General features: G+C 71.0%; 99 protein-coding genes, 2 tRNA genes and 1 riboswitch (2 of these 102 only partly in view). Of the genes, 41 read left to right on the forward strand and 60 right to left on the reverse strand.

The features are described 5' to 3' along the window. Together ACH4G3_RS29065 and ACH4G3_RS29070 are read right to left on the reverse strand one after the other, a co-directional pair. Positions 1-1,094: the 5' portion of an ATP-binding protein gene (locus tag ACH4G3_RS29065; protein ID WP_020274208.1), read on the reverse strand. It extends 184 nt beyond the left edge of the window; the window shows 1,094 of its 1,278 coding nt (coding positions 1-1,094); its start codon is at positions 1,092-1,094; the stop codon falls past the left edge of the window. A 38-nt stretch (positions 1,095-1,132) separates the two neighbouring features. Continuing rightward, on the reverse strand, positions 1,133-1,810 hold the full coding sequence (locus ACH4G3_RS29070; protein WP_010034575.1) for a response regulator transcription factor: 678 nt from the start codon (positions 1,808-1,810) through the stop codon (positions 1,133-1,135). A gap of 528 nt (positions 1,811-2,338) precedes the next feature. On the opposite strand from ACH4G3_RS29070, the gene ACH4G3_RS29075 reads away from it, so the two are divergent. Further along, the gene (locus ACH4G3_RS29075; protein ID WP_397627286.1) at positions 2,339-3,877 is read left to right on the forward strand and encodes a peptide MFS transporter; all 1,539 of its coding nucleotides are present in this window, start codon (positions 2,339-2,341) and stop codon (positions 3,875-3,877) included. Positions 3,878-3,938: 61 nt separating this feature from the next. Here the strand turns inward: ACH4G3_RS29075 and ACH4G3_RS29080 are convergent, their stop codons facing one another. The 4 genes from ACH4G3_RS29080 to ACH4G3_RS29095 all read right to left on the reverse strand — a co-directional run bounded on the left by ACH4G3_RS29080 (position 3,939) and on the right by ACH4G3_RS29095 (position 7,839). Next, positions 3,939-4,976: a hypothetical protein gene (locus tag ACH4G3_RS29080; protein WP_397627287.1), complete on the reverse strand. Its 1,038-nt coding sequence runs from the start codon at positions 4,974-4,976 to the stop codon at positions 3,939-3,941. Between the two features lie 31 nt (positions 4,977-5,007). After that, positions 5,008-5,727: an LPXTG cell wall anchor domain-containing protein gene (locus ACH4G3_RS29085; RefSeq protein WP_397627288.1), complete on the reverse strand. Its 720-nt coding sequence runs from the start codon at positions 5,725-5,727 to the stop codon at positions 5,008-5,010. Between the two features lie 936 nt (positions 5,728-6,663). Then, complete coding sequence (locus tag ACH4G3_RS29090) at positions 6,664-7,218, reverse strand: ATP-binding protein (RefSeq protein ID WP_397627289.1); 555 nt, start codon at positions 7,216-7,218, stop codon at positions 6,664-6,666. A gap of 243 nt (positions 7,219-7,461) precedes the next feature. Then, a complete protein-coding gene (locus ACH4G3_RS29095; RefSeq protein WP_030242586.1) occupies positions 7,462-7,839 on the reverse strand; it encodes an STAS domain-containing protein in 378 nt (125 codons plus the stop codon). A gap of 238 nt (positions 7,840-8,077) precedes the next feature. Here ACH4G3_RS29095 and ACH4G3_RS29100 point away from each other — a divergent pair, with 238 nt between their 5' ends. Further along, positions 8,078-9,004, forward strand: a complete 927-nt coding sequence (locus tag ACH4G3_RS29100; RefSeq protein ID WP_397627290.1) for an RNA polymerase sigma factor SigF — start codon at positions 8,078-8,080, stop codon at positions 9,002-9,004. Between the two features lie 110 nt (positions 9,005-9,114). On the opposite strand, the gene ACH4G3_RS29105 is transcribed toward ACH4G3_RS29100, so the two are convergent. From ACH4G3_RS29105 to hutU, 7 genes are all read right to left on the reverse strand, one after another. Continuing rightward, complete coding sequence (locus ACH4G3_RS29105; protein WP_397627291.1) at positions 9,115-9,828, reverse strand: SRPBCC family protein; 714 nt, start codon at positions 9,826-9,828, stop codon at positions 9,115-9,117. 15 nt (positions 9,829-9,843) lie between these two features. Then, positions 9,844-10,149, reverse strand: a complete 306-nt coding sequence (locus ACH4G3_RS29110; RefSeq protein ID WP_037670651.1) for a hypothetical protein — start codon at positions 10,147-10,149, stop codon at positions 9,844-9,846. 32 nt (positions 10,150-10,181) lie between these two features. After that, positions 10,182-12,386 carry a glycoside hydrolase domain-containing protein gene (locus ACH4G3_RS29115; RefSeq protein ID WP_397627292.1) on the reverse strand — a complete coding sequence of 735 codons (2,205 nt, stop codon included), beginning with the start codon at positions 12,384-12,386 and terminating at the stop codon, positions 10,182-10,184. A gap of 327 nt (positions 12,387-12,713) precedes the next feature. Continuing rightward, entirely contained in the window at positions 12,714-14,003 is a 1,290-nt protein-coding gene (gene hutI / locus ACH4G3_RS29120; protein ID WP_397627293.1) for an imidazolonepropionase, read from the reverse strand. Further along, on the reverse strand, positions 14,000-15,391 hold the full coding sequence (locus ACH4G3_RS29125; protein ID WP_397627294.1) for a formimidoylglutamate deiminase: 1,392 nt from the start codon (positions 15,389-15,391) through the stop codon (positions 14,000-14,002). The genes hutI and ACH4G3_RS29125 overlap by 4 nt, the downstream gene beginning before the upstream one ends. Next, positions 15,382-16,584, reverse strand: a complete 1,203-nt coding sequence (locus tag ACH4G3_RS29130) for an allantoate amidohydrolase (RefSeq protein WP_397627295.1) — start codon at positions 16,582-16,584, stop codon at positions 15,382-15,384. Before ACH4G3_RS29130 ends, ACH4G3_RS29125 begins: the two co-directional genes overlap by 10 nt. Positions 16,585-16,757: 173 nt before the next feature. Next, complete coding sequence (gene hutU / locus ACH4G3_RS29135; RefSeq protein ID WP_397627296.1) at positions 16,758-18,422, reverse strand: urocanate hydratase; 1,665 nt, start codon at positions 18,420-18,422, stop codon at positions 16,758-16,760. 150 nt (positions 18,423-18,572) lie between these two features. Between hutU and ACH4G3_RS29140 the strand changes: the two genes are divergently transcribed. Beyond that, positions 18,573-20,018, forward strand: coding sequence for a type III PLP-dependent enzyme domain-containing protein (locus tag ACH4G3_RS29140; protein ID WP_397627297.1), 1,446 nt, complete (start codon positions 18,573-18,575; stop codon positions 20,016-20,018). A gap of 72 nt (positions 20,019-20,090) precedes the next feature. Here the strand turns inward: ACH4G3_RS29140 and ACH4G3_RS29145 are convergent, their stop codons facing one another. After that, positions 20,091-20,675 carry a hypothetical protein gene (locus ACH4G3_RS29145; RefSeq protein ID WP_397627298.1) on the reverse strand — a complete coding sequence of 195 codons (585 nt, stop codon included), beginning with the start codon at positions 20,673-20,675 and terminating at the stop codon, positions 20,091-20,093. Between the two features lie 104 nt (positions 20,676-20,779). Continuing rightward, on the reverse strand, positions 20,780-21,622 hold the full coding sequence (locus tag ACH4G3_RS29150) for a MurR/RpiR family transcriptional regulator (RefSeq protein WP_397627299.1): 843 nt from the start codon (positions 21,620-21,622) through the stop codon (positions 20,780-20,782). Positions 21,623-21,797: 175 nt separating this feature from the next. On the opposite strand from ACH4G3_RS29150, the gene ACH4G3_RS29155 reads away from it, so the two are divergent. Next, positions 21,798-22,223, forward strand: coding sequence for a hypothetical protein (locus ACH4G3_RS29155; RefSeq protein WP_397627765.1), 426 nt, complete (start codon positions 21,798-21,800; stop codon positions 22,221-22,223). Positions 22,224-22,239: 16 nt separating this feature from the next. Here ACH4G3_RS29155 and ACH4G3_RS29160 read toward each other — a convergent pair whose 3' ends face one another. Then, entirely contained in the window at positions 22,240-23,001 is a 762-nt protein-coding gene (locus tag ACH4G3_RS29160) for an SDR family oxidoreductase (protein WP_397627300.1), read from the reverse strand. A 145-nt stretch (positions 23,002-23,146) separates the two neighbouring features. Between ACH4G3_RS29160 and ACH4G3_RS29165 the strand changes: the two genes are divergently transcribed. Next, on the forward strand, positions 23,147-24,040 hold the full coding sequence (locus ACH4G3_RS29165; protein ID WP_397627301.1) for a helix-turn-helix transcriptional regulator: 894 nt from the start codon (positions 23,147-23,149) through the stop codon (positions 24,038-24,040). A 434-nt stretch (positions 24,041-24,474) separates the two neighbouring features. On the opposite strand, the gene ACH4G3_RS29170 is transcribed toward ACH4G3_RS29165, so the two are convergent. Continuing rightward, complete coding sequence (locus tag ACH4G3_RS29170; RefSeq protein ID WP_397627302.1) at positions 24,475-25,863, reverse strand: cystathionine beta-synthase; 1,389 nt, start codon at positions 25,861-25,863, stop codon at positions 24,475-24,477. Positions 25,864-26,020: 157 nt separating this feature from the next. Here ACH4G3_RS29170 and ACH4G3_RS29175 point away from each other — a divergent pair, with 157 nt between their 5' ends. From ACH4G3_RS29175 to ACH4G3_RS29185, 3 genes are all read left to right on the forward strand, one after another. Further along, a complete protein-coding gene (locus ACH4G3_RS29175; RefSeq protein ID WP_397627303.1) occupies positions 26,021-27,043 on the forward strand; it encodes an SGNH/GDSL hydrolase family protein in 1,023 nt (340 codons plus the stop codon). 142 nt (positions 27,044-27,185) lie between these two features. After that, a complete protein-coding gene (locus tag ACH4G3_RS29180; protein ID WP_351415447.1) occupies positions 27,186-28,403 on the forward strand; it encodes an acetyl-CoA C-acetyltransferase in 1,218 nt (405 codons plus the stop codon). A 273-nt stretch (positions 28,404-28,676) separates the two neighbouring features. Next, positions 28,677-29,459, forward strand: a complete 783-nt coding sequence (locus tag ACH4G3_RS29185; RefSeq protein WP_397627304.1) for a hypothetical protein — start codon at positions 28,677-28,679, stop codon at positions 29,457-29,459. Between the two features lie 55 nt (positions 29,460-29,514). On the opposite strand, the gene ACH4G3_RS29190 is transcribed toward ACH4G3_RS29185, so the two are convergent. Then, positions 29,515-29,820: a hypothetical protein gene (locus ACH4G3_RS29190; RefSeq protein ID WP_397627305.1), complete on the reverse strand. Its 306-nt coding sequence runs from the start codon at positions 29,818-29,820 to the stop codon at positions 29,515-29,517. Between the two features lie 101 nt (positions 29,821-29,921). Here ACH4G3_RS29190 and ACH4G3_RS29195 point away from each other — a divergent pair, with 101 nt between their 5' ends. Next, a complete protein-coding gene (locus ACH4G3_RS29195; RefSeq protein WP_010034472.1) occupies positions 29,922-30,152 on the forward strand; it encodes a DUF4287 domain-containing protein in 231 nt (76 codons plus the stop codon). A gap of 63 nt (positions 30,153-30,215) precedes the next feature. Here the strand turns inward: ACH4G3_RS29195 and ACH4G3_RS29200 are convergent, their stop codons facing one another. The 3 genes from ACH4G3_RS29200 to ACH4G3_RS29210 form a co-directional block, all read right to left on the reverse strand. Further along, the gene (locus ACH4G3_RS29200; RefSeq protein ID WP_397627306.1) at positions 30,216-31,127 is read right to left on the reverse strand and encodes a Bax inhibitor-1/YccA family protein; all 912 of its coding nucleotides are present in this window, start codon (positions 31,125-31,127) and stop codon (positions 30,216-30,218) included. Between the two features lie 226 nt (positions 31,128-31,353). Further along, a complete protein-coding gene (locus tag ACH4G3_RS29205) occupies positions 31,354-32,529 on the reverse strand; it encodes a 4-hydroxybenzoate 3-monooxygenase (protein WP_397627307.1) in 1,176 nt (391 codons plus the stop codon). Positions 32,530-32,663: 134 nt separating this feature from the next. Continuing rightward, positions 32,664-32,747, reverse strand: a tRNA-Leu gene (locus tag ACH4G3_RS29210). Positions 32,748-33,188: 441 nt separating this feature from the next. Here ACH4G3_RS29210 and ACH4G3_RS29215 point away from each other — a divergent pair. After that, positions 33,189-33,959 carry an ABC transporter ATP-binding protein gene (locus tag ACH4G3_RS29215; RefSeq protein WP_397627308.1) on the forward strand — a complete coding sequence of 257 codons (771 nt, stop codon included), beginning with the start codon at positions 33,189-33,191 and terminating at the stop codon, positions 33,957-33,959. 38 nt (positions 33,960-33,997) lie between these two features. Further along, the gene (locus ACH4G3_RS29220; RefSeq protein ID WP_397627309.1) at positions 33,998-36,526 is read left to right on the forward strand and encodes an ABC transporter permease; all 2,529 of its coding nucleotides are present in this window, start codon (positions 33,998-34,000) and stop codon (positions 36,524-36,526) included. An 806-nt stretch (positions 36,527-37,332) separates the two neighbouring features. Here ACH4G3_RS29220 and ACH4G3_RS29225 read toward each other — a convergent pair. From ACH4G3_RS29225 to ACH4G3_RS29290, 14 genes are all read right to left on the reverse strand, one after another. Further along, positions 37,333-38,625, reverse strand: a complete 1,293-nt coding sequence (locus ACH4G3_RS29225) for a class I SAM-dependent methyltransferase (RefSeq protein ID WP_397627310.1) — start codon at positions 38,623-38,625, stop codon at positions 37,333-37,335. A gap of 228 nt (positions 38,626-38,853) precedes the next feature. Next, positions 38,854-40,266, reverse strand: coding sequence for an NAD(P)/FAD-dependent oxidoreductase (locus ACH4G3_RS29230; protein ID WP_354744409.1), 1,413 nt, complete (start codon positions 40,264-40,266; stop codon positions 38,854-38,856). A gap of 433 nt (positions 40,267-40,699) precedes the next feature. Beyond that, positions 40,700-41,641, reverse strand: a complete 942-nt coding sequence (locus ACH4G3_RS29235) for a Ppx/GppA phosphatase family protein (RefSeq protein WP_397627311.1) — start codon at positions 41,639-41,641, stop codon at positions 40,700-40,702. After that, entirely contained in the window at positions 41,638-42,168 is a 531-nt protein-coding gene (locus tag ACH4G3_RS29240) for a DUF501 domain-containing protein (protein ID WP_354744413.1), read from the reverse strand. The genes ACH4G3_RS29235 and ACH4G3_RS29240 overlap by 4 nt, the downstream gene beginning before the upstream one ends. A gap of 52 nt (positions 42,169-42,220) precedes the next feature. After that, positions 42,221-42,697, reverse strand: a complete 477-nt coding sequence (locus ACH4G3_RS29245) for an FtsB family cell division protein (RefSeq protein WP_397627312.1) — start codon at positions 42,695-42,697, stop codon at positions 42,221-42,223. 115 nt (positions 42,698-42,812) lie between these two features. Further along, positions 42,813-44,093, reverse strand: coding sequence for a phosphopyruvate hydratase (gene eno, locus ACH4G3_RS29250; protein WP_128092713.1), 1,281 nt, complete (start codon positions 44,091-44,093; stop codon positions 42,813-42,815). 288 nt (positions 44,094-44,381) lie between these two features. Then, positions 44,382-45,062: a transglycosylase family protein gene (locus ACH4G3_RS29255; protein ID WP_397627313.1), complete on the reverse strand. Its 681-nt coding sequence runs from the start codon at positions 45,060-45,062 to the stop codon at positions 44,382-44,384. Positions 45,063-45,066: 4 nt separating this feature from the next. Next, positions 45,067-45,233, reverse strand: a riboswitch (cyclic di-AMP (ydaO/yuaA leader). Between the two features lie 228 nt (positions 45,234-45,461). Further along, positions 45,462-46,391 carry a transglycosylase family protein gene (locus ACH4G3_RS29260; RefSeq protein ID WP_397627314.1) on the reverse strand — a complete coding sequence of 310 codons (930 nt, stop codon included), beginning with the start codon at positions 46,389-46,391 and terminating at the stop codon, positions 45,462-45,464. 154 nt (positions 46,392-46,545) lie between these two features. Further along, positions 46,546-47,820, reverse strand: coding sequence for a cytochrome P450 family protein (locus ACH4G3_RS29265; RefSeq protein WP_397627315.1), 1,275 nt, complete (start codon positions 47,818-47,820; stop codon positions 46,546-46,548). 43 nt (positions 47,821-47,863) lie between these two features. After that, positions 47,864-48,844 carry a nucleoside triphosphate pyrophosphohydrolase gene (locus ACH4G3_RS29270; protein WP_397627316.1) on the reverse strand — a complete coding sequence of 327 codons (981 nt, stop codon included), beginning with the start codon at positions 48,842-48,844 and terminating at the stop codon, positions 47,864-47,866. A 67-nt stretch (positions 48,845-48,911) separates the two neighbouring features. Next, positions 48,912-49,565 (reverse strand): SurA N-terminal domain-containing protein, encoded by a 654-nt coding sequence (locus tag ACH4G3_RS29275; RefSeq protein WP_397627317.1) that lies wholly within the window; start codon positions 49,563-49,565, stop codon positions 48,912-48,914. A 268-nt stretch (positions 49,566-49,833) separates the two neighbouring features. Then, positions 49,834-50,577 carry a GNAT family N-acetyltransferase gene (locus tag ACH4G3_RS29280; protein ID WP_397627318.1) on the reverse strand — a complete coding sequence of 248 codons (744 nt, stop codon included), beginning with the start codon at positions 50,575-50,577 and terminating at the stop codon, positions 49,834-49,836. A 40-nt stretch (positions 50,578-50,617) separates the two neighbouring features. Then, positions 50,618-51,823, reverse strand: coding sequence for an MFS transporter (locus ACH4G3_RS29285; RefSeq protein WP_397627319.1), 1,206 nt, complete (start codon positions 51,821-51,823; stop codon positions 50,618-50,620). 127 nt (positions 51,824-51,950) lie between these two features. Beyond that, entirely contained in the window at positions 51,951-52,727 is a 777-nt protein-coding gene (locus ACH4G3_RS29290; protein WP_397627320.1) for an HNH endonuclease family protein, read from the reverse strand. Positions 52,728-52,891: 164 nt separating this feature from the next. On the opposite strand from ACH4G3_RS29290, the gene ACH4G3_RS29295 reads away from it, so the two are divergent. From ACH4G3_RS29295 to ACH4G3_RS29305, 3 genes are all read left to right on the forward strand, one after another. After that, entirely contained in the window at positions 52,892-53,083 is a 192-nt protein-coding gene (locus ACH4G3_RS29295; RefSeq protein WP_397627321.1) for an Rv0909 family putative TA system antitoxin, read from the forward strand. A gap of 94 nt (positions 53,084-53,177) precedes the next feature. Next, positions 53,178-53,939 (forward strand): SDR family NAD(P)-dependent oxidoreductase, encoded by a 762-nt coding sequence (locus ACH4G3_RS29300; RefSeq protein ID WP_397627322.1) that lies wholly within the window; start codon positions 53,178-53,180, stop codon positions 53,937-53,939. A 26-nt stretch (positions 53,940-53,965) separates the two neighbouring features. Beyond that, the gene (locus tag ACH4G3_RS29305; protein ID WP_397627766.1) at positions 53,966-54,340 is read left to right on the forward strand and encodes a MerR family transcriptional regulator; all 375 of its coding nucleotides are present in this window, start codon (positions 53,966-53,968) and stop codon (positions 54,338-54,340) included. A gap of 13 nt (positions 54,341-54,353) precedes the next feature. Here ACH4G3_RS29305 and mfd read toward each other — a convergent pair whose 3' ends face one another. Beyond that, entirely contained in the window at positions 54,354-57,887 is a 3,534-nt protein-coding gene (gene mfd / locus ACH4G3_RS29310) for a transcription-repair coupling factor (protein ID WP_397627323.1), read from the reverse strand. 251 nt (positions 57,888-58,138) lie between these two features. Here mfd and ACH4G3_RS29315 point away from each other — a divergent pair, with 251 nt between their 5' ends. Continuing rightward, positions 58,139-59,572: a DUF2079 domain-containing protein gene (locus tag ACH4G3_RS29315; protein WP_397627324.1), complete on the forward strand. Its 1,434-nt coding sequence runs from the start codon at positions 58,139-58,141 to the stop codon at positions 59,570-59,572. A gap of 105 nt (positions 59,573-59,677) precedes the next feature. Here the strand turns inward: ACH4G3_RS29315 and ACH4G3_RS29320 are convergent, their stop codons facing one another. Then, positions 59,678-62,257: an ABC transporter permease gene (locus ACH4G3_RS29320; protein ID WP_397627325.1), complete on the reverse strand. Its 2,580-nt coding sequence runs from the start codon at positions 62,255-62,257 to the stop codon at positions 59,678-59,680. Next, a complete protein-coding gene (locus ACH4G3_RS29325) occupies positions 62,254-63,042 on the reverse strand; it encodes an ABC transporter ATP-binding protein (RefSeq protein ID WP_397627326.1) in 789 nt (262 codons plus the stop codon). Before ACH4G3_RS29325 ends, ACH4G3_RS29320 begins: the two co-directional genes overlap by 4 nt. Before the next feature lie 441 nt (positions 63,043-63,483). Between ACH4G3_RS29325 and ACH4G3_RS29330 the strand changes: the two genes are divergently transcribed. The 4 genes from ACH4G3_RS29330 to ACH4G3_RS29345 all read left to right on the forward strand — a co-directional run bounded on the left by ACH4G3_RS29330 (position 63,484) and on the right by ACH4G3_RS29345 (position 67,741). Continuing rightward, positions 63,484-64,977, forward strand: a complete 1,494-nt coding sequence (locus ACH4G3_RS29330) for an MFS transporter (RefSeq protein WP_397627327.1) — start codon at positions 63,484-63,486, stop codon at positions 64,975-64,977. Positions 64,978-64,997: 20 nt separating this feature from the next. Further along, on the forward strand, positions 64,998-65,522 hold the full coding sequence (locus tag ACH4G3_RS29335; RefSeq protein ID WP_397627328.1) for a GNAT family N-acetyltransferase: 525 nt from the start codon (positions 64,998-65,000) through the stop codon (positions 65,520-65,522). 162 nt (positions 65,523-65,684) lie between these two features. Continuing rightward, entirely contained in the window at positions 65,685-66,131 is a 447-nt protein-coding gene (locus ACH4G3_RS29340; RefSeq protein ID WP_397627329.1) for a DUF485 domain-containing protein, read from the forward strand. Then, positions 66,128-67,741: a sodium/solute symporter gene (locus ACH4G3_RS29345; RefSeq protein ID WP_397627330.1), complete on the forward strand. Its 1,614-nt coding sequence runs from the start codon at positions 66,128-66,130 to the stop codon at positions 67,739-67,741. The genes ACH4G3_RS29340 and ACH4G3_RS29345 overlap by 4 nt, the downstream gene beginning before the upstream one ends. Before the next feature lie 98 nt (positions 67,742-67,839). On the opposite strand, the gene ACH4G3_RS29350 is transcribed toward ACH4G3_RS29345, so the two are convergent. The 4 genes from ACH4G3_RS29350 to ACH4G3_RS29365 all read right to left on the reverse strand — a co-directional run bounded on the left by ACH4G3_RS29350 (position 67,840) and on the right by ACH4G3_RS29365 (position 73,219). Continuing rightward, complete coding sequence (locus tag ACH4G3_RS29350) at positions 67,840-68,727, reverse strand: cellulose-binding protein (protein ID WP_397627331.1); 888 nt, start codon at positions 68,725-68,727, stop codon at positions 67,840-67,842. Between the two features lie 142 nt (positions 68,728-68,869). Further along, complete coding sequence (locus tag ACH4G3_RS29355; protein WP_397627332.1) at positions 68,870-69,331, reverse strand: carboxymuconolactone decarboxylase family protein; 462 nt, start codon at positions 69,329-69,331, stop codon at positions 68,870-68,872. Between the two features lie 151 nt (positions 69,332-69,482). Then, complete coding sequence (locus ACH4G3_RS29360; protein ID WP_397627333.1) at positions 69,483-72,206, reverse strand: SUKH-4 family immunity protein; 2,724 nt, start codon at positions 72,204-72,206, stop codon at positions 69,483-69,485. Between the two features lie 8 nt (positions 72,207-72,214). Continuing rightward, positions 72,215-73,219, reverse strand: a complete 1,005-nt coding sequence (locus ACH4G3_RS29365; protein ID WP_397627334.1) for an SMI1/KNR4 family protein — start codon at positions 73,217-73,219, stop codon at positions 72,215-72,217. A 387-nt stretch (positions 73,220-73,606) separates the two neighbouring features. Between ACH4G3_RS29365 and ACH4G3_RS29370 the strand changes: the two genes are divergently transcribed. Together ACH4G3_RS29370 and ACH4G3_RS29375 are read left to right on the forward strand one after the other, a co-directional pair. Next, positions 73,607-74,152 carry a YwqJ-related putative deaminase gene (locus ACH4G3_RS29370; protein WP_397627335.1) on the forward strand — a complete coding sequence of 182 codons (546 nt, stop codon included), beginning with the start codon at positions 73,607-73,609 and terminating at the stop codon, positions 74,150-74,152. Between the two features lie 91 nt (positions 74,153-74,243). Further along, positions 74,244-74,738, forward strand: a complete 495-nt coding sequence (locus tag ACH4G3_RS29375; protein WP_397627336.1) for an SUKH-3 domain-containing protein — start codon at positions 74,244-74,246, stop codon at positions 74,736-74,738. Positions 74,739-74,781: 43 nt separating this feature from the next. On the opposite strand, the gene ACH4G3_RS29380 is transcribed toward ACH4G3_RS29375, so the two are convergent. Then, complete coding sequence (locus tag ACH4G3_RS29380) at positions 74,782-76,080, reverse strand: sensor histidine kinase (protein ID WP_397627337.1); 1,299 nt, start codon at positions 76,078-76,080, stop codon at positions 74,782-74,784. Between the two features lie 167 nt (positions 76,081-76,247). On the opposite strand from ACH4G3_RS29380, the gene ACH4G3_RS29385 reads away from it, so the two are divergent. The 8 genes from ACH4G3_RS29385 to ACH4G3_RS29420 all read left to right on the forward strand — a co-directional run bounded on the left by ACH4G3_RS29385 (position 76,248) and on the right by ACH4G3_RS29420 (position 82,761). Next, positions 76,248-77,120, forward strand: a complete 873-nt coding sequence (locus ACH4G3_RS29385; RefSeq protein WP_397627338.1) for a hypothetical protein — start codon at positions 76,248-76,250, stop codon at positions 77,118-77,120. Between the two features lie 6 nt (positions 77,121-77,126). Beyond that, positions 77,127-77,197, forward strand: a tRNA-Gln gene (locus tag ACH4G3_RS29390). A gap of 115 nt (positions 77,198-77,312) precedes the next feature. After that, a complete protein-coding gene (gene glmU / locus ACH4G3_RS29395) occupies positions 77,313-78,758 on the forward strand; it encodes a bifunctional UDP-N-acetylglucosamine diphosphorylase/glucosamine-1-phosphate N-acetyltransferase GlmU (RefSeq protein WP_397627339.1) in 1,446 nt (481 codons plus the stop codon). A 136-nt stretch (positions 78,759-78,894) separates the two neighbouring features. Next, complete coding sequence (locus tag ACH4G3_RS29400; RefSeq protein ID WP_020271633.1) at positions 78,895-79,875, forward strand: ribose-phosphate diphosphokinase; 981 nt, start codon at positions 78,895-78,897, stop codon at positions 79,873-79,875. 195 nt (positions 79,876-80,070) lie between these two features. Then, positions 80,071-80,667: a 50S ribosomal protein L25/general stress protein Ctc gene (locus ACH4G3_RS29405; protein ID WP_397627340.1), complete on the forward strand. Its 597-nt coding sequence runs from the start codon at positions 80,071-80,073 to the stop codon at positions 80,665-80,667. A gap of 69 nt (positions 80,668-80,736) precedes the next feature. Next, entirely contained in the window at positions 80,737-81,339 is a 603-nt protein-coding gene (pth, locus tag ACH4G3_RS29410) for an aminoacyl-tRNA hydrolase (protein WP_397627341.1), read from the forward strand. 42 nt (positions 81,340-81,381) lie between these two features. Beyond that, positions 81,382-81,885 carry a hypothetical protein gene (locus ACH4G3_RS29415; protein WP_397627342.1) on the forward strand — a complete coding sequence of 168 codons (504 nt, stop codon included), beginning with the start codon at positions 81,382-81,384 and terminating at the stop codon, positions 81,883-81,885. A 183-nt stretch (positions 81,886-82,068) separates the two neighbouring features. Next, positions 82,069-82,761 (forward strand): LPXTG cell wall anchor domain-containing protein, encoded by a 693-nt coding sequence (locus ACH4G3_RS29420; RefSeq protein WP_397627343.1) that lies wholly within the window; start codon positions 82,069-82,071, stop codon positions 82,759-82,761. 66 nt (positions 82,762-82,827) lie between these two features. On the opposite strand, the gene ppc is transcribed toward ACH4G3_RS29420, so the two are convergent. After that, positions 82,828-85,560, reverse strand: a complete 2,733-nt coding sequence (gene ppc, locus ACH4G3_RS29425; protein WP_397627344.1) for a phosphoenolpyruvate carboxylase — start codon at positions 85,558-85,560, stop codon at positions 82,828-82,830. 293 nt (positions 85,561-85,853) lie between these two features. On the opposite strand from ppc, the gene ACH4G3_RS29430 reads away from it, so the two are divergent. The 4 genes from ACH4G3_RS29430 to ACH4G3_RS29445 are packed head-to-tail and all read left to right on the forward strand — an operon-like array spanning position 85,854 to position 88,085. Then, positions 85,854-86,870 (forward strand): acyl-CoA desaturase, encoded by a 1,017-nt coding sequence (locus tag ACH4G3_RS29430; RefSeq protein WP_397627345.1) that lies wholly within the window; start codon positions 85,854-85,856, stop codon positions 86,868-86,870. Then, the gene (locus ACH4G3_RS29435; RefSeq protein ID WP_356028461.1) at positions 86,867-87,544 is read left to right on the forward strand and encodes a TetR family transcriptional regulator; all 678 of its coding nucleotides are present in this window, start codon (positions 86,867-86,869) and stop codon (positions 87,542-87,544) included. Before ACH4G3_RS29430 ends, ACH4G3_RS29435 begins: the two co-directional genes overlap by 4 nt. 41 nt (positions 87,545-87,585) lie before the next feature. Next, complete coding sequence (locus ACH4G3_RS29440; protein WP_397627346.1) at positions 87,586-87,840, forward strand: type II toxin-antitoxin system Phd/YefM family antitoxin; 255 nt, start codon at positions 87,586-87,588, stop codon at positions 87,838-87,840. Further along, entirely contained in the window at positions 87,837-88,085 is a 249-nt protein-coding gene (locus ACH4G3_RS29445; protein ID WP_397627347.1) for a type II toxin-antitoxin system RelE family toxin, read from the forward strand. The genes ACH4G3_RS29440 and ACH4G3_RS29445 overlap by 4 nt, the downstream gene beginning before the upstream one ends. A gap of 7 nt (positions 88,086-88,092) precedes the next feature. Here the strand turns inward: ACH4G3_RS29445 and ACH4G3_RS29450 are convergent, their stop codons facing one another. Next, positions 88,093-88,911, reverse strand: a complete 819-nt coding sequence (locus tag ACH4G3_RS29450; protein ID WP_397627348.1) for a trans-aconitate 2-methyltransferase — start codon at positions 88,909-88,911, stop codon at positions 88,093-88,095. Positions 88,912-89,036: 125 nt separating this feature from the next. On the opposite strand from ACH4G3_RS29450, the gene tamR reads away from it, so the two are divergent. Then, positions 89,037-89,534 carry a MarR family transcriptional regulator TamR gene (tamR, locus tag ACH4G3_RS29455; protein WP_010035221.1) on the forward strand — a complete coding sequence of 166 codons (498 nt, stop codon included), beginning with the start codon at positions 89,037-89,039 and terminating at the stop codon, positions 89,532-89,534. Here the strand turns inward: tamR and ACH4G3_RS29460 are convergent. Next, positions 89,493-90,260 carry a LuxR C-terminal-related transcriptional regulator gene (locus tag ACH4G3_RS29460; RefSeq protein WP_381041345.1) on the reverse strand — a complete coding sequence of 256 codons (768 nt, stop codon included), beginning with the start codon at positions 90,258-90,260 and terminating at the stop codon, positions 89,493-89,495. The genes tamR and ACH4G3_RS29460 overlap by 42 nt on opposite strands. A 305-nt stretch (positions 90,261-90,565) precedes the next feature. Here ACH4G3_RS29460 and ACH4G3_RS29465 point away from each other — a divergent pair, with 305 nt between their 5' ends. The 3 genes from ACH4G3_RS29465 to ACH4G3_RS29475 all read left to right on the forward strand — a co-directional run bounded on the left by ACH4G3_RS29465 (position 90,566) and on the right by ACH4G3_RS29475 (position 92,769). Then, positions 90,566-91,021, forward strand: a complete 456-nt coding sequence (locus ACH4G3_RS29465) for a GNAT family N-acetyltransferase (protein WP_397627349.1) — start codon at positions 90,566-90,568, stop codon at positions 91,019-91,021. An 81-nt stretch (positions 91,022-91,102) separates the two neighbouring features. Beyond that, positions 91,103-91,759 carry a hypothetical protein gene (locus ACH4G3_RS29470; RefSeq protein WP_397627350.1) on the forward strand — a complete coding sequence of 219 codons (657 nt, stop codon included), beginning with the start codon at positions 91,103-91,105 and terminating at the stop codon, positions 91,757-91,759. Between the two features lie 14 nt (positions 91,760-91,773). Then, positions 91,774-92,769 (forward strand): hypothetical protein, encoded by a 996-nt coding sequence (locus ACH4G3_RS29475; RefSeq protein ID WP_397627351.1) that lies wholly within the window; start codon positions 91,774-91,776, stop codon positions 92,767-92,769. 56 nt (positions 92,770-92,825) lie between these two features. Here the strand turns inward: ACH4G3_RS29475 and galK are convergent, their stop codons facing one another. The 3 genes from galK to galT are packed head-to-tail and all read right to left on the reverse strand — an operon-like array spanning position 92,826 to position 96,049. Beyond that, on the reverse strand, positions 92,826-94,001 hold the full coding sequence (gene galK, locus ACH4G3_RS29480) for a galactokinase (protein ID WP_397627352.1): 1,176 nt from the start codon (positions 93,999-94,001) through the stop codon (positions 92,826-92,828). A 27-nt stretch (positions 94,002-94,028) separates the two neighbouring features. After that, entirely contained in the window at positions 94,029-94,991 is a 963-nt protein-coding gene (gene galE / locus ACH4G3_RS29485) for a UDP-glucose 4-epimerase GalE (protein WP_397627353.1), read from the reverse strand. Further along, positions 94,988-96,049, reverse strand: coding sequence for a galactose-1-phosphate uridylyltransferase (gene galT, locus ACH4G3_RS29490; RefSeq protein ID WP_397627354.1), 1,062 nt, complete (start codon positions 96,047-96,049; stop codon positions 94,988-94,990). Before galT ends, galE begins: the two co-directional genes overlap by 4 nt. A 164-nt stretch (positions 96,050-96,213) precedes the next feature. Between galT and ACH4G3_RS29495 the strand changes: the two genes are divergently transcribed. Both ACH4G3_RS29495 and ACH4G3_RS29500 read left to right on the forward strand, forming a co-directional pair. Continuing rightward, positions 96,214-97,905, forward strand: coding sequence for a sodium:solute symporter family protein (locus ACH4G3_RS29495; protein ID WP_397627355.1), 1,692 nt, complete (start codon positions 96,214-96,216; stop codon positions 97,903-97,905). A gap of 18 nt (positions 97,906-97,923) precedes the next feature. After that, positions 97,924-98,241 carry a hypothetical protein gene (locus ACH4G3_RS29500; protein ID WP_397627356.1) on the forward strand — a complete coding sequence of 106 codons (318 nt, stop codon included), beginning with the start codon at positions 97,924-97,926 and terminating at the stop codon, positions 98,239-98,241. 134 nt (positions 98,242-98,375) lie between these two features. Here ACH4G3_RS29500 and ACH4G3_RS29505 read toward each other — a convergent pair whose 3' ends face one another. The 11 genes from ACH4G3_RS29505 to rsmI all read right to left on the reverse strand — a co-directional run bounded on the left by ACH4G3_RS29505 (position 98,376) and on the right by rsmI (position 112,313). Next, a complete protein-coding gene (locus ACH4G3_RS29505; protein WP_397627357.1) occupies positions 98,376-99,074 on the reverse strand; it encodes a helix-turn-helix transcriptional regulator in 699 nt (232 codons plus the stop codon). A 238-nt stretch (positions 99,075-99,312) separates the two neighbouring features. Next, complete coding sequence (locus ACH4G3_RS29510) at positions 99,313-101,109, reverse strand: outer membrane protein assembly factor BamB family protein (protein ID WP_397627358.1); 1,797 nt, start codon at positions 101,107-101,109, stop codon at positions 99,313-99,315. Positions 101,110-101,173: 64 nt separating this feature from the next. Beyond that, positions 101,174-102,955 (reverse strand): outer membrane protein assembly factor BamB family protein, encoded by a 1,782-nt coding sequence (locus ACH4G3_RS29515; protein ID WP_397627359.1) that lies wholly within the window; start codon positions 102,953-102,955, stop codon positions 101,174-101,176. Positions 102,956-103,147: 192 nt separating this feature from the next. Next, complete coding sequence (locus ACH4G3_RS29520) at positions 103,148-104,956, reverse strand: ABC-F family ATP-binding cassette domain-containing protein (RefSeq protein ID WP_397627360.1); 1,809 nt, start codon at positions 104,954-104,956, stop codon at positions 103,148-103,150. Positions 104,957-105,026: 70 nt separating this feature from the next. Then, a complete protein-coding gene (locus ACH4G3_RS29525; RefSeq protein WP_397627361.1) occupies positions 105,027-106,268 on the reverse strand; it encodes a hypothetical protein in 1,242 nt (413 codons plus the stop codon). 63 nt (positions 106,269-106,331) lie between these two features. Then, positions 106,332-107,231 (reverse strand): 4-(cytidine 5'-diphospho)-2-C-methyl-D-erythritol kinase, encoded by a 900-nt coding sequence (locus ACH4G3_RS29530; protein WP_397627362.1) that lies wholly within the window; start codon positions 107,229-107,231, stop codon positions 106,332-106,334. Further along, a complete protein-coding gene (gene rsmA, locus ACH4G3_RS29535) occupies positions 107,228-108,115 on the reverse strand; it encodes a 16S rRNA (adenine(1518)-N(6)/adenine(1519)-N(6))-dimethyltransferase RsmA (protein WP_397627363.1) in 888 nt (295 codons plus the stop codon). Before rsmA ends, ACH4G3_RS29530 begins: the two co-directional genes overlap by 4 nt. Positions 108,116-108,149: 34 nt before the next feature. After that, entirely contained in the window at positions 108,150-109,640 is a 1,491-nt protein-coding gene (locus tag ACH4G3_RS29540; RefSeq protein ID WP_397627364.1) for a ubiquitin-like domain-containing protein, read from the reverse strand. Positions 109,641-109,788: 148 nt separating this feature from the next. Beyond that, positions 109,789-110,670: a TatD family hydrolase gene (locus tag ACH4G3_RS29545; protein ID WP_397627365.1), complete on the reverse strand. Its 882-nt coding sequence runs from the start codon at positions 110,668-110,670 to the stop codon at positions 109,789-109,791. 79 nt (positions 110,671-110,749) lie between these two features. Continuing rightward, positions 110,750-111,178, reverse strand: coding sequence for a hypothetical protein (locus ACH4G3_RS29550; RefSeq protein ID WP_397627366.1), 429 nt, complete (start codon positions 111,176-111,178; stop codon positions 110,750-110,752). Positions 111,179-111,464: 286 nt separating this feature from the next. Beyond that, positions 111,465-112,313: a 16S rRNA (cytidine(1402)-2'-O)-methyltransferase gene (gene rsmI, locus ACH4G3_RS29555; protein ID WP_397627367.1), complete on the reverse strand. Its 849-nt coding sequence runs from the start codon at positions 112,311-112,313 to the stop codon at positions 111,465-111,467. 112 nt (positions 112,314-112,425) lie between these two features. On the opposite strand from rsmI, the gene ACH4G3_RS29560 reads away from it, so the two are divergent. Together ACH4G3_RS29560 and ACH4G3_RS29565 are read left to right on the forward strand one after the other, a co-directional pair. Then, on the forward strand, positions 112,426-114,171 hold the full coding sequence (locus ACH4G3_RS29560; protein ID WP_397627368.1) for a dolichyl-phosphate-mannose--protein mannosyltransferase: 1,746 nt from the start codon (positions 112,426-112,428) through the stop codon (positions 114,169-114,171). 215 nt (positions 114,172-114,386) lie between these two features. Beyond that, positions 114,387-114,619 carry the 5' portion of a hypothetical protein gene (locus ACH4G3_RS29565; RefSeq protein ID WP_397627369.1) on the forward strand. The gene runs 85 nt beyond the window's last position, so the window shows 233 of its 318 coding nt (coding positions 1-233); its start codon is at positions 114,387-114,389; its stop codon lies beyond the right edge, outside the window.

Genomic DNA, 114,619 nt, shown 5'->3' on the forward strand with positions numbered 1-114,619 from the left:
AAGATGCGGGCGCCGAGATCGGCGGGGACACCGGGGCCCTCGTCCGTGACCTCGATGACGGCCTGGTTGCCGGTGACGCGGGTGCGCAGCGCCACCGTGCCGCCGCCGTGCATCAGGGAGTTCTCGATCAGCGCGGCCAGCACCTGCGCGACCGCCCCCGGTGTGCCCACGGCCTCCAGGTGCCGCTTGCCGGAGCTGACGATCGCCCGGCCCGCGCTGCGGTAGGCGGGGCGCCACTCGGCGAGCTGCTGCTGGATGACCTCGTCGAGGTCGAAGGTGACGGCGGAGCCGGTACGCGGATCGCGGGAGTTGGTCAGCAGCCGCTCGACGACGTCCGTGAGGCGCTCGACCTGGGTCAGCGCGATCGTCGCCTCTTCCTTCACCGTGTCCGGGTCGTCGGTGAGGGTGATCTCCTCCAGCCGCATGGACAGCGCGGTGAGCGGCGTCCGCAGCTGGTGGGAGGCGTCCGCGGCCAGTCGCCGCTCGGCGGTGAGCATGCGCGCGATGCGCTCGGCCGAGCCGTCCAGCACGTCCGCGACCCGGTCCAGCTCGGGCACGCCGTACCGCTTGTGCCGCGGGCGCGGGTCGCCCGAGCCGAGCCGCTCGGCCGTCTCCGCGAGGTCGGTCAGCGGCGACGCCAGCCGGTTCGCCTGGCGGACCGCCAGCAGCACCGCGGCCACCACGGCGAGCAGCGCCACGAGCGCGATGATCAGCAGGGTGCGGCCGACCTCGCGGGTCACCGAGGAGCGCGGCTCCTGGACGGTGACCGTCTCGCCCTCCTCGCCGGGCGCGGTGGCGCTGATGACGTCACCGGACGGCTTGGAGCCGACCTCGATGGGCGCTTCCCCGGGGATCCGGATCACCGCGTAGTAGCGGTTCTGGGTGACCTGCTCGCGCAGCACGTCCGCGTCGACCTGCTGCGCCCCGAAGAGCCGGCTGTCGACGATGCTGGCCAGCCGGACCGCCTCGGACTCCACCCGCTCCTGGGCGCTGTTGCTGATCGTCCTGGTCTCGACGATGACGAGGGAGACGCCGAAGACGGCGATCACGACGAGCACCACGGCGAGCGTGGACTGGATCAGTCGGCGGCGCATGTCCTGTTACCCGTGCCTACCCGTGCCTGCCCCGCGGCTCAGCTCTTCTCGAAACGGAAACCCACACCGCGCACCGTGGCGATGTACCGGGGGTTGGCCGCGTCGTCGCCGAGCTTCTTGCGCAGCCAGGAGATGTGCATGTCGAGGGTCTTGGTCGACGACCACCAGGTGGTGTCCCAGACCTCGCGCATCAGCTGGTCGCGGGTGACGACCCGGCCCGCGTCGCGCACCAGCACCCGCAGCAGGTCGAACTCCTTGGCGGTGAGCTGGAGCTCCTCCTCGCCCATCCAGGCGCGGTGCGACTCGACGTCGATCCGCACGCCGTGGGTGGCGGGCGGCTGCTGCGGTTCGGCGGCGCCGCGGCGCAGCAGGGCGCGGACGCGGGCGAGCAGCTCGGCGAGCCGGAACGGCTTGGTGACGTAGTCGTCGGCGCCCGCGTCGAGCCCCACGACGGTGTCCACCTCGTCGGCGCGGGCGGTCAGGATGAGGATCGGGATGCTGTGGCCTTCGCCACGCAGACGGCGGGCCACCTCCAGACCGTCCATGCCGGGCAGGCCCAGGTCGAGCACGACCAGGTCGACGCCACCCTGCATTCCGGCGTCGAGGGCGGTGGGTCCGTCCTCACGCACCTCGACCTCGTAGCCCTCCCGGCGCAGAGCACGGGCGAGAGGCTCCGAGATGGACGCGTCGTCCTCGGCGAGCAGTACACGGGTCATGAGGTGATGGTAGACCTGCAAGCCCCTGAGCTGGGGTGTGACCGGAAGCCTCGATTCTTACCCGCGGCAAACCCTTTTCTTACGTTCCGCGGGTACGCGCACAGACCTCTGCCTGTGGGGTGCGATCCTGGTAAGGACCTTGGAAACAGTGCTTGCGGTTCCCCCGACACCTGTGATCCGTGTCTCAAGTCCTTCCATATGCGGCAGTGTCCTGCCGTATGGTGAATCAACGCCTGTAGCACCACGGCGACCTTCGGAGGCTGTTTGCCCCTGGAGGTCTCTTTTGTGTGCGGACTCGCGAGCGGGCTGGTGCCCGCCAGCCCCGAACCTGAAACGACCTGTGGCCGGGCCTCGTCGTGCGGATACGCGCGTAGAGGCGTGGATCCCGGTGGCGACCGCCCACCGCTCCGTGCCCCGGAGCGGACGCCCGTAGGCGTCGGGCGGACGGCCGTACGCACCGGTGCCGCAGCCCCCCACCGGGCGCACCACCGCTGCTGCGGAGCGCGTCCCGACCAGCAAGGAACGACCATGGCGTCCAGCCTGACGAAGGACTCGGCCCGCCCGGGCACCCCGGGCTCCGAGAAGACCTTCTTCGGCCACCCCCGCGGACTGGCCACTCTGTTCATGACCGAGATGTGGGAGCGGTTCAGCTTCTACGGCATGCGGGCCCTGCTCGTCGTGTACCTGCTCTCCGGCGGGCCCGACGCCAAGGAGGGCAGCGTGGGCGGCGGGCTCGGGATGGACCTCGCCACCACCACGGCGATCTACTCCGTCTACCTGTCGATGGTGTACCTGCTCGCCATGCCGGGCGGCTGGCTCGGTGACCGCGTCTGGGGCCCGCGCAAGACCGTGGCCATCGCGGCCGTCACGATCATGTCGGGTCACCTGGTGCTGGCCCTGCCGGGCGGCCAGGCGCCCTTCTTCGCCGGTCTGGCCCTGGTGGCACTCGGTTCCGGCCTGCTCAAGGCCAACATCTCCACCATGGTCGGCCACCTCTACGACGGCCCGGACGACCCGCGCCGTGACGGCGGCTTCACGATCTTCTACATGGGCATCAACATGGGTGCTTTCTTCGCGCCGCTGATCATCGGCACGGTCGGCCAGCAGGTGAGCTGGCACCTGGGCTTCGGCCTCGCCGCGGTCGGTATGGCCATCGGTCTCGTGGCCTTCCTCGTCGGCACCCGGAACCTGAGCCCGCAGAGCAACCTGGTGCCCAAGCCGCTGGCGGCCGAGGAGCGCGCGTCCTGGCTGCGCAAGGGTCTGCTCTGGCTGGCCGTCGCGGCGGTCTTCTACGGCGTCGTCGGTTTCACCGGCCACTTCACCCTCAACTGGGCGATGATCCCGCTCACGGTGATCGGCCTGATCATCCCGGCCGGTGTGCTGATCCGCATCAAGCGGGACAAGGAGCTCAGCGCGGTCGAGCAGTCGAAGATGACCGGCTACATCTGGTTCTTCGTCGCGGCCGCCGTCTTCTGGATGATCTACGACCAGGGCGGCTCCACGGTCCAGGCGTTCGGTGAGACGAAGGCCTCCGGCTCGCTGCTCGGCTTCGACTTCCCGTCGTCCTGGTACCAGTCGCTGAACCCGGTGTTCATCATGGCCCTGGCCCCGGTCTTCGCCTGGTTCTGGCTGTGGCTGAACCGCAAGGGCAAGGAGCCGAGCACGGTCGCCAAGTTCGCCGCGGCGCTGTTCTTCGTCGGTGTCTCGTTCTTCTTCTTCCTGCTGCCGCTGGGCATGGCAGGCGGTGACACGCTGGTCAGCCCGATGTGGCTGGTGGGCATCTACCTGATCCAGACCGTCGGTGAGCTGTGCCTGTCGCCGGTCGGCCTGTCGGTGACGACGAAGATGGCCCCGGCCAAGTACGCCAGCCAGATGATGGGCGTCTGGTTCCTCGCGGTCACGGCGGGCGACTCGGTGACGGGTCTGCTCTCCAACCCGGCCGTCGGCGGCGTCGACCTGAGCGGCACGGGCGCGGTCGCGGCGCAGGCGGTCCTCGCCGCCCTGGCGGGTGTCGCGGTGTACATGTACCGCAGGCAGGTCAAGGCGCTGATGGGCGACGTCCACTGAGCCGTCCCGCCGGATCCTGACGAAAGGGCCGCCGCACCTCGAAAAGGTGCGGCGGCCCTTCTCATGTCCTCGTCGACCTCGTCGACCTCGTCGGTTCGGCGTCCGGGGAGACCCACGGCAGGGCCGGGGACCGGCGCGCGGCGGGCAGACGCACACGTAGGCGCGGACGGCGGCGGGGCGGGCGTGCCGCGTGGACCGGGTGGCGGGGGCGTGCGCGGTCCACGACGGCCAGGCCGGCGCGGAACAGCGCCGCCGGGACGACCAGGCAGGCGAGGACCCAGAAAAGGGTCACGCCCCAGGGGCGGCCCACGCCCCAGGGGTGTTCGGCGAGGACCTTGCCGCCGTACTTCAGGGACACGGTGTAGTCGCCGTGCGCCCCGGCCGCGAGCTCCACGGGGAGTTCGATGCGCGCCTTGCCGCCGGGCCGGATCGTGCCGCGCCAGCGCTGGTCCTGCCACTGCGGGGCGAACACGCCGTGGGCGGTGCCGACCTGGAAGACGGGGTCCTTCACGGGGGACGTCCCGACGTTCCCGACGGTGACCACGAGCGTCCGGGCGGGCGGGGAGCCGAACCAGGTCAGCAGCCCGCTGGAGCCCCGCAGCCGGGTGTCCGCGAGCAGGGACAGCCGCCCGCCGGCCCGGTCCGCGGGCAGTGGCTCGACCGCGTGCCCGGCGACCCGGAGGACCGCGTCGGCCTCGGCCCCGGGCCCGGTGACCGTCGCCACGTGCACCACGCAGGGGCACGGCACGGGCGGTTCCACGACGGGCAGTTCGCGGCGGAAACGCCCCTCGGCGTCGGTGGTGACGGCCCGGCCGTCGGCGTTGGCGCAGGAGTTGGTGCCGCGGGTCACGCCCCGGGTCGGCTCGGCCTGTCCGCAGACCAGCAGCGTCAGCAGGGCACGCGGCCGCCAGCCGCTACCGGTCACGGTGACCGAACCGCCCGTCCCGGCCTGGGCCCTGGACAGCTCGACGACCGGCCGGTCCGCCGCTCCGGCGGGCCCGGCGCCCGCCAGGCCCGGCAGGAGCACCAGCGGGAGGGCCGGCAGGAGGACCAGCAGGAGACGCAGTGACAGGTACGGAACACGGGCGACGTACGGCATCGGCGGCTCCAGCGGTCGTACGGGCGGGCGCTCAGCGAGTCCGTGAAACCCGCACGCGCGCCCCCTGGTGACGTCGTGACAGCCACAGGGCGCCCGCCGCGCCGGCGAGCAGGACCGTCCCGCCGAGGGTGCCGAGGGCGACGGCCGAGTCATCTGGGCCGGTCTGCGGGAGCTCGTCGCCGGAGCCGGAGCCCGGACCGGGGCCGCCGCCCTGGGTGGAGCCGGTGGCGCCGCCGCCGCTCACGGCCGTGACGTCGAGGGTCAGGGACGGGCCCGGGTCGTTCGTCGGCGTGCACGTGGTCGTCGTGCCGAGCGCCTTGATGGTGAGCACGCCGGCCGTGAAGGTGACCTCGCCGCTCTTCTTCGGCGTGTACGTGCCGCTCAGGTCGTTGATCTTGATCGGCGTGTTGGCGGGGATCGCGGCGTCGTTGGCGGGGCCGGTCACCGTCAGGGTGCCGCTGTCCGCGCCGCCCAGGGCGATGGTGGCGCTCGGGGTCATGGCGCCCTTGCCCAGTTCGACCGGGCTGGAGGAGACGCCCTTCTGCCACGACATGGTGATCCGGTAGCCGCTGCCGCTCCTGACCCCCTTGATGTCGATGGGCGAGACGGCGCTCTTGTCGCCGATCGGCGTCTTGCACTGGTAGTTGACGTCGACGACCTCGGCCCAGGCCGTGGGGGCGGCCATCAACACCGCCGAGCCGGCCAGGGCCGCGGCGGACGCGAGCGCGGCGGTTCGATTCCGGTACGACACGGAGCCGCTCCCCTTCCTGTTCCTGACGGCGTATCAGATCGGGCCGTCAAGGTACGCCCGGGGCGTTGAGGAAGGAAGACACAGTGCACGCCGGATCTGTGGGTATCCGGCGTGTGGTGAGTGACGGGCGGGGCTGTGCAGCGGGGGATGCGCGGCGGGGGTTCCGCGGGGCGGCTCACCCGGGCCCGCCAGGGCAGCCGGGCGGTCGGGCCGTCGGGCCGGCGGGCAGCCACCGGCGTACTGCACGCGCGACCCTTCACCCGAACGGCCGCGCGAGGAGAGCCCGGGATCCGCGCATGGTCGGTCACACGAGGAGTGGGCGGCGCCTGCAGCCAGTCGGTCGAGCCGCACCCGGTCGGCCACCCGAGGAGCACGCCGGGTCCGCACCCGGTCGGCCACCCAAGAAGTGCACGGTGCCCGTACCCCGCCGGTCACCCGAGAAGAAACCCGAAGCCGCACCCGGTCGGCCACCCAAGGAGTGCGCGGCGCCCGTACCCCGCCGGTCACCCGAGAAGAAACCCGAAGCCGCACCCGGTCGGCCACCCAAAGAGCACGCCGGGTCCGCACCCGGTCGCTCACCCAAGAAGTGCACAGCACCTGCACCCGCCGGTCACCCGAGAAGAAACCCGAAGCCGCACCCGGTCGGCCACCCAAAGAGCACGCCGGGTCCGCACCCGGTCGCTCACCCAAGGAGTGCGCGGCGCCCGTACCCCGCCGGTCGCCCGAGAAGAAACCCGAAACCGCACCCGCACGGCACCCGAGGAACAGCCGAAGCCCGCCCCACACAGACGGTCACCCCGGAGCAGCCACAGCTCACCACCCAGACGGTCACCCGGGAGCAGTCGAAGCCCGCCACCCGGACAGTCACCCGCGAAACAGTCCGAACCCGCGAAACAGCCCGAGCCCGCCACCCGGCGTGCCCGCAGCGGACGCGGGTCAGGCAGGGGCGCCCAGTTCGGCCCACACCGTCTTGCCGGCGACTCCGGGGGTGCGGACGACGCCCCAGTCCAGGCACAGCCGCTGGACGATGAACATGCCGTGGCCGCCCGGACGGCCGGCCCGGTGCGGGGTGCGGGGCGACGGCTGGCCGGTGCCGCGGTCGGCGACCTCGATGCGGATCACCTTGTTGTCGCAGGTGATCCACAGCTGGTCCGGCCCCTCGGCGTGCAGACAGGCGTTGGTGACCAGCTCGGAGACGACGAGCAGGACGTCCTCGGCGGCGGCCCGCCGGTCGGCGGAGGCGGCCGGCAGCCAGCCCCACGCGTACAGCGCCTGGCGGGCGAAGTCACGGGCGAGCGGAACGACACCGCTCACCCCGTCGAAGCTCAGCCGGCGCACCTGCCGGCCCCCCGGCGGTGCCGCGGCTCCGGAGGGCGCGGCCACGCCCTCGCCGGACGCACCGCTCACGGGTACGCCACCCTCGGACGCCCCGGAAGCGCCGCTGGGCTCCGGCCCGCGGTCGCCCGGCGAGTAGGGCCGGGTGGTGCTCATCAGCGCTTCACCTCACCGATTCACCAGTTCACGATTCAAAAAATTCACTACACAGTCAGTCACGCAGTGCGCGGCACGACGGTTTCGCGGCGCCCCCGCCGCCCTGACAGCCGACCGTTCCAGGATGTCTCCTGCCCGGGCGGACCGGGGGAACACCTGCGTATTCGGCGCGAAAGGCGTGACGGGGTCAGGGCACCGGTCACAGAGGGATGGCCGAGGCTCGGCGTGCCCACGCACCGCCGGTCAGCCCGACTCGTCGGCCAGGGCCGCCTCAAGCGTGTCATGGACGCTGAAGACCGCATCCGCGCCAGTGATCTCGAACACGCGTGCCACTACCGGCTGCATGCCGGCGAGCGTCACACCGCCTCCTGCGGCCTCGGCCTTCAGTCGCGCCCCCAGGAGCACGTTGAGGCCCGTGGAGTCGCAGAACTCCAGCCGCGCGCAGTCGATGACCAGGCGCTTGAATCCCTTGGCGAGGCAGTCCTCGAGTGGCTCACGCAACAGATCGGCGGTGTGGTGATCCAGCTCACCCGCCGGGGTCACGACGGCGCTAGAGCCCTCTTCCCGCACCTCCACCAGAAGCCGGCCAGACTGTGCGCTGCCGACTGTCCCGCGGTCCATGCCGTCTCTCTCTCCCGACGTCGTGACTGCTGCTGACGCCCACGAACACTACGCCTTCCCTCCACGCTCCGACACCCGAACAACCGCACACAAACGGACATATGCCCACAGAACGCACTTGCGGTGGGCTCGGGAAAGCGGGTAGGCCTAGTAAGGACACGTAACCGACACGGCCGGCTTTGGAGGCGCCGCACACCGCAGTGCACGTACTGGCTCCGGCAGCCATATGCCGAGAACGATGGAGGACATCATGTCACCCCGGCTCGACGCATCGCGTACCCACAAAGCGACGTCGACACCCCCTCCGGAACATCTGGATCCCATCGAGCAGGTTGAGACGCTCGTCACACAGGACGACCTTCTCGCCGGACTTCCGGACATCCCCCCGTACGAGGAAGTCGACGCGGTCGACGCACGGGCCCTGTCCAAGACCCTCTTCGAGCGCCTCGAGTCGCTGGAGGAAGGCACCCACGAGTACTCGTACGTCCGCAACACGCTCGTCGAACTGAACCTCGCACTGGTCAAGTTCGCCGCCTCCCGGTTCCGCTCCCGCAGCGAGCCGATGGAGGACATCATCCAGGTCGGCACCATCGGCCTGATCAAGGCGATCGACCGCTTCGAGCTGTCCCGGGGTGTCGAGTTCCCCACATTCGCCATGCCGACCATCGTCGGCGAGATCAAGCGCTTCTTCCGCGACACCTCGTGGTCCGTGCGCGTTCCGCGGCGGCTCCAGGAGCTGCGGCTCGACCTGGCCAAGGCCGGTGACGAGCTGGCCCAGAAGCTGGACCGCGCCCCGACGGTGACCGAACTGGCCGAGCGCCTCGGCATCTCCAACGACGAGGTCGTCGAGGGCATGGCCGCGTCGAACGCCTACACCGCCTCCTCGCTGGACGCCCAGCCGGAGGAGGACGACTCCGAGGGCGCCCTCGCGGACCGCATCGGCTACGAGGACCACGGGCTCGAAGGCATCGAGTACGTCGAGTCGTTGAAGCCGCTGATCGCCGAACTTCCGCCGCGCGACCGGAAGATCCTGTCGCTGCGCTTCGTCGCGGGCCTGACCCAGTCGGAGATCGGCGAGGAACTGGGCATCTCCCAGATGCATGTCTCGCGGCTGCTGTCGCGCACGCTGGTACGGCTGCGCAAGGGGCTGACCGTCGAGGAGTGACCCTCCGAGGCGTGGTCCTCACTGCACGACGCTGTGCCCGGTGACGTTGTCCTTCGGGGGCGGACCGAAAGGTCCGCCCCCGGGCGCGTCTCCTGCCAGTCCTGCGGGCCTCAGTTCGCCCGCTGTTCCTTCGCCAGCCGCTTCGCGCGGTCGCGCCGGGACGGGGCCAGCACGTCCACCGTCACGCCGGCGCCCTCGCCGGGCGTGGCCTCGGCCCGCCGCAGCCGGTCGGCGAGCTCACGGACCGACGCGTCGTCCGGGCCGCGGTCGATGTAGAACAGCGACTCGTCCACCGGGCTGTCGTCGCCGCCCCAGCGCACCACGCCCTCGCAGTCGGCGAGGATGTCGCGCACCGTCAGCACCTGGAGCGGGAAGAGGCTGCCGCTCGCGCCGGCGCCCGGGCGGATCCGCACCGCGGTGCCCGAGGCGAGGTTGGACTCCGGCCCGTCCTTCTTCAGGCCGTCGATCCGCTGCCAGCCCGCGAGGTCCACGCGGGGCAGCTGCTCGACCTCGTAGTGGTAGCGCCGGACGACGTGGAGCAGGATCGCCTCCACGTCGCCGATCCGGACGTCGACCTCCAGGCCGGTGCCCGGGACGGCGCGCGTCCACACGGTCGAGACGTGGTTCGCCTCCTTCTCCAGGGTCCAGCCGTTGGCCGAGGTGGGGGCCTTCTTCGGTGCGCTCAAGGGGGCGTTCGCGGGGGCGGCCGTCGCGCTGCCCGGGGCGAGGGAGCCGACCGCCGCGGCGGCCGTGATCACGCCGGCGGTCCGCACCAGGGTTCGTCTCGATATCCCGTTCACGCTGCCGCGCCTCTCGGTGTGCACGTCTTGGTTCCCTTCTTACGGTGAGTAGATGATCAGCGCCGTGGTCGGCAGGAACGTGGCCAGGGCGCTGAGCCACCAGTAGGTCCGTGGGGCGAGCGAACTCCGGCGCGCGATGGAGCGGTTCACGGACAGCCAGAGCATGACGTACGGGACGACGATGACGGCCGCGATCGGCAGCCAGAGCACCATGGGGTCGTTGTCCGTCGACTCGGGGCCGCTCGTCCAGCTCGCTGCGAGGAACCACAGCATCCAGATCGGTATGACGCCCGGGATGCCGAGAAGCACATTGGCACCCAGGGCCACCTGCCACCGTCTGGTCATCGGATCCAGCCTTCCTTCGTTCGCCGGTGTCACTAGGCGCGCGACAACGCGTTGTACTGCTCCAGGACGTTGTACAGGCCCATCAGCTCCCGTCCGTACTGCTCGGCGTCCGGGCCGGTGCCGTTGTACTGGGCGAGCACCGCCTCGGTGACGTGGGTGTCGCCGCTCAGGTCCGGCCGGTCGATGCCCAGCACTTCCGAGTTCCAGAGCAGCACGTACGCGACGGTGCGGACGTTGTACTCCTCGTCGTTGTGGAGCTTGTCCCAGACGTTGCGGAGGTCCGTCTTGGACGTGTAGTCCAGTCCCTCGCCGTTGATGATGCCTTCGCCGATGCAGTAGTTGCGGGCCTTGATGGCGGTCGCGGCGAAGATCTGTCCCCAACCGGTGCTGCAGTCGTCCAGCTGGCCCGCCTTGACCGCCGCGTCGGAGGCGAAGTCGAGAGGGTTGAGCTTACGCAGTTCCCACAGGACCGGGGCCTGGATGAGGGCCTTGCGCATCCGCAGTGTCCGGGCCAGTGAGGTGAAGAGCCAGTCCGCGTCCACCACGGCGTTGAACGCCTCGGTGGTGGAGATGCCTCCCAGGCTGGCCCAGTCCTTGTCGGTCCAGCCGTCGCCGCCGGTCTCGGGGACGCCGATCGACTCCAGGTAGGCCTTCACGTCCTGGAGCATCAGGCTCCGGTACGCGGTCTCGTCCAGTCGCGTGTCGAGTCCGCCGAGGTCGGCACCGGCGTCGAAGTCGCTCTGGCCGTAGTCGCGGCCGGAGACGATGTTGTTGTCGATCTCGATCAGCCCGGCGCCCGAGCCGACCTTGATGGTGGAGATCTGGTCGAAAGCCCAGTTGGTCGGCAGCGGGTAGCCGAGGTTGCCGGAGAAGCCGCTGGACATGTCCGAGACGAAGCTCGCCGCGGCGTACCCGGCGTCCGCGACGCGCTGGCAGACGTTGCGGGGGCCGTAGACGCCCACGCCGTAGCTGGAGTTCTCGCCGATCGTGCGCATGACCCCGCGGAAGTGCGGGATGACGTAGTCCGTGACCTCGCCGTCCATGGCGTCGTAGTCGACGGCGAAGTAGATGATGGTGCCGGCCTTGAAGCCGTGGAACTTGGCCCACTCGATCGCGCGGAACGCGTCGGCGGCGCCCTGGCTGGGGCTGAAGTAGTCGGCGGACCGGCTCCACGTCTGGAAGATCGGGAAGCAGTTGAGCCCGTACTCCTTGATGGTGGCCAGCTCGCCCGGCTGGATCTGCTTCTCCGGCAGGTCCGTGGTGGAGGGGTTGAAGAGGTAGCGGCCGATGTACTTGTAGCCGGCGTCCTTCAGGGCCTGCGCCCGCGCGGGCGTGATCTTGGTGACGCCGTCGCAGGCCGTGCCCTTGCGGGACTGGTCGCCGTAGGAGACGAGCAGCGAGGCCCAGGTCTGGAAGTCGCCCTTGCCGGTGACCGGCAGCTTGCTGAAGGACTGGAAGGTCTCCACGCCGGACTGCACCGTGGCGGTGAAGCTGCCGAAGGGGACGTTCCGCTTGTTCAGGATCATGGCCGCCGTGAACAGCTGCGCCCAGACGCCGGTGGTGCCGAGCGAGACGGTGTGGGACTTCAGACCGGACTGCGTGCCGGGCCCGAAGACGCCGTTGGCGACGCCGTCCGCCATGCCCAGCTCGTACTGGATCGCGAACAGCATCGACTTGGCGACGTCGCGGGAGTGGTGGCCGTCGCAGGGGATGATGTAGAAGTCCTTGCGCAGGATGTACTTGCCGTTCAGCCACTGCTGGATGGAACGGATGGTCTCCGAACCGTTGTTGACGGTGACGTAGGCGTCCATGTTGAACAGGCCCTTGACCACCTTCGGCCACAGGGAGCTGCCCGGGTAGGTGCCGGAGACGCCCATGTTCTGGTTGAGCTTCACGACCGCGTCCTTGACCCGGTCGTTGTACTGGCCGTCGATGTCGCCGCCGTCGTAGCCCTTGCAGTACAGGGCGGACTGGATGATGCGGCAGAAGTTGGCCGACGGGATGGTCGTCTCGTCGAGCTTGCCGTAGAGCTCCCCCAGCTTGGCGAGGGTGGTCGGGCCGAAGGAGTTGGACAGGGCGGTGATGCCCATCTCGTACTGGAGCGCCCGGGTCAGCGCGTACATCACGGGCCAGCCGGTCTGGCCGTTCTCGTCCAGCTTGGATATGCCCAGCGTCGCGCCGTTGTTGTACGTGGTGTTGATGAATCTCTGGGCGCGCTGCACCATCTCGTCTGCCATGGGCTGCTTCCTCCTGTCGTCCGGAAAGTGAGGCGGGGAGGAAAGCGCTGTCATCGCGGCGCGCACTGCTCGCACCGACGCGTGCCGCGCATGGAACGGCACCCCCCGTCGGGGGCCATGCCGGAAAACCCCCCTCGTCGCGTGCGGCCGGCGCATGGTCTCGGTGCGCGCGGAGCGACTGGCGCGATCTTCCGTCGCACCGTGAGGGGGGTCAAGTCCGTTATGTACGAAGGGAGTTGATGTGGCGGATCGTCAACTCCGATTTGTCATGCACTCGTGATGCACACGGTATGGAAATCGTGCACAACCTTCGTGCGTCTTCGTTGGTCAGAGCACCCGCTCGCCGCGCCGCCAGACGCCGGTGACCAGCGGGACACCGGGCCGGTAGGCCAGGTGCACGTGGCTCGGGGCGTCGAGAAGCGTCAGGTCGGCGTACGCGCCCGGGGTGAGGCGACCGATGTCGGTGCGGCGGAGGGCCGCGGCGCCGCCCGCCGTGGCCGACCAGACGGCCTCGTCCGGGGTCATGCCCATGTCCCGTACGGCGAGCGCGATGCAGAACGGGACGGAAGAGGTGAACGACGAGCCCGGGTTGCAGTCGGTGGACAGGGCCACGGTGACACCCGCGTCGAGGAGACGGCGGGCATCCGGCCACTCGGCGCGGGTGGAGAACTCGGCGCCGGGCAGGAGGGTGGCGACCGTACGGCTGTTCGCCAGGGCGTCGACGTCCTCGTCCGTCAGGTGGGTGCAGTGGTCGGCGCTGGCCGCGTCGAGTTCGACGGCGAGCCGCACGCCCGGGCCGTACGAGAGCTGGTTGGCGTGGATGCGGGGGTGCAGGCCGCGTGCCCGGCCGGCGGTGAGGATCGCGCGGGCCTGGTCGCCGTCGAAGGCGCCCTTCTCACAGAAGACGTCGATCCAGCGGGCGTGCGGGGCGCAGGCGTCGAGCATCTCGCCGGTGACGAGGGCGACGTAGGCGGCCGGGTCCTCGGCGAACTCGGGGGCGACGATGTGGGCGCCGAGGAAGGTGACCTCGTCGGTGTGGCGGGCGGCGACGCGCAGGGCCCGGGACTCGTCGTGCGTCGTGAGGCCGTAGCCGGACTTCGTCTCGAAGGTGGTGGTGCCCTGGCGGAGGGCCTCGGCGAGGTAACGGGTGACGTTGGCTTCGAGTTCCTCGTCCGTCGCGGCGCGGGTGGCCGCGACGGTCGTGCGGATGCCGCCCGCGCTGTACGGCCGCCCCGACATCCGGGCGTTGAACTCCTGAGTCCGGTCACCCGCGAAGACCAGGTGGGAGTGGGAGTCGACGAAGCCGGGGAGGACGGCCCGGCCGCCCGCGTCGACCCGATTGTCAGTGGCGGGTGCTTTGCTTTGATCACCGGTCCACGCGATGCGGTCGCCTTCGATGACGACGGCCGCGTCCTGGATCAGTCCGAGGGGGGAATTGTCACCGAGGGAGGGGTCGTTGGTGACCAGGGCGGCGATGTTGGTGATGAGCGTGCTTGCAGTGCTCGCGGAGTGGGCGGGGCTGACGGTCGTCGCGTTGCTCATGGCGTCCTTGGTGGCCTGGTCGGCGGTGGGGTCGGGGTCGGGGACCGACCGCTCGCAGGAGCGGCCCGGGGTCATCCGCGCAGGGCTTGGACGGCGTCCGCGAGGGCTTGCGGCACGTCCGGTACGAGCGAGTGGACCCCGTCCCGTACGACGTGCCGGCCTCCCACGACCGTATGCGACACGTCTGCTGCCGACGCGGCGAATACGGCCGTCTCGGCCCCGAGCCGCGGAAGCGGCCCTGCCGTCCTGACCGAGTCGAGGGCGATCGTCGTGAAGTCGGCGAGCGCGCCGGGCTCCAGGGCACCCGCGTCCTCCCAGCCGAGGGCCGCGTGCCCGTCCGCCGAGGCGGCCCGCAGGAGGGCTGCCGCCGTCCAGTGGCCTCGGGTACGGGTGCGCAGGCGCTCGTTCAGCTCCATGGCGCGCGCCTCTTCGAACGGGTCGATGACGGCGTGGCTGTCGGAGCCGAGGGAGAGCGGCGAGCCCGCCTGCTGAAGGGCGACGGCGGGCCCGATGCCGTCGGCGAGATCGCGCTCGGTCGTCGGGCACATGCAGGTGCCGGTGCCGCTGCCGCCGATGAGGGAGATGTCCTCGGCGGTCAGGTGGGTGTTGTGGACGCCGGTGGTGCGCGGGCCGAGCACGCCGTGGTCGGCGAGCAGCCGGGTGGGTGTGCAGCCGTGGGCCTCCCGGCAGGCGTCGTTCTCCGCCGTCTGCTCCGACAGGTGCACATGGAGCGGGGCCCGCCGCTCCTCGGCCCACCGCGCGACGGTCGCCAGCTGGTCGGCGGGCACGGCCCGTACGGAGTGGATCGCCGCTCCGATCCGCGCGTGATCTCGTTCCTTGAGAACTGAACAGCGTTCGGCCCAGGCGTCCGCCGTGCCGTCGGAGAAGCGGAGCTGAGGGGCGGTGGGCGGCTGTCCGAAGCCGGAGGAGAGGTAGGCGGTGTCGAGGAGGGTGATGCGGATCCCGGCTTCGGCGGCGGCCGCGATGAGGGCCTCGCCCATCGCGTTGGGGTCGGCGTAGGGGGTGCCGCCGGGGGCGTGGTGGACGTAGTGGAACTCGCCGACGGCCGTGATGCCGGCCAGGGCCATCTCGGCGTACACGGCGCGGGCGAGGGCGCGGTAGGTGTCCGGGGTGAGCCGGGCGGCCGTGGCGTACATGACCTCGCGCCAGGTCCAGAAGGTGCCGGAGCCGACCTGGACGGTGCCGCGCAGGGCGCGGTGGAAGGCGTGGCTGTGGGCGTTGGCGAGGCCGGGGAGGGTGAGGCCGCGCAGGGCCTCGGCGCCGGGGGGCGGGGCGGGGGTGCCCGGGCGGACGGCGGCGATGCGGCCGTCCCGGACGTCCAGGGCCACGCCCGGCTCGATGGGGGTCCCCCCTGCTCGAGCGGAGCCGAGAGCTTGGGGGAGTGTGCCGAGCCAGGCGTGCTCCAGCCAGTACGTGCGCGTGGCTGCTGTGGTCACCTGCACGCCAGTCCTTCCAGTACGTCGGCGAGTGCGAGCACCCCGGCCACGCAGTCGTCCTCGGTGGCGGACTCGGCCGGTGAGTGCGAGACGCCGGTGGGGTTGCGCACGAACAGCATGGCGGTCGGGATGCTCCCGGACAGGATCCCGGCGTCGTGTCCCGCGCCGGTGCCGAGGACGGGGACGGTGAGGCCGGTGTCCTTGCCGAGGATGCGGGCGAGTTCGTCGCGCAAGGCGTGGTCGAACTCGACGACGGGGGTGAACGACTCGCGTACGACGGCGAGATCGACACCGTGGGCGGCGGCGTACTCCCCGGCCGCCTTCTCGACGCCGGCCACCACGGCGTCCAGGCTCTCCTGGTCGGCGGCGCGCGAGTCGAGCCAGCCGCGCACCAGGGAGGGGATGGCGTTGACGCCGTTCGGCTCCACGGCGATCTTCCCGAAGGTGGCGACGGCACCGGCGAGTTCGGCCTCGCGGCGGGCGGCGAGGACGGTCTCGGCGTAGGACAGCATGGGGTCGCGCCGGTCGGGGAGCCGGGTGGTGCCGGCGTGGTTGGCCTCGCCCCGGAAGTCGAACCGCCACCGGCCGTGCGGCCAGATCGCGCTCGCGATGCCGACCCGGTCGCCGGACAGGTCGAGGGCCCGGCCCTGCTCGACGTGCAGTTCGACGAAGGCGCCGATGCGGGCGAGCCGCTCGGGGTCCGGCCCGATGGCGTCGGGGTCGTGTCCGGCGGCCTCCATGGCGCGCGGCAGCGTCACGCCCTCGCCGTCGGTGAGCCGGTGCGCCTGCTCGCGGGTGAGCTGCCCGGCGGTGAGCCGGGACCCGACACAGGCGAGCCCGAACCGGGCGCCTTCCTCGTCACCGAAGTTCACGATGCCGAGGGGCCTGGTGAACCGCGCGTCCCGGCCGCGCAGTTCGTCCAGCGCGGCGAAGGCGGACACCACTCCGAGAGGGCCGTCGAAGGCTCCGCCGTCCGGCACGGAGTCCAGATGCGACCCGGTGACGACGGCGTCCCCGGCGGCGGGGTCACCGAGCCAGGCCCACTGGTTCCCGTTCCGGTCGACCTCGTAGGCGAGGGCGCGCGTCCGTGCCTGGGTTTCGAACCAGGCCCGGCAGTCACGATCGACACCGGTCCAGGCGAATCGGCGGTAGCCGTTGGAGGCGGGGTGGCGGCCGAGGGGCAGCAGGTCCCGCCACATCTGGTGGAAGGAGGAGCCGCCAGGCGGTACAGGCTGTGGGCAGTCGTTCCGCGGGGCGATGGGGGTCCCCCCTGCTCGAGCGGAGCCGAGAGCTTGGGGGAGGGTGGGCACGGCCGGACCCGCGGACGGCGACGATGCACCAGCCGCCACCGGATCGGTGCCGCTCGGTTCGGTCACGCCTCGTCACCCTCACGCATCGGCACCCGGACGCCCTTCTCCTGGGCCACCGTCTCCGCGATGTCGTACCCGGCATCCACATGCCGGATGACTCCCATGCCCGGGTCGTTCGTCAGCACCCGCCGGATCTTCTCGCCGGCCAGCCTCGTGCCGTCGGCCACCGTCACCTGGCCCGCGTGGATCGACCGCCCCATACCGACACCGCCCCCGTGGTGCAGGGACACCCAGGACGCCCCGGACGCCACGTTCACCATCGCGTTCAGCAGCGGCCAGTCGGCGATCGCGTCGGACCCGTCGAGCATGGCCTCGGTCTCCCGGTAGGGGGACGCGACGGAGCCGCAGTCGAGGTGGTCGCGGCCGATGACGACCGGCGCGGCCAGCTCCCCGCTCGCGACCATGTCGTTGAACCGCTCACCGGCCTTGTCCCGCTCGCCGTAGCCGAGCCAGCAGATACGGGCGGGCAGGCCCTGGAAGTGGACCCGTTCCCCGGCCATGCGGATCCAGCGGGCCAGGGACTCGTTCTCCGGGAAGAGGTCGAGGATCGCCTTGTCGGTCTTGGCGATGTCGGAGGCCTCGCCGGACAGGGCGGCCCAGCGGAAGGGGCCCTTGCCTTCGCAGAACAGCGGGCGGATGTAGGCGGGGACGAAGCCGGGGAAGGCGAAGGCCCGGTCGTATCCGGCCAGTTGCGCCTCGCCGCGGATGGAGTTGCCGTAGTCGAAGACCTCCGCGCCGGCGTCCATGAAGCCGACCATGGCTTCGACGTGCCGGGCCATGGACTCGCGGGCCCGGGTGGTGAAGCCGGCCGGGTCCTTGGCGGCGGCGTCGGCCATGTCCTCGAAGGCGGTGCCGAGGGGCAGGTAGGCCAGCGGGTCGTGGGCGGAGGTCTGGTCGGTGACGATGTCGATCGGGGCGCCCATGGCGAGCAGTTGCGGCACCAGCTCGGCGGCGTTGCCGAGAACGCCGATGGACAGCGGGCGGCGGGCGTCACGGGCCTCCACGGCGAGCCGCAGCGCGTGGTCCAGGGAGTCGGCCTTGACGTCCAGGTACCGGTGCTCGATGCGCCGCTCGATGGCGCGCGGGTCGCAGTCGATGCAGATCGCCACACCGTCGTTCATCGTCACGGCGAGCGGCTGGGCACCGCCCATCCCGCCGAGGCCGGCGGTCAGCGTGATCGTTCCGGCGAGGCTGCCGCCGAACTTCTTCGCGGCGACGGCGGAGAAGGTCTCGTAGGTGCCCTGGAGGATGCCCTGGGTGCCGATGTAGATCCAGGAACCGGCCGTCATCTGGCCGTACATGGTCAGGCCGAGGGCCTCCAGGCGGCGGAACTCCTCCCAGTTCGCCCAGTCGCCGACGAGGTTGGAGTTGGCGATGAGGACGCGCGGGGCCCACTCGTGGGTCTGCATGACGCCGACGGGCCGGCCGGACTGGACCAGCATGGTCTCGTCCTGCTTCAGCCCCTTGAGCGTCCGCACCATCGCGTCGAAGGAGCGCCAGTCGCGGGCCGCCTTGCCGGTGCCGCCGTAGACGACGAGCTTGTCGGGGTGCTCGGCGACCTCCGGGTCGAGGTTGTTCTGGAGCATCCGCAGGGCGGCCTCCTGCTGCCATCCCAGGGCGCTCGGTTCCGTACCGCGCGGCGCTCGGACGGGTCGGGGTCCTGACATGGTCTGCCTCCTGGGTGGGTGCGTGGTGCTCCCGGCGGGTGTTGCTGCGGACATTGTTGCTGCGGTTATTCACATCCTGACCGCCTGAATAGAGCTAGTCAATACGTGTGGGGGTCGGCGCGGCGGTGCCGTGGATGTTTGGCTGGATGCATGGGCGCAGACATCGAGGGATCCGAGACGGCCGGAGCGGACGCCAGGGCGGTGCGGGACGGCAGGGGTGACGACGGCCGGGCGGGCGACTCCGGCGGCAGGCGGGCGGCCCGGCGGGACGAGGCGGTGCGCGCCGCCGTGGAGCAGGGACTGCTCGGGCCCGACAGCCCCATCGTCGGGCTGCTGGACGTCACCGGCATCCGGGAGTCGGCGGCGGAGCTGCGGGCCGCGTTCGACGCGGTCGTCGCGCCGGGTACGCCCGTGCTGCACGCCTTCGCGGTGAAGGCGACCCCGCTGGTGCCGGTGCTGCGGCTGCTGCGCGAGGAGGGCGTCGGCGCGGAGGTGGCGAGCCCGGGCGAGCTGGCGCTGGCACGGGCGGCGGGACTGGGCCCGGAGATGACGGTGCTGGACTCGCCCGCCAAGACGCCCGGTGAGCTGCGCGAGGCGCTGGCGCTGGGCGTCGCCGTCAACGCGGACAATCCGCAGGAGCTGGAGCGCATCGACGGCCTGATGAGGTCCGGCAGCAGCCGCTCCCCGCTCGGGATACGGGTGAATCCGCAGATCGGCGGGGGTTCCATCGAGGCGACGTCCACGGCCACGGCGACATCGAAGTTCGGGGTGGCACTGCGCGACGAGGGTGCCCGGGAGTGGGTCGTGCGGGCGTATCTGGACCGGCCGTGGCTGACCCGGCTGCACGCGCACACCGGGTCCCAGGGGGTTCCGCTGTCGCTGATGGCGCGGGGCGTGGCGGAGACGTACGAACTGGCGGAGGAGATCAACCGGCGGGCCGGGCGGCGGCAGATCGACACGCTCGACATCGGCGGCGGGCTGCCGGTGAACTTCGCGTCGGACGCGACGACGCCGACGTACGCGCAGTACGCGCGGACGCTGGCCGAGGAGGTGCCCGGGCTGTTCGACGGGCGGTACGGACTGGTGACCGAGTTCGGGCGGTCACTGCTGGCGAAGCACGGGACGGTCGTGGCGCGGGTCGAATACGCCAAGAGCGCGGGCGGCCGGCCGGTGGCGGTCACCCACGCGGGCGTGCAGGTCGCGACGCGGACGGTGTACGCGCCAGAGGCCTGGCCGCTGAGGATCGCCGGGTACGACGCCAAGGGGCGCCCGAAGGAGGGCCCGGCGGTGGTGCAGGACGTGGCCGGACCGGCGTGCTTCTCGGGCGACCTGCTGGCCGAAGGGTGTGCGCTGCCGTTGCTGGAGCAGGGGGACTTCGCGGCGGCGCTGGACACGGGGGCGTACTACTTCGCGCACCACTACGCGTACAACTCGCTTGTCCGGCCCGGGGTCTACGGGTTCGGCCCGGGCCGGGAGGGCGGTGTCGCCTTCGCGGTGGTGCGCCGGGCGCAGACGGTCGAGGAGGTGGTGGCCGAGTCCGGAGGGGCGCATGTCGCTGCGCTGCTGGGGGACCGGGCGCCGTGGGGGTTCTCGTAGCGCCCGGCTGCGGACTCATCGTGGCTGGTCGCGCAGTTCCCCGCGCCCCTGGGTGGGTTTCCCCCTGCCCGATCACACAAGCGCCGGCGTTTTCCTCCTCGACCCGCCCGGTGCAGCGTCACCGGCCGCGATGCCCGTGCTGCGGTACGCCTTGACCCGCTTGCCCGCCGCGCCGCCCGCGCCCTGGCGCAGCCAGTCCACCCGTACCCACAGCAGCGCCTCGTCCGCGCGCTCGCGGCGGCCGAGCCACGCCGCCTTCAGCCACAGGCCCGCGCCGCAGCCGGCCAGGAGCAGACCCGCCGCGGCGGGTACGGCGAAGGCACTGCCCAGGGCGGCGAGGAAGGCGAGGAGGAGCCACCAGCGGTGGGCGCGGCGCCAGTTGCGGGTCGTGACCGCGCGGTCCTGGAGCACGTCGTGCTTGCCGGCGCGGGCCGCGGAGGCGGCCAGGGCGACGTAGCGCCTGCGGCGTCCGTACGCCACCACGGCCGTCGCCAGGACGAACAGTGCCGCCCCGGCCAGGACGCCGATGCGGCGGCCCGTCAGCCCCGGGGGCAGCAGGCCGATGCCCGCCGCGAACACACCCAGCCACCACAGCGGGGCGGCCCCCGCCCGTACGACGACGGCCACCCGAGCCAGTCCCTGTCCTCCGCGCGTCACGTTCAGCCTCCGTCCGGTGTGCGAAGCGCCTGAAGGTTGTCACAGGAGAAACACGTTAGCGACACAACGTGAGACGAGTCTGAGAATGCGGTGCCCTGGCCGTTTCAGTCGACGAACAGCCCCCGGGCCGCCGCCTTCACGTCGAACTCCTCCAGGCGGGACTGGGCATCGGGCAGGTCGTCGCACATCGCCTCCAGCAGGACCCGGCCGAGCAGCATGGGGGCGCAGGCCGTGTCGAAGGCGAGGCCGGTGCCGACGGCGGCGGGGAGCAGCAGATCGGACACCTTGGCCACCGGTGCGAAGGCGGAGTCGGCGACCGTGACGACGGTCAGCCCGGCCTGTCTGGCGTAGTCGAGGGTGTCGACGACCTCGCGGGGGTGCCTGGGCAGCGCGAAGGACAGCAGTGCGGTCGCACCGGCCCGGACGGCGGCGTCGATGCGGTCGTGGAGCATCGTGCCGCCCTCGCCCAGGAGCCGCACGTCGGGGTGGACCTTGGCGGCGAAGTAGGCGAAGCCGTGCGCCTGGGCGGCCGCCGCCCGCAGTCCGAGGACGGGGAGCGGCCGGGAGGCGGCGAGGAGGCGCCCCGCGCGCTGCACGGGCCGGGGGTCGGCCAGGGCCTCCGCCAGGTGCCGCAGGTTCTCGATCTCGGCCTCGACGGCCTGCTGGTACTCGTTGTAGGACCCGGCGTCCGCGGCGGATTCGGCGGGGGCGACCTCGCGCAGGTGGCGGCGCAGGGCCGGGTAGCCGTCGAAGCCGAGGGCGACGGCGAAGCGGGTCACGGACGGCTGGCTGACCCCGGCCAGCTCGGCGAGCTCCACGCTCGACAGGAACGGCACGTCGGCGGCGCGCCGCACCATGCTGTGCGCGATGCGCCGCTGGGTCGGCGTCAGCCGGTGCCCCTCGAAGAGCGCCTGCAACCGCGCGGCAGGGCTGTCGGTCACGCTCATGACGTGCTCCCCCTCGCCTATTCAGTAGCTGAGGATTCTGCATGAGCATATGCAGACCGGCAAGCGGAACCGAACGGCCGGCCCTGCCCCACGTCCGGAAACCCCAGCCCGGACAGGGGGGCTAACCCCAGTGCGGTCGACGCCCCGGCTTTCTACCGTGAGTGCCATGACCGGAATGGACGCGCGGGACACCGACCTGAAGAAGGAACTCGACGCCACCCTGCACGCGCGCAGGGAGCTGGGCGAGGAGTACGAGTCCGCGCTGGTCGACTCGTTCCTGGAGAAGGTCGACCAGCGGATCGACGGCGCGGTGGAGCGCCGGGTGCGCCGGCAGCTCGCCGAGCAGCAGATGCAGACGGCCCGGGACTCCCGGTCGCCGCGGGCCACGGACTCCTGGGGCGAGCGCTTCGGCTTCGGGATCGTCTCCCTGGTCCTCGCGGTGCCGCTGTCCGCGATCGGCGGGGGCGTGGCCCATCTGCCCGGTCTGCTCGCCGCCTGGGCGGGCATCGTCGGCGTCAACGTCGTGCAGGCCGCCCGTACCAACCCGGGCCTGTTCGGCGGCCGCCGCAAGTCCTCCCAGGACAGCGGCTGGGAGGACTGAGGGGGCGCACGCCCGTTCAGACCTGCCGGGTCGGCAGCGCGACGATCTGCCGCAGGTTGACCCGGCGCGGGCGGCTCGTCACGTAGGCGACCAGGTCGGCGAGCTCCTCGGCGGACAGCGCGCCCACCTCGTCCAGCAGGCCCTCCACCTGCCGGGAGAGTTCCGCGTCGGCGATGTGCGTGCGCAGCTCGCTCTCGACGAACCCGGGCTCGATGTTGGTGACCCGGACGTCCCGCGGCCCGAACTCGCCGCGCAGGGACTCCGACAGATAGGTGACGGCGGCCTTGGTCGCGCCGTACACCGCGTAGTTCGGGAAGCTGACGTGCGCGGCGATGGACGAGATGTTCACGATGTCGGCGCTACGGCCGTCCGCGGCGGCGCCCACCAGGTCGGCGGTGAAGGCGCCGATCATCCGCAGCACGCCGGTGACGTTGGTGTCGAGCATCCGCTGCCACTCGTCGGTGCGCCGGGCGTCGACGGGGTGCGGCAGCATGACGCCGGCGGCGTTCACGACCAGGTCGACCGTCCCGTACTCGGCACGGATCCGGTCGGCGGCGTCGGTCACGGACGTCTCGTCGGTGACGTCCGCGGCGACGGCCAGGGCCTGCCCGCCGTCGGCGTGGATCTTCCCGGCGATCGCCGCGAGCCGTTCCTCACGGCGGGCCAGCAGCGCCACCCGTGCGCCCTCCGCTGCCAGCAGCACGGCGACGGCCTCGCCGATCCCGCTGGCGGCTCCGGTGACGACGGCGGTACGGCCGGTCAGGTTCTCGTACGGCATGGGGTGTCCCCTCGCTGGTGGCCGGGGCGTCTCCCCGGCCTCGTCCACCACCCTCGGCTCTCTCGGCGGCCTTACCCAGGGCGGCGTTCTTCCTGGGTCTGGCAGTACCAGGTTCGCGGGCACCGGGCCGCCTAGGCTCGGACCCATGGACGGAGAACTGGGAGACTTCCTGCGCTCGCGCCGCGCCCGTATCCGGCCGGAGGAGGTGGGGCTGGCCTCGTACGGCCGCCGCCGGGTCCCAGGGCTGCGTCGTGAGGAGGTGGCGCAGCTGGCGGGGGTGAGCGTCGACTACTACATCCGCCTTGAGCAGGGCCGGGGATCTGGGGGCACCTCCCGGACGAAGTCTGGGGGAGTGTCGGACGCCGTGCTGGACGCGATCGCGCGGGTACTGCGGCTGGACGAGGCGGAGCACGAGTATCTGCGGGCGGTCGCCCGGCCCCGCCGGCGGTCCGAGGGCGGCCGGGCCGCGGCCCGGGAATCCGCGAACCGGGAGGCGGCGGCCCCGTCCCGGGTGCGCCCGGGTGTCCAGCTGATCCTGGACGGCTTGGACCGCAACCCGGCGTACGTGCTGGACCACCGCATGGACGTCCTCGCGTGGAACGCCCTCGGTGACGCCGTGGTCGGCTTCGGCGACAAGGCCCCCGGCGAGCGCAACATGCCCCGCCATGTCTTCCTCGACCCCACCGCCCGCGACGTCTACCCGGACTGGGCGGCGATCGCCTCCCAGACGGTCGCCCACCTCCGTCTGCAGGCGGGCCACCACCCGGACGACGCCGCGATGGGCCGGCTCGTCGGTGAACTCTCCCGCGCCAGCGACGACTTCCGCCGTCTGTGGGCCGACCACCTGGTCAAGCCCTGCGACCACGGGGTGAAGCAGATCCGGCACCCGGTCGCGGGCCTGCTGACCCTCCCGTACGAGACGCTCACGATCCCGGGCGCCCCGAACCAGACGATCGTGGCGTACACGCCGGAGCCGGGCTCGGAGACGGCGGAGCGGCTCGCGCTGCTGGGGAGTTGGGTGACGAGCCGGGCCGGCTGACGCCCGCGAGGGAAACGGCCCGGCCGACGCCCGAAGGAAACAGCCCGGCTGACGCCCGCGCAAGAAACCGGAGCCGGCTGCCCCCGCACAAAGATAAGCGCGGGGACCGCCGCACCCCCGTGACCGGGGGGCGGGACGACGGCGGTCCCCGCGTAAGACGCGGGCCTGGTCAGGCCGGGCCCCCGCGTCTGTGACGTCGGTGGAGGTCCGGGAGCCGCTCCGGAGGTCCTTGACGCCAACGGCGCCGGCCGGGGCGGGGAGCCGCTCCCGCCCTGCCGACACCCACCAATGTGCAGGACTCGTGTTAAGCGGGTGCTGCGCGAACGTGACGCGCTCGTACCACTTCCGCGAAGTCCACGAAGATCACGGACGAACGGCAAGTGCACCCCGTCAACGGGTGGTTCACCAGGCGTTCACCGTCACTTCGCGGACCGTCACTTCGCGGACCGGGCGAGGAAGGACAGCAGGTCCTGCCGGCTGACCACACCGGTCGGCTTGCCCTCGACGAGGACGATCGCCGCGTCCGCCTTGCCGAGGACGGCCATCAGGTCGGCGACGGGCTCGCCGGAGCCGACCTGGGGCAGCGGGCCGGACATGTGCTTCTCCAGCGGGTCGTCGAGCGAGGCGCTCTTGCTGAACAGCGCGTCCAGCAGTTCGCGTTCCACGACCGAGCCGACGACCTCCGCGGCCATCACGTCGGGGTGGCCGGCGCCCGGCTTGACGACCGGCATCTGCGAGACGCCGTACTCGCGCAGCACGTCGATGGCCTGGCCGACGGTCTCGTCCGGGTGCATGTGGACGAGGGAGGGCATGCGGTCGCCCTCCTTGTCGTTCAGGACGTCGGCGACGCGGGCGCTGGGGCCGGCGTCCTCCAGGAAGCCGTAGTCGGCCATCCACTCGTCGTTGAAGATCTTGCTGAGGTAGCCGCGGCCGCTGTCCGGCAGCAGGACCACGACGACGTCGTCGGGGCCGAGCCGCTCGGCGACCTCCAGCGCGGCGACGACCGCCATGCCGCAGGAGCCGCCGACCAGCAGGCCCTCCTCCTTGGCCAGGCGGCGGGTCATCTGGAAGGAGTCCTTGTCGGACACGGCGACGATCTCGTCCGCGACGGTGCGGTCGTAGGCGGTGGGCCAGAAGTCCTCACCGACGCCCTCGACGAGGTACGGCCGCCCGGACCCGCCGGAGTAGACGGACCCCTCGGGGTCGGCGCCGATCACCTTCACCCTGCCGTCACTGACCTCCTTGAGGTAGCGCCCGGTGCCGGAGATGGTCCCGCCGGTGCCCACGCCCGTCACGAAGTGGGTGATCTTCCCCTCCGTCTGCTCCCACAGCTCGGGGCCGGTGGAGTGGTAGTGGGAGAGGGGGTTGTTCGGGTTGGAGTACTGGTCGGGCTTCCAGGCGCCGGGCGTCTCACGGACCAGCCGGTCGGAGACGTTGTAGTAGGAGTCCGGGTGCTCGGGGTCCACGGCGGTCGGGCAGACGACGACCTCGGCGCCGTACGCGCGCAGCACGTTGATCTTGTCGGTGCTGACCTTGTCGGGGCACACGAAGATGCACTTGTACCCCTTCTGCTGCGCCACGATGGCGAGACCGACGCCGGTGTTCCCGCTGGTCGGCTCGACGATCGTGCCACCAGGCTTGAGCGCGCCGCTCTCCTCGGCCGCCTCGATCATGCGCAGGGCGATGCGGTCCTTCACGGAACCGCCGGGGTTGAAGTACTCCACCTTGGCCAGGACGGTCGCCCTGATGCCCTTGGTCACGCTGTTGAGCCTCACCAGCGGGGTGTTGCCGACGAGACTGATCATCGAGTCGTGGAACTGCACCGTTGTCTCCGGTTGCCGCAGAAGTGGTCGTTGATTGGTGCCGCCAGCCTATGGCCTGCCGGTCATCCGTGACGGTCGTTCACTCGCTGTTGAGATTGGGCGACGGTCCGTACGGGGCAAGCACTGGGTGTACGGGTTCGAGGAGGTGGCGCGACGCATGACGAGCATGTCGAGGGCACGGGTGGCCCGGCGGATCGCTGCGGGCGCGGCGTACGGCGGTGGCGGGGTCGGGCTGGCCGGGGCTGCCGCCGTGGGGCTGGTGCTGGCGGAGGTGCAGCTGGCGCGGCGCCGGGTGGGCAACGGCACGTCACCGCACGTGCCGAACGCTGACGGGCTGTACGGCCGTACGTACACCGTCCCCACCGAGGCACCGCTGCGGCTGACGATGCTGGGCGACTCCACGGCCGCCGGCCAGGGCGTGCACCGGGCCGGGCAGACCCCGGGCGCGCTGCTGGCCTCGGGACTCGCGGCCCTGGCGGAACGCCCGGTGGAGCTGCGCACGGTGGCGACACCCGGGGCCCGCTCGGACGACCTGGACCGCCAGGTGGCCCTGGTGCTGGCCGACCCCGAGGCGCCGGACATCTGCGTGATCATGGTCGGCGCGAACGACGTCACCCACCGCATGCCCCCGACCCGCTCGGTCCGCCACCTGGCCGCGGCGGTACGGCGGCTGCGCACCGCCGGCGCCGAGGTCGTGGTCGGCACCTGCCCCGACCTGGGCACCATCGAGCCGGTCCAGCAGCCCTTGCGCTGGCTGGCCCGACGGGCCTCCCGCCAGCTGGCGGCCGCCCAGACGATCGGAGTCGTCGAACAGGGCGGCCGCACCGTGTCGCTGGGCGACCTGCTCGGTCCCGAGTTCGCCGCGAACCCGCGCGAGCTGTTCGGCCCGGACAGCTACCACCCCTCGGCCGAGGGCTACGCGACGGCGGCGATGGCGGTCCTGCCGACCGTCTGCGCCTCCCTCGGCCTGTGGCCGGCCGAGGAGGAGCGCCCGGACGCCTCCCGCCGCGAGGGCTTCCTGCCGGTGGCCCGGGCGGCGGCGGAGGCCGCGTCGGAGGCGGGTACGGAGGTCACGGCCGCCATGCCGAGCGGCCCGAGGGGACCGTGGGCGCTGCTGAAGCGCCGGCGGCGCCGGCGGGTACCCGAGCAGGAGCCGACCCCCGCAACACCGTCGAGCTGACGGAATTCCGGGGAGGCCGGAAAAGCAAGCGCTTAGAAAACTGCGGTCAGGGTCACACCGCCACACCCGTGACCGAGACCATACGTACGGGTAACTTCCCAGACAGCCCAGCCAGACCACCCGGTACGTCAATGGAGCCGTGATGCCCGAAGCCGTGATCGTCTCAGCCGCCCGCTCCCCCATCGGCCGCGCCGTCAAGGGCTCCCTGAAGGACCTCCGCCCGGACGACCTGACCGCCACGATCGTCCAGGCCGCCCTGGCCAAGGTCCCCGAGCTGGACCCGAAGGACATCGACGACCTGATGCTCGGCTGCGGCCTGCCCGGCGGCGAGCAGGGCCACAACCTCGGCCGCATCGTCGCCGTACAGATGGGGATGGACCACCTGCCGGGCTGCACCATCACCCGGTACTGCTCCTCCTCCCTGCAGACCTCCCGCATGGCCCTGCACGCCATCAAGGCGGGCGAGGGCGACGTCTTCATCTCGGCCGGCGTCGAGATGGTCTCCCGGTACGCCAACGGCAGCTCGGACATGCCCGGCACGCACAACCCGCTCTTCGCCGACGCCGAGGCCCGCACGGTCGCGACCGCCCAGTCCGAGGGCTCCACCTGGCACGACCCGCGCGAGGACGGCCTGCTGCCCGACCCGTACATCGCGATGGGCCAGACCGCCGAGAACCTGGCCCGCGCCAAGGGCGTCACCCGCCAGGACATGGACGAGTTCGGCGTCCGCTCGCAGAACCTCGCCGAGGAGGCCATCAAGAACGGCTTCTGGGAGCGCGAGATCACCCCGGTGACCCTCCCCGACGGCACGGTCGTCGCCAAGGACGACGGCCCCCGCGCCGGCGTCACCCTGGAGGGCGTCCAGGGCCTCAAGCCGGTCTTCCGCCCCGACGGCCTGGTCACGGCCGGCAACTGCTGCCCGCTGAACGACGGCGCCGCCGCGCTGGTGATCATGTCCGACACCAAGGCCCGCGAGCTGGGCCTCACCCCGCTCGCCCGCATCGTGTCGACCGGCGTCTCCGGCCTCTCGCCCGAGATCATGGGCCTCGGCCCGGTCGAGGCGAGCAACCAGGCCCTGAAGCGGGCGGGGCTGACCATCGACGACATCGACCTGGTCGAGATCAACGAGGCGTTCGCCGCCCAGGTGATCCCCTCCTACCGCGACCTGGGCATCCCGCTGGAGAAGCTGAACGTCAACGGCGGCGCCATCGCCGTCGGCCACCCCTTCGGCATGACCGGCGCCCGCATCACCACCACGCTCATCAACTCCCTCCAGTTCCACGACAAGCAGTTCGGCCTGGAGACGATGTGCGTCGGCGGCGGCCAGGGCATGGCCATGGTCATCGAGCGCCTCAGCTGAGCGTCCGACCGTAGCCGCTATAGCACCGACCGTGAGGTCTTGGCCCGGAACCCCGGAAACCCCGGGGTTCTGGGCTGTTTTGTGATCCAATCTCCCCCAGGATGTGACCTATCTCCCTCTGCGCGCAGAGAAGCCCAGGTCACAGCAGCCCCACCCCCTCCCCCGGCACCTGAGCCCTGTCCGTTTCGTGACGTTACGCACTGACAGCTGGTTAGTCCGCCCTTCAAGCTGATGTAGGAAGTCGGGGGTCGACTTTGAACCGGGAGTACGTCAGTGAGCGCCATGCCGATCGCGTTGCTGGTCACCACGGCCGCCACGGGCGCCGTGGGTGTCGCCGTCCTGCGCACCGTCCTGCAGCTGCGCCGACAGGTCGCGGCCCTGCACACCGCGCTGGCCGAGAACCGCGCCGCCACCACCCGTGCACTGCTGCCCGCCGCCCGCACGTCCGCCGACACCGACGAGATACGGGCCGCCGTGGCGGCGGCGCTCGCGGAGGAACGCGAGCGGGAGCTCGCCGAGGCACGGGCGTTCTGGGCCGCCCAGGAGGCCCGTGACGCCTCCGACGCGCCGCCCCTGCTGGGTCTGCCCGACACCGACCTGTTCCTGCCCCGTCAGACCGATTTCGCGGGCCTGGAGCCGGTGTCCGAGCCCGGCGCGGACACCGAGGAGCCGGCCGCCGAGTCCCCGGAACTGGCCGCGGCCCGCCGCCGCCACCCCTCCCACCCGGACTTCGTGCCGACGCAGTCGCCGGTGGTGAACGACCACGAGCGCACGGTCGCCACGCTGGAGGAGCTGGCCGCCTCGCGTGTGGAACTGACGGACGTCCGCCCGGGCCCGCTGGGCACCCTCGACGTGTACGTCTTCGCCGACGGCACGACCCTGTGCATGACCCCGGGCCACCGGGAGACGGCGGAGCGCCTGGCCGAGGCTCTGCGCGCGGGCCAGACCCCGATCCTCCTGGGCGGCTCCGGCATCTCGGGCGCCTACACCCTGACGTTCGAGTGCGGCGAGGAGAACGTCTACATCCTGGCCGACAGGGTCATCGCGTCCCTCTAGGGGGCGCGGGGAACTGCGCGAGCAACCCAAGAGCACCCGCACCCGCGAACGAACGTCAGACGCCCGCCCGCTTCTGCGCCTCCTCAACCAACCGCACCGCTTCATCGACGTCGGCATCGCTACGAAGCTCAACGGCCAGATCGTGCACAGCCACGGTGATCTGATCTGCCGCTGCAAACATCCCCGCATCCGGCATCTCCCGCGGCTCCATGCCCTCCAGCACCTGCGCCCTCCGGGCCAACTCCCGGGCGAGCCCGAGAGCCTCAGCGGCAGCGCCCCGCTGCAACCGGCTCTGGGGCGCAGCCCTCAAACGATCGGCGAAGTGCTCCACCGCACGGGTCAGAGGCGTCGTATCAACCACGCCGCGAGCGTACGCGTCGCACCGGGACTGTTGCCAACGGGCGAACACTCAGGCACGGTGACCTGAAGGACCGGCTTACATCCCAGCGTCCGGAGGCGCCGATGTCCCAAGTCTTCTCCGAAGAGACCCATCGCAACATGCTCGCCCGCATCCCCCACTGCACCGGTCGTGAGATCTCCGACTGGCTTCGCACCGTCGAAGAAGGCCCGGCACTCTTCCGCTTCGAGGAAAAGGTCAGCTGGCTCCGGCACGAACACAACCTGGCCTACGGCCACGCCAAGGCGATCGTCCATGAGTACGACCTGAGGAGGGCCGCGCGCAAACTGCTCTAGGCGCGCACCACGACGAAGGGCCCCGGCCGAAGCCGGGGCCCTTCGCGCACGACGCGTCGGAGACTAGTCGTTGCTGTTGAGGATCGAGATGAGCCTCAGGAACTCCAGGTAGATCCACACCAGCGTCAGCGTCAGGCCGAAGGCCGCGAGCCACGCCTCCTCGCGCGGGGCGCCGTAGGCGACGCCGTCCTCGACCTGCTTGAAGTCCAGGGCGAGGAAGCAGGCGCCGAGGATGATCCCGACGATGCCGAAGATCACACCGAGGGCACCGCTGCGGAAGCCGAGGCCGTCACCGCCGCCGAACACCGCGAACAGCAGGTTCACCATCATCAGCAGGATGAAGCCGAGCGCGGCCGCCATCACGAAGCCGTAGAAGCGGCGGTTGACTCGGATCCAGCCGGCCTTGTAGGCGATCAGCACACCGGCGAAGACCGCCATCGTGCCGATCACGGCCTGCATGGCCGCGCCGTCCGCGATGCGGTTGTCGACGATGTTGGACACGACGCCGAGGAAGACACCCTCGAACGCGGCGTACGTGAGGATCAGCGCGGGCGAGGCCTTGCGCTTGAAGGACTGCACGAACGCCAGGACCATGCCGATCAGCGCGGCGCCGATACCGATGCCGTAGCTACGGCTGATGTTGGCGTCGTCGACCGGCAGCAGGGCCCAGGAGAGCGCCGCGGTGAGGATGAGCACACCGAGCGTGCTCGCCGTGCGCAGGACGACGTCGTCGATGGTCATCCGGCCGGTGGTGGCCGGGGCCTGCGGCGGCGCGCCGTACTGCAGGTCCTGCTGGGCGTAAGGGTTCTGCGCGTACGGGTTCTGCGCGTAGGGGTTGCCCGTCGGCGCTTGCGCGTACGGGTTGCCCTGGGTGGCGACAGCGGGACCCCCGGCCTGCGGCGCGGTGTTGAAGCCCGCGTAGCCGTTGTCGCGGCTGAACCCCCGTCGCGAGAAGACCGGGTTTCTGCTCCTCATTTCACTCCTCCATGGCCAACACTTCGTGGCCTTGGCTCAAGAGTAATAGGTAGGCAAAGGAATGACCCTAGTGCTTGGGGAGGATCTTTCCCTCGTCGTGCTGCGCAACACGCTACGCGGCTTCGTGATTCCCCTCATCGGAGGGGGTCATTCATCACCAAGCTGCGACACGTCCGGAACCGGACGGAGATCACCCGCTGACGCCGTCCTTACGTCACCCGGGGCATCACCCGAACGGGAAGCCCGTGTACCCCTCGGCCAGATCGGTCTCGGCGGCGCGGGAGGAGGCGATCCGGTCCAGCCGGGCGAGCTGGAGCCGGTCCTCGAAGCCGGTCGCGCCGGGGGTGCGGTGCAGGAGGGTCGTCATGTCGTAGGAGAACCGTTCGGCCTGCCAGATCCGGCGCAGGCAGGTCTCCGAGTAGGCGTCGAGCAGCTCCGGTGAGCCGGTCTCGTTCCGGTGGGCCAGCGCCCGGGCGAACGTCACGACGTCGCCGACGGCGAGATTCAGCCCCTTCGCGCCGGTGGGCGGCACGATGTGGGCCGCGTCGCCGGCGAGGAAGAGGCGCCCGTGGCGCATGGGCTCGTGAACGTAGGAGCGCATGGGCGTGACCGACTTCTGGGTGATCGGGCCGCGCTCCAGGCGCCAGTCGTCGGCGGTCTCGAAGCGGCGCTCCAGCTCGTCCCAGATCTCCTCGTCGCTCCACGCCTCGGCGTCGGTGCCGTCGGGCACCTGGAGGTAGAGACGGGAGACCGACGGCGAGCGCATGGAGAGCAGGGCGAAGCCGCGGTCGTGGCGGGCGTAGACGAGTTCGTCGTGCGAGGGCGGCACGTCGGCGAGGATGCCGAGCCAGCCGAAGGGGTACGTGCGTTCGAAGACCTGGGTGAGTCCGGCCGGGATCGCCTTGCGGGCCACGCCCCAGAAGCCGTCGCAGCCGACGACGTACTCGCACTCCAGGACGTCCTCGCGGCCCTCGTGCCGGAAGCGGACGCGCGGGGCGTCGGTGCCGGCGTCCTCCACGGCCAGCGCCTCCGCCTCGAACAGCAGCGGGCCGCCCTCGGCGAGCTGGAGGGCGATGAGGTCCTTGCAGACCTCGGTCTGGGCGTAGACCATCACGGAGCGTCCGCCGGTGAGGGCGGGGAAGTCGACGCGGTGACGTCTGCGGTCGAAGCGCAGTTCGATGCCGTCGTGGCGCAGCCCCTCGCGGTCCATGCGCTGCCCGGCTCCGGCCGCGCGCAGCACGTCCGCGGTGCCCTGCTCCAGGATCCCGGCGCGCTGCCGCTGTTCGACGTAGGCGCGGTCGCGGCTCTCCAGGACGACCGAGTCGATGCCGGCGTTGTGGAGCAGCCGGGCCAGGAGGAGGCCGGCGGGGCCGGCTCCGATGATGCCGACGGTGGTGCGCATCGGGCGACCCCTTCCCATCCGTTCGTCAGGTGAAATTTCCTTCACCGTTGTCGGATGTGAGTCTCTGACGGCACGCGACCGCTGTCAACGGGCACGCCGCGAACTTCTCAATGGACCACACAGGGATCGGAAGGTGCCCGGAGCCGGACTCGAACCGGCACGCCCGCGAAGGGGCAGCGAGGTTTAAGCTCGCCGTGTCTGCATTCCACCATCCGGGCAGGCCATGGGCTCCGCATCGAGGTTCCGAGACTATCGGGACGGGTACCCCGAACAGCGGAAGGGCGGACCGATGTTGTCTTATTTTATTGACGTCTGAGGGTGCATCAGCACACGGAACGCGCCATCCGCACTTGCCAGTAGCCTTGCGTGCGACCGTCGGCGGCGCATGCGGAATGACGGAATTTCACCGCCCGAACGAGGGCACTCCACCTGTTCTTGACACCTGGACCCCTCGGTTCCCCCACACCTGGGCCGCTCGGCCCCCCGACATGCGGTCCTCTCAGGGGTGTTCGTCATCCCCAGGTATGACACCGCCCCTCGCGGTCAGACCGCAGACGGCCCCCGGAACCAGAACAACGGGTGACTACACGGCGGCGTGGGACCCGGACGATGGAACGAGTCCTTCCAAGAACACCGCCGTCCGACAGGAGTGCCATCCCGTGACCACCGCACCGCTCACCGACCGGGCCACCACCGTGGCCGCGCGCGCCACGGATCTGTCGAAGGTCTACGGACAGGGTGAGACCCAGGTGGTCGCCCTGGACCGGGTCTCCGTCGACTTCCGGCAGGCCGAGTTCACCGCGATCATGGGCCCCTCCGGCTCCGGCAAGTCGACCCTGATGCACTGCGTGGCCGGTCTCGACACCTTCTCCTCCGGGTCGGTGCGCATCGGCGACACCGAGCTCGGCTCCCTGAAGGACAAGCAGCTGACCAAGCTGCGCCGGGACAAGATCGGCTTCATCTTCCAGGCGTTCAACCTGCTGCCGACCCTGACGGCCCTGGAGAACATCACCCTCCCGATGGACATCGCGGGCCGCAAGCCGGACCGGCAGTGGCTGGACTCCGTCATCGGGATGGTCGGTCTGGCGGACCGGCTCGGCCACCGGCCCTCCCAGCTGTCGGGCGGTCAGCAGCAACGCGTCGCCGTGGCACGGGCGCTGGCCTCGCGGCCCGAGATCATCTTCGGGGACGAGCCCACCGGAAACCTCGACTCGCGCTCGGGCGCCGAGGTGCTGGGCTTCCTGCGCAACTCCGTGCGCGAACTGGGCCAGACGGTGGTGATGGTGACCCACGACCCGGTGGCCGCGGCCTACGCGGACCGGGTGATCTTCCTCGCGGACGGCCGGATCGTCGACGAGATGCACGGGCCGACGGCCGAGTCGGTCCTGGACCGCATGAAGGCGTTCGACGCCAAGGGCCGCACCAGCTGATCCCCCGTCAGGACCGACAGGACTGAGAAGAAGAACCCATGTTCCGTACCGCCTTGCGCAACGTGCTCGCGCACAAGGCCCGGCTCCTGATGACCGTGCTCGCCGTGATGCTCGGCGTGGCCTTCGTGTCAGGGACCCTGGTCTTCACCAACACCATCTCCGACGCCTTCCAGAAGAGCTCCGCCAAGGGCTTCGACCAGGTCGACGTCGCCATGACAGCGGACTACCAGGAGGCCGAGGGCGACCGGGTCGGCAAGACCCACGACCTGACGCAGGCCACCCTCGACAAGAGCGAGCGGGTCCCCGGGGCGGCGTCCGCCATCGGGGTCGTGCAGGGCTTCACCGCCGTCGCCGACAAGGACGGCAAGCTGATCGGCGAGGGCTTCCAGTCGCAGGGCGGCAACTACTGGGGCACCAAGGACCCGCGCTACCCCCTGGTCGGCGGGCACGCCCCCAAGGGCCCGGGCGAGATCCTCATCGACTCCGAGACGGCGAAGCGCGCCGGTTACGAGGTCGGCGACACCGTACGCATGTCGGTCGACGGGCCGGTCCTGACCCCGAAGATCACCGGCATCTTCACCACCGACGACGGCAACGTCGCGGCCGGCGGCAGCCTCACCCTCTTCGACACGGCGACCGCCCAGAAGCTGTTCGGCAAGGCGGGCGTGTACGACCAGATCGACGTCAAGGCGAAGCCGGGCGTCTCGCAGGCCGCGCTGAAGGCGGAGCTGGACAAGGCGATGCCCCAGGGCACCGTCTCGACCACCACCGGCAAGCAGCTGGCCGACGACCAGGCGCGGGCGATCTCCGAGTCGATGAGCGGCATGCGGACGGCCCTGCTGGTCTTCGCCGGTATCGCCCTGTTCGTCGGCACGTTCATCATCGCCAACACCTTCACCATGCTGGTCGCCCAGCGCACCAAGGAGCTGGCCCTGATGCGGGCGGTCGGCGCCTCGCGCCGGCAGGTGACGCGGTCGGTGCTCATCGAGGCGTTCGTGGTCGGCGCGGTCGCCGCGGTGGCCGGGCTGGTCGCGGGCATCGGCATCGGAGCCGGACTGCGCTCCCTGATGGGGACGTTCGGCGCGTCCGTGCCCGACGGGCCGCTGGTCATCGAGCCCACGACGATCGTCGCCGCGCTCGCGGTCGGCATCCTGGTGACCATGTTGGCGGCGTGGCTGCCGGGCCGCCGGGCCGCGAAGATCCCGCCGGTGGCGGCCATGAACAGCGTGCACGCCAAGGCCACGACGAAGTCGCTGGTGCTGCGCAACACGCTGGGCGCCCTGGTCTCGGCCGCGGGCGTGGCGGTGGTCCTCGTGGCCACGACCATGGACGGTTCGGACGGGCAGCTGCCGATGGGCCTCGGCGCGGTGCTGCTGATCATCGGCGTGTTCATCCTGACGCCGCTGCTGTCCCGCCCACTGATCGCCGCCGCCGCACCGGTGCTGCGCGCCTTCGGTGTCTCCGGCAAGCTGGCCCGGCAGAATTCGGTGCGCAACCCGCGCCGTACGGCCGCCACCGCCTCCGCGCTGATGATCGGTCTGACCCTGATCACCGGCATGACGGTGATGGCGGGCAGCCTGCAGCAGGCCATCGAGAAGATGGCGTCGTCGTCGATCAAGGCGGACTACGTCGTGTCCATGGCGAACGGCAACGCGCTGTCGCCGGACGTCGAGAAGAAGCTGGAGCGGACCGACGGCGTCACCGCGACCAGCCCGATGCTCAACGCCGCCTCCCGGATCGACGGGCAGACCGAGTACCTGACCGGCGTCAACGGCGCCGCCATCGGCGAGCTGGCCGGCCCGAAGGTCGACGAGGGCTCCTTCAAGGTCGGCGGCTCCCAGGTCGTCGTGGACAGCGAGACCGCCAAGTCCCACGGCTGGAAGGCCGGTTCCGCCTTCACCGCATCCTTCGAAGACGGCAAGAAGCAGAAGCTGACGGTCGCCGGGACCTACGAGAGCAACGACTTCCTGAGCGGCATCCTGCTCGACGAGAAGATCCTCGCCCCGCACGAGTCGGACCCGTACAACATGAAGGTCATGGTGAAGACCGCCGACGGCACGTCCGGCGCGAACCAGGACAAGCTGGAGAAGGCCCTCGGCACCAACCCGGCCATCAAGGTCCAGGACAAGCAGGACATCTCCAACGAGATCGCGCAGATGTTCACGCTGATGCTGAACATGGTCTACGGCCTGCTGGCCATGGCGGTGATCGTGGCGGTCCTCGGTGTCATCAACACCCTGGCGATGTCGGTCTTCGAGCGCTCCCAGGAGATCGGCATGCTCCGGGCGATCGGCCTCGACCGCAAGGGCATCAAGCGGATGGTCCGCCTGGAGTCCCTGGTGATCTCCCTGTTCGGCGCGGTGCTGGGCATCGGCCTGGGCGTGTTCTTCGGCTGGGCGGCCGGTGAGCTGCTGGCCTCGAAGATGGCGACCTACGAACTGGTCCTGCCCTGGGCGCGGATCGGCGTGTTCCTGCTGCTGTCCGCGACGGTGGGCGTCCTCGCCGCACTGTGGCCGGCCCGCCGGGCGGCCCGTCTGAACATGCTGGAGGCGATCAAGGCGGCGTAGCCCCGACACGCGAGGGCCCCTTTCCCACGGCGGGAAAGGGGCCCTTCGACGTCTCGGCTCCAGGTGCCGGGGGGGCCGCGACGCACGCGGACGCGTGGGCCGCGTGCGGGAGACGAGTGGGCCACGTGCGGGGGCCGGGTCCGGAGGCCGGTTCCGGAGGCACGTGCGGAGGCCGGGTCCGGAGGCCGCGTCCGGAGGCCGGGTCCGGAGACCGCGTGCCAAGGCCGCGTGCGGAGGCCGGGTCCGGAGACCGCGTGCGGAGACCGGGCTGAGATCACGTCCGGAGACCGCGTGCGGAGACCGGGCTGAGACCCCGTCCGAAGACCGGGCTGAGACCCCGTCCGAAGACCGGGCTGAGACCCCGTCCGAAGACCGGGTTGAGACCGCGTCCGGAGGCCGAGCCCAGAGACCGCATGCGGAGACCGGGCTGAGACCCCGTCCGGAGACCGGGGTCCGGAGACCGCGTGCAGGGGCCGTATGCGGAAGCCGGGTCCGGAGGCCACGTGCGTAGGCCACGTGCGTTGGCCAGGCCCGGCGGGCGCGCAGAGGCCGCGTCCGGAGGCCGCGCGCAGAGGCTGGGTCCGGGGGCCACGTCCGGAGGCCACGTGCGGAGGCCACGTGCGGAGGCCGGGTCCGAAGGGCGGCGGGGGATTCGGGGGCCGCGTCGACCGTTCCGTGGCCGGCTTCCGCGGGACCGGGCCCCGTCGCGCCCGGGGACGGACCGCGGATGTGGTCCCGGTCCTCTTTCCGGTCACCGCACCGAAGGGTCCCGGTCCCCGTCGGCCGGAACCGGGGCCCTTCCGCGTTCAGTTCCAGGTGCGGGCGCGCAGTGGCATGCCCGACGCCCCGGACTCGGGGGTCCGTACCGCCAGGACCTGGTTGACTCCGATGCGGTTGCGTTCGAAGGCGAGTGCGGAGGCGGCCATGTACAGGCGCCAGACGCGGGCCCGGCCGGGGCTGGTGAGCTGGACGGCACGCGGCCAGTCGGCCTCCAGTCGGGCGACCCACTGCCGCAGGGTGAGGGCGTAGTGCTCGCGGATCGACTCGACGTCGCGGACCTCGAACCCGGCGCGCTCCAGCATGGCGACGGTGCTGCCGACGGGCTGGAGCTCGCCGTCGGGGAAGACGTAGGAGTCGATGAACGCGTCGACGCTGTACGTCGTCTCGTCCCGCTGCGGGCGGCGGGCGATCTGGTGGTTGAGGAGCCGCCCGCCGGGCTTGAGCAGCTCGTGCAGGTCGCGGGCGTAGTCCAGGTACCGGTCGGCGCCGACGTGTTCGGCCATGCCGATGGAGGAGATCGCGTCGTAGGGCCCGTCCCGGACGTCACGGTAGTCCTGGACGCGGATCTCGACCTTGTCGGTGAGTCCCTCGTCGGCGACGCGCTTGCGGGCGTACGCGGCCTGCTCCTGGGAGAGCGTGACGCCGACGACGCTCACGCCGTGCTCCCGGGCGGCGTGGATGGCCATGGAGCCCCACCCGCAGCCGACGTCGAGGAGCCGCTGACCGGGGCTCAGGCCGAGCTTGCGGCAGACCAGTTCCAGTTTGTCGTACTGGGCCTGTTCGAGGGTGCTGTCGGGGCTGGGCCAGTAGGCGCAGGAGTACACCATGGACGGGCCCAGGACGATCTCGTAGAAGTCGTTGCCGACGTCGTAGTGGTGGCTGATGGCGCGTCTGTCGCTGCGCTTGGTGTGCAGGTTGCGGCGGGGCCGACGGGCCTCCTCGCGGGGCGGGGCGGGCGGCAGCGGGGTCCCGCCGAGCTTGACGAGCCCGCGTACGGCGGCGCGGACCTCGGGGTCGCGCAGGGCCTGGGCGAGGGTGCGGGCGTCCTCGTCGCGCTCCCAGATGTGTCCGGCCAGCAGGTCGAGGGTGGTGTAGAGGTCGCCGTCGATGTCCAGGTCGCCCGCCACCCAGGCCCGGGCCAGGCCGAGTTCGCCCGGCTTCCACAGCAGGCGGCGCAGAGCGCGGCGGTTGCGTACGACCAGGGTCGGCGCGCCCGGCGGACCCGCCTGCGAGCCGTCCCAGGCGCGGATGCGCACGGGAAGCGGCGCTCCCACCAACTGTGCGAAGAGGTCCTGGAGCCGCGATGCGGCGTCTGCCATGGTGTACACCTCCATGACGGGGAATCCCGGAATGTCCGACACCACGTAAACACCTGCGGGGCCTTCGCGCAGTCCCCGGCACGCGTCATGTCTGGGCAAAACCACCACGCCGAAGGAACGGGAACGCCGAAGGACCTCCCGCACCACGGATGGCGGGAGGTCCTTCGGGGGAGTCCTTCGGGGGAGTCCTCGGCGGAATCCTTCGTCAGGCAGGTGACCGACCGGAGGTCAGGAGGCCTTGGCCTTCTCCTCGGTCTTCTCCTTGGCCTTGGCCTCGGTCTTCTCCTTGGGCGCGGCGGCGACCGGGGCCGGCTTGGCGGCCTCGTAGAACTCCTCGCGCGGTGTCTCGATCGCGCCGAGCGAGACGACCTCGCGCTTGAGGAACATGCCGAGCGTCCAGTCGGCGAAGACGCGGATCTTGCGGTTCCAGGTCGGCATCGCCATGCCGTGGTAGCCACGGTGCATGTACCAGGCGAGACGGCCCTTGAGCTTGATCTTCATCTTGCCCATGACGATCATCGCCACGCCCTTGTGGAGGCCGAGACCGGCCACCGCGCCCTTGTTGGCGTGGGAGTAGTCCTTCTGCGGGAAGCCCCGCATGCCGGACAGGACGTTGTCGCCGAGGACGCGGGCCTGCCGCAGCGCGTGCTGCGCGTTCGGCGGGCACCAGGCGTTCTCGTTGCCCGCCTTGCGGCCGACCAGATCCGGGACCTGGGCGTTGTCGCCCGCGGCCCAGATGTAGTCGGTGCCCTTGACCTGGAGCGTGGTCTCGCAGTCGACGTGACCGCGGGGCCCGAGGGGCAGGCCGTAGCGGGAGAGGACCGGGTTGGGCTTGACGCCGGCGGTCCAGACGATCGTGTTGGAGTCGACCTCGAGGCCGTTCTTCAGCACCACGTGGCCGTCGACGCAGGAGTCCATGGAGGTGGACAGGTAGACCTCGACACCGCGGCCCTCGAGGTGCTCCTTGCCGTACTTGCCGAGCTTGGGGCCGACCTCGGGGAGGATCTTGTCGGCGGCGTCGACCAGGATGAAGCGCATGTCCTCACGGGACACGTTCTTGTAGTACTTCGCCGCGTCCCGGGCCATGTCCTCGACCTCGCCGATGGTCTCCGCACCGGCGAAACCGCCGCCCACGAAGACGAAGGTGAGCGCCTTGCGACGGATCTCCTCGTCGGTGGTGGAGTCGGCCTTGTCGAGCTGCTCGAGGACGTGGTTGCGCAGGCCGATGGCCTCCTCGATGCCCTTCATGCCGATGCCCTGCTCGGCGAGGCCGGGGATCGGGAAGGTGCGGGAGACCGCGCCGAGCGCGACGACCAGATAGTCGAAGGGCAGCTCGTACGCCTCGCCGACCAGCGGGGCGATCGAGGCGACCTTGCGGTCCTGGTCGATGGTGGTGACCCGGCCGGTGAGAACCTCCGCCTTCGGCAGCACGCGTCGCAGCGGGACGACGACGTGGCGCGGGGAGATGTTGCCGGCGGCGGCTTCGGGGAGGAAGGGCTGGTAGGTCATGTACGACCGGGGGTCGACGACCGTGACGGTCGCCTCTCCGTAACGCATCTTCTTCAGAATGCGTCGAGCTGCGTACAGGCCTACGTACCCACCGCCTACTACGAGGATCCTGGGACGCTCCGTGGTGCTCATGCCATCGAGTATCCACCCGTCTCAGGGGGGTGGCTCGTGCGCCCCTTCACAAGCTTCGGCAGGGTGTGTGTTATCCTCCGCGACCCCCGTGATCCATGTCATGGTGACAACCCGGATCGATTGTGCAGTGCGGGTCGTTGTCAATGCCGCGTGAGCTGCCTCTCTGGCCCGCGGACCCCCCTGTGAGCCCTCCGCCGGACCCTTCTGCGGGCACCTTCCCAGGGGCGCCCATACCATGCTTCTGAACGCGTTCAAAGGCCTCTTGGGCCCCCAGAAGGGTCAACGCGACCCTTCTCGTCGCCCTGGAGTGCCGAATTCCTTGTGAAGAACTTCACGAACTTTTCCGGAGGGCTGCTCCCGGGGGGCTCGCGCGAGCCCCCCGGAGGCGCTCAAACGTGATCCTTGCCTGCTCAGAAGCGGCCTGGAGCCCGCCCTAGGCGACCGACCACGCGATGCCGTCGAGGATGTCGTGCTCGCTGACCACGACCTCCTCCGCGCCGATCCGCTCCATGATCGACAGCAGGACGAGGGCCCCCGCTCCGATCACGTCGACCCGGCCCGGGTGCATGGAGGGCACGGCCGCGCGCTCGGCGTGCGTGGAGCGCAGCAGCCACTCGGTGATCTCGCGGACCCGGTCGTGGGAGACACGGGAGTGGTGGATGGCGGCCGAGTCGTACTCGGGCAGCTCCTGGGCGATCGCCGACACGGTCGTCACGGACCCCGCCAGGCCGACCAGCGTGCGGGCCTCGCGCAGCGGGACCGTCTCCTCGGCGAGGTCGAGGGCGGCCTCGATGTCCGCCCGCATCGCCGCGATCTGCTCCTGCGAGGGCGGGTCGCTCACCGCCCCGTCCCGGACCAGGTGCCGCTCGGTCATGCGGACACAGCCGATGTCCACCGAGCGCGCCGCGCGCACCCGGTCGTCGCCGACGACGAACTCGGTCGAGCCGCCGCCGATGTCCACGACGAGGTAGGGCTTCGGCAGGTGGTCGCGCCCGGCGAGCTCCTTGGTGGCGCCGGTGAAGGAGAACTCGGCCTCCTGGTCCCCGGAGATCACCTCGGGCTCGACGCCCAGGATGTCCAGCACGCCGCGCACGAACTCGTCGCGGTTCTCGGCGTCGCGGGAGGCGGAGGTGGCGACGAACCGCAGCCGCTCCGCCCCGTGCTCCTTGATGACCGTGGCGTACTCGCGGCACGCCGCGAAGGTCCGCTGGAGCGCCTCGGGGGCGAGCCGGCCGGTGCGGTCGACGCCCTGCCCGAGCCGCACGATCGTCATCCGGCGGTCCAGGTCGGTCAGCTCGCCCGTAGCAGGGTCGGCGTCGGCGACCAGGAGCCGGATGGAGTTCGTACCGCAGTCCACGGCGGCGACCCGGGTCACTGGACGTCCTCCTCGACGGTCGTCACACAGGCGCCCTTGCGCCACCACTCGGGCAGCATGGCCAGGGCCTCGTCGCCCAGCGGGTTCACGCCCGGGCCGGCGGCCAGCGAGTGCGCCACCAGCACGTGCAGGCACTTCACCCGGTCCGGCATGCCGCCCGCACTCGGGAAGTTCTTCAGCTCCTCGATCTCGTCACGGCGCCTGATGTAGTCCTCGTGCGCCGCCCGGTACGCCGCCGCCAGCTCCGGGTCGGAGGCCAGCCGCTCGGTCATCTCCTTCATCACGCCGTTCGCCTCCAGCGTGCCGATCGCCGAGTTCGCCTTCGGGCACGTCAGGTAGTACAGCGTGGGGAACGGCGTCCCGTCCGGCAGCCGCGGGGCCGTCTCGACGACGTCGGGCTGCCCGCACGGGCACCGGTGCGCGATGGCGCGCAGGCCGCGCGGGGGCCGGCCGAGCTGCTGCTTGAAGGCCTCGACGTCCGCGTCGGTGGGCTCGGTGCGCGGGGTGGTCGGCGGGGGCGTTTCCATGACTGTGTTCAGGCTGTCTTTCTGGGTTCAGGTCACTGGCTGGGTTCCGGGTTCACTGGTCAAAGGCGTCGGCCTTGTCGACCCCGTCCCAGACGTTCGAGTACCAGGGGCGGTCGGCCGCCCCGAGGTCGGCGTGCGACTGCTTCGCCGCGTGCGGGTCGACGACGATGAACCCCGTCTCCCCCGGCATGACGTAGTGCAACCGCTGCCGGATCTGCTGCTCCGCGTACGCGTCGTCCTGCCAGCGCGCCTTCTGGTCGCGCAGCCGTTCGACGCGCTGCCGGGCCTGCTGCTGTTCGCGCTGGAGGTCGTCGATCTCGGCGCGCTGCGAGACGTACTCCCGCATCGGGTAGGCCAGGGCCACGATCAGCGAGCACATCACCAGGGCGAGCAGCGCGGCCCGGCCGGTCAGCCGGGAGCGGCGCGCCTGGCGCCTGGTCTGGGAGCGGTAGACCCGGGCCGCGGTCTGCTCGCCGAGCAGCCGGATCCTGGTCGCGGTGGAGAACCGGTCCCGGTCCTTCACGGCCATGTCTGTCCGCCTCCCGCTCCACCGTCATACGCGCGTACGTCCCCGGACACGGTACGGGACCGAGTACGGGGACGTACGTACGACGCTGCCTCTTACGGGTCGGGCCTTTCGGCGATCAGCCCTTGAAGCGCGGGAAGGCGCTGCGGCCGGCGTACACCGCCGCGTCGTCGAGGATCTCCTCGATGCGCAGCAGCTGGTTGTACTTGGCGACGCGCTCGGAGCGGGCCGGGGCGCCGGTCTTGATCTGGCCGCAGTTGGTGGCGACGGCCAGGTCGGCGATGGTGACGTCCTCGGTCTCGCCGGAGCGGTGGGACATCATGCACTTGAAGCCGTTGCGCTGGGCCAGCTCGACGGCGTCCAGGGTCTCGGTGAGCGAACCGATCTGGTTGACCTTGACCAGCAGGGCGTTGGCCGCGCCCTCCTCGATGCCGCGGGCCAGGCGCTCGGGGTTGGTGACGAACAGGTCGTCGCCGACGAGCTGGACCTTGTCACCGAGCTTGGCGGTGATGGTCTTCCAGCCCTCCCAGTCGTCCTCGAACAGCGGGTCCTCGATGGAGACGAGCGGGTACGCGTCGACGAGCTCCGCGTAGTACTCGGTCATCTCGGCCGCCGAGCGCTCCTTGCCCTCGAAGGTGTAGACGCCGTCCTTGTAGAACTCGGACGCGGCGACGTCGAGCGCGAGGGCGATCTGCTCGCCGGGGGTGTAACCGGCCTCGTTGATCGCCTCGAGGATGAGGTCGAGGGCCTCGCGGTTGGAGCCGAGGTTCGGGGCGAAGCCGCCCTCGTCGCCGAGGCCGGTGGCGAGGCCCTTCGACTTCAGGACCTTCTTCAGCGTGTGGTAGACCTCGGCGCCCCAGCGCAGGGCCTCGGAGAAGGACTCCGCGCCGATCGGGGCGATCATGAACTCCTGGATGTCCACGTTGGAGTCGGCGTGCGAGCCGCCGTTCAGGATGTTCATCATCGGCACCGGCAGCAGATGCGCGTTCGGGCCGCCCAGGTAGCGGAACAGCGGCAGGTCGCTGGCCTCGGAGGCGGCGTGGGCGACGGCGAGGGAGACGCCGAGGATGGCGTTGGCGCCGAGGGAGCCCTTGTTGTCGGTGGCGTCCAGGTCGAACATGGCCTGGTCGATCAGGCGCTGCTCGGTGGCGTCGTAGCCGACCAGCTCCGGGCCGATCTGCTCGATGACCGCGAGGACGGCCTTCTCCACACCCTTGCCGAGGTAGCGGTTCGAGTCGCCGTCGCGCAGCTCGATGGCCTCGAAGGCGCCCGTGGAGGCGCCGGACGGGACGGCGGCACGACCGGTGCTGCCGTCGTCGAGGCCGACCTCGACCTCGACCGTGGGGTTGCCTCGGGAGTCCAGGATTTCCCGGGCTACGACGACGTCGATGGACGGCACGAGCATCTCCTTCTTCATGTGACGCGGGTACGCGGGCCGCGTGGACCCGGCGAGGCGCGGGCCGCGGTGGCTCGCGACATGAGCCTAACCGGCTCCGGGCGATCGGCCACCGGGTCGCCCACCCCATGGACAGAACCGAGAGTAAATTGTTTCCGAACGGAACAAAGCCGGATCGCAAAGACCGGCGGAAAAAACCCCGCCCCGGTGCGTACGGGGGAAGACGCACCGGGGCGGGGAACCCGTGGGGACGGGGATGGGCCGTGCCCGTGGGGACGGGCGGGGCGCTGCTTACTTCAGGTGCAGCTGCTGGCCCGGGTAGATCAGGTTGGCGTCCGTGACGATGTCCTTGTTCAGCTCGAACAGCTTCTCCCAGCCGCCCTCGACCTTGTGCTCGGTCGCGATGGAGCTGAGGGTGTCACCCTTGACGACCTTGTACTCGCCGTCGCCCTTCTTGACCTTCTTGCCGGTCGGGGTGGTGACGGTCTTCTGGGTCTTCTGGGTCTGGGCCGGGCGCTCGTCGGAGCGGGAGGCCGGCTGCTGCTCGGTCTGGCGGGTCTCGGTGGAGCCGCTGCTCTGCGCGGAGCCGCCGCTGTAGCCGGCGCTCGACAGACCCTTGCCGCAGACCGGCCAGGCACCCTTGCCCTGGCTCGCGAGGACCTTCTCGGCGATCTCGATCTGCTGCTCCTTGGTGGCCTGGTCGGCGGTGGAGGCGTACTTGGTGCCGCCGTAGCCGGACCAGGTGGAGGCGGAGAACTGCAGACCGCCGTAGTAACCGTTGCCGGTGTTGATGGACCAGTTGCCGCCGGACTCGCACTGGGCGACGGCGTCCCACTCGGAGGCGGTGGCGGCGGAGGCGTTGCCGGCCGCCATCAGCGGGGCGGCGACGGCGGCACCGGTGACACCGGCGATGGCGATGACCCGAGAGGCCTTGGACGGACGGCGGTGCGTGCCCTTGCCGGAAAACAGCATGGAGAGATCCCCTCACCGACGCCTGCGAGGTGAGCTGTCGGGTTCGGGCCGGTTGAGTTGCCCGGCCGCGTCCCTCCCGGGACACGGCTTCACCCCAAGCCCTTCCGGCACAACCGGCCGGTCGGGCACTTACCTTGGGTCCCCCGCTCCTGCCTACGGCGCTTGACGCGACGACTGTTCCCGTACGGCCGCTGGCAGGATTCGGCGTTGCGGCAGCCGGGGCTCGCGGTGGCGAGCGGTCATGACCGTAGACATGCGATCCGCGGAATTTCAAAGACGATCAGGGCTTCTGAGATCTATCTCTCACCGCACCGATAAGGGACATTAGCCGCGAACAGTGACGTGAACTCGCACGGTTTCAGGGTGACTTCCGCCGCCGTTTCCGTACTGCCCCACCGGCTACCTGTCGTCCGCTTCGCCCTCTACCGTGAGCTTCTGACCGGGGCGGATGAGGTTCGGGTCGGTACCGACGGCCGTCTCGTTCCCGACGTAGAGGGCGCGCCATCCGCCGCTGAGGTCGAGGGAGTTCGCGATGGACCAGAGAGTGTCGCCGGGCCGGACGGTGTAGGAGCCGTCCGTCGCCTCCCGGGAGGCTTCGTCGTCGCGCGAGGCGTGCCGTCCGGTGGACCCGGACGTACGGCCGTCCTCGCTCGCGGTGCCCTCGTCTGCACTGGGGCCGCGGTGGCGGCCGGAGGCGGTGCCGGTTTCGGTTTCGGCGGGTGCCGAAGAGCCGTCGTCCTGGCGGGAGTTGTCGGGCTTGTCACTCTCGGGGGCGGGCGACGGGTCCTGTGTCGAAGACTCGGCGGAATCGGACGACTTGTCGGACTTGTCAGTTTCGTCCTCCGGAGTCGATTGCCCGTCAGAGGGCGACTCGGTGGAGTCGAGCAGTCCGGGCGAGTCCGTCGGCGCGGACGAGTCGGAGGAGCTGGACGAGTCGGACGTGTCCGAATTCTTGTCCTGCTCAAGGCCGGAGAGCAGCCCGCAGGTGCGCCACGCGCCGACCCCCTGGTCGGCGAGGATTCTCTCGGCCACGGCTATCTGCTGGGAGCGGCTGGCCAGGTCGGCGCTCGGGGCGTAGTCGAGGCCGCCGTGGTTCTCCCAGTCCTCCTGGGACAACTGGAGGCCGCCGAAGTACCCGTTGCCGCTGTTCTGGCTCCAGGCGCCGCCGGTCTCGCAGTCCGCGACCCGGTCCCAGGTCGTGCCGTCGGCCGCGCTGGCACCGGAGGCCCCGAGGAGCGGAATCGCGATGGCGGAGCCGGTCACCCCGGCCGCGACGAGGAGAGCCGGAGCCTGGCGGGGGCGACGGTGCCGACCGTTCCCGGAGAGCATACGGAGACCTTTCGCGAGACAGCAGTGACCGGCGCGGCGCCGGGTCCCCCCAGGGCCGCGCTGATGATGGGTGAACGTATCGGCAGACGATCACTTGTCACAAGTTCATGCCGCGCAGATCACGTGAAGATCACAGGTCTGATGTTTCGTCACTTCATGCCGCCGAGAACTCCACCGGCAGCGTGCGCAGCCCGCGCATGATGAGGCCGCCGCGCCATCTCAGCTCGGCCGGGTCCACCGCGAGCCGCAGGTCCGGGAGGCGGGTGAGGAGCGTGGCGAGCGCGGTCTGGCCCTCCAGACGGGCCAGCGGGGCGCCGAGGCAGTAGTGGATGCCGTGGCCGTAGCCGAGGTGCTGGTTGTCGCGGCGGGCGAGGTCGAGCACGTCCGGATCGGCGAACCGCTCCGGATCCCGGTCGGCGGCGGCCAGGACGACGAGGACCGGGTCGCCGGGCGCGATGTGCTGCCCGCCGATGGTGAGCGGCTGCGTGGCAAACCGCCAGGTGGCGAGTTCGACCGGGCCGTCGTAGCGCAGGAGCTCCTCGACTCCGGTCTCCAGGAGGCCGGTCTCCCCGGCGGCGAGGGAGCTCTGGAGGCGCGCGCGCTGCTCGGTGTGGGTGAGCAGGGCGTAGGTGCCGTTGCCGATCAGGTTCACGGTCGTCTCGAAACCGGCGAACAGCAGGATGAAGGCCATGGCCGCGGCCTCGTTCTCGGTGAGGTGCTCGCCGTGGTCGGAGGCGCGGATGAGCCCGGAGATGAGGTCCTCGCCGGGGGCGGGCTCGTCGGGCAGCGCCTCCCTCTTGCGGTGGATGAGGTCGGCGAGGTAGCCGCGCATCTTCTTCACGGACCGCGCCACGCCGCCCCGGGGCCCGCCCTGGTGACGGATCATCATCCCCGCCCAGTCGCGGAAGTCGTCCTGGTCCTCGCGGGGGACGCCGAGCAGGTCGCAGATGGCGTAGATGGGGAGCGGGAAGGCGAACTCGTGGATGAGGTCGGCGGACCCCTTCCGTGCGAACCCGTCGATGAGCCCGTCGGTGAGCTCCTGCACCCGGGGCGCGAACTCGGCGACCCGGCGGGGCGTGAACGCCTTGGAGACGAGCCGCCGCAGCCGGGTGTGGTCCGGCGGGTCGATGTTGAGCAGGTGCGTCATCAGCTCGGCCTTGCGCTCCCCGGGGATCCCGGTCTTGCCCTTGGCGTGCGCGGGCTCGTCGTGATGCGCCGGGTTCTTGGAGAGCCGGTGGTCGGCGAGCGTCTGCTTGGCGTCGGCGTACCGCGTGACCAGCCAGGCCTCCACGCCGCTGGGGAGCCGCGTCCTGTGGACGGGGCTGTGCTCGCGGAGCCAGGCGTAGGCGGGGTAGGGGTTGCTCGCGAACTCCCAGGTGAAGAGGTCGGGAGCGGCGGCCGGGGTGCTGGGCTGGGGCTGGTCGGTCACTCCCCGACGGTATCCGGCTCCCCGCCCCCTCCCTCGGCCGGTCTCAGCCCTGCTCCGCCTCCCTGATCGCGTCCCGGTACGCGCGGGCCGCCGCTCGCAGGGCCGCCTCCGGGTCGACGCCCTCCGCCTCCGCACGGACGGCCAGAGCCAGCAGGTCGTAGCCGATGCCCTCCACCGGCGGGAGCGGTATGTCCAGGCCGGCGGTGCGGGCCCGGGACGCCAGCTTGGCGGCGAGGGCCAGGCCGGGCTGGCCAAGAGGGATGCCCTCGGTGATCGAGGTGCGCTGCTTCTCGACCGCCTTGGTGCGCAGCCAGTGCGCCTTGACCTCCTCGGGCGTGGTTGCCGTCTCTTCGCCGAAGACGTGCGGGTGGCGGTGAATCAGCTTGGCGACGATGCCGGCGGCGACGTCGTCGATGGAGAAGGGATTAGCCCCGTCCTCCGGGCTGCCCTCCTCGGCGATCCGGGCGTGGAAGACGACCTGGAGGAGCACGTCACCGAGCTCCTCGCGCAGCTCGTCGCGGTCGCCCTCCTCGATCGCCTCGACGAGCTCGTACGCCTCCTCGATGCCGTACTTGGCCAGACCCTTGTGGGTCTGCTGGGACGACCACGGGCATTCGGCGCGGATACGGTCCATGACCTGGACGAGATCGAGGAGGCGGGCGCCCGGCAGGTCGTAGGAGGCGGGGAGCAGCTCCAGCTCGGGCATGGCGACACGGCCGGTGCCGGCGAGGCGGGCCAGGCCGTCCGTCAGGGCCGGCTCGCCCTCGCCCGTCGCCACGACGACCACCGTGCGGCCGCCGGCGCAGGCGTCGACCAGCTGCTCGGCCGTCGGGGCCGCCTCGTCGACGGTGATCCCCGCCTCGCGCAGATACGGCAGCTGCGGGTGCGCGCCGTCCGCGCACAGCACCTGGTCGGCCGCGTGCAGTGCCTGCCAGGCGGGCCAGGACAGCAGGCCGGGGGCGACGCGGTGGCTGGTCGTGAGCAGGACGATGCGGCCGGTGGCTTCGGGGCTGTTGGCGTTCACGATTCGAAGCTATCCCACGCCGCCGACAGCCCCGGACGTCATCCCCGTGCCTCCGGGGACAGACGCCCTACATGTTCCGCTGCGCCTGCGCCTGCGCCGCCGACACGTCCCGCACCCACGGCGTCTTCGCGTCGGCGCGGCTGCTCTTCTGGACGTCCCAGGTGCCGTAGCGCGGGTTGAGGTCGACGTTCAGGTCCTTGGAGGCCTCGGACAGGGCCTTCCAGAACTCTGGACGGTTGGTGTCGGTGCCGAGTTTCCGGGCGAGCTTCTGGGCCTCCAGCTGGAGGCGGAGGTTCTCCTCGAGGCGCTCCGGCGGGATTCCGTACTGCTGGAGCCAGGTGGTCTCCAGTGCCTTGGCGCCGCCGGCCTGCTCCTCGAGCCCGGACCGCATCTCCTGGATCTCTCTGCGGGTGACGGTCACACCGGCGTCCTGGGCGGCGCGGTGCAGCACCCGGTCGAGGATCATGGTGTGCAGGGTGTCGCGGGTGAGCGTGCCGGTCCCGGCGATGGCCTGCTGGTACTGGGCGTCGTCCCGCACGGCCGCCCGCTGGGCCGCGCGCACCTCGCCGACCCGTTCCTCCAGCTGGGAGACGGTGATCCGCTGGCCGCCCACCACGGCCGCCGCGCCGGGATGCGCGTCGTTGCCGCAGGCGGTGAGAAGGGGCGCCGCAGCGGCGATCGCGGCGGTGAGGACGAGCGCGGTGCGACGGCGGCGGTGCAAGGAGACCTCCCGAGGAGATTGTGCGACGGTGCACAAGGTCTTGCGGTGATCGATGGTAGGCAGTGGCCAGGCTCTGGCCAACCCATTCGACCAACGATTCACCGGGACTTCCGGCACCGCCGCGCGGGCCGTGCCGGGAGGGGAACCGTGTTCGGGGGGTCGGCGCGGTTCCCTCCCGGGTCTTCGGGTCTGGGGATCACCGGTGCGATGAAGTGCGCTGGGCGTCGAGCCCGCTCCCGGACTCGCCGCGGTGGCGGGCCCCACCTGGTCACAGGGAATGCCGCATCCACACGTTGGGCTCGACGTACACCGCGTACCCGCGCTCCGGCTCGCAGCGCACCGGCACCAGGGCGCCGGGCACCTCGACGTCGCCCCGGGTGTCGAAGGGCAGCCCCGTCCAGCGGCGCCAGTCCGCCAGTGAGGCGGCCACCGTCATGGACGCCGGTGCCACGGAGTCGATCGTGGCACCGGCCCGGGCGTGGACCCGCAGCCACGGGTCCTGGGGCAGGCCGTCGGGGCGGACCCGGTGCGCGTACTCCTCGATGGGCGTGTGCGGTTCCAGGTGCTTGGCGTTGGGGCGGACCGGGGCGACGACCTCCCGGAAGCCGCGCGCCCGGGCGTTGTCGCGCATGGCCGAGAGCATCGCCCCGGACAGGCCGCTGCCCTGGGCGTGCGGGGCGACGGAGATCGAGATCGCGCTGACGGTGTCGGGGCGGACCCCGCGGCGCAGGTCGGAGAACGCCCACACGAGGACCGTGTCCCAGCCGTTCGCGGGCAGTTGACCACGGCCCTCGGCCTTCAGGGCGAAGGGCACGCTGAAGCCGTTCGCGACGACCTCGCCCTGCTCGTCCTCGGCGAACAGGACGTACTCCGGGAGTTCGGCGGCGATCCGCGGGAAGTGCGCGGCACCGACGAGGTCCTGGATCGCGAACTCCGGCCAGCTGTCCGCCATCCCGACGACCCGCCCCAGCATGTCCGGGCGGTCGGCGAGGCTCGATATCTTCGGCTGCATGCGGCCACGGTAAGCGTGCGGCGGCACGGCCGGAACCGAATTACCGCGTGGGGACACGGTCCGCCACCTGCGAAGACCTGGCCTGCCGTGCGGCGATGACCATGACGACCGTGGACAGCAGGGCGATGCCGGCACCGACGTAGAGCGGTGAGGTGTAGCCCAGGCCCGCGGTGATGGCCAGGCCTCCGAGCCAGGCGCCGAGGGCGTTGCCGACGTTGGACGCGGACACGTTGGCGCTGGCGGCCAGTGCCGCCCCGTGCGCGAAGTCGGTGACACGCGTGATCATCCCGGGCACACTGGCGAACCCCGTCACCCCCATCACGAACACCAGCACGACGGAGGCGGTCGCGCTGCCGGCCAGCAGCCCGAACAGGGCCAGGGTGAGGGTGAGTCCGAGCAGGGAGAGGACCAGGGCACGGTCACGGTCGCGGTCGGCGGCGCGCCCGCCGACCAGGTTGCCGACGACGAGTCCGACGCCGTAGACCATCAGCAGCCAAGCGACGTCCGCCGAGGCGAAGCCGCTGACCTCCGTGAAGGTGTAGGCGATGTAGCTGAACGCACCGAACATCCCGCCGTAGCTGAGCGCGGTGGCCGCCAGGGTCAGCCAGACCTGCCAGGACCGGAAGGCCCGCACCTGCGCCCGCAGGCCGCTGGGCGGGACCGGGTCCGGGTCCGGCTCGCCTGCCCCAGTGGCCGGTCGGGGCGACGCCGGCACCAGCGCGGCGATTCCCGCCAGTGCCAGTACGCCGATCGCGGTGACCGCCCAGAACGCCGCCCGCCAGCCCCAGCGCTCACCGAGCAGCGCGCCGAACGGCACGCCCAGCACGTTCGCCACCGTCAGTCCGGCGAACATGATCGCCACGGCCTGGGACTTCTTCTCCGGCGCCACCAGACTGCGCGCGACCAGAGAGCCGATACCGAAGAACGAACCGTGGCACAACGCGGCGACGATCCGCCCGAGCAGCATCACCGGGTAGTCCGGCGCGATGGCGGAGAGCAGGTTCCCGAGGACGAACAACGCCACCAGGCCGACCAGGACCTGCTTGCGGGGCAGCCGTGCCGTCGCCGCGGTCAGCGCGATCGCTCCCACCGCGACACTCAGCGCGTACCCGGAGATCAGCCAGCCCGCAGCCGCCTCGGACACCGTGAAACTCGACGCCACCTGGGGCAGCAGCCCGGCGATGAGGAACTCGGTCAGACCGATGCCGAACCCACCGAGCGCCAGCGCGACGAGTCCACTCGGCATCCGGCACTCCCCGATCGGGCACACGTCACTCGTTCAGCGACCTCATCCGTCACCTCAGCACACCGGATCGGAGTTTGGAAAGGGCTTTCCGGCCGAGCGGCAGCCGCATCGGCGGTCCGGTGCCGTGTCAGCCGCCGCACTGCTCCAGCATCATCCGCTTGTCCGCCGCCGTGACGGGAAGCGCGTACTTCAGCGACACCTGGGCGAAGCGCACCGCATAGGCGCAGCGGATCCGCTTGTTCGGAGGCAGCCAGGACGCCGGACCGGAGTCGCCCTTCGAGCCGTTGGTCCGCCCGTCCACCGGGACGAGGTTGAGCGGGTCGTTGGCGATGGCCTCCCGCTTGTCCTTCGTCCAGCGCGAGGCGCCCATCTGCCAGTCGTAGGACAGCGGCATGACGTGGTCTATCTGGACCTTCGTCGCACGGGACTTGGTCCACTCGATGACCTTGCCGGTGTACGGGTCGTGCAGCGTCATCGACATGACGACGCAGTCCGAGCCCGACCGGAAGCGAAGGTCCTCCCCGTCGCGTTTGAGGAGGTCGTTGCGTGAGTCGCACCCGTTGCGGGCGAAGGGGACGTCGGCCGGTGCCGAGTCCATCCAGGCGTAGCCGAACTCGTCCCGGTCGTAGCCGGTCCTGGGCCCGCGCCCCTTCGTCTCCACCTTCTCGATGACGGCACGGGCCCGCGCCTTGTCCTCGGTGGAGGTGATCGCCGCCAGGCCCGGCTTCGTGCCGTCCGGGTTGTCCAGCGGGCTCACGGCCCGTCCGTCACCGGCCGCCGGCACGCCGGAACCCGAGGGTCCGCCGCCGTCCGCGGGCGGGGTCAGGCCTTCACAGCCGGCCAGCGCCGAACCCGCGAACATCATCGCGACGGCCAGTGCCGCCCCGCCCCTCAGACGCCTCACCGTGCGCCCCTCCCTGCTTGCCTGTTCCGCCTCCGCACGGGCGGCGTGTGCCTGGTCACCACGGTAGCGAGGGAGAGGTCCAGACCACATCGGATCTAAACGGGCATTCCTCGCATGCCGCGCGTATCGTCGGTTCTGAGTCACCTCCGGAGGGAGTTTTCTGAATGGGCATCTTCGACAAGTTCAAGAGCCAGGCACGGAGCAAGGGCAGGCATCGCTCCGACTCCGCGGAACAGAAGATGAACGAGAGGACCGGCGGCAAGTACGAGGACCAGGTCGACGCCGGGCAGCAGCGGGTAGAGGGATCGCTCGGCATGGACCGCGACCGCGACCGCGAACGGCCCGACCAGCAGTAAGGCCTCCACCCTCAGAGGCCGTCCGCGGTGAGACAGCTCCTGCGGGCGGCTTCGCTTGACCCTGACACTGACGTCAGGGTCCGACCATCTCCGCATGGCATCCCCGCATTCGAAGACCCCGCGCACTGTTCTTGTCACCGGCGCCGGTACCGGCATCGGCCGGGCCACCGCCCACGCGTTCGCCGACGAGGGCTCCCAGGTCGTGGCGGTGGGCCGCCGTGCGGCGCCCCTCGCCGAGACCGCCGCTCACGACCCGGCCCGCATCAGCCCGCTCGTCGCGGACATCACGGCCGCCGACGGCCCCGAGACCATCGTCCGTACGGCACTGGACCGGCACGGCCGCATCGACGTGCTCGTGAACAACGCGGGCATCGTCAACTCCCAGTCCCTGCGTACCTACACGCGTGCCGCCGCCGAGACCCTGCTCGCGACGAACCTCCTCGCTCCCGTCCTGCTCGTGCAGGCCGCGCTCCCGGCTCTCCAGGACAGCCGTGGCGTGATCGTGAACGTGACGACGTCCGTCGGGCAGCGCGCCTGGCCGGGCAACTCCCTGTACGCGGCCGGGAAGGCGGCCCTGGAGGTGCTCACGCGCAGCTGGGCGGTCGAACTCGCCCCGCTGGGGATCCGGGTCGCCGCCGTGGCGCCGGGAGCGATCGACACACCGATCGGCGAGCACTCGGGCCACACCCCGGAGCAGCAGGCCGCGATCCGCGCGTGGCAGCTCGCGCACACGCCGCTCGGCCAGGTCGGACGCCCCGCGGAGGTGGCGTGGGCGATCGCGCAACTGGCCTCCCCGCAGGCGTCGTTCGTCACCGGTGTGATCCTCCCGGTGGACGGCGGCGCGGTCGTCGCATGAGACTGACGCGCATGGCGGAACGACGTATGCGGATCGGTGAACTCGCCGAGGCGACCGGCACGACGCCGCGCGCCCTGCGCCACTACGAACAGGCGGGGTTCATCGCCTCGCGACGCGCAGCGAACGGCTACCGCCTGTACGACGCCGGTACGGCCGTCCGCGTCCGCAACGTCCGCCGGCTGCTGGACGTGGGCCTGACGCTCGACGACGTACGGGTGTTCCTGCCGTGCCTGGACGGCGGCGACGTCACGGCCGGGCCCGCCTCCGAGGAGGCGCTCCGGGTCGCCGCCGGCCGGCTCGCGGTGCTGGACGCGCGCATCGCCGCGCAGGTCGCGGTCCGCGACCGGCTGGCGGCGGCCCTGCGCGAGGCCACCGGCGCACGCGTGCGACCGGTGGCCTGACAGAACGTCGGCGTCAGGAGCCCAGCACCGACGTCAGGAACTCCCCGACCCACGCCAGCAGATCGCGCCCGACCAGCGGCTTCCCGCCGACCTTCGCGGTCTTCGGGCGCGGTACCAGCACCTGGTGCACGGCCGGCTTGATGACGACTCCGGGGTACAGCCGCTTGACCCGCAGCTCCTGCGACTCGCGCAACTCCACGGGTGCGAACCGGATGTTGGTGCCCTGGAGCACGATCTCACCGACGCCGCACGCCCGCGCGAGCATCCGCAGTCCGGCCACGAGCAGCAGGTTCTCCACGGGCTCGGGCAGCTTGCCGTAGCGGTCGACGAGTTCCTCGCGTACGGCCTTGACGTCCTCCTCCGTGTTGGCGGAGGCGATGGCGCGGTACGCCTGGAGCCGGAGCCGCTCGCCGGGCGCGTAGTCGTGCGGGACGTGCGCGTCGACGGGCAGCTCGATCTTGACCTCGAGCGGCGGCTCCTCCTCGATCTCGCCGGTCTCCAGCTGGCGGCGGTAGTCGGCGACGGCCTCGCCGACCATCCGTACGTACAGGTCGAAGCCGACGCCCGCGATGTGGCCGGACTGCTCGCCGCCGAGCAGGTTGCCCGCGCCGCGGATCTCCAGGTCCTTCATCGCCACGTACATGCCGGCGCCCATCTCCGTGTGCTGGGCGATGGTCGCCAGCCGCTCGTGCGCGGTCTCGGTCAGCGGCTTCTCCGGCGGGTAGAGGAAGTACGCGTACCCGCGCTCGCGGCCCCGGCCCACCCGGCCGCGCAGCTGGTGCAGCTGGGACAGGCCGAAGGTGTCGCCGCGCTCCACGATGAGGGTGTTGGCGTTGGAGATGTCGATGCCGGACTCCACGATGGTCGTGGACACCAGCACGTCGAACTTCTTCTCCCAGAAGTCGACGACGACCTGCTCCAGCGCCTGCTCGGACATCTGGCCGTGGGCGGTGGCGATGCGCGCCTCGGGGACGATCTCGCGCAGCCGGGCGGCGGCCCGGTCGATGGACTCGACGCGGTTGTGGATGTAGAAGACCTGGCCCTCGCGCAGCAGCTCGCGGCGGATGGCGGCGCCGATCTGCTTCTCCTCGTAGGGGCCGACGAAGGTCAGCACCGGGTGCCGTTCTTCCGGCGGTGTCGTGATCGTGGACATCTCGCGGATGCCGGTCACCGCCATCTCCAGCGTCCTGGGGATCGGGGTGGCGGACATCGTCAGGACATCGACGTTCGCGCGGAGCTTCTTCAGCTGCTCCTTGTGCTCGACGCCGAAGCGCTGCTCCTCGTCGACGATGACCAGGCCCAGGTCCTTGAACTTGGTCTCCGACGAGAACAGGCGGTGGGTGCCGATGACGATGTCCACCGAGCCCTCGCGCAGGCCTTCCAGGACCGCCTTGGCCTCGGTGTCGGTCTGGAAGCGGGACAGTGCCTTGACGCTCACTGGGAACTGCGCGTACCGCTCGCTGAACGTCCCGAAGTGCTGCTGCACCAGCAGGGTCGTGGGCACCAGGACGGCGACCTGCTTGCCGTCCTGGACGGCCTTGAAGGCGGCCCGCACCGCGATCTCGGTCTTGCCGTAGCCGACGTCGCCGCAGATCAGCCGGTCCATCGGGACCGACTTCTCCATGTCCTCCTTGACCTCGGCGATGGTGGTGAGCTGGTCGGGCGTCTCCGCGTAGGGGAAGGCGTCCTCCAGTTCGCGCTGCCAGGGGGTGTCCGACCCGAAGGCGTGACCGGGGGCCGCCATGCGGGCGCTGTAGAGCTTGATGAGGTCGGCCGCGATCTCCTTGACGGCCTTCTTGGCGCGGGCCTTGGTCTTCGTCCAGTCCGCGCCGCCCAGGCGGTGCAGGGTGGGGGCCTCGCCGCCGACGTACTTGGTGATCTGTTCCAGCTGGTCGGTGGGGATGTACAGGCGGTCGCCGGGCTGGCCGCGCTTGGCGGGCGCGTACTCGACGACCAGGTACTCGCGGGTCGCGCCCTGCACGGTGCGCTGCACCATCTCGATGTAGCGGCCGACGCCGTGCTGCTCGTGGACGATGTAGTCGCCCGGCTCCAGGGTGAGCGGGTCGATGGTCTTGCGGCGGCGGGCCGGCATCCGGGCGCCCTCGCGGCCCGCCGCCCGCTGGCCCGTCAGGTCGGTCTCGGTCAGTACGGCTAGTTGGAGGGCCGGGTCGACGAAGCCGTGCTCGATCGAGCCGCACGCCACGTGCACGACCGACGGGGAGATCTCGGCCAGGTCGGTGTCGTGACGGGCGGCGATGCCCTCGCCGCCCAGCACCTCGACCGTACGGGCGGCCGGGCCGTGCGCCTCGGTGACGAACACCGTGCGCCAGCCGTCGGCGAGCCAGCCCTTGGTGTCGGCGAGGGCCTTGGCGGTGTCGCCGCGGTAGGTCTCCGGGGCGTGCATGCCGAGCTTCAGGGTGTCCGCGTCGAGTTCCTCGTCGGCGGCGAACGGCGACACCGACCACCACATCATGTCCAGCTCGCGGGCCCGGTCCCGGACGTCGGCGATGGACCACAGGGAGGCCGCGCCGACGTCGATGGGCGCCTCGCCGCCGCCGGCGGTGGCCGCCCAGGAGGCCTGGAGGAACTCCTGCGACGTGGCCACCAGGTCCGACGCGCGCGTGCGCACCCGCTCCGGATCGCACACGACGGCCATGGCGCCCTTGGGCAGCACGTCGAGCAGCAGCTCCATGTCGTCGACGAGGACCGGCGCGAGGGACTCCATGCCCTCCACCGCGATCCCCTCGGCGATCTTGCCGAGCAGTTCACCGAGCTCGGGGTGTTCCTCGGCCAGGGCGCGCGCACGCGCGCGGACGTCCTCGGTGAGCAGCAGCTCGCGGCACGGCGGCGCCCACAGGCCGTGCTCGGCGACTTCGAGGGAGCGCTGGTCGGCGACCTTGAAGTAGCGGATCTCCTCGACGTCGTCGCCCCAGAACTCGACGCGCAGGGGGTGTTCCTCGGTGGGCGGGAACACGTCGAGGATGCCGCCGCGGACGGCGAACTCGCCGCGCTTCTCGACGAGCTCCACGCGCGCGTAGGCGGCGGCCGCGAGGGCGTCGACGATCTCGTTCAGGTCGGCGCTCTGTCCCGTCCTCAGGGCGACCGGCTCCAGGTCGCCGAGGCCCTTGACCTGCGGCTGGAGCACGGACCGCACGGGCGCCACGACGACGGAGACGGGGCCGGTCTCGGGGTCGTCGGGGCGGGGGTGGGCCAGGCGGCGCAGCACGGCCAGACGGCGGCCGACGGTGTCGCTGCGGGGGCTGAGCCGCTCGTGCGGGAGCGTCTCCCAGGACGGGTACTCCACGATCCCCTCCGGCGGGAGGAGGGAGCGCAGGGCCGCGGCCAGGTCCTCCGCCTCGCGGCCCGTCGCCGTCACCGCCAGCACCGGGCGGCCCGTGTCGCGGGCCAGGGCGGCGACCGCGAAGGGGCGGGCCGCAGGGGGGCCGACCAGGTCGACGTGCATGCGGTTGCCGTCCGCGGCCGCGTTGATCGCTTCCGCGAGGGCGGCGTCCTTGGTTACGGCGTCGAGCAGACCGTGCAGGCTCATTCGGGGATTTTTCCGTCCAGGGGTGGGCAACACGACGGGCCCGACGCGCGCCGCGGGCCGGGGGTCTCCAGCGTACGACGATGCGCGTCCGCGCGGCGGGGCTGTGGACAACGCCTCTTCCGGTCAAGCGCGTGCGGGGTCAAGAGGGAATCGGCCGCCCAACCTTCACAACATCACCCCCACCCGTTGATTTCGCCACGGCATGATCGGTCCGGTCCCCCGAGCGGTACCCCCCACCCGTAAGGCACGGCATGCCTGCCCCCGCCCTCCAGGCCTCAGAGCCCCACATACCGACGCCGGTCGCCCTGCCCCGCGACCCTCTGCACCCGGACCGCGCGCGGTGGGACCCGTGGATCCTCGCCGCCGCCCTGTGCGCCGCCTACGCGGCCGTCTCCGTCGGCCGTTACCGGCACATGACGACCCTCTCCTGGGACCTCGGCATCTTCGAGCAGGTCGTGCGGGCGTACGCGCATCTGCGGGCGCCGGTGGCCGACCTCAAGGGGCCCGGCTTCGACATCCTGGGTGACCACTTCAGCCCGGTGACGGCCCTGCTCGCGCCGGTGTACCGGCTGTTTCCCTCGCCGGTCACGCTGCTGGTCGCGCAGGCCGCGCTCTTCGCCCTGTCCGCCGTACCGGTCACCCGCGCCGCCGCCCGGCTGCTCGGCCGCCGCCGCGGTCTCGCGCTCGGCCTCGCCTACGGACTGTCCTGGGGTCTCCAGCGCGCCGTCGACTTCGACTTCCACGAGATCTGCTTCGCCGTCCCGCTGATCGCCTTCTCCCTGGAGGCCCTGCTCGCGGACCGTCGGCGCGCGGCCCTGTGCTGGGCGCTTCCCCTGGTGCTGGTGAAGGAGGACCTGGGGCTGACCCTGGCCGCGATCGCGCTCGTCGTCGCGTGGCGGGCGCGCGGCTCGTCGCCCCGGACGGTCCCGTACGCGCTCGGTGCCGCGGTGTTCGGCGTGGCGGCGACGCTGCTCGTCCTCACCGTGGTCATCCCGGCGTTCAACACCTCCGGGACCTACGACTACTGGACCAAGGTCAGCGAGTCGGGCAGCCCCGCCGACGGCCTCGGCACCAAGCTGCGCACCCTCGCCTGGCTGCTGATCCCCACCACCGGACTGCTCGCCCTGCGCTCCCCGCTGCTGCTGGTGGCCCTGCCGACGCTCGGCTGGCGCTTCCTGTCCGGGGACGAGCACTACTGGGGCACCGACTGGCACTACAGCGCGGTCCTGATGCCGGTCGTCTTCCTCGCCCTGGCCGACGCCCTCACGACCGCGCGCACGAGCCCCCGCCCGTGGCTGAACTCGTACGCCGCCCAGCTGCCGGCCGCCGTCGCCGCGGCGGCCCTGGCGCTGACCACCTCGCTGCCGCTGGCGCAGCTCACGCAGGCCGGCGTCTACCGTGAGCCCGCCGCGGTGTCCGGCGTCGAGCGGCTCCTGGCGCGGATCCCCGACGGCGCCACCGTCGAGGCCAACGTCGGCCCGATCAGCCGCCTGACCTCGCGCTGCCGGGTCCTCTGGCTCGGCGGCACCCAGGGCATCACCCCCGAGTACATCGCCCTGGAGAACATCGACGGCAGGTACCGCGACCCCGTGGGCTACGCCCGGCGGCTGCACCCCGGCGCCGAGTACGCCGTCGCGGGCAAGGCCCACGGGTACCTGGTCCTGGAGCGACGGACGGCGGGCTGACACCGGGTGCTCCCACCCTGTCCGAGCAGCGGGCCCGCCCCGGAGGCGGAAACCTCCGGGGCGGGCCCGTCCTCCGCAACCCCCGTGTGCGGTGGCCTTGGGCGGCTACTCGGTCGCGATCGCGTTCAGGACGTTCATCCGGCCCGCCCGGAACGCCGGGACGAGCGCCGCGAACAGTCCCACGAACGCCGAGCTGATGAAGACGCCGGTGATCGTCGGCCAGGGGATCTCCAGGACTCCCAGGCCCTCCAGGGCGAGAAGCTGCTGTGCGGTGGCGCCCCAGCCCATGCCCAGTCCGAGGCCCAGCAGGGCGCCGAAGAGAGCGATGACGACCGACTCCATGCGGATCATGCGGCGCAGCTGGCGGCGGGAGAGGCCGATCGCCCGCATCAGGCCGATCTCCCGGGTGCGCTCCACCACCGACAGGGCCAGGGTGTTCACCACGCCCAGGATGGCGACGATGATCGCCAGGGCCAGCAGGCCGTAGATCATGTTGAGCAGCTGGCCGATCTGGTCCTTCAGGGCTTCCTTGTAGTCGGTCTGGTCGCGCACGGTGTACTGCGGGTAGTCGTGCAGTGCCGACTTCAGGGACTTGTAGGCGGCGTCCTGCTGCCCCTCCTTGGCGCTGGCGAAGAGCAGCGAGTCCAGCGGCATCTTGTCGGCCGGGACGTACTTGGCCATCGTGGCGATGGAGGTGTACATCGCGCCCGCGTCGATCACGACGTCACTGCTGGTGATCGCCCGGACCGTCAGGCCGGCCGTGGAGCCGTCCTTGAAGGCGACCTTGATCGTGGAGCCGAGGGTGATGCGGTGGTCCTTGGCGAACTTCTCGTGGACGGACATCGAGTCGGGCTTGTAGGCGTCGGGCAGCTTGCCGGCGACCGTCTCGGTGCGCAGGTCGGTCGCGTACGACGGGTCGGCCGCCGTGATCGCCGTGTCCTTGAGCGTCTTGCCGTCGGGGGTGGTGAAGTCGGCCTTGGTCCACTTGTACTCGGTGACCCGCTCCACGTCCGAGGCCGACTTCGCGGCCTTGACGGCCTGCGGGGTGATCAGCTGGCCGCTGTCGGACTGGATGATGAAGTCCGTGCCGACGGTCTTGTCGAGCTGGTCGGTGGCGGACGCCACCATGGAGGAGCCGACCACGGACAGGCACGCCACCAGGGCGAGGCCGATCATCAGCGCGGCGCCCGTCGCGCCGGTGCGGCGCGGGTTGCGCAGGGCGTTGCGCTCCGCCATGCGGCCGACGGGGCCGAACATCCGCAGCAGGACGGCGCCGAGGACGCGGACCACACCGCCGGCGAGCAGCGGGCCGATGACGACGAAGCCGATCAGCGACAGCACCACGCCGAGGCCGAGCCAGAGCGAGCCCTCGGTGGCTTTGTCGGCCTGTGCCGTCAGGTACAGGGCGGCACCGCCGGCGCCGGTGAGGACCGTGCCGATCACACCGCGGATCCAGCCGGCCCTGGCGTCCGCGGGGGCTCCCGCGTCGCGCAGTGCGGCCATCGGGGAGATCTTGCCGGCGCGCCGGGCGGGCAGGTAGGCGGCCAGGACGGTGACGACCACACCGAGGACGAGACCGACCACCGGGGTCGTCCAGGCCACCGTCAGGTCGTCGGTGGACAGTTCCATGCCCATCTGGCCCATGAGCTTCATCAGACCGACCGCGAGGCCGACGCCCGCGCCCACGCCGAGCACCGATCCGACGAAGCCGAGCAGCAGCGCCTCGACCAGCACGGAGCGGTTGACCTGCTTGCGGGAGGAGCCGATCGCCCGCATCAGGCCGATCTCGCGGGTGCGCTGGGCGACCAGCATGGAGAAGGTGTTGATGATCAGGAAGATGCCGACGAGGAAGGCGATCCCGGCGAAGCCGAGCATCGCGTACTTCATGACGTTCATGAAGCCCTCGACGTCCTTCTGGTTGGCGTCGGCGGTCTCCTTGGCCGTCTTCACCTGGAAGCCGGCGCCCAGTTCGGCCGCGACGTTCTTCTTCAGCTGCTCGTCGCTGACGCCGGAGGCCGCGGTGACGTTGACGTTGGTGTAGACGCCGGTCTCGCCGACCAGGGCCTGCTGGGCGGTCCTGGTGTCGAGGTAGAAGATCGCCGCGCCGGGGTTGGTGACGGTGAAGTCGGCGATGCCGGAGATCTTCGCGTCGTGGGTGCCGACCGCGCTGATCACGCCGATCTCGTCACCGAGCTTCAGGTCGTGCTTGTCGGCCGTGTCGGCGTCGACCATGATCTGGTCGGGGCCCTTGGGCGCCGCACCGGAGGTGATCTTCATGGTGCGGGCTTCGTTGCTGTTCCAGCCGCCGACGATCGTCGGGGCGCCGCTGGAGGGCGACAGGTTGTCCTTGTCGCCGTCGACGACCGTCACCGAGGTGGAGAACACCGCGCCCTCGGCGGACTTCACACCGTCGGCCTTGCGCACCTCTGCGAGCACGGAGGCCGGCATGACCGGCGGCTTGCCGTTGTCGGCGGTCGTCTCACCGCTGTCGGAGGCGCCCTTGGCACTCACCGTGACGTCGGAAGAGGTGGCCGCGAAGAGCTTGTCGAACGTCGTGGACATGGTGTCCGTGAAGACGAGCGTCCCGCAGACGAAAGCCACCGACAGCAGGACGGCGATCGCCGAGAGCGCCATGCGTCCCTTGTGCGCGAAGAAGTTGCGCATCGAGGTCTTCATGACGGTCATGACGTGCGCCCCCGGGCGTCGAAGTCCTTCATGCGGTCGAGGACGGCCTCCGCGGTCGGCTTGTACATCTCGTCGACGATGCGGCCGTCGGCGAGGTACAGCACCCGGTCCGCGTAACTGGCGGCGACCGGGTCGTGCGTGACCATCACGATGGTCTGGCCCAGCTCGTCCACGGACCGCCGCAGGAAGCCGAGCACCTCGGCACCGGCGCGCGAGTCGAGGTTTCCGGTCGGCTCGTCCCCGAAGATGATCTCGGGCCGGGCCGCCAGCGCCCGCGCCACCGCGACGCGCTGCTGCTGGCCGCCGGACAGCTGGGTGGGCCGGTGCTTGAGCCGGTCGGCGAGCCCCACGGTCTCCACGACCCGCGTCAGCCACGCCTTGTCCGGCTTACGGCCCGCGATGTCCATGGGCAGCGTGATGTTCTCTATCGCGTTGAGCGTCGGCAGCAGGTTGAACGCCTGGAAGATGAACCCGATCCGGTCCCGGCGCAGCTGCGTGAGCTTCTTGTCCTTCAGGCCGGTGATCTCGGTCTCGTCGAGGTAGATCTGCCCGCCGGTGACGGTGTCGAGCCCGGCCAGGCAGTGCATGAGCGTGGACTTGCCGGACCCCGAGGGGCCCATGATCGCGGTGAACTGGCCGCGTGCGATGTCCACGTCGACGTGGTCGAGGGCGACGACGCGGGTCTCACCGGTCCCGTACGCCTTCACGACCTGCCGCGCCCGCGCGGCAACGGCCGTACGCCCTCCAGTACCCCCGTGCCTGGGAATGGTCACAGCCGATGTCACGGTATGTCTCCTATATCGGTCAGCAGATGGTGAAGGCGGTCGCCTGATCGACAGCCGCTGTACGCGAGGCCGGACGACGAATCCGTCCGACGCGCTTCAGTCTCGCGGCGGGGAGGGGTCCCGCGCCCTGGTGCTCAGCGCAGTCTTTTCCTGTGGAAAACCCCACCCCCGCCGGTGTGCAAACCCGCCCCCCGGCGGCGTAAAGCCAGGTTAAGGACCGGCCCCCGTACGTCTCGTCCTCCGCCGGTACGAACCCTCCCCAGGTCGTAGTACGGAGGTACCCCTAGGGGCAGTCCACCGAAGGGTGGAGACCGTCTCAGGGTTGCCTCCACCCGTCGGCCAACTCAGGCTCCACCCTCCCGCAGCGTCAGGGTCAAGTGCGAAGCTGTCGGGCGGCAGGTAGGTGCAGGGGGCAGGCAGACGCGAGGGGGAGGACCCGGGGTGGGAAGCACCAGTTCCGCGGCACGTGAGGCCGCACGTCCCGCCGCGACGGACCGGCGCGGAGCGGTCGTCGCCGCGCTGATGCTCTCGATGGCGCTGGCGGCGCTCGACGCCACCATCGTCTCGACCGCCGTCCCGCAGATCGTCGGGGACCTCGGCGGTTTCTCCGTCTTCTCCTGGCTGTTCTCCGGCTACCTGCTGGCCGTGACCGTCACCCTGCCCGTCTACGGCAAGCTCTCCGACACCTTCGGCCGCAAACCGGTCCTCGTCGCGGGCTCGGTGGTCTTCCTCGTCGGCTCCCTGCTGTGCGCGCTGGCCTGGAACATGGGGGCGCTCATCGCGTTCCGCATCGTGCAGGGGCTGGGCGGTGGTGCGCTCCAGGGCACGGTGCAGACGCTCGCCGCCGACCTCTACCCGCTGAAGGACCGCCCCAGGATCCAGTCGAAGCTGTCCACGGTGTGGGCGGTCTCGGCGGTCGCCGGCCCGGGTATCGGCGGTGTGCTCGCCGCCTACGCGGACTGGCGCTGGATCTTCCTGGTCAACCTGCCGATCGGCGCGGTCGCGCTGTGGCTGATCGTCCGTCACCTCCACGAGCCGCAGCGGGAAAGCGGCGGGCACGCGCGCGTGGACTGGGCCGGCGCGCTCGCGGTGTTCGCCTGCGGCGGTGTGCTGCTCACGGCCCTGGTCCAGGGCGGGGTGGCGTGGCCGTGGCTGTCGGCGCCCTCACTCGCCCTGTTCGGTACGGGACTTGCCCTGGTCGCGGTCGTGGTGCTGGTGGAGCGCCGGGCGGCGGAGCCGGTCATCCCGGGCTGGGTGTGGCGGCGCCGTACGATCGCCGCGGTCAATCTCGCCCTGGGCGCGCTGGGCCTGCTGATGGTGGCGCCGGCGGTGTTCCTGCCCACCTACGCCCAGTCGGTGCTGGGCCTCGCGCCGGTGGCCGCCGGATTCGTGCTCTCCGTATGGACGTTGAGCTGGCCCGTATCGGCGGCGCTGAGCCAGCACGTGTACCGCAGGATCGGCTTCCGCAACACCGCGATGCTGGGCATCGGAGCGGCCGCGCTGATCCTGTTCGCGTTCCCGTTCCTGCCCTATCCCGGGCAGGCCTGGCAGCCGACCCTGCTGATGCTGCTGCTCGGTGCCGCGCTGGGACTGTTCCAGCTGCCGCTGATCGTCGGTGTGCAGTCGACGGTGGGATGGGCGGAGCGCGGCACGACGACCGCGTCCGTGCTCTTCTGCCGCCAGACCGGCCAGACGATCGGCGCGGCGGTCTTCGGCGCGGTCGCCAACGGGGTGCTGGCCGCCCGGCTCGGCGGTGCGGGCGACCTCGACTCGGTGACCCGGGCCCTCGGTTCGGGCACCGCGCCGGAGGCGACCCGGCGGGCGATCGCCGACGCGGTGCACGCCGTCTACCTGGGCGCGTCCTGCGCGGCTGCGGTGGCGTTCCTGGTGCTGCTGTTCCTCGCGCCCCGGAAATTCCCGGTGCTCAAGGACTGACCGTACGTATCCTCCCGCCCATGCTGACCTTGGAACGGCTCCGGGCCGATCACGCGGACGCCCTGCTGGCCTTCGAGCGGGAGAACCGGGCGTACTTCGCCCGCACGGTGCCGGACCGCGGGGACGCCTTCTTCACGGCGGAGGGGTTCGCCGAACGCCTCCGGGCGCTCCTCGCGGAGCAGCACGCGGGCGTGTGCCGCTTCCATGTCGTCCTGGACGAGGAGGGGAACCTGGTCGGCCGGGTCAACCTGCTCGACTTGGCGGACGGCTGCGCCGAACTCGGCTACCGGGTGGGCGAACGGGCCGCGGGCCGGGGCGTGGCGACGGCGGCCGTCGCCCAGGTGTGCCGCCTCGCCGCCTCCGACTACGGGCTGACCTCCCTCACCGCGGTCACCCATCTGGACAACCGGGCCTCCATGACGGTCCTGGCCCGCAACGGCTTCACACGCGTCGAGGACACCACCGTGGACGGCCGCCCCGGAGTCCGCTTCGTGCGGCGGAACTTGGACTTCGCGCCACCGGCACCGTCGGCGAACGAGAGTTAACGCCGGTAACACCCGAGGTCAAAAAGGTAAGCGCGTACCGACCGATCAGTTTGCCCAAACCCTCGCGCATCCGGGTACTCCGAAGTAACGTGCGTGGCCGCCCGCCCCCCAACCTCCCTGCGGTCCGCCGCACCGGAACCGACCCGCGCAAGGAGCACCGGGATGTCCTACGACCCGCCGCCACCGTCCTACCCGTACCGCCCGCCGGAATCCTCGCCCTCCTACGACACCTACCCCTGGGTGCCGCAGCAGCCGCCCCAGCCGCCCGAACCGGCCGGGCGGCGCCCTCAGCGCCACACCGCGCTCGGGCACCACAGCGACCTGCGGGTGCTGCGCAGCGCCTACCGCTGGCAGCGGCGCGTGGCCACGCTCACCGCGCTCGGCTACTTCGTCCTGTTCCTGATCCTGTCGGCGTTCGCACCGTCGTTCATGACGAGCACCGTCACCGACGGCCTGCCCACCGGTCTGCTGCTCGCGCTCGTCCAGGTCCCTGTGACCTGGCTGGCGATCGTCCTGTACGAGCAGACGGCCCGCCGCCGCGTCGACCCGATCGCGGACCGGATCCGCAAGCAGGCCGAACTGGACGCCAAGCGGGAGGCGACGCGGTGACCACCGAATTCAGCGGCAACGCCCAGTCGATGTCGCTCGTGGGCTTCACGGCGGTGGCCACGATCACGCTCCTGCTGTGCGTGATGACGGGCCCGGACCGGGACGACCTCGACGAGTTCTACACCGGCTACAGCTCCCTGTCCCCCATGCGCAACGGCCTGGCGATCGCCGGCGACTACATCTCCGCCGCGACCGTCCTCGGCACGGGCGGTGTGATCGCCCTGTTCGGCTACGACGGGACCGTACTGGCCCTCAGTACGGCGCTGTCCCTGATGCTGCTGATGTTCCTGCTGGCCGAACCGCTGCGCAACGCGGGCCGGTTCACCATGGGCGACGCGCTGACCCGCCGTATGCCGGGACGCGGCGTCCGGATGACGGCCTGCGCGGTGACCCTGGCGGCGCTGGTGCCGCTGATGGTCGTGCAGCTGGCGGGGACCGGGCAGCTGATGGCGTTCGTCCTCGGCTTCTCCGGCGAGTCGTTGCAGACGGGCTGCATCATCGGCGTGGGCGCGCTGATGATCAGTTACGCGGCGATCGGCGGGATGAAGGGCACCGCCCTCATCCAGATCCTGAAGATCGTGATGCTGCTCGGCTCCGGCATGGTGGTCGCGGTGCTGATCCTCAACCGGTTCGACTGGGACCCGGGGGCCCTGTTCGACGCGGCCGCCGCGAAGAGCGGTGTGGGCTCGGCGTTCCTCTCCTCGGGCCTGCAGTTCGCGAGCGGTCCGAGCCCCGACCTGGACATGATCACCGCGCAGCTGACGGTCGTCCTCGGCGGTGGCGTACTGCCGCACGTCACCATGCGCATGTACACCGCCTCCAGTGCCCGGCAGGTGCGGCGTTCGATGTCCTGGGCGGTGTCGGGCGTGGCGTTGTTCGTGCTGATCATCACGGTCGTCGGCTTCGGCGCGACCGCGCTGGTCGGCCGGGCGGTGATCGCCCAGGTCGACCCGCAGGGCAACACGGCGTATCTGCTGGGTTCGCAGGCGGCGTTCGGCGCGGACGTGTCGTCGGCGGAGACCTTCCTGTTCACGACCGTCACCACGGCCGTCTTCCTCACGCTGCTCGCCTCGGTCGCCGGGATGATCCTCGCCTGCGCCAACTCCCTCGCGCACGACGTGTTCGCGGCGCGGGTGCGGGAGATGTCACCCCGCCGCGAGATGACGCTGGCCCGCCTCTCCGCACTGGCAGTGGGCATCCCTGCGATCCTCCTGGCCACGCTCGTCCAGCATCGCAGCCTGCAGCCCCTGGTGACGCTGTCCTTCTGCCTGGGCGCCTCGGCCATCGCGCCCGCGCTGGTCTACAGCCTCTTCTGGCGCCGCTACACCCGTACGGGCCTGCTCAGCACCCTCATCGGCGGCTCCCTGGCGGTCCTGCTGCTGATGCCGGGCACCAACCTGGTCTCCGGCTCGCCCGTCTCCGCCTTCCCCGACGCCGACTTCAACTGGTTCCCGTTCACCACCACGGGCCTGCTCTCCATCCCCCTGGGCTTCGCCTGCGGCTGGCTGGGCACGCTGGCCTCCGGCCGCCGCAAGTCGGAGGAACAACGCCACGAGTACGAGGCGGTGGAGGGCTGGATCCTGGCAGGCGCGGTACGCAGGAACCGCTGACACGGAGCCGGCCGACGGCCGACGGCTGCCCCCGCACGCACCCGTCGACCGTCGGCCGACATCGCCCCGCCGACGTCGCGCGGAAGCGACGGCCGGTGTCACTCCGCCGTCGCCCTCCCCGCCCACGCAGTCAGGCTGGCGTGTACGCGGTCGATGTGTGCCCGCACGTCGTCCGCGCGCTCGGCGTTCTCGCGCAGCACTCGCTGTGTCTCCTGTTCCACGGACTCCGCTTGGGCGCGGGCCTCGGCGAGCAGCTCGGCGGCGCGCGCGGCTGCCTCTTCCTGCCGGTGCCGGGCGGAGTCGTCGGCGTCGGCGAAGGCCTGCTCCGCCTCGGTCAGCGCCTCCTCGGCGCGGGTCACCGCTTCCGCGTGGCGGGCATCGAGCGCGGCCGCCCGGGCGGCCTCCTCCTCGTCCGACTCAGCCCACCGCTCGGCGTGTTCCTTGGCCTGTTCGGCCGCCGTCCCGGAAGTGCGCCGCCGCATCTCCCGCAACGCGGCCAGCGCCTCGCCCCGCTGCTCCTTCGCCTCACGGCCGGCCGCGCCCCGGATCTCGTCGGCCTCGGCGCGCGCCGCGAGCAACCGCTGCCGGGCACGTTCGTCGCCGTCGGCGCGTACGCCATCGGCGTACGCCTGCGCGGACTCGCGCACGCCGGCCGCGGACGCGCACGCCTCGTCCACAAGGTCCCGCGCCTCCCGCCGCGCCCCCTCCCGCACGGCCGCCGCTTCCTCCTGGCCGAGTTCGAAGAGCCGCCGCGCCCGCTCCCCGAGCGACTCGTAGTTCTGCGGGACCAGCCGCGCGACGGCCTCCCGCAGCCGCTCCAGTTCCGCGTCCATCTGCCGGGCGAGCACCGTCAGCCGGGCGGCCCTCTCCCAGGCCGCGTCACGGTCGTCGGAGAGGGCCTCGGCGTACTCGTCGACCTGCTCGGGACGGTAACCACGTCCCCGCACGGCCTGGAAGCCGTGCGGGGACGCCGATGCGCTGCTCATGCTGGGGCCCCTCTCCACCACGCCGACGCGCGATCGAGCACGAAACGGGATGATTCGCGCACATCTTGGTGGATCAGACGGAAGCGCTCCTAACACGACACTCCGCACAGAGGCCCCGGGCCCCGGCCCGGCCGTACGGCCGTCAGCCCCATGTGGTGCCCGCGGGCTCCTTGATGGTCGTGTTGATGCGGTTGAACATGTTCGTGACCGAGACGGTGAGGATCAGCGCCGAGAGCTCCTTCTCGTCGAAGTGGTCGGCCACCTCGTCCCACAGCGCGTCCGGAACCGACTCCTCCGACAGATCCGAGAGCCGCGTCATCGCCTCCGTCAGCTTCAGCGCGGCGCGCTCGGCGTCCGAGAAGAACGGCGCGTGCCGCCAGGCCGCGACGGCCCCGATGCGCTCCTCGCTCACCCCCGCCTTGCGCAGGTTGGCGGTGTGCCCGTGCACACACGCACCGCAGCCGTTGATCTGACTGGCCCGCAGCCCGACGATCTCCGCCACGTCCTGCCGGAGGCCCCCCTCGCCGATCGCCTGGAAGAGGGTGCCGATGCCCTTCATCGCACCGGGAAGGACGTACGCCGGGTTGGTCATCCGTGCCTGCATGATCTCTGCCTCCTGCGTCGGCGGTGAATCGCTGTCACCGCACTGACGGAACGGCGAAGGAAGATGTGACAGCCCGGCACGAAAAAGCCGGGCCCGGCGGCCTCACGACCGACCCGGACCCGGCTCCTCAGGACACGTCAGCGGCGGCGCGTCACAGCAGCCCGTCCCACATCTGCTCCAGCAGCACCGACCACCAGCTCTCCGGCGACCCGAGAGCCGCCGGGTCGAGCGCGGCCAGCTGCGCCTGGAAGTCGACGGTCCAGCGGCCCGCCTGCTCCTGGTTCAGACCGAACCTGAGCCGCCACATCCGCCCGAGCAGCGCCAGGCAGCGCGCGAACTCCGGCAGCCCGGTGTTCACGAACTGCGGCGGCACGGGTGCCCCGCCCGGCCCCGCCTCCACCGGCACCGCGACGATGTTCGCCGTGCCGTACTGCACGCAGATCGCCTTGCCGAAGTCGCTGCCCATCACCAGGTAGGAGCCCGCGTCCGGGGCCGGCTGCACACCGCGCTCGGCCGCCAGCTCCGCCAGCGTCGGCACGGGCCGGCCCGGCTGCGCCTGCGCCCAGAAGAAGGGGCCCATGTCCATCGGCAGGCCCGCTGCCACCAGCGTGTGCGCCACGACCGGCGGCACGCCCTGCCGGGACACGGCGGCCTGCTCGAACCGGAACACCCCCGGCCCGAACGCCGCACCCAGCTCCTGCGCGATGCCCTCCGGCGGAATCGGCGGCACCGCCTGCACCGGCGGCAACGGCGCCCGCACCGGGGCCGGACGCGCCGGACCGTCCGCGACCTGGTGCAACTCGCCCTGGTGGGCCAGCAGTTGCTGCATACCCTGCTGCCGGCTCGCGTGGTCCGTACCGTACGGCGCGATGCTCGTGATCCGCGCCTGCGGCCACTGCTCCCGGATCATCCGCGCGCAGTACGCACCCGGCAGCTCGCACGACTCCAGCTCGGTGTGGAGCTCCAGCACCTGGTCCGGCGGCACGTTCATGGCCCGCAGCTCGTGGAAGATCTGCCACTCCGGGTGCGGCGTACCCGGCGCCGAACGCCGGATCAGTTGCTGCTCGGAACCGTCCTGCGCGCGGTAGCGCAGCACGGCCTGGTAGCCGGGGCCGACCGTCGGCTGCCCGGTGGGCTGCTGCGGATAGCCGTACGCCGGAGGCTGACCGGGGGCGGGCTGACCGGGCGGCGGCATCGCGCCGGGCGGCATCCCACCCGGGGGCATCCCACCCGGGGCCATCCCACCGGGCGGCATCGCACCCGGCATGGCGCCGGGCGGCGGCATCGGCGGCGCACCGGGTCCGCCAGGAGCGCCCTGGGCACCCGGGGCAGCGGGTGGTGCGCCCGGGGCCTGCGGCGGCGGAGGCACGCCGGGGCCGCCCGCCGGAGGCGTGGCCAGCATGGTCTCCGCGTGGTGCACGGGACCCGGGCCGCCGGGAACACCCGGGGCGCCGGGAGGCTGGGGGTTTCCCGGCGCACCAGGTGCGCCCGGAGGAGCCGGAGGAGCCGGAGGTCCCGGAGGCTGCGGTGCCCCCGGGCCCACCCGGCCGGGATCGGCGAGCATCGTCGCGGCATGGTGGACACCACCAGGAGGCGTACCACCGGGAGCGCCGGGCGGATTCGGAGCGCCCGGAGGTCGCGGCGCACCCGGCTGGTTCGGCGCACCAGGCGGATTCGGCGCACCAGGCGGGTTCGGCGCACCGGGAGGACCAGGCGGCTGCTGGGGAGGCAACGGCGCACCCGCGCCCTCGCCGCCCGGGCTTCCAGGCCCCCCGGGCCCCTCCGGCCCGAGCGCCGACACAAGCTGCGTAGGCACGTAACCACCCGCCGGAGTACCCGGCGCCCCGGGCCCCGACGGCGCAGGCGTACCGCCCGGCCGCGCACCCGGCATCCCGGGGGCGCCCGGCGGAGGCGGCGTCGTCGGCCCCCGTCCACGACCCGGCGGCGGAGTCGCCTTGCTGGTCGCGGCGTCCGCGATGTCCCCGGCGTTCGGCGCGAGCGGCCGCTCGGGCGCGCCCGGCCCGGCCGGCGGCTGCGGCACACCACCGGGCGGCGTACCCGGCACACCCGGAGCCGGAGCAGCACCGGGAGCCGGAGCAGCACCCGCCCCCGCAGCCCCCCGCGCGTGCGGATCGTCGATCGCCGGTGACACCGCCGTCGGCGGAAGCCCGCTGCCGCCCGACATCAGCGTCGTCTTGGCGTCGGGCGTCGGCGGAGGCGGCGTGTCGGCGTCAGTCTCGCTCAGCGGCGGCGCGAAGACCGTCGCGGGCAGCGGTACGGAACGGTCGTCACCGGCATCGCCGTTGGTGTCCGTACCGGCCCAGGGCGTAGCCCCGGCAGGCGCACCCGGCGCACCTGTCGCCGATCCCGCCCCGGAGTCACTCCCCGAGTCGCTCCCCACGGCAGCAGGCCACGCGGCACCGGAAACGGAACCACCAGCACCGGCAGAAGCCGACGCGGCACCCGCACCCGCCTGCGTACCCGCCCCCCGCCGATCCGGAATCCCCAGCTTGTCCGCCGCGTCCTGCAACCACTCCGGCGGAGTCAGCAGGAAGGACGTCTGGTTCAGATCCACCCGGGCCGCGGGAGCCGGAGCCGGCTCCTCCGCCATGTCCGAACGGCCGTACTCCTCCTCGTACCGGCGGATCACCTCACCCACCGGCAGCCCGGGCCACAGCGTCGCCTCACCGCTGTCCCGCGCGATCACCAGCCGCTGCGCACCACCGTCCGACCGCGGCCCGTCCGCCCGGTCCTCGGCCCACACCACGAACCCGAGGTCGAACTCCCGCACCCGCACCTCACGATGCTGGTACGACGGCACGTCCCCGTTGATCCACTCTTCCGCGCGCTCCTGCGCCTGCGCGAAGGTCACCATCGCTGAAGTCACTCCCCCACGGCCGAGGACGACACCGCACCCACCGGCACCACACGCGCGAACCCGCCGTCCACCATCAGATTCGCCACCGTCTCCAACTCCGGCGGATTACCGGCCAGCCGCGACAGGAAGACGTCGAAGTCGTCCCCGCACGGCAGCAACAGCCGCTCCACCCGCTCCGCCGGCGGCAGCGACGGATCCACGTCCCGGGCGTCGTCGTACGCGCAGAACCACACCGAACCGATCCGCTCGCCCTTCACCTTCACGGCCAGCAGCCCGCCCTGGACGAACCCGACACACAGGTAGTCCTTGGTCAGATGGTCACGCAGACACTTGTTGACGTACACCAGGTCGTTGACGGCCGCCTCGTCCCGCACCGTGAAGAACGGCTGGTCGATCAGCAGCCCCAGCTCCGCGTCCAGCGCGGCACCCACCGGCGCACAGCCCCCCGCCGCCTTCAGGAACGACCGGTACGGCCCCGGCAGCCGGTAGCCGAGGTCCTCCTCGGCCCCCTGCACCTGCGACTCCGTCACCGCCACGCCCGACTTCGGCAGCCCGAAGTGCGCCGGACGCGTCTCCTGCAACGGCCGCGTGCCCCGCTTGGACTGGTCGACACCCGACGTCGCCACACCGCCGTGGTGCCGCAGCAACGCCTTCACCTCGACCGGGACCAGCTCCAGCCGCCGCGTGCCCACCGCGTGGTGCCACGTCCAGCCGTGCGGCGTCGCCACCGCCGGCACCGTGTCCCACAGCTCGTGCCCGGACGCCGCCAGCGCCATGTTCGCCGACACGTAGTCCGTCAGCCGCAACTCGTCGACGCCGAACCCCTCCGGCGGCTCCGCGATCTCCGCGGCCGCACGCGCGTAAGGCGAGAAGTCGGGGTAACCACCCTCGTCGACCCGTACCCCTCTCGGGTGACGCGCCGCCCGGACCGGATCCGGGAAATGCACGACCTGCCCGGCGTAGGCCGCGTTCGGCGGCGCGGCTTGCTGCCCGAGCCGACCTGTCGTCATGGCGGTTGCCCCCTGCGGCACTCTGTACGACCCGTATTCACCACCTCTGGCGCACTACGGCCCGTATCGACTGTCACGTCTTCTGTCTCAACTGCTGTGCACCTCGATGCACGTCACCGCACGCGCCCACCTCACGGATCACCCTCCGGTTCACTGCATCGATCTCCGAACGGATCACCGCATCGCCCGCGGTGCCGACAGCCTATGCGGTACGACGACACCGGTCACCGGCACCGGTCGGCGGCCCCTCCCCATCCGTGACCAGCCGTCACCCCACCGTGACGGCACGCCCCGGTACGGGCGTGTCACCGCGCCCCAGCTTCCGCAGCAGCCACGCCATTTGGCAGTCTGTGACCCCCGGGGGGATGCACGGAGGGGAATACGATCATGAACGCGACACAGACGGGACCACACACCGGCAGGTCAGCCGACCCGCGAAACGGCGACCCGCGAGGCGGCGACCCCCGCATCGGCTGGAGCGCCACCGAAGCGACCCACGCCCCCGTCCTCCACCACCGCCGCGACGGCATCCTCCCCACCGTCGCCGCCGCCCTCTCCGTCCGCGGCGCCACCCTCACCGGCACCGCCGCCCGCGGCGACACACCCCCCGCCCTGCACCCCCTCGTCCAGGACTTCCTGGACACCCTCACCAGCGCCCAGCGCGACCGCTTCACCGGCCGCTGCGCCGAGACCATCCTCATCTCCCGCCACATCGCCGCCGCCGACGCCGCCCGCAGCAAACGCGCCGCCCGCAAACCCATGACCAACGGCGAGGCCCGCAAAGCCCTCAAGCAGGCCAAACTCACCGCCCGCCGCATCCGCGAGGACGGCGACCCCCTCCACGGCAGCTTCGCCACCCCCTGCCGCGCCTGCACCGCGCTCAGCGCCCACTTCGGCGTACGCATAGTCGACCCGGCCGCCACGACCGGCTGACGCGCCCACACCCCCACGCACACCGAAAGCACCACACCGCACCACGGCACCCCCCGCACGCCACCCATGACCTCGACGAGACGAAGGGCAGATGCACACCGACCGCACGTCCACCACCCGCTTCGCCGTACAAGTCGACGCCGCCCTGCGCGCCGCCGGCTGGCAACCCGGACGCTGGGACATCAAACAGGCCGAGATCTGGGCGGACGCCCTGCGCGACCACGTCTCACCCGCCGGCCACCGCCACACCGTCTTCCCCGCGGCCGTCGAAGCCTGGGCCGAATTCGGCGGACTCCACATCACCCCCACCGGCCCCGGCCGCCAGGTCGCCCCCGCCACCCTCCACCTCGACCCGCTGCACGGCCTCCACATGGCCCGCACCCTCGGCGACCTCGGCCGCGCCCTCGGCACCGAGGTCTGCCCCCTCGGCGCCGAAACCGACAGCCAGGCCCTCCTCGCCATCGACACCGAAGGCCGCGTCTACACCCTCGACCACACCGGCGACTGGTACCTCGGCCCCGGCATCGACCAAGCCCTGTCCACCCTCATCGCCGGCACGGAACCGACCCGCCTGACAACGGGCTGACCAGAGCGACAGGAGACAGCCACCAACCCCCCAACCGCGGGGACTACGACGCCGGAATCACCGCGGACACCCGAAAACCCCCCGCGTCCGTCGGCCCGGACACGAACACCCCGCCCAGCGCGGCAACCCGCTCCTTCATCCCCACCAGCCCGTTCCCCCCGGACGGCAACCGCGCCGACGACGCCGCCGCCTCGGGCGGCTCGTTCTCCACCTGCATCGCGATCTCCGACACCCGATGCGCCAGCCGCACATACGTCTTCGCCCCGGCCGCGTGCTTGTGGACGTTCGTCAACGCCTCCTGCACCACCCGGTACGCCGTCTGCTCCACCTCCGGCGCATACGACCGGGCATCCCCCTCCACCGTCAGATCGACCACCATCCCCGCGGCGGCCGACTGCCCGACCAGCTCCTCGATCTCCGCCAGACACGGCCCCTCGTCATCGGCGGCCCGCGAAGCCGCCGCCGCGGCAGCCACCCCCACCGCCGCCAGCGGCACCGAGGCGGCACGCTCACGCCGCGCATCCCCACCGCTGCGCAGCACACCCAGCATCTCCCGCAACTCGGTCAGCGCCTGCCGCCCCATGTCCCCCACGAGCGCGGCGTTCCTGACGGCCTTCTCGGGATCCTTCCGCGCCACGGCCTGAAGCGCGGCGGCATGCACGACCATCAGGCTCACCCGGTGCGCGACGACGTCGTGCATCTCCCGGGCGATCCGCGTCCGCTCCTCGTTCCGGGCCCACTCGGCCCGCTCCTCCGCCCGCTCCGCGAGCAGCTGAAGCTCCCGCTCCAGACTGTCCGCCCGCTCCCGCAGGCTCTCCATCAGCCGGCGGCGGGCCCCCACGTACAGACCGAGCAGCACCGGGGGCGCCGTGAAGCCCAGCGACATCGTGATCGCCGCGAAGGGCACGAACCAGTGCCCCAGGTCCAGATCGCCCCGCACCATGTCCTGCCGCGTCTTCACGAACGTCACGATGAGCGTCCCCACCAGCGACATTCCCGCCAGCGAGCCGATGATCCGCCGGGGCAGCTCGGCCGCGGCCAGGGTGTAGAGGCCGACGACGCCCATCAGGAAACCCATCTGGGCGGGCGTGATGGCGATCGAGACCAGGACGACGGCGATCGGCCAGCGCCGCCGCACGAGCAGCACGGACCCGGCCAGCAGGCCGAAAACGACCCCCGCGGCCACCGGGACCCCCGCGTCCCTGGCGAACGGGACCCCCTCCAGCCCGCACTCCAGCGCGGACACCACCGCCAGACTCACATCGAACACGGCACTACGCCGCCTGGCCCACCACCACGGCCCTCCCCGGGCCGTCACATGGTCTTCCCCCGTCGCGGTCATGCCTCCAGCCTACGGGCGGCCCCCGCCGGTTTTCCGGCGAGTTTCCCGGACTGGCCTACACCACACTCCGTGACCGTTCGGCTGCGATACGGCCCGAAATCCCTCGAACTGCTGAATCGCACACCGTTCGACCCCGGAGCCCTCCATTCCGCCCGGACGGTATGCGTATGACACATGCCACCGGCAAATACACCGACTTCGAGGGACTGCGGGAACGGGCAGTGGCGCTGCGCCGAGCAGGGCTGAGCCGACGCCAGATCCGCGACCGACTGCACGTCGACAACAACGACATCCTCAACCGCCTGCTGGAGGGCGAGCCGCCGCCGGAATGGACGAAGCGCCCGAACGCGAAGGACGACCTCCGCGAGAGGGCGAGGGAGCTCCGCCTCCAGGGCTGGACGTACGACCAGATCCAGATGGAGCTGGGTTGCTCGAAGAGTTCGATCTCGCTGTGGGTACGGGATCTCCCGAAGCCGGAGCGTCGCGACCCCGCGGAACAAGCGAAGCTGGCAGCACAGAAGCGCTGGGAGCGCGAACTGGCAGTTCGGGACGAGGAGCGGCAACGGACCAAGAGGGCTGCGGCGCAGGAGATCGGCGAGCTGTCAGCGCGCGACCTGTTCATGGCCGGCGTGGCCCTCTATTGGGCCGAGGGCGCGAAGGACAAGCCCTACGCACGACGAGAGAACGTCCTCTTCGTGAACAGCGACCCCGGAGTGATCCAGCTCTACCTCGCCTGGCTGAACTTGCTGGGCGTCGAGCGTGACCGCCTGCGGTACCGCGTCATGATCCACGCGACGGCAGACATCGAGGGTGCCGAGCGCTTCTGGGCCAACACGGTGGGCGTCGACGTCTCCACCTTCCAAAAGACGACGATCAAGAAGCACAACCCGAAGACCGTTCGCAAGAACGTGGGCGAGGACTATAGGGGCTGTCTCGTGATCCGCGTTTCCCAGGGAACCGAGTTGTACCGTCGCATCGAGGGCTGGTGGTACGGCATAGTAGGAGCTGTCCTTCCGGGCGATCATTCGAACCGGACATAAGGGCGATCCCGGGTCGTCTAAGGGCAAGACGGTGTCTTTTGGTGTCACTTATGGGGGTTCGAGTCCTCCCCCGGGAGCCCCGGTAGATGCGGGCCCTGACAGTCACGTCAGGGCCCGCGCCCATGTCCCCCACAAAACCCCCCGGTATCCTGCGGATGTCACCCCACCCCATCCACAGCCGAAGGGCATCCCGTGAGCGCCAACCGCCCGGCAGCCGTCGTCGTTCTCGCAGCGGGTGAGGGCACCCGTATGAAGTCGGCCACACCCAAGGTCCTGCACGAGCTCTGCGGCCGCAGTCTCGTGGGACACGTGCTCGCCGCCGCCGGCGAGCTGCACCCCGAGAACCTGGTCGTCGTGGTCGGCCACGCCCGTGAGAAGGTCACCGCCCATCTCGGCGAGATCGCCCCGGACGTCCGCACGGCGGTACAGGCGGAGCAGAACGGCACGGGGCACGCCGTACGGATGGGGCTGGAGGCGCTCGGCGGGTCCGTCGACGGGACGGTCGTCGTCGTGTGCGGGGACACCCCCCTGCTCACCGGCGAGACGCTGCGGGCCCTCTCCGCGACTCACACTGAGGACGGCAACGCGGTCACCGTGCTGACCGCCGAGGTGCCGGACGCGACCGGCTACGGCCGGATCGTGCGGGACGACTCGGGTGCCGTGACGGCGATCGTGGAGCACAAGGACGCCACCGACGCGCAGCGGTCGATCCGGGAGATCAACTCGGGTGTGTTCGCGTTCGACGGGCAGCTGCTGGCCGACGCGCTGAAGAGGGTGCGGACGGACAACAGTCAGGGCGAGGAGTACCTGACGGACGTCCTGGGGATCCTGCGTGAGGCCGGGCACCGGGTCGGGGCGTCCGTGGCGGGTGACCACCGTGAGATCGCCGGCATCAACAACCGTGTGCAGTTGTCGGAGGCCCGTCGCATTCTCAACGACCGGCTGCTCACCGAGGCCATGCTGTCCGGTGTGACGGTGATCGACCCGGCGAGCACGTGGATCGACGTCACGGTGACGTTCGAGCAGGACGCCGTGGTGCACCCGGGCACGCAGCTGCACGGGTCGACCCATCTCGGGGAGGGCGCGGAGGTCGGGCCCAACTGCCGGCTGACCGATACCCGTGTCGGTGCCGGTGCGCGTGTCGACAACACCGTTGCCGTGGGTGCGGAGGTGGGGCCGGAGGCGTCGGTCGGGCCGTTCGCGTATCTGCGTCCGGGGACGCGGCTCGGCACCAGGGGCAAGATCGGGACGTACGTCGAGACGAAGAACGCGTCGATCGGGGAGGGGACGAAGGTGCCCCATCTCTCGTATGTCGGTGACGCGACGATCGGTGAGTACTCCAACATCGGTGCCGCGAGCGTGTTCGTGAACTACGACGGTCAGGAGAAGCATCACACGACCGTCGGTTCGCATTGCCGTACCGGCTCGGACAACATGTTTGTGGCGCCTGTCACGGTCGGGGACGGCGCGTACACCGCTGCGGGGTCCGTGATCACCAAGGATGTGCCGCCCGGTTCGCTGGCCGTGGCCCGTGGTCAGCAGCGGAATATCGAGGGTTGGGTGGCTCGGAAGCGTCCGGGGAGCGCGGCCGCGAAGGCGGCCGAGGCGGCTTCCCGGGGGTCGGCCGAGGAGGGGTGACCGGAAACCGGTGCCTCAAACACGGCGTACGGTGATAAGTGCATACCCGCACCCCCATCAGCTGAGACGGCCTCTCGCAAGCCGGCTGAGAGGTCTCTCGAAACCCCAGCTGCGACACCTCTGAGGAGACAGTGCTGTGACCGGGATCAAGACGACCGGCGAGAAGAAGTTGATGTTCTTCTCCGGCCGCGCCCACCCCGAGCTTGCCGAGGAGGTCGCCCAGCAGTTGGGTGTCGGGGTTGTCCCGACGAAGGCCTTCGACTTCGCGAACGGCGAGATCTATGTGCGTTATCAGGAGTCGGCACGTGGTGCCGACTGCTTCCTGATCCAGAGCCATACGGCTCCGATCAACAAGTGGATCATGGAGCAGTTGATCATGATCGATGCGCTGAAGCGCGCGTCGGCCCGCTCCATCACCGTCATCGTGCCGTTCTACGGTTACGCGCGGCAGGACAAGAAGCACCGGGGACGTGAACCGATTTCGGCGCGTCTGATCGCGGACATGATGAAGACCGCGGGTGCGGACCGGCTGCTGACCGTGGATCTGCACACGGACCAGATCCAGGGCTTCTTCGACGGTCCGGTGGACCATCTGTTCGCGCTGCCGCTGCTGGCGGACTACGTGGGCCGGAAGGTGGACCGGGAGAAGCTGACGGTGGTGTCTCCGGACGCGGGCCGGGTGCGGGTCGCGGACCGCTGGTGCGACCGGCTGGGTGCGCCGCTGGCGATCGTGCACAAGCGCCGGGACAAGGACGTGGCGAACCAGGTCACCGTCCACGAGGTCGTGGGTGAGGTGAAGGGTCGCGTGTGTGTCCTGGTGGACGACATGATCGACACGGGCGGGACGATCTGTGCCGCGGCGGACGCGCTGTTCGCGCACGGTGCGGAGGACGTGATCGTGACGGCGACGCACGGTGTGCTGTCGGGTCCGGCGGCGGACCGGCTGAAGAACTCGCGGGTGAGTGAGTTCGTGTTCACGAACACGCTGCCGACGCCGGGTGAGCTGAGTGCGGACCTGGACAAGATCTCGGTGCTGTCGATCGCGCCGACGATCGCGAGTGCGGTGCGTGAGGTGTTCGAGGACGGTTCGGTGACGAGCCTGTTCGACGAGCAGTAGGAGCCCCTGGTCGGGCTGCTGTAGATCGTTTTGGGTGCGGCCTCCCTCGCCGAGTAGACTGCTGAAGTTGCTCGGCGAGGGAGGCCGTACCGCTTCTTCTGGAAGCTTGTGCGGCTGTCCGTTATCGACGCGCTCTTCGTAGCAGGCCGTTCGTGGCCGGGTGACCACGTCCGTTTCTGACTTCGAGGAGTGAGTATGTCCGAGGTGAAGATCTCCGCCGCGACGCGCACCGAGTTCGGCAAGGGTGCCGCGCGCCGTATCCGTCGTGAAGACAAGGTTCCGGGTGTCCTGTACGGGCACGGTTCGGACCCGCTGCACCTGACCCTGCCGGGTCACGACCTGCTGATGGCGCTGCGTACGCCGAACGTGCTGATCGCGCTGGACATCGACGGCAAGCAGAACGAGCTGGCGATTCCGAAGGCCGTGCAGCGTGACCCGCTGAAGGGTTTCCTGGAGCACGTGGACCTGCAGCTGGTGAAGCGTGGCGAGCAGGTCAACGTCGAGATCTACGTGCACACCGAGGGTGAGCTGGCCCCGGGCGGCAACCTGCTGGAGCACGTGCTGAACGCGCTGCCGGTGGTGGCCGAGGCGACGCACATCCCGGAGTCCGTGACGGTCTCCGTCGAGGGTCTGACGGCCGGTGACTCCGTCCTCGCCAAGGACATCCCGCTGCCGAAGGGCACGACGCTGGACGTCGACGGGGACACCGTCGTCCTGCAGGTGCTGGCCGCGCAGGCCGAGGAGGCCCCGGAGGGCGAGGAGTCGGCCGAGGGCGAGACCGCCGAGGCCTGATCCTCTTCGTCGTCGTTTCGTCGGCCGCTGTTCCCGTGCGGGGCAGCGGCCGACGCGTATGAAGGAGACATGGACGTGACGACCGATGCGGCCGCTCCGTGGCTGATCGTGGGGCTGGGCAATCCGGGGCCGGAGTATGCGGGGAACCGGCACAACGTGGGTTTCATGGTGGCCGATCTGCTGGCGGACCGGGTTGGGGGGAGGTTCAAGCGGGCCGGGAAGGCGCAGGCGCAGGTCGTCGAGGGGCGGATCGGGCCGCCGGGGCCGATGAGCCGGCGGGTGATTCTGGCGAAGCCGATGTCGTACATGAATCTGTCGGGCGGGCCGGTGAACGCGCTGCGGGATTTCTACAAGGTGCCGGTGGCCCATGTGGTGGCGATTCATGACGAGTTGGACATCGATTACGGGACGTTGCGGTTGAAGCTGGGCGGCGGGGACAACGGGCACAACGGGTTGAAGTCGATGACGAAGGCGTTCGGGGCGGATTATCACCGGGTGCGGTTCGGGATCGGCCGGCCGCCGGGGCGGATGCCGGTGGCGGACTTCGTGCTGCGGGACTTCTCGTCGGCGGAGCGCAAGGAGCTGGACTACTTCGTGGACCGGGCGGCGGACGCGGTGGAGTGTCTGGTGATCGAGGGGCTGGAGCGGGCGCAAAGCACGTACAACTCCTGACTTGTCGCCCGCGGGAGTTGACCGGCCGTGCGGGTATGGCCAATGATCCCGGCCATGCCTGCCTCTGCCGTCGCCACTCGTCAGAGCACCCATGCCGTGCTGAGGTTCGGTCGGTTCGCGGCGATGGGTACGGTCGCGGCGCTGATCCTGATCGCGGGTGTGTGGGCGTCGTGGGGTACGGCGCAGCACGTGATGCTGACGAAGGGCCGGGAGCGCGGCACGGTGGATGTGGTGCGGTGCGGGCCGGAGACGTGCACGGGCCGGTATGCGCCGCTGTCGGAGGGTTCGCAGCCGCGGTCGAAGGTGGTTCTGGAGAAGTCGGTCGCGGTGCAGAAGGGCCGGACCTACACGGTGGTCATGAAGCCCGGCAGCGATGACGCGGTGCGCTCGGGTCCGGCCGGGGTGCTGTACGCGTGGATTCCGCTGGGTGGTGCGCTGTTGCTGGCGTCGGTGGTGGTGGCGGGCGGTCTGCTGCGTACGCGGGCGGCGTGGGTGATGGCGTTGTCGGGCGTGGCGTTGCTGACGGCGGCTTTCGTGACCGTCTGAGTGTCTGACTGAGTGACTGCCTGAGTGACCGTCTGAGTGACTGTCTGAGGGGTTCCGGCGTTCTCCCCTTCTGTGGGGGGACGTGCGTTGTGCTTTCGTGCTTGACGGGCCCTTGGCGAGGCTGGAAGCTGAGCCGCCCCCTCCACATCTTCCCGGTCACTTCACGAAGATGGACGAACCTCGATGCGAACCCTCATGCGCGCCGGTGCTGTCGGCGCCGCCGCTTCCGCGGTCCTCCTGCTCGCTCCGGCCGCCCACGCGACCCCTCCTGGTGACAACGGCACGGTCAAGATCCACGACGCCTCGACGGGCGAGGAGCTGCGCCGCAACGAGCCGCATGTGTGCACGTTCTACCTGGACGCCTTCGGTTTCGACGGCGTCCAGGAGGTCGACTGGCACATCAACGCGATCCCCCCGAGCGAGAACAAGGGGGAGACGGTGAAGTCCGGCGCGCTCACGCTGGACGACCAGGGCCACGGCCGTACGGAGGACCTGTCGCTGCCCGACGGGCACTACAAGCTGTTCTGGAACTTCGACGGCGAGAAGGGTGCCGCCAAGCACAAGGTGTTCTGGACTGACTGCGAGGACGAGCAGGAGCCGGGCGGTTCGACGCCGTCCGGGACGGCTTCGCCGACGCCCTCGGCCGGGGCGTCCGAGGCGCCGTCGGCGGAGCCGGGCACGTCGGCGTCCCCGGGTTCGCCGGCCGGCGGGAGTGCGCCCGCCTCCTCGTCGCCGTCGCCGCAGGGCGGTGCCGACGGTGATCTCGCCGAGACGGGCAACGGGGCGCCGGTGGGTCTGCTGTCGGGTGTGGCGGCGGTGCTGGTCGCGGGCGGTGGGTTCCTGGTGCTGCGTCGCCGGAAGCTCGGCCGCGGCTGACGCGGAACGCGACCGTGCCCCCGAGCCTGTACTGGCTCGGGGGCACGGTCGTGTCCGGGGAGCGGCTCAGCCGGTGTTGCGCAGGCCCGCCGCCACGCCGTTGACGGTGAGGAGCAGGGCGCGGGCGAGCAGCGGGTCGGGGGTTTCGCCCGCGGCCGCCGCGTCGCGCTGCCGCTTGAGCAGGGCGACCTGGAGGTAGGAGATGGGGTCGAGGTAGGCGTCGCGGATGGCGAAGGTCTGCTTGAGGACGGGTTCGGCGTCCAGCAGTTCGTTCTCACCGGTGACGCGGAGGACCTCGGCGACGGTCAGTTCGTGTTCGGCCTTGATGGTGTCGAAGACGTGCTTGAGCTCGTCGGGGACGAGGGTGTCGACGTAGTGCTGGGCGATCCGCAGGTCGGTCTTGGCCAGGGTCATCTCGACGTTGGAGATGAAGTTGCGGAAGAAGTGCCACTGCTGGTGCATCTCGTCGAGGACGGTGTCGAGGCCGGCTTCGCGCAGGGCCTTGAGGCCGGAGCCGACGCCGAACCAGCCGGGCACGATCTGCCGGGACTGGGTCCAGCCGAAGACCCACGGGATGGCGCGCAGACCGTCGAGCGAGACGCCGGAGCCGGGGCGGCGGGAGGGCCGGGAGCCCAGGTGCAGGTCGGCGAGCTGGTCCACCGGCGTCGACGCGAGGAAGTACGTCGGCAGGTCGGGGTCCTCGACGAGGCGGCGGTAGGCGGCGTGGGCGGCGTCGGAGACGACGTCCATGGCGGCGTCCCAGCGGGCGAGGGCCTCGGTGGACTGGCGGGGGGCGGTGTGCAGGGCGGAGGCCTGGAGGGTGGCCGCGACCGTGAGCTCCAGGTTCTCCCGGGCCAGGGACGGGATGAGGTACTTGTCGGAGATGACCTCGCCCTGCTCGGTCACCTTGATCTCGCCCTCCAGGGTGCCCCAGGGCTGGGCGAGGATGGCGTCGTGGGTGGGGCCGCCACCGCGGCCGACGGTGCCGCCGCGGCCGTGGAAGAGGCGCAGGCGGACGCCGTAGCGGTGGGCGACGTCGCGCAGGCGGCGCTGGGCGCGGTGGATCTCCCACTGGCTGGTGGTGATGCCGCCGAACTTGGAGGAGTCGGAGTAGCCGAGCATGACCTCCTGGACGTCGCCCCGCAGCGCGACGAGGCGCCGGTAGGACGGGTCGGAGAGCATGTCCTCCAGGATGGTGTCGGCGGCCTTGAGCTCGTCGGTGGTCTCCAGCAGCGGCACGATGCCGATCTTGGCCCAGCCGGCGTGCAGGTCGATCAGGCCGGCCTCGCGGGCGAGGACGGCGGCGGCGAAGACGTCGTCGGCGCCCTGGCACATGGAGATGATGTAGGACTCGATGACCTCGGGTCCGAAGACCTCCAGGGCCCGCTTGACGGTCTGGAAGACGCCGAGGGTCTTCTCGCCGGGCGCGTCGACGGGTGCCGGGGTGGGGGCGAGGGGCCGGCGGGACCTGAGCTCCTTCGCGAGGAGCTTGGCGCGGTAGTCGCGGGGCATGTCCGCGTACCGCCAGGACTCCTCACCGAGCCGGTCGAACAGCTGGCCGAGGGCGTGGTGGTGGGCGTCGGCGTGTTCGCGTACGTCCATGGTGGCGAGCTGGAGGCCGAAGGCGGCCAGGGTGCGGATGGTGCGGGCGAGGCGGCCGTCGGCGAAGAGGCCGCCGCGGTGCTCGCGCAGGGAGGTCTGGATGATCCGCAGGTCGCTGATCAGCTCGCCGGTGCCGAGGTAGTCGCGTCCGGGCACGTGCGAGGTGCCCTTGGCGAGGCGCTGCTTGGTGTTCTCCAGCTTCTGCCGGATGCAGGTGGCCTTGAGCCGGTAGGGCTCCTCGGCGTTGAGGCGCTTGTAGCGGGGGCTGATCTCGGGGAGGTTCTCCAGGTCGGCCTGGAGGGAGGTCAGCAGTTCCTCGGTGGCGCCGGCGTAGCGGATGGAGTTGGAGAGGAAGCCGCGGAGTTCGTCGATCGTCTCCAGCGCGTCGTTGATGCCGTGCTCGTGCTGGAGGATGAGGACGTCCCAGGTGACCTGGGGGGTGACGTTGGGGTTGCCGTCGCGGTCGCCGCCGATCCAGGTGCCGAAGGTGAGGGGGCGGGTGTCGTCGGGGAGCGTGACGCCGGCGCGCTCCAGCTCGGCGGTGAGGTCCTCCAGGACGTCGCCGACGGCGCCGGCGTGCAGTTCGTCGAGGTAGTAGATGGCGTTGCGGGCCTCGTCGGCGGGCTCGGGGCGCACGACGCGCAGTTCGTCGGTCTGCCAGACGAGGTCGATGTTCTCGGCCAGGCGGATGTCGAGGCGGCGCCGGTCCGACTCGATGACCGGGGTCTCCAGGAGGGCGGCGACGCGCCGGAGCTTGTTCAGGACCGACCGGCGTGCGGCCTCGGTCGGGTGGGCCGTGAACACGGGGCGGACGTTGAGGTTGCGGACCGTCTCGCGCAGGTGCTCGGGGTCGGCGTCCTTGAGCCGGTCGGCCGTACGGGCGAGCAGTCCGCCCTCGGCGGCGCGCCGGGCGCGCAGCTCGCGGCCGCGGTGTACCTGCTCGGTGACGTTGGCCAGGTGGAAGTAGGTGGAGAACGCGCGGACCAGCTTGGCCGCGGTGTCGAGTTCGGTGCCGCGCAGCAGCTCGGCGGCGGCCTCGCCGTCCTCACGGGTCAGGCGGCGGACCTTTTCGACGAGCTCCAGGAGCTCGGGACCCTCCTGCCGGACGAGCGTCTCTCCGAGGAGGTCACCCAGTCGGCGGATGTCGGCACGCAGCTCACTGCTCGTGGTCGTGGTCTGGTCGTCGGCACTGCTCACAGGTGCGGCTCCTTGCAGTGTTGAAGCTCGTCTGGGAGGGGGTACCCGGACGGCGTCTCGCGCGGCGGGCGCCGCATACGGGCCGGACATCCGGGAAGAAATCAGAGCGGACCGCGCTGTCCGACCGACTCCAGGATAGGTGTCGGCCGGGACGCGCAGGCTCTCGGGCTCTTGCCGCCGGGCGGCGCGCTGCCATACTTACGAAGCCGTAGGTTACGGAACCGTAGGAAGCACTGCGGGGTTCCCGTGCTCCGGCACCCTCCTCTCATCCACATACCCCCCAGGGGACGCGTATGACCAGTAGTTCCGACGTGATCGAAAACGCCCCGAAGGCGTCCGGTCAGGCAACCGACCAGGCTCCTCCCGCCACGCTGGGCGGCGAGCAGAAGCGGTCCATCGAGCAGATCGCCCTCCTCCTCTTCATCACCGTCCCGTTCCTCGCGCTGCTGGCGGCGGTGCCGCTGGCCTGGGGCTGGGGTGTGAGCTGGCTGGACCTCGGTCTGCTGGTGTTCTTCTACTACCTGGGATGCCACGGCATCACGATCGGTTTCCACCGTCACTTCACCCACGGTTCCTTCAAGGCCAAGCGGCCGCTGAAGATCGCGCTGGCGATCGCCGGTTCCATGGCGGTCGAGGGTCCGCTGGTCCGCTGGGTGGCCGATCACCGCAAGCACCACAAGTTCTCCGACGCGGAGGGCGATCCGCACTCGCCGTGGCGGTTCGGCGAGACGCTCCCGGCCCTGATGAAGGGCCTGTGGTGGGCACACATCGGATGGATGTTCGACGAGGAGCAGACGTCGCAGGAGAAGTACGCCCCGGACCTGATCAAGGACAAGACGCTCCGCGCGATCTCCCGCCAGTTCGTCCTGTGGACGGTCGTGTCCCTGACCCTCCCGGCGCTGATCGGCGGGCTGGTCACGATGTCCTGGTGGGGCGCGTTCACGGCGTTCTTCTGGGGTTCGCTCGTCCGGGTGGCCCTGCTGCACCACGTGACGTGGTCGATCAACTCGATCTGCCACGCGGTGGGCAAGCGCCCCTTCAAGTCGCGTGACCGCTCGGGCAACGTGTGGTGGCTGGCGATCCTGTCCTGCGGCGAGTCCTGGCACAACCTGCACCACGCCGACCCCACCTCCGCGCGGCACGGTGTGATGCGCGGCCAGCTGGACTCCTCCGCCCGGCTGATCCGCTGGTTCGAGATGCTCGGCTGGGCGTACGACGTGCGCTGGCCGTCACGCTCGCGTATCGATTCGCGCCGTAACACCGGGGAAGGCGGCTCCCCGCGCGGGAAGGAGCCCGTCAAGGCGGCATGATGGTCGCTGTGGCGACCGACTCGAGCAGCACCCCCAGCAACGACAAGCCGCGGCGAGCGCGTCGCACCCGGATGACCGGTGCCGAGCGCCGCCAGCAGCTGCTGGAGATCGGTCGCACGCTCTTCGCCGCGAAGGGTTTCGAGGGCACGTCGGTGGAGGAGATCGCGGCGAAGGCCGGGGTCTCCAAGCCGGTGGTGTACGAGCACTTCGGCGGCAAGGAGGGGCTGTACGCGGTGGTCGTGGACCGCGAGATGCGCCGCCTGCTGGACATGGTGACCAGCTCTCTCACGGCCGGTCACCCCCGCGAACTGTGCGAACAGGCCGCCTTCGCCCTGCTGGACTACATCGAGGAGTACACGGACGGTTTCCGCATCCTGGTCCGTGACTCCCCCATCCCCCAGTCGACGGGTTCCTTCGCCTCGCTCATCTCGGACATCGCCACCCAGGTGGAGGACATCCTGGGCCGCGAGTTCAAGAGCCGCGGCTTCGACCCCAAGCTGGCCCCGCTGTACGCCCAGGCCCTGGTCGGGATGGTCGCCCTGACCGGCCAGTGGTGGCTGGACGTACGCAAGCCGAAGAAGGCCGAGGTGGCCGCGCACCTGGTGAACCTCGCGTGGCACGGACTGGACGGACTGGAGGCCAAGCCGCACCTGATAGGGCGCCGCAAGAGCTGAAACCAGTGCCCACAAGGTTAACCTTGTGGCACCATGACGTCATGACTGAGATCACGATCAGCGCGGCCCGTTCCCAGCTCGGCGACCTGGTCCGGCGCGCGGCCCACAGCCGCGAGACCATCGCCATCACCGACCACGGCCATGTGGCCGCGCTGCTTGTGTCTCCGCAGGTGATAGAGGATCTCGAAGACGCCCTCGCCGTCGCGGACTATCAGCGACGCAAGGCGGAGGGCACGCTTGGTCCGGGCATCCCCATGGACGAGGTACGCAGGCGGCTGGGGCTCGAGAAGAAGTGACCTACGAAATCATCTTCGAGCCGCACGCCCTCGACGCCGCGGCGCGGTTCCTGAAGGCGGATCCGACCGGCCTCGCCCTGGTCCTGGACACCATCGACAAGCTCGCCGATGACCCTCGTCCGGCGGGTTCGGTCCCTTACGGCCTCGACATCCGCCGCCTCCGCGTCGGCGACTACCGCGTCATGTACGTCATCGACGACGAAGTGATCCGCATTCTCGTCACCCACCTGGGCCGCACGACCTGACCACTACTCACCCCCGTTTCCGGGCCACCGCGAACACCCGGCGGAACGGAAACGGGGTGCCGTGCGAACCGGTCGGATAGGCCTCGCGCAGGGCGGCCCGGTACTCGTCGACGAAGCCGTCCCGTGCCTCGGGGTCGTCGGCGAGGGCGGTCAGCACGGGCCGCAGTCCGGTCCCCTTCACCCAGTCGAGCACGGGGTCCTCGCCCTGGAGCAGATGGATGTACGTCGTCTCCCACACGTCGGCGGCGCAGCCGAGCGAGGTGAGCCGCTCCAGGTAGGCCTCGGGGGTGTGGACGGCGTCGGCGTGGCGCAGGGTGCCGGCGAGCCGGTCGCGCCAGCGCGGCGCGTGCGCGAGTTCGCGCATAAGCCGGTGGCTGGGGGCGTCGAAGTTCCCGGGCACCTGGAAGGCGAAGGTCCCGGCGGGTTTCAGCGCGGCCACCCAGTCGGCGAACCGGTCGAGGTGCCCCGGCACCCACTGGAGCGTGGCGTTGCTGACGATCAGGTCGCAGGGCTCGCCCGGCGTCCACGTACGGGCGTCGGCGTGGGCGAAGTCGAGACGGCCGCCGCCCGGGGTGGGCCCCTCGTGTTCGACATGGGCCTTGTCGAGCATCTCGGGCGAGTTGTCGTAGCCGGTGATCCGGGCTGTGGGCCAGCGGACGGCGAGCAGCGCGGTGACGTTGCCGGGGCCGCAGCCGAGGTCGGCGATGCGGGCAGGGTCGCCGGGCAGGTCGGGGACGCGGGCGAGGAGGTCGGTGAAGGGTCGGGCGCGGTGGCCGGCGTGACGGAGGTACTGGGCGGGGTCCCAGGTGGGGGCGGCTGCGGGCATGGGTCCTCCTGGTGTCCGTGATGACCGTAAGGGACGCACACACAGCGTGACAGCACATTTATCTCGACGTCAAGAAAATGGACATCAAGAGACTCTACGTCGACACAACCACTACACTGATCGCCATGGAGGACGAGGTCGACCGGCTGGTCGCAGCATGGCGCCGGGAGCGCCCGGACCTCGACGTCGAACCGCTCGAGGTGCTCAGTCGCGTGAGCAGACTGGCCCGGCATCTGGACCGGGCACGCCGGCTGGCCTTCTCGGAGCACGGCCTGGAGCCTTGGGAGTTCGACGTCCTGACGGCGCTGCGCCGCGCGGGCACGCCGTACCAGCTCTCGCCGGGACAGCTCCTCACCCAGACCCTGGTCACCTCGGGCACGATGACGAACCGCATCGACCGCCTGGCGAAGAAGGGCCTGGTGGAACGCCTCCCCGACCCCAGCGACCGCCGAGGCGTCCTGGTCCGGCTGACGGCCGAGGGCCGGGACCGCGCGGACCAGGCCCTGGCGGGTCTACTGGACCAGGAGCGCGCGATCCTCGCGGAGCTCACCCGGGCCCAGCGCGGCGAACTGGCGGGGCTGCTACGCCAGCTGACCGCCCCGTTCGACAACATCCCCGGCTAGGTCGACGGGCCCGACCCCGGCACGTCGGGCGAGGGCGACGGCGGCGAGCGTGGAATGCACCCCCAGCTTGCCCAGCACGTTCTGCATGTGCGTACGCACTGTGTGCGGCGACAGATAGAGGCGCTCGGCGACAGCCTTGCGCCCCAGGCCCGCCACCATGCACCGCAGCACTTCCCGCTCACGCGGAGTGAGGGACTCGACGAGCCGCTCGCTCTCGGTGCGGTGCTTGCGCGCGGCGGTCAGTTCCCGCAGCACGCCGGTCAGCAGGGCCGGCGGCAGATGCGTCTCGTCCCGCAGCACGCCCCGGATGACGGTGAGCAGCCGGGACAGCGAGCAGTCCTTGGCGACCCACCCGCAGGCCCCGGCCTGCAGGGCCAGCGCGGCCCGCCGCGGGTCGTCCTTCTCGGCGAGCACGACGATCCGTACGTTCGGCTGCGCGGACCGCACGCCCGTGACGAGGGAGATCCCGTCGACGAGCCCATCCTCGTTGCCCTCCTGCACGGGTACGGCCGGGCGGGCGCCCGGCACCTTGCCGCCCAGATCGGCGTCGACGAGCAGCACGTCGAACCGCCGCCCCTCGGCGACCGCCCGCTCCAGGCTGCGCAGCGCGGCGGGGCCGCTGCCGGCCGCGGAGACGTCGACATCGGGCTCGGCGGCCAGGGCCGCCGCGAGTGACTCGGCGAAGATGCGATGGTCGTCGACGACCAGGACTCGGATGCGAACCACGTAACCCCCTTCCCCAGGCTCCTGAAGAGCAGGGGATACCCCATCGTCGGAAGACGGCACCGCGCGGGTACGACACCGGGGTGCCCGGATCTGCTGCATCTGTCCGTCCGTCCTCGCAGCAGTCCGTCCGGGTCGCCGCAGCCGCACGGCCGCCGCCGTGCAGGAACCGCTACCCCCACCCCGGGTGTCGTACCCGGCTGTCTCGCCCCCTGATCGGCACCGGCCCCCACCGGTGCTGTTCATCAGAGTACGGCCGGGGGCCCGGAGCGGAAGGTTATTTGCAGAACTGACTGCCCTGCGCGTTTATGGTGTGCCGCATGTTCCGTCTTGAGACAGAAGTCGACAAGGCCCGACGTGATCTGCTCCGTACACGCCTGCGGGAAACGAACACAGCCGCCTCTCCGGTCCTGCGTGCCCTGCGCGGAACACCGGACGAAAGGGACGTCCCATTGCACGTGTGGGCTGTGAACGACACGGACGACGCCCTGGCGGGCGGACTCGTCGGCTACACCTGGGCGTCCTGGCTCCACGTCACCTACCTCTGGGTCGACGAACGCCACCGGGGCCGGGGCATGGGGGCCCGGTTGCTCTCGGAGGCGGAACACATCGCCTCCCGGCGCGGCTGCCACGCGGCCCGCCTGGAGACATGGGACTTCCAGGCCCCTCGCTTCTACGAGAAGCAGGGGTACGAGGTGGCGTGCGCGGTGCCGGACTATCCACCGGGCATCACGGAGTACTTGCTGACGAAGCGGCTGGGCTGAAGACCTCGCTGCCGTCGCGGTTCGGCCCACCGATAGCGTTGGTGCGCTTGAGTTGTCCCCCCACCTCAACGGGAGCACACAGTGAACCGCCCTGCTCGGCTCGTGACAGCCGCGCTCACCGCATCCGCGGCCCTGCTGCTGACCGCCTGCGGCTCGGGGGGAGGTGACGGGGCGTCGTCCGACAAGATCGCCGGTGCGGATTCGGCCGATTCGCCATCGGCTTCGCCGTCGGTGTCCGCGACGGCGGACGGGATCGACCGGCCTGAGATCAAGCTGCCTTCGGATATGAAGCTGGTCTTCGAAGGGCAGCAGACGGGCGACGCCGTCAAGGACGCGATCCTGGCGGACAACGAGAGAACCGTCAGCACGGTGTGGCAGGCCATGGCCTACGGGGACATGAAGAAGTCGGGGATGGGCTTCTACTACACGGACAACGCGCTGGTGGGCATCTACCAGTACGCGAAGGGCGCCATCGCCAAGAAGACCAGCTGGGCCGGTACCCTGCGTTACTTCGACCGCCAAGTGACAGTGTTCGACAAGAAGTCGGCGGCTCTGACGTACTGCGTCGACGAGAGCAAGGCTGACCTCAAGAACCGCGAGACGAACAAGCTGCAGGGCACCAAGACCACGCCCAACAGCTACGTCTTCTACAACCTCGGCCTGAAGAGGAACGGGGACGGTGTCTGGCAGACGTGGGATCTCACCGAGGACCGGGGGTCGCAGAAGTGCCAGCCCTGACACGGTGCGTGGGAGTGACCGCGCTCACCACGGCGCTGGTCGGCCTCGGGATGCTTCCGGCCGCGGCTGGAGGGTTCGACACCATCGGCCCCCAGGAGAAGAAGACCTCCGGCGACTCGTCCGGCCGGGCTCTGGAATCCCGTGTCACCATCAAGGTCCCGGGTTCCAAGGCGCAGGACAGCGGTCCGATCACCTCTACGGCCGTGGACTGGGAGCCGCCGGCCTGCTGGTACGAGCCGTACTGGAAGGCCGAGGACTTCAAGACCTTCAACGAGGCCAAGTGGTCCATGTACGAATCCACCGGCGGCGCACCCGAGGGCATCGCCGACCTCAAAGCGCGCTACAAGGGAGGCCACCCCTACAAGGACTTCAACGTCGACAAGAACGACGAGGGCATGTGGTGGGTGGCTGTCAGGAACCCGGAGATGAAGGACGACCCGGCGGCCAAGGCCTGCACGCGTGATCCCTTCTGGGTGGACGACGGCGAGAACCCCGGCGTCCCCCAGGCCATCGACACCGAGACGCTCGCCGGGCTGGCCCACCAGCGGACCGTCGTGCCGCCGACCAAGGTCTCCCTCGCGCCGAACGGCAAGTCGACCGTGAACGCCCCCACCTGGGTCTGGCTGGACAAGGGCACCTTCAAGCCCGTCTCCGTCACGGCGAGTCTGCCCGGCACCGGGCTGTGGGCGACCACGACCGCCAAGCCGGTGAGCCTGCACCTCGACCCGGGGACGGAGGACGCGGAGAGCCTTCCGGCGTCCGGCGAGTGCGTGATCAACGACGACGGGTCGATCGGAGAGCCGTACGCCCGGGGCAAGGCGGAGCTGACGCCTCCGTGCGGGGTGCGGTACCTGCGGTCCTCGGGGGACGGCTCCTACGGCCTCAAGGCGACTCTCACCTGGGAGATCAGCTGGGAAGGCGCGGGCGGCACCGGCGGCGACCTGCCCAGCGGCACGTTCGCCACCACCACCGATGTGGCGGTCCAGGAGTACCAGGCCGTCAACCGCTGACGTCGCGGAGAAGCGGTCGGGCGCCCTTCCTCTGGGAGGGCAGGGCGCCCGTTCCGTCAGCGCAGGCGGCGTGCTCCCGCCGACGGTACTGCCTCGAAGATGCGGGGAGCTGTGAAGCCCGCCGCGGTGAAGGCTTCCTGGATCGTCTTGGTGAGTGCGTCCACGTCGGTCTCCTCCGCGAGGACGATCGCCGAGCCGCCGAAGCCGCCGCCGGTCATGCGGGCGCCCAGGGCGCCGGAGGCGAGGGCCGTGTCGACGACCAGGTCCAGTTCGGGGCAGGAGATGCGGAAGTCGTCCCGGAGGGAGGCGTGGCCTTCGGCCAGGACCGGGCCGATCGCCCGGGTCTCGCCCGACTCCAGCAAGGACACCACCCGTTCGACGCGCTCGTTCTCCGTGACGATGTGGCGGACCAGGCGGCGGACCTCCTCCTCGTCGCCGAGGCGGGCCAGGGCCGCGTCCAGGCCGGCGTAGGGGATGTCGCGCAGGGCGTCGACGCCCAGCAGGGCCGCGCCCTTCTCGCAGCCCTCGCGGCGCTTGCCGTACTCGCCCTCGCTGTGGGAGTGCTTGACCTGCGTGTCGACCACGAGCAGGCGCATGCCCTCGGCCGCCAGGTCGAAGGGGATCTGGCGCTGGGAGAGGTCGCGGGTGTCGAGGAAGAGGGCGTGGCCCGCCTCGCAGCACGCCGACGCGGTCTGGTCCATGATGCCGACCGGGGCGCCCACGTAGACGTTCTCCGCGCGCTGGCAGAGACGGGCCAGTTGCCAGCCTCGCAAACCAAGTGCGAACAGGTCGTTCAGGGCCAGCGCCACGACCACTTCGAGCGCCGCCGACGACGACAGGCCCGCGCCCGACGGGACCGTGGAGGACAGGTGGATGTCCGCGCCCGTCACCGCGTGGCCGGCCTCGCGCAGGGCCCACACCACGCCCGCCGGGTACGCCGTCCAGTTCTTGTCCGACTCGGGGGACAGGTCGTCCAGGCGGAGTTCGCTCACCCCGCCCTCGACGTCCGCCGAGTGCAGGCGCAGCACCCCGTCCGCACGGCGTGAGACCGCCGCCACCGCCTTGTGCGGCAGGGCGAACGGCATGACGAAGCCGTCGTTGTAGTCGGTGTGCTCACCGATGAGGTTGACGCGGCCCGGCGCCGCCCAGACTCCGTGCGGCTCGGCGCCGTAGAGCTCCGTGAACCGCTCGGCGACCGCTCCCGCGGCCTTGTCGGCAACAGCCTCGCTCATGCCTGACCCCTGACCCTTCGTTCCGTACTAGTTGTCGCGCCGCTGCGCGAAGTCCCAGGCGTCCCTGACGATTCCGTCGAGGTCCGCGCGGGACGGGTTCCAGCCCAGCTTCTCGCGTGCCGTGGCGGCCGATGCCACCAGGACCGCCGGGTCGCCGCCCCGGCGGGGGGCGACCACTTCCGGGATCGGGTGGCCGGTCACCCGGCGGACCGTCTCGATGACCTCGCGGACGGAGAAGCCGTTGCCGTTGCCGAGGTTGCAGATCAGGTGCTCGCCGGTGGTGGCGGCGTCCAGCGCCAGCAGGTGGGCCTCGGCCAGGTCCGCGACGTGGATGTAGTCGCGCACGCAGGTGCCGTCCGGCGTCGGGTAGTCGTCACCGAAGACGGAGATCGCGTCGCGCCTGCCCTGCGCGACCTGGAGGACGAGCGGGATCAGGTGGGACTCGGGGTCGTGGCGCTCGCCGTACTCGCCGTACGCCCCGGCCACGTTGAAGTAGCGCAGCGAGACCGCGCCCAGGCCGTGGGCGGCCGCCTCACCGCTGATCATGTGGTCGACGGCGAGCTTCGAGGCGCCGTACGGATTGGTCGGGGAGGTGGGCGCCGACTCGACGATCGGGACCTGCTCCGGCTCGCCGTACGTCGCCGCCGTGGAGGAGAAGACGAGCTTGCGGACGCCCGCCTCGCGCATCGCCGCGAGCAGGGCCATGCTGCCGGCGACGTTGTTGTCCCAGTACTTCTCCGGTTTCACGACCGACTCGCCGACCTGCGAGAACGCCGCGAAGTGCAGGACGCCGTCGAAGGAGGAGTCCAGCCACTTGGCGGCGTCGCGGATGTCGCCCTCCACGAAGGAGGCACCCGCGGGGACGCCCTCGCGGAAGCCCGTGGTGAGGTTGTCGAGGACGACGACCTCGTGACCGGCTTCCAGCAGGTGCTGGGCGACCACGCTGCCGACGTAACCCGCGCCGCCTGTCACCAGGTACTTCCCGCTCATGAACTCGCTACCTCTCGCAGTCGCTCGGCCGCGCGCTCCGGCGGCACGTCGTTGATGAACACGTTCATACCGGACTCGGAACCCGCGAGGAACTTCAACTTGCCGGAAGTGCGGCGGATGGTGAAGAGCTCGAGATGAAGCGCGAAATCCTCCCGCACGACCCCGTCGAACTCCTCCAGCGCGCCGAACGGGGCCTGGTGCCAGGCCGCGATGTACGGGGTCGGAGGCTCGCCCTCACCGAAGATCCGGTCGAAGCGCCTCAAGAGTTCCAGGTAGACCTTGGGGAACTCTGTGCGCGCAGCCTCGTCCAGCCCGAGCAGGTCGGGCACGCGGCGCTTGGGGTAGAGGTGGACCTCGTACGGCCAGTGCGCCGCGTACGGCACGAAGGCCACCCAGTGGTCGCCCTCCAGGACGATCCGCTCCTCGGCGAGTTCACGCTCCAGGACGGCGTCGAAGAGGTTCTCCCCGCCCGTCATCTCCTTGTGGGCCGCGACGGAGCGGAGCATCAGGGCGGTGCGCGGGGTGGTGAAGGGGTAGGCGTAGATCTGTCCGTGCGGGTGCTGGAGGGTCACGCCGATCTCGGCACCCCGGTTCTCGAAGCAGAACACCTGCTCGACGGAGGGGAGATGGGACAGCTCCGACGTACGGTCCGTCCACGCCTCCAGGACCAGGCCGGCCTGCTCCTCGCTCAGGCTCGCGAAGGACGCGTTGTGATCGGACGTGAAGCAGACGACCTCGCAGCGGCCGGAGTCGCCGGCCAGCGAGGGGAAGCGGTTCTCGAACACGACGACGTCGTACGAGGAGTCCGGGATCTCGCTCAGCCGGTCGCCCTCGGAGGGGCACAGGGGGCACTCGTCGGCCGGCGGATGGTAGGTGCGGCCCTGGCGGTGCGAGGCGACGGCGACGGAGTCGCCGAGCAGGGGGTCGCGGCGGATCTCGGACGTGGTGACGGTGCGGTCCAGCGGGCGGCGGTCGACCGCGTCCCGCACGCTGTCGTCACGCAGGTCGTAGTAGATGAGCTCGCGACCGTCGGCCAGCCGGGTCGAGGTCTTCTTCACGCCGGACTCCTCATCCTTCAAACATAACCAAACATATCAAAACACGGCTCCCCCCAATCGTCAACATCACAATCAAACAAAGAGCATCAGCAGACGTGTTCAATATCTGAAGACGGAGGCGTAGATTCCGCGAGGTATCGGTTCGCGCAACGAAGCGAGGGCTCATGCATCCCCCCACGCATCCCCCCACCTATCTGGCAGCCGAGCTGCGACTCCCCACGAACTGGCTCGACTACACGATCCTCGGCATCTACTTCGTCGTCGTCCTCGGCATCGGCTTCGCCGCCCGCCGCTCGGTGAAGACCAGCCTCGACTTCTTCCTCTCCGGCCGTTCCCTGCCCGCCTGGGTCACCGGCCTCGCGTTCATCGCCGCCAACCTGGGCGCCACCGAGATCCTCGGCATGGCCGCCAACAGCGCGCAGTACGGCGTCTACACCACGCACTGGTACTGGATCGGCGCCATCCCGGCCATGGTCTTCCTCGGCCTGGTGATGATGCCCTTCTACTACGGCTCCAAGGTCCGCTCGGTCCCGGAGTTCCTGCTGCTGCGCTTCGACAGGGCGGCACACCTGCTCAGCTCGGGCCTCTTCGCCTGCGCCGCCATCCTCATCGCCGGCGTCAACCTCTACGCCCTGGCCATCGTCGTCGAGGCGCTGCTGGGCTGGCCGGAGTGGGTGGCGATCGTGGTCGCCGGCTTCTTCGTCCTGGCGTACATCACCCTCGGCGGGCTGTCCTCGGCGATCTACAACGAGGTCCTGCAGTTCTTCGTGATCCTCGCCGCGCTCATCCCCATCACCGTGCTCGGCCTGAAGTCGGTCGGCGGCTGGGACGGGCTCTCCGACAAGCTCACCGCGCGGCACGGCGCCGACTTCATGACCTCCTGGGGCGGCACGGGCATCGGCAACGCCAACCCGCTGGGCGCGAACTGGCTGACGATCGTCCTGGGCCTGGGCTTCGTGCTGTCCTTCGGCTACTGGACGACGAACTTCGCGGAGGTCCAACGAGCCCTGTCGGCGAAGAACCTCTCGGCGGCCCAGCGCACCCCGCTCATCGCCGCGTTCCCGAAGATCTTCATCGTCTTCCTGGTGATGATTCCCGGTCTGGTCGCCGCGGTGCTGGTCCCGAAGATCGGTACGCCCGGCTCCGACCTGCAGTACAACGACGCGATCCCGTACCTGATGGAGCAGTTGCTGCCCAACGGTGTGCTGGGCATCGCCGTGACCGGTCTCCTCGCGGCCTTCATGGCGGGCATGGCGGCGAACGTGTCGTCGTTCAACACGGTGTTCACGACGGACATCTGGGCGAAGTACGTGGTGAAGGGGCGGGAGGACGCGTACTACGTGCGCTTCGGCCGTCTCATCACCGCGATCGGGGTCCTGGCCTCCATCGGCACGGCGTTCCTGGCGTCGTCGTTCTCCAACATCATGAGCTACCTCCAGACGCTGTTCTCCTTCTTCAACGTGCCGATGTTCGTCGTGTTCATCATCGGCATGTTCTGGAAGCGGACGTCGATGAAGTCGGGCTTCTGGGGCCTGCTCGCGGGCACCACCGCCGCGATGGTCAACTACTTCGTCATCTACAAGCAGGGCATCATCGACATCCCCTCCGACCAGGGGGCCAACTTCGTCTCGGCGATCGCGGGGTTCGTCGCGGGCGCGGTCGTCATGGTGGTGGTGTCGCTCTTCACCGCGCCGAAGCCCGTCGAGGAACTCCAGGGGCTGGTCTACGGCACGACCTCGCCCGGCATGGCGGAGCCGCCGGCGCCCGGGGACGAGGCCTGGTACCGCAAGCCGGCGCTGCTGGGGTGGGGCGCGGTCGTGCTGGCCGCCGCCTGCTACATCCCGTTCTCGTTCTGACCGAGGGAGGATTGACAGATGTCCGAGTTCTACTCCGAGAAGGACGTGCAGCGGGAAGTCACCGAGCTGCAGGGCAAGTCGGCGACGGCTGCGCGGCTGTTCGACATCCGGCGGATCATCGGTGGGCTGTTCGTGGTCTACGGGGTCATCGTCACGATCGCGGGGTTCACGGCGTCCGATGCCGACATCGACAAGGCGGAGGGCGTCAACATCAACCTGTGGACCGGTTTGGCGATGCTCGCGCTCGGGGTGTTCTTCCTGGCCTGGCTGAAGCTGAGGCCTGTGGCCCCTCCGCCGCCGAGTGTGGTGCCCGGGGAGGAGGAGCGGGCCGAGTGACCGACGGGGTCACAGGTACTCGGCGCTGGTACTGAGGCCGGGTGGGAGGCGCAACCCGGCGGAACGGGGTGCCGCTGCGCCCACCCGTGCCGCCCCAGCGGCACGACTGCCCGCAGCTAGGGCAGGACAGGCGACTACGGCTCAGGGTCCGGGTCCGGGGGCCGGGTGAGTGGGCCCGCCCGGTCCAGCAGCCCCGTGCGAGCCGCCAATGCCGCTGCCTCCAGGCGGGAACCCACGCCCAGCTTCATCAGCACCCGCTGGACGTGCGTGCGGGCCGTCGAGGGGGCGATGCCCATGCCCGCCGCGATCAGGCGGGTGTCCTCGCCGTCCGCGACGCGGACCAGGACCTCCACCTCCCGCGGCGTGAGCATAGACAACAACCGCTGGCCCTCGTCGTCCGGTTGGGCCGCCGGGTTGAGCAACTCGCTGAACGCCCCTTGCAGCAGCTGCGGCGCCACCGCCGCCTCCCCCGCCCTGGCCTTCATGATCGCCCGCTCGACACCCTCTATGCGCTCATCGTGCCGTACGTAGCCGGAAGCGCCCGCGGCGAAGGCGGCCGCGATGCCGCGCGGACTCGGCACCGGCCCCAGGACCAGGACCGCGACCTGCGGACGCTCCCGCTTGATCCGCACCACCGGGTCGAAGATCCCCGGCTCCGCCGGCGTGGCCGTCCCCAGCAGGCACACCTCCGGCGCCCGCGTGATCACCAGCTCCGCCGCCCCCGCGGCCGGCGCCGCCGCGGCCAGCACCCGGTGCCCCCGCAGCTTCAGCGCCGAGGCCAGCGCCTCGGCCAGCAGTCGGTGGTCGTCGACCACCATGAGCCGCACTCCCATCGAGCAACCCCCCAGTCACCCCGGTCCCCCCAGATGGAAGCCCCCCGGCTCCCCCGCCTTCATGCCCCCGGAAGCTACACGCTTGTTCGACGTTGCGCTCCCCCTACCGGCGATAATCGCCCCGATCGCCGAAATTCCTCTCATTCGAGGTTGACTGAGCCAAACACGAACGGTCCCGCCCCTGAACAGGGACGGGACCGTACCGGCAATCAGTCGGTCACCGAGCGGACATCATCGATCAGCTCGTACCGAAGGCGACCGCCAGGTACTCCTTCTCACTCGTACTGCTGGTCCGCTTGCTGGCGTACACCTTGGACATGAACAGGTGCCCGTCGCCGAACAGCAACTCGGAGTACTCCGGCGACATGCCGGCCTCCACGTCCCGCACCGTGTCCGTCGCCGGGTTCTCCAGCAGCTTCGTCTGCTTGAAGCTGCCCCCGTCGATGCTCACGACCTGCCCGCCCTTGTCGTACGGCGGCCGCTTGTACGCGATCAGGTTGCCGCCGTCCATGCGCAGCGGCGAGATCCTGTAGCCGTCGCCCGCGTCGGCCCGCTGCCCGGTCTGCTTGCCGGTGCTGAGGTCGAAGGCGACGATCTCGTTGGTCTGGCTGTACTCGCCGGTGCCGTCGTGCTCCTCGGTCGGCAGGTACAGCCGGTCGTTGCCGACGGCCAGCTGGGTGCAGTACTCGATGCGGGTGATGCCCTCGCAGCGGGCCGCGAACTGCTCGCCCGGCGCGGAGATGCGCGTGCGCAGCTTGCCGGTCTTGTTGTCGATGGAGAAGAAGTCGGAGATGCCGCTGCCGTCGCCCGCGGAGTCGCCGACGTCGGCGGCCACGACGAGCGGGTTGGTCGACACGATGCTCGCGTACTCGATGCCCTGGGCCATCTTGTACTCCGAGATCACCTTCCCCGTCTTCGGGTCGATGGTCTGGATGTGCAGCTGCCGCTGCTCGTACGTGCCGCACTTGCGCACCGCGACCAGCTTCTCGCCGCCGCCGTACCCGGCGTCGTAGCAGGAGTCGGTCGGCTTCGGGCTCCACAGGAGCTTGCCGGAGAGGTCGAACGCGGCGCCGCCGCTGGTGCTGCCGACGGCGACGGTGTTGCCGCTGATCGTGACGTTGTCGAAGCTGATCAGCTGGTCACCGGTCTTGACGGTCTTGGTCCACAGCTCCTTGCCGGCGTCGAGGTCGATCAGGGCGAGCTGGCTGCACCCGTGCGACGGGTCGGCCTTGGTCGGCATCGCGGGCTGGTAGAGGACCGCCGTCTTGTTGTCGTCCGTGACGTGGCGGCTGGCCTGGCAGACCGGGCCGTCCAGCGGGATCGTCCACTGCTTGCCGCCCTTGTCGCGGTCGTAGCCGACGATCTCGGCGACGCCGCTCTTGGCGTACGTCTTGTCGGTGAGCCACGAGCCGGAGACGACGACCGTGCTGTCGTTCTTCACCTCGGGCATCGGGACCTGGAAGAGGACCTTGGCGCCGGTGTCGGCCGGGGCCTTCTCCTTGCCGCCGGAGCTGGTGCCGCCGTTGTTGTCGTCCGTGCCGCCGGTGGTGCCGCCGGAGCTTGCCGTGTCGTCCTTCTTGCCGTCGTCCTTGGACGAGGAGTACCAGACACCGCCACCGACGATCAGCGCGATCGCCACGACCGCGGCCACGATGATGGCCACCTGCGCGTTGAACTTCCTGCCCCCGCCCGGCTGTCCGGGCTGCGGCTGGAGCGGCATGGTCGGCTGCGGATAGCCGTAACCGGGCTGCCCGTATCCCGGCTGGCCCGGCTGCCCCGGCTGTCCGTAAGGCGCCTGCGGCGGCTGCCCGTACGGCCCCGGCGGCGGCTGCTGGCCGGGGTGCCCGTAGCCGGGCGGCGCCTGCGGCGGCTGGGGCACCTGCGGCGGCTGGGGCGCCTGCGGAGCGCCCTGCGGATAGCCGTACCCCGGCTGCGGATGCTGCGCGGGCGGGCCCTGCGGGGGCTGGTCCGGGGGCGGTCCGAAGCCTCCCCCGGGCGGGGGCTGCTGGGGCGGCGGGGGCGGCGGCTGGGTCATGGCGTGAGTACCTCGGGGAAGGGGACGAACGACGAAGGCGAAGGCAGAACCGAAGGGGGAAGAGTCACTTGCCGTAGGCGAGCATCAACTTCTCCTTCGTGTCGTCGTTACCGCTCAGCCGGGTGGTCGAGATGTAGAAGCGCCCGTCGACCCAGTCGGTGTCCTTGGAGAAGAAGCCGTTCTCGATGTCCGCAGCGGCCTGCGGGTTCTGGAGCAGCTTGACCGGCTTGTGGCCGCTGCCGCCGGTCGGGATGGACACGATCTGGCCGCCCGCGTCGTACGACGGCTGCACATAGGCGATGAGCTTGCCGCCCTCGGCCTTCATCGGCAGCATCGACTCGTCGGCGGGGGACTTCACCCGCCACTTCTCCTTGCCGTCGGCGAGGTTGACCGCGACGATCTCGTTGGCGCCGGTGGTCGCCTCCGTCGGGAGGTAGAGCGTGGTGTCGTCGACGGCGACGCCCTGGCAGCCCTGGAGGTCGCGTTCGAGGATGGCCCAGCCGCACTCGGGGGCGAAGTCCTCGTCGAAGCCGACCTGCGAGCGGAACTTGCCGCCGGAGGTGAAGGTGGAGATGTTCCAGGCCTTCTTGTCCTCGTTGGTGCTGTAGACGACCAGCGGGCTGACCGAGTAGGTGCGCGCGACCCGCCAGCCCTTGTCGAACGGCTGGGTCCACCTGACGTCGCCGGTGCGCGGGTCGAGCTCCTGCACCTCGTCGTGCTCCTTCGCGGTGCCGGCACCGCAGGAGGAGACGGCGATCAGCTTCTCGCCGCCGGCGAACGCGGAGGGGAAGCAGGCGCTGCCGTACTTCTTCTTGTCGAAGAGCTTGTCGCCGTTGGTGACGTCGTAGGCCGTGCCGGACTGGGAGCGGCCCACCATCAGCGTCTTGCCGGTGATGGACAGTTCGACGGAGAGCGTGGAGTCGAACAGGGCGCCGTCGGCGACCTCCTCCTTCCAGCCCTTCTCGCCGGTGTTGAGGTCGATCTCCTGGAGCTGGTTGCACTTGGCGCGGTCGCTGCTGCCGCTCATGTACGCGACGACGATCTTGTCGTCGGACGTCTTCTGCGGGGTGGTCGCGCAGATCTTCTGCGGGAAGGTGATGGCGTCCCAGGTGGGCTTGCCGTCACCGACGTTGTAGGCGAAGAGCTGCTTGTACGCCGCCTTCACCGCGGTCTTGTCGGTGATCCACATGCCGGGGGCGTCGGCGCCGGAACCGGGCGCGTCGGGCGCCTCCTTGTACCAGAGGACCTTCGCCTCGCCTGCCTGGCGGCCCTCGTTGAGGTTCTCCGGGTCCTCGCCGCCGTCGCCGCTGCCGTCACCGGGGTTGACCGGGGCGGAGGCTCCGGGCTTGCCGTCGTTGCCCGGCTTGGCGACCGGCTTCTTCTTGCCCTTGCCGTCGTCGCCGCCGGTGACCGCCCACACGGTGCCACCGACCACGAGCAGCACGGCCACGGCGGCGCCGATGATCAGGGCGGGCTTGCCCTTGAAGGGGTTGCCCGAGCCGCCCCCGGGCGGGGTGCCGGGCGCGCCGGGGTACTGCGGCTGCTGCGGGTAGCCGTCGCCGGGCTGGCCGTACGGGCCCGGCTGCTGCGGCTGGCCGTAGGGGCCGGAGTTGTAGGGTCCCGGCTGCCCGTACTGTCCCGGCTGCCCGTATGGCCCGGGCTGCTGCGGGGGCTGCTGGGGATAGCCGTATCCAGGCTGCGGCGGCCCCTGCGGGGGCGGTGGCGTCTGGGGCGGTCCCTGGGGCGGCGGCGGGGTCTGCGGTGCCCCGAAGCCACCGCCCTGCGGCGGCTGGTTCTGCGGTGCTCCGAAGCCACCGTGCGGTGGCTGACTGGGCGGCTGGGTCATCAGCGGCTCCCCCGTTCGATCACTGATTTTTAGCCACGCCCTGAGGTACGAAATGGGCTCAGAGTCGCTTCATGAAGTTCTCAGACGGCTCTTTCTATCACCCGGTGCCGACAGCACACCGGGCCGTGTCATCCCCTGTTCCCAAGGGAGGACCGGCCCGTGATGCCGTCGTTATGCGCCTTCACGCACCCTTCACGCGTCCTCGGCGAGTTCCAGCCAGCGCATCTCCAGCTCCTCGCGCTGACCCGCCAACTCGCGCAGCTCGGCGTCCAGTTCGGCCACCTTGGAGAAGTCCGTGGCGTTTTCGGCGATCTGGGCGTGCAGCTTGGTCTCCTTCTCGGAGACCTTGTCGAGCTGCCGTTCGATCTTCTGGAGTTCCTTCTTGGCGGCACGCTGGTCGGCGGCGCTCTTCTCCGGGGCCGCGGTCTGCGGCGCTGCGGCGGGCGCCACGGCGGCCGCGGCCTCCTCCATGCGCTGCCGCCGCTCCAGGTACTCGTCGATGCCGCGCGGCAGCATCCGCAGGGTGCCGTCGCCGAGCAGGGCGAACACCCGGTCGGTGGTGCGCTCGATGAAGAACCGGTCGTGGGAGATGACGATCATCGAGCCGGGCCAGCCGTCGAGCACGTCCTCCAGCTGCGTCAGCGTCTCGATGTCCAGGTCGTTGGTGGGCTCGTCGAGGAAGAGGACGTTGGGCTCGTCCATGAGGAGCCGCAGCAGCTGGAGCCGCCGCCGCTCACCGCCGGACAGGTCCCCCACCGGCGTCCACTGCTTCTCCTTGGTGAAGCCGAACGTCTCGCACAGCTGCCCGGCCGTCATCTCGCGGCCCTTGCCCAGGTCGACGCGCTCGCGCACCTGCTGCACGGCCTCCAGCACCCGCGTGGCCGGGTCGAGTTCGGCGACCTCCTGCGAGAGGTAGGCCAGCTTGACGGTCTTGCCCACGCGGATGCGCCCGCCCACCGGCTGGGCGTCGCCGTCGGTCCGGGCCGCCTCGGCCATGGCCCGCAGCAGGGACGTCTTACCGGCGCCGTTGACGCCGACGAGACCGATCCGGTCGCCCGGCCCGAGCTGCCAGGTGACGTGCTTGAGGAGGACCTTGGGACCGGCCTGGACGGTGATGTCCTCCAGGTCGAACACGGTCTTGCCGAGCCGCGTGGACGCGAACCGCATCAGTTCGCTGCTGTCCCGGGGCGGCGGTACGTCCTTGATCAGCTCGTTGGCGGCCTCGACGCGGAAGCGCGGCTTGGACGTCCGGGCGGGTGCGCCGCGCCGCAGCCAGGCCAGCTCCTTGCGGACGAGGTTCTGCCGCTTGACCTCCTCGGTGGCGGCGATGCGCTCGCGCTCGGCCCGGGCGAAGACGTAGTCGGAGTAGCCGCCCTCGTACTCGTAGACGTCTCCGCGCTGGACGTCCCACATGCGTGTGCAGACCTGGTCCAGGAACCAGCGGTCGTGGGTGACGCAGACGAGAGCCGACCGGCGGTTCTGGAGGTGCCGGGCGAGCCAGGCGATGCCCTCGACGTCGAGGTGGTTGGTGGGCTCGTCGAGGACGAGCAGGTCCTGCTCCTCGATGAGCAGCTTGGCGAGCGCGATGCGGCGCCGCTCACCGCCGGACAGCGGCCCGATGACGGTGTCGAGCCCCTTGGGGAACCCCGGCAGGTCGAGCCCGCCGAACAGGCCGGTCAGGACGTCCCTGACCTTGGCGACGCCCGCCCACTCGTGGTCGGCCATGTCGCCGATGACCTCGTGGCGGACGGTGGCCTCCGGATCGAGGGAGTCGTGCTGCGTGAGCACGCCGATGCGCAGACCGCCGGAGTGCGTGACGCGCCCGGTGTCGGCGTCCTCCAGCCTGGCGAGCATCCGGATCAGCGTGGTCTTGCCGTCGCCGTTGCGGCCCACCACGCCGATGCGTTCCCCTTCGGAGACGCCGAGGGAGACGCCGTCGAGCAGGGCGCGGGTGCCGTACACCTTGCTGACGTTCTCGACATTGACCAGGTTGACGGCCATTTCTCTCCTGACAGGGGGGACGATCGACCCTCCAGGGTAGTCGGGCGGGGCGGTGCTCCGTCCGGGGTCGTCAGGAGCCCCCGGCGGCCTCCTGGCGGCGCTGGTACCGCCACACGTCCAGCAGCCTCTCGTCGAACGGCTGCTCCGCGTCGACGGGGCCGATCCGGTGCTCGGCCTCCACACAGCGCGGGTCGTCGCGATACGCCAGGCCGGACACGGCGCAGATGCGGATCGGCTGCCGCTCGTCATGGGTGAGCGCGACCAGCGCGTCCCCGACCTCGGGGTCGGGCCCCCGGTGGTGAGCCAGCCAGCGGCACGCCGCCTCGCGTACGCCGGGGTCCTCGTCGCGGGCCAGGGTGAGTACGGCGGTGAGGCTCTCGGGACGGACCAGGGGCCGGCCGTCCTCGGAGTGCCCCAGGGCGTCCGTCACCTGGGCGCGCACCCGGGGGTCCGGGTGGGCGAGGTGCGACAGGCCGACGGCCTCGATCTCCGGGGCGCTGTCGTGGGTCATCGCCTGGAGGATGACCGCCAGCACCTCCGGGTCCTCCTCCTGTTCGGCCCACGGCACGAGCTCCCTGCCCCGGTCCCAGAAGGGGTCGCCTCCCTTCACGGGGTCTCCGAGGATCAGGAACAGCATGATGTCGGCGGCGAGCAGTCGGTGCAGCCGGTCGGGGTGGTTGAGCAGGTCCCTGGTCCACTGCCAGGTCTCCTCGTCCAGCCGACGGCCGAGCGTGAACACCACGTCCGACCAGACGACGTGGTCCCGGTCGGGGTGGGCGAGGGCACGCGCGACGAGTTCGTCGAACGGGGTACGGACGCCGTAGCGGGCCTCCATGCCGGTGAGGACCGCCCGGTGCTCGTCGCGCACGGTCAGCCCCCCGAGCGTGAGCTGCTCACACCACCAGCCGATCTCGTCGTCCTCGACCCGGATCCGCTCGGCGGGCCCGGTGAGGCCGGTGAGCCGGTGCAGCTCCGTCTCCACTCCCGTCTCGGTCCAGCGCCGGGCCCGGGCCAGCAGCTCCTCGCGCTCCGGCGCGGGGAGCGGCACCCGGTGGGTGGCGAGCGCGTAGACCATGTGATGGGACCCGCCGTCCACGGCCCGCAGCAGCGGGGTGCTCCCGTCGGGCAGCCGGCGCAGGGGGTCGGCTCCGGCCTCCAGCAACGCTTCGGCGACGGGTTCGTCGTACGCCGCCACCGCCCGGCACAGGACCGGGAGGCCGTCGTCGAGGGTGTCGGGGTCGGCCCCGGACTCCAGCAGTGCCCGGACCTCGTCCGCGTCTGCGCGCCGTACGGCCGTGACCAGTTCTTCCACGCGTCTCCCCCGTTCTGGACAACCGGGGGAGCCTAAGCTCGGGGAACCGCCCGCCGCACGGGATTAACGCCCCGCGACCGTCGCCCCCGGCGCAGGACCCGAGGCCGTCCGCACGGTCCGGCACGTGCCGGACGCCACCAGCGCCTGCGCGACGGCGGCCGCCGACTCCGGGTCGCGGACGAGGAACGCCGTGGTCGGGCCGGAGCCCGAGACCAGGGCGGCGAGGGCACCGGCGGCGCGGCCCGTGGCCAGGGTGCCGGCGAGTTCCGGGAAGAGGGAGAGGGCGGCGGGCTGGAGGTCGTTGGAGACGGCGGCGGCGAGCGCCTCCGGGTCGCCCTTCGCCAGGGCGGCGAGGAGTTCCTGGGAGGCGACGGGCTCGGGAATGTCTGTGCCCTCGCCGAGCCGGTCGAACTCCCGGAACACGGCCGGGGTGGACAGGCCGCGGCCGGCCATCGCGAACACCCAGTGGAAGGTGCCGCCGACCTCCAGGGGCGTCAGCTGCTCGCCCCGCCCGATGCCCAGCGCCGCCCCGCCGACCAGACTGAAGGGCACGTCGCTGCCCAACTCGGCGCAGATGCCGAGCAGTTCCTCCCGGGAGGCGCCGGTCTCCCACAGCGCGTCGCAGGCGAGAAGCGCGCCGGCGCCGTCCGCGCTGCCGCCCGCCATGCCGCCGGCGACGGGGATGTCCTTGGCGATGTGGATGTGGACGTCGGGCGTCCGGCCGTACCGCTCGGCGAGCGCTTCGGCCGCCCGTGCGGCCAGGTTCGTACGGTCCAGGGGGACCTGGCCCGCGTCCGGGCCCTCGCAGGTGAGGCGCAGCTCGTCGGCCGGGGTGACGGTGACCTCGTCGTAGAGGCCGACCGCGAGGAAGACGTTGGCCAGGGGGTGGAAGCCGTCGGGGCGGGCGGGGCCGACCGCCAGCTGGACGTTGACCTTGGCGGGGACCCGGACCGTCACGCTCACGCGGACTCCTCCTGCTGGTGCTGGTTCTGCTTGTGCTCGGCGATCCGCGCGAACTCCTCCACGGTCAGGGACTCGCCCCGCGCCTGCGGTGAGACCCCGGCGGCGACGAGGGCCGCCTCCGCGGCGGCGGCGGACCCGGCCCAGCCGGCGAGCGCGGCCCGCAGCGTCTTGCGGCGCTGCGCGAAGGCGGCGTCGACGACGGCGAACACCTCGCGCCTGGAGGCCGTCGTCTTCAGCGGCTCGGTCCGGCGGACGAGGGAGACCAGGCCGCTGTCGACGTTGGGCGCCGGCCAGAAGACGTTCCGGCCGATGGCGCCGGCCCGCTTGACCTCGGCGTACCAGTTGGCCTTGACCGACGGGACGCCGTACACCTTCGAGCCGGGCGCGGCGGCGAGGCGGTCGGCGACCTCCGACTGGACCATGACCAGGGTGCGTTCGATGCTCGGGAAGACTTCGAGCATGTGCAGCAGGACCGGGACGGCCACGTTGTAGGGAAGGTTGGCGACCAGCGCGGTGGGGGCGGGGCCGGGCAGCTCCGTGACGTGCATCGCGTCGGAGTGGACCAGGGCGAACCGGTCGGCGCGCTCGGGCATGCGGGCCGTGATGGTCGCCGGCAGGGCGGCGGCGAGCACGTCGTCGATCTCGACTGCTGTGACACGGTCGGCGACCTCCAGCAGGGCGAGCGTCAGTGACCCGAGCCCCGGACCGACCTCGACGACCACGTCGTCGGGGTGGACCTGTGCGGTGCGGACGATGCGGCGGACGGTGTTCGCGTCGATCACGAAGTTCTGGCCGCGTTGCTTGGTGGGGCGTACGCCGAGGGCTGTCGCGAGTTCGCGGACGTCGGCGGGGCCGAGGAGAGCGTCGGGGGCGGGGCTGGTCACGGGGACAAGGGTACGGGGGGTTCCGCAGCCGACGTCACCCGCGCAAGCGGTCCCCGCAGTGCGGCCAGGGGCTCGCACCCCTGCGCACATACAGCTTCTTCGCGCGGTACGTCTGTTCCGCCGCCGGGGCGTCCTGGGGGCGGCCCTTGCCGCCGAGGGCCTGCCAGGTGTGGGTGTCGAACTGGTACAGGCCGCCGTAGGTGCCCGACGTGTCGACCGCGTCGGGGCGGCCGCCGGACTCGCAGGCCGCGAGACCCTGCCAGTCGAGGTGGTCGGCGCCCTGCACGGACATCGGTCGCGGCTTGGTGCCGACCTTCACCAGTTGCGGGCGCGGTTCGCGCACCACCTCGGAGCTGATCCGGCGCGGCTTCTGCTTGACGCCGTTGACGGTGCGCAGGGAGTAGGTGACCCGGCGCAGGCCGGGCCGGCCCGCCTCTTCGACGACCTCCGTGCCGCGGAACAGGGTCGGGTCGTCGGTCCGCCGCACCTCGAACGGGATCGGCTCCTCGCGGACCTCCTTGCCGCCGGTGATCCGCAGCACCGTGACGGTCTGCCCGTCGCGCGGGAAGCTCCCCTGCGGCACCGACGTGGTGTCCTGGCCGCGCAGGGTGATCCCGGCCTCCTCGACGGCCTCCCGCACGGTCGCCGCGTTGGTGCGGACGGTGCGGGCCCGGCCGTCCGCCATGATCGTGACCGTGCGCTCGGTCCGCACGTCCAGTGCGAGCCCTTCCCGCCCGATACGCCGTGAGCGCGAGGTGGACACGTACGCGCCCTCCTGTCGCACCCCCAGCTGCCGCAGCGCCCCCGCCACGGTGTGTGCCGTCGTCCACACCTCGCTCCGCTGTCCGTCGAGGGTGAGCCGCACGGGGCGGCCGTAGTGCACGGCGACCTCGTCGCCGCTGGCGATCTCCGTGCCGGGGCCGGGTGCCACCACGTCGTGGGCGCCGACGTCGACGCCCTCCTCCGCCAGCAGCTCGGTGACGTCGTCGGCGAAGGTGTGCAGCGTGCGGGCCTTGCCGTCGACGTTCAGCTCGATCGCCTTGTCCTTGGCGACGAACGCCGTGGTCCCGCCGGCCAGGAAGGCGACGACCAGGGCCTGCGGGAGCAGCCGCCGCATGGAGCCGTCGCCCGGACGCTCGACGTACCGCGCCTTGCGCCGGCGCGCGGACCGCCGGTGCGAGCCGGTGCGCGACGCGGCGCGGGCTTCGGCGCGCGCTTCCGCGCGCGAGGGCCGCGCGCCGGTCGCGGCCGGTCCCGGATCGCCCGCGGCCGGCGCGCGGCCGCCCTGCCGGGGCAGCCCGGACAGGGGCGGCGCCTCGTAGGCGGGCCGGTAGGTGTCCTCGTGGGCGACGGGCGCCCCGGGCGTCGTCCCGTACCCGAGCGTCTCGGCGCTGTGCAGACCGGCGGGCGGCGTGTCGAAGCCGCCGTACACCGGGTCCGCGTAGGCCGGGCCATACGTCTCGTACGCCTTGTACGCCTCGTATGGCTCATACGTCTCGTACGTCTCATACCGCGAGTTGCTCACGCCGACACGCTCCAGGGGCCGGAGGGGGTCCAGAGGGGTCCGGATCGGGCCCCCAGAACCTAGCGGAGCGGTCGTCACTCTCCAAAGCGACGCGACTACGCACAGTAGTACGGGAAAGCGGGCGGTGGGTCAGTAACCGGTCGGCGGGTCAGTAACCGAAGGCGCGTGCCGTGTTCTCCGCGAGAGCCGTCGCCAGCGTGTCCTCGTCGACGCCGCGCACCCCGGCCATGGCCCGCACCGTGATCGGCACGAGGTACGGGGCGTTGGGCCGCCCGCGGTACGGCGCCGGCGTGAGGAAGGGCGCGTCCGTCTCCACCAGCAGCAGCTCCGGCGGGGCCACCGCCACCGCGTCCCGCAGGTTCTGGGCGTTCTTGAAGGTGACGTTGCCGGCGAAGGACATGAAGTAGCCCGCGCTCGCGCAGATCCGCGCCATCTCGGCGTCGCCGGAGTAGCAGTGGAAGACGGTCCGCTCGGGGGCGCCCTCCTCCTTGAGCACGCGCAGGACGTCGGCGTGGGCCTCGCGGTCGTGGATCACCAGGGCCTTGCCGTGCCGCTTGGCGATCTCGATGTGGGCGCGGAAGGACCTCTCCTGCGCCTCCTTGCCCTCGGGCCCGGTGCGGAAGTAGTCGAGGCCCGTCTCGCCGACGCCCTTGACCTGCTCCAGCGCGGCCAGCCGGTCGATCTCGGCGAGCGCGTCGTCCAGGGCGGCCTGGCCGCCGGGCTCGCGCGCGCCCTGCCGCGACCAGCCGTCGGGGTCGCCGTGGACGATCCGGGGCGCCTCGTTCGGGTGCAGGGCGACCGTCGCGTGGACGGCGTCGTAGGCAGCCGCCGTCTCGGCCGCCCAGCGGGAGCCCTTGAGGTCGCAGCCGACCTGCACGACGGTCGTCACCCCGACCGACGCCGCCTTCGCCAGCGCCTCCTCGACCGTGCCCGACTGCATGTCCAGATGGGTGTGGGAGTCGGCGACCGGCACCCGGAGGGGTTCCGGGAGCGGGGGCGCGGCGTGCTTGCCGGAGTCGTTCGAAGGCATGCCCCGATCCTACGAAAGGGGTACGCCCTCCCCGATGGGGGAGGACCGGGGAGGGCGTCGACAAGGGGAGCCGGACGGGTCAGCTCGCCTTGCGCTGGAAGGGGTGCAGCAGGTCGGACAGATGCCAGTGGTGGTCCTCGCGCTGTTCCTGCTCATCCGTGCCCTCGGCCTCGGCGTCCGCCGTCGGGGCCTGGACGGGGCCGGCCTGCGGGGGCACGCGGTGGGGCCGGTGCGCCGCGTTGCGCGCCGACTCGACCCGCCCGGGCCGCATGATCCGCACGAGGTGTCCGTCGCAGTTCTGGCACGTGGGCTTGCTCAACGGGGAGGGCACGACCTGGCCGTCCGCCACGTAGAGGACGAACTCGTGCCCCGCGGCGTCCGTGTGGTGCTCTATCTCGTACGACTGCTCCCAGCCGTACCCGCAGCGCATGCAGGCGAAGGAGTACGACTCGTTGACGACGGCGCTCGCACCGGCGCGGAGCCCGGTCTGCCCTGTGATCTCGCTCATGCCAGCTCCTGTTTCCGCTGTGGCGTGAGGACGATTCCGCCCCCGCAACCCAGTGGACTCCTCAGCCGGACCGATGGCAGCAGACCTGTCGACTAATTGGCCCCGATTTGAGCGTCCCTTGCCTCAGCGGCAGATCACCTTTGCCCACCCATGGGGCGCACGCTCAAACGACATGCGCCCTGCTCAGAGGGGGGTTTGTTCGCAACCCAGGGGCGCGGGGAACTGCGCGCTCAACCACACACCACCCGCACCCCGCGAACCACTCCAGCCCCCGCCTCGAACCCGGTTATCCCGCTGCGTTCTTCGCGGCGACCACCGCATCGAACACAACCCTCTTCGGCACCCCGGCCTCGTGCGCGACAGCGGCAATGGCCTCCTTGCGCCGCTCCCCCGCTTCCTCCCGCACCCGGACCCTCCGCACCAGCTCCTCGGGCCCGATCTCCTCAGGGCCCTTCTCGGGCGCCCCCTCCACCACGACGGTGATCTCCCCGCGCACGCCCTCGGCCGCCCACGCGGCGAGCTCCTCCAGCCCGCCCCGACGGACCTCCTCGTACGTCTTGGTCAGCTCCCGGCACACCGCGGCCCGCCGCCGCGCCCCGAACACCTCGGCCATCGCCGCGAGCGTGTCGTCGAGCCGGTGCGGAGCCTCGAAGTAGACGAGCGTGCGCCGCTCCCCGGCCACCTCCCGCAGCCGCCCCAGCCGCTCCCCCGCCTTGCGCGGCAGGAACCCCTCGAAGCAGAACCGGTCGACGGGCAGCCCCGACAGCGCGAGCGCGGTGAGCACGGCGGACGGCCCGGGCACGGCGGTGACCCGGATGTCCCGCTCCACGGCGGCGGCGACCAGCCGGTACCCGGGGTCCGACACCGACGGCATCCCGGCGTCCGTGACGAGCAGCACACGCGCCCCGCCCGCCAGTTCCTCGACCAGCTCCGGCGTCCGCGCGGACTCGTTGCCCTCGAAGTACGACACCACCCGCCCCTTGGGCGTGACGCCGAGCGCCTGGGTCAGCCGCCGCAGCCGCCGCGTGTCCTCGGCGGCGACGACATCGGCTCCGGCCAGTTCCTCGGCGAGCCGGGGCGGGGCGTCCGCGATGTCGCCGATGGGGGTGCCTGCGAGTACGAGGGTTCCGGTCACACCCCCCATCCTCCCAGGGGCCGGGGACGCGGACTCCTCCCAGGGGCGCAGGATGGGGACGCATACCGGCCATGCACGGGACTCACACAGCACGGTTCCCTACGATGGCGCGGTGACCAGTACCGCGTCCTCCACGGACACCCGGCAGGGCCAGGCGCCGCACGAGCAGCGGCCGTCCTGGCAGCAGCGGCTGCGCCGCTTCGGCTACCAGCAGCCACGAAGCGACGCCGGTGACGTCCGTGACCGGCTGGTGCCGCCGTACACCGAACCCGGCCCGCGCCTGTGGGCCGCGCTCGGCGTCCCGCACGAGCTCGCGGGGCGGCTGGTGCACTGGTCGGGCTGGATCGGCCCGCTGCTCGTCACCCTGCTGGCGGGGGTGCTGCGGTTCTGGAACCTGGGCAACCCCAAGGCGGTGATATTCGACGAGACGTACTACGCGAAGGACGCGTGGGCGCTCGTCCACCGCGGTTTCGAAGTCAACTGGGACAAGAACGCCAACGACCTGGTCCTCTCGTCCGGCGGGCACGTCACGATCCCGACGGACGCGGCGTACGTGGTGCATCCGCCGGTCGGCAAGTACGTCATCGGGCTCGGCGAGCTCCTGTTCGGTTTCGATCCGTTCGGCTGGCGGTTCATGACGGCGCTGCTCGGCACGCTGTCGGTGCTGCTGCTGTGCCGGATCGGCCGCCGGCTGTTCCGCTCCACGTTCCTGGGGTGCCTGGCGGGCGCGCTGATGGCGGTGGACGGCCTGCACTTCGTGATGAGCCGCACGGCGCTGCTCGACGGCGTGCTGATGTTCTTCGTGCTGGCCGCGTTCGGCTGTCTGCTCATCGACCGGGACCACGCGCGCGGGAAACTCGCCGCGGCGCTCCCGGTGGACCCCGACGGCCGGGTCCGGCCCGACCGGCACGTCGCCGAGACGGCCCGTCTGGGATGGCGCCCCTGGCGCTGGGCGGCGGGCCTGATGCTGGGCCTTGCCTTCGCCACGAAGTGGAACGGCCTCTACATCCTGGCCGCGTTCTGCCTGATGGCCGTCCTGTGGGACGTCGGCTCGCGCCGGGTGGCCGGCGCCCGGCACCCGTACTCGGCGGTGCTCAGGCGCGACACGGGCCTGGCGTTCGTCGCCACGGTCCCCGTCGCGATCGTGACCTACGTGCTGTCCTGGACCGGCTGGATCCTCTCCGCCACCGACGGCAAGGGCGGCTACTTCCGCAACTGGGCCGCGACCGACGGCAAGGGCGGCAGCTGGACCTTCCTGCCCGACTGGCTGCGCAGCCTGTGGCACTACGAGCACCAGGTGTACGAGTTCCACGTCGGCCTGTCCTCGCCGCACACCTACCAGTCCAACCCGTGGAGCTGGCTGGTCCTGGGCCGCCCGGTGTCGTACTTCTACGAGTCGCCGGCGCCCGGCAAGGACGGCTGCCCGGCCGACGCGGGCGAGAAGTGCGCCCGCGAGGTCCTGGCCCTCGGCACGCCGCTGCTGTGGTGGGTGGCCTGCTTCGCGGTCCTGTACGTGCTGTGGCGCTGGCTGCTGCGCCGCGACTGGCGCGCGGGCGCCATCGCCTGCGGCATCGCGGCCGGCTACCTGCCCTGGTTCATGTACCAGGAGCGCACGATCTTCTTCTTCTACGCCATCGTCTTCCTGCCGTTCCTGTGCCTGGCGGTGACCATGCTCCTCGGCGCGATCATCGGCCCGCCCCGCTCCACCGACACCCGCCGCGTCGTCGGCGCCACGGCCGCGGGCGTCCTCGTCCTGCTGATCGCGTGGAACTTCATCTATTTCTGGCCGCTCTACACGGGCACGGCCATCCCGATCGACGACTGGCGGGCCAGGATGTGGCTGGACACCTGGGTGTAGCTGTTGCGCCAAGCAGCAGAAGCGCGAGCCTCATCACTCTCCACGGAGGGACCTGAGTTCCGCATCGGTGCGGACCGGGCGAGCGGCTTTGCAGCGGGCCCGGTTCGCCTGCGTGCCGTGCTGCCACGGAGGTAGGAACGGGCTGGGAGTGTTGATCCTTTGTAAACACCTGAAAACCGCATAAGTTGCACTTGGTGAAGATAGGAGGAGCGTTAGTGACCATCAAAGATATTGGTCTGCATTGGTTCAGCGGCTACGGCGATGCAAATCACACGCGCGCCGTCAATTTCCCACCCACCCAAGTGATGGTGCAGGCATACCTGCGAGGAGCGGCTGGAGGAGGGCTCAATATTGCAGGTATCAAGGGGTTTCGACGCCGTCTCCCGTCCGGGGCAGATGAGGACGTCGACTTCGGGGAGTGGCCGTCCTGGCCGGCCGCCGCATTCGA

Origin of the sequence: Streptomyces afghaniensis (genome assembly GCF_044327915.1) — a bacterium.
GTDB classification, from domain to species: domain Bacteria; phylum Actinomycetota; class Actinomycetes; order Streptomycetales; family Streptomycetaceae; genus Streptomyces; species Streptomyces afghaniensis.

Bases quoted from the DNA above. Each gene is read 5' to 3' on its own strand.
- ACH4G3_RS29070 (WP_010034575.1), bottom strand. From the start codon at position 1,810: ATGACCCGTGTACTGCTCGCCGAGGACGACGCGTCCATCTCGGAGCCT.
- ACH4G3_RS29075 (WP_397627286.1), top strand. From the start codon at position 2,339: ATGGCGTCCAGCCTGACGAAGGACTCGGCCCGCCCGGGCACCCCGGGC.
- ACH4G3_RS29080 (WP_397627287.1), bottom strand. From the start codon at position 4,976: ATGCCGTACGTCGCCCGTGTTCCGTACCTGTCACTGCGTCTCCTGCTG.
- ACH4G3_RS29090 (WP_397627289.1), bottom strand. From the start codon at position 7,218: ATGAGCACCACCCGGCCCTACTCGCCGGGCGACCGCGGGCCGGAGCCC.
- ACH4G3_RS29095 (WP_030242586.1), bottom strand. From the start codon at position 7,839: ATGGACCGCGGGACAGTCGGCAGCGCACAGTCTGGCCGGCTTCTGGTG.
- ACH4G3_RS29100 (WP_397627290.1), top strand. From the start codon at position 8,078: ATGGAGGACATCATGTCACCCCGGCTCGACGCATCGCGTACCCACAAA.
- ACH4G3_RS29110 (WP_037670651.1), bottom strand. From the start codon at position 10,149: ATGACCAGACGGTGGCAGGTGGCCCTGGGTGCCAATGTGCTTCTCGGC.
- ACH4G3_RS29115 (WP_397627292.1), bottom strand. From the start codon at position 12,386: ATGGCAGACGAGATGGTGCAGCGCGCCCAGAGATTCATCAACACCACG.
- hutI (WP_397627293.1), bottom strand. From the start codon at position 14,003: ATGACCCCGGGCCGCTCCTGCGAGCGGTCGGTCCCCGACCCCGACCCC.
- ACH4G3_RS29130 (WP_397627295.1), bottom strand. From the start codon at position 16,584: ATGTGGCGGGACCTGCTGCCCCTCGGCCGCCACCCCGCCTCCAACGGC.
- hutU (WP_397627296.1), bottom strand. From the start codon at position 18,422: ATGTCAGGACCCCGACCCGTCCGAGCGCCGCGCGGTACGGAACCGAGC.
- ACH4G3_RS29140 (WP_397627297.1), top strand. From the start codon at position 18,573: ATGGGCGCAGACATCGAGGGATCCGAGACGGCCGGAGCGGACGCCAGG.
- ACH4G3_RS29150 (WP_397627299.1), bottom strand. From the start codon at position 21,622: ATGAGCGTGACCGACAGCCCTGCCGCGCGGTTGCAGGCGCTCTTCGAG.
- ACH4G3_RS29155 (WP_397627765.1), top strand. From the start codon at position 21,798: ATGGACGCGCGGGACACCGACCTGAAGAAGGAACTCGACGCCACCCTG.
- ACH4G3_RS29160 (WP_397627300.1), bottom strand. From the start codon at position 23,001: ATGCCGTACGAGAACCTGACCGGCCGTACCGCCGTCGTCACCGGAGCC.
- ACH4G3_RS29165 (WP_397627301.1), top strand. From the start codon at position 23,147: ATGGACGGAGAACTGGGAGACTTCCTGCGCTCGCGCCGCGCCCGTATC.
- ACH4G3_RS29175 (WP_397627303.1), top strand. From the start codon at position 26,021: ATGACGAGCATGTCGAGGGCACGGGTGGCCCGGCGGATCGCTGCGGGC.
- ACH4G3_RS29180 (WP_351415447.1), top strand. From the start codon at position 27,186: ATGCCCGAAGCCGTGATCGTCTCAGCCGCCCGCTCCCCCATCGGCCGC.
- ACH4G3_RS29195 (WP_010034472.1), top strand. From the start codon at position 29,922: ATGTCCCAAGTCTTCTCCGAAGAGACCCATCGCAACATGCTCGCCCGC.
- ACH4G3_RS29200 (WP_397627306.1), bottom strand. From the start codon at position 31,127: ATGAGGAGCAGAAACCCGGTCTTCTCGCGACGGGGGTTCAGCCGCGAC.
- ACH4G3_RS29205 (WP_397627307.1), bottom strand. From the start codon at position 32,529: ATGCGCACCACCGTCGGCATCATCGGAGCCGGCCCCGCCGGCCTCCTC.
- ACH4G3_RS29220 (WP_397627309.1), top strand. From the start codon at position 33,998: ATGTTCCGTACCGCCTTGCGCAACGTGCTCGCGCACAAGGCCCGGCTC.
- ACH4G3_RS29225 (WP_397627310.1), bottom strand. From the start codon at position 38,625: ATGGCAGACGCCGCATCGCGGCTCCAGGACCTCTTCGCACAGTTGGTG.
- ACH4G3_RS29230 (WP_354744409.1), bottom strand. From the start codon at position 40,266: ATGAGCACCACGGAGCGTCCCAGGATCCTCGTAGTAGGCGGTGGGTAC.
- ACH4G3_RS29240 (WP_354744413.1), bottom strand. From the start codon at position 42,168: ATGGAAACGCCCCCGCCGACCACCCCGCGCACCGAGCCCACCGACGCG.
- ACH4G3_RS29245 (WP_397627312.1), bottom strand. From the start codon at position 42,697: ATGGCCGTGAAGGACCGGGACCGGTTCTCCACCGCGACCAGGATCCGG.
- ACH4G3_RS29255 (WP_397627313.1), bottom strand. From the start codon at position 45,062: ATGCTGTTTTCCGGCAAGGGCACGCACCGCCGTCCGTCCAAGGCCTCT.
- ACH4G3_RS29260 (WP_397627314.1), bottom strand. From the start codon at position 46,391: ATGCTCTCCGGGAACGGTCGGCACCGTCGCCCCCGCCAGGCTCCGGCT.
- ACH4G3_RS29280 (WP_397627318.1), bottom strand. From the start codon at position 50,577: ATGCAGCCGAAGATATCGAGCCTCGCCGACCGCCCGGACATGCTGGGG.
- ACH4G3_RS29285 (WP_397627319.1), bottom strand. From the start codon at position 51,823: ATGCCGAGTGGACTCGTCGCGCTGGCGCTCGGTGGGTTCGGCATCGGT.
- ACH4G3_RS29295 (WP_397627321.1), top strand. From the start codon at position 52,892: ATGGGCATCTTCGACAAGTTCAAGAGCCAGGCACGGAGCAAGGGCAGG.
- ACH4G3_RS29300 (WP_397627322.1), top strand. From the start codon at position 53,178: ATGGCATCCCCGCATTCGAAGACCCCGCGCACTGTTCTTGTCACCGGC.
- ACH4G3_RS29305 (WP_397627766.1), top strand. From the start codon at position 53,966: ATGCGGATCGGTGAACTCGCCGAGGCGACCGGCACGACGCCGCGCGCC.
- mfd (WP_397627323.1), bottom strand. From the start codon at position 57,887: ATGAGCCTGCACGGTCTGCTCGACGCCGTAACCAAGGACGCCGCCCTC.
- ACH4G3_RS29315 (WP_397627324.1), top strand. From the start codon at position 58,139: ATGCCTGCCCCCGCCCTCCAGGCCTCAGAGCCCCACATACCGACGCCG.
- ACH4G3_RS29320 (WP_397627325.1), bottom strand. From the start codon at position 62,257: ATGACCGTCATGAAGACCTCGATGCGCAACTTCTTCGCGCACAAGGGA.
- ACH4G3_RS29335 (WP_397627328.1), top strand. From the start codon at position 64,998: ATGCTGACCTTGGAACGGCTCCGGGCCGATCACGCGGACGCCCTGCTG.
- ACH4G3_RS29340 (WP_397627329.1), top strand. From the start codon at position 65,685: ATGTCCTACGACCCGCCGCCACCGTCCTACCCGTACCGCCCGCCGGAA.
- ACH4G3_RS29350 (WP_397627331.1), bottom strand. From the start codon at position 68,727: ATGAGCAGCGCATCGGCGTCCCCGCACGGCTTCCAGGCCGTGCGGGGA.
- ACH4G3_RS29355 (WP_397627332.1), bottom strand. From the start codon at position 69,331: ATGCAGGCACGGATGACCAACCCGGCGTACGTCCTTCCCGGTGCGATG.
- ACH4G3_RS29360 (WP_397627333.1), bottom strand. From the start codon at position 72,206: ATGGTGACCTTCGCGCAGGCGCAGGAGCGCGCGGAAGAGTGGATCAAC.
- ACH4G3_RS29365 (WP_397627334.1), bottom strand. From the start codon at position 73,219: ATGACGACAGGTCGGCTCGGGCAGCAAGCCGCGCCGCCGAACGCGGCC.
- ACH4G3_RS29370 (WP_397627335.1), top strand. From the start codon at position 73,607: ATGAACGCGACACAGACGGGACCACACACCGGCAGGTCAGCCGACCCG.
- ACH4G3_RS29375 (WP_397627336.1), top strand. From the start codon at position 74,244: ATGCACACCGACCGCACGTCCACCACCCGCTTCGCCGTACAAGTCGAC.
- ACH4G3_RS29380 (WP_397627337.1), bottom strand. From the start codon at position 76,080: ATGACCGCGACGGGGGAAGACCATGTGACGGCCCGGGGAGGGCCGTGG.
- ACH4G3_RS29385 (WP_397627338.1), top strand. From the start codon at position 76,248: ATGACACATGCCACCGGCAAATACACCGACTTCGAGGGACTGCGGGAA.
- ACH4G3_RS29405 (WP_397627340.1), top strand. From the start codon at position 80,071: ATGTCCGAGGTGAAGATCTCCGCCGCGACGCGCACCGAGTTCGGCAAG.
- pth (WP_397627341.1), top strand. From the start codon at position 80,737: ATGGACGTGACGACCGATGCGGCCGCTCCGTGGCTGATCGTGGGGCTG.
- ACH4G3_RS29415 (WP_397627342.1), top strand. From the start codon at position 81,382: ATGATCCCGGCCATGCCTGCCTCTGCCGTCGCCACTCGTCAGAGCACC.
- ACH4G3_RS29420 (WP_397627343.1), top strand. From the start codon at position 82,069: ATGCGAACCCTCATGCGCGCCGGTGCTGTCGGCGCCGCCGCTTCCGCG.
- ACH4G3_RS29430 (WP_397627345.1), top strand. From the start codon at position 85,854: ATGACCAGTAGTTCCGACGTGATCGAAAACGCCCCGAAGGCGTCCGGT.
- ACH4G3_RS29435 (WP_356028461.1), top strand. From the start codon at position 86,867: ATGATGGTCGCTGTGGCGACCGACTCGAGCAGCACCCCCAGCAACGAC.
- ACH4G3_RS29440 (WP_397627346.1), top strand. From the start codon at position 87,586: ATGACTGAGATCACGATCAGCGCGGCCCGTTCCCAGCTCGGCGACCTG.
- ACH4G3_RS29450 (WP_397627348.1), bottom strand. From the start codon at position 88,911: ATGCCCGCAGCCGCCCCCACCTGGGACCCCGCCCAGTACCTCCGTCAC.
- tamR (WP_010035221.1), top strand. From the start codon at position 89,037: ATGGAGGACGAGGTCGACCGGCTGGTCGCAGCATGGCGCCGGGAGCGC.
- ACH4G3_RS29465 (WP_397627349.1), top strand. From the start codon at position 90,566: ATGGTGTGCCGCATGTTCCGTCTTGAGACAGAAGTCGACAAGGCCCGA.
- galK (WP_397627352.1), bottom strand. From the start codon at position 94,001: ATGAGCGAGGCTGTTGCCGACAAGGCCGCGGGAGCGGTCGCCGAGCGG.
- galE (WP_397627353.1), bottom strand. From the start codon at position 94,991: ATGAGCGGGAAGTACCTGGTGACAGGCGGCGCGGGTTACGTCGGCAGC.
- ACH4G3_RS29495 (WP_397627355.1), top strand. From the start codon at position 96,214: ATGCATCCCCCCACGCATCCCCCCACCTATCTGGCAGCCGAGCTGCGA.
- ACH4G3_RS29500 (WP_397627356.1), top strand. From the start codon at position 97,924: ATGTCCGAGTTCTACTCCGAGAAGGACGTGCAGCGGGAAGTCACCGAG.
- ACH4G3_RS29505 (WP_397627357.1), bottom strand. From the start codon at position 99,074: ATGGGAGTGCGGCTCATGGTGGTCGACGACCACCGACTGCTGGCCGAG.
- ACH4G3_RS29510 (WP_397627358.1), bottom strand. From the start codon at position 101,109: ATGACCCAGCCGCCGCCCCCGCCGCCCCAGCAGCCCCCGCCCGGGGGA.
- ACH4G3_RS29515 (WP_397627359.1), bottom strand. From the start codon at position 102,955: ATGACCCAGCCGCCCAGTCAGCCACCGCACGGTGGCTTCGGAGCACCG.
- ACH4G3_RS29520 (WP_397627360.1), bottom strand. From the start codon at position 104,956: ATGGCCGTCAACCTGGTCAATGTCGAGAACGTCAGCAAGGTGTACGGC.
- ACH4G3_RS29545 (WP_397627365.1), bottom strand. From the start codon at position 110,670: ATGCCTTCGAACGACTCCGGCAAGCACGCCGCGCCCCCGCTCCCGGAA.
- ACH4G3_RS29550 (WP_397627366.1), bottom strand. From the start codon at position 111,178: ATGAGCGAGATCACAGGGCAGACCGGGCTCCGCGCCGGTGCGAGCGCC.